The sequence below is a fragment of the Streptomyces monticola genome (genome assembly GCF_042665355.1).
Classification (GTDB): domain Bacteria; phylum Actinomycetota; class Actinomycetes; order Streptomycetales; family Streptomycetaceae; genus Streptomyces; species Streptomyces monticola.
The window spans coordinates 1-113,542 of sequence record NZ_JBHTCF010000022.1 but is presented as its reverse complement, the minus strand read 5'-3'; the positions used below and the strand labels follow the sequence as shown (position 1 = coordinate 113,542).

101 protein-coding genes and 1 pseudogene (1 of these 102 cut by a window edge) are annotated in these 113,542 nt (G+C 71.2%); 56 read left to right on the top strand and 46 right to left on the bottom strand.

Annotated features, from left to right (window positions below; translation table 11 throughout):
* The 5 genes from ACFQVC_RS35900 to ACFQVC_RS35880 form a co-directional block, all read left to right on the top strand.
* Nucleotides 1–386 carry the final stretch of an alcohol dehydrogenase catalytic domain-containing protein gene (locus tag ACFQVC_RS35900; protein WP_381838632.1) on the top strand. It extends 805 nt beyond the left edge of the window, so the window shows 386 of its 1,191 coding nt (coding positions 806–1,191); the start codon falls outside the window, past its left edge; it ends in the stop codon at nt 384–386.
* Between the two features lie 64 nt (nt 387–450).
* Entirely contained in the window at nt 451–933 is a 483-nt protein-coding gene (locus ACFQVC_RS35895) for an SPW repeat domain-containing protein (protein ID WP_381838630.1), read from the top strand.
* Nucleotides 930–1,481 (top strand): DUF2243 domain-containing protein, encoded by a 552-nt coding sequence (locus tag ACFQVC_RS35890; RefSeq protein ID WP_381838628.1) that lies wholly within the window; start codon nt 930–932, stop codon nt 1,479–1,481. The genes ACFQVC_RS35895 and ACFQVC_RS35890 overlap by 4 nt, the downstream gene beginning before the upstream one ends.
* Nucleotides 1,478–2,257: a cytochrome c oxidase assembly protein gene (locus ACFQVC_RS35885; RefSeq protein ID WP_381838626.1), complete on the top strand. Its 780-nt coding sequence runs from the start codon at nt 1,478–1,480 to the stop codon at nt 2,255–2,257. Before ACFQVC_RS35890 ends, ACFQVC_RS35885 begins: the two co-directional genes overlap by 4 nt.
* A 17-nt stretch (nt 2,258–2,274) precedes the next feature.
* Nucleotides 2,275–2,727, top strand: a complete 453-nt coding sequence (locus ACFQVC_RS35880; RefSeq protein ID WP_381838624.1) for a YbhB/YbcL family Raf kinase inhibitor-like protein — start codon at nt 2,275–2,277, stop codon at nt 2,725–2,727.
* 67 nt (nt 2,728–2,794) lie between these two features.
* Here ACFQVC_RS35880 and ACFQVC_RS35875 read toward each other — a convergent pair whose 3' ends face one another.
* Together ACFQVC_RS35875 and ACFQVC_RS35870 are read right to left on the bottom strand one after the other, a co-directional pair.
* Nucleotides 2,795–3,436 carry a phosphoribosyltransferase gene (locus tag ACFQVC_RS35875; protein ID WP_381838622.1) on the bottom strand — a complete coding sequence of 214 codons (642 nt, stop codon included), beginning with the start codon at nt 3,434–3,436 and terminating at the stop codon, nt 2,795–2,797.
* Between the two features lie 5 nt (nt 3,437–3,441).
* The gene (locus ACFQVC_RS35870; protein WP_381838620.1) at nt 3,442–4,095 is read right to left on the bottom strand and encodes a dienelactone hydrolase family protein; all 654 of its coding nucleotides are present in this window, start codon (nt 4,093–4,095) and stop codon (nt 3,442–3,444) included.
* A gap of 208 nt (nt 4,096–4,303) precedes the next feature.
* Here ACFQVC_RS35870 and ACFQVC_RS35865 point away from each other — a divergent pair, with 208 nt between their 5' ends.
* Nucleotides 4,304–4,696: a four-helix bundle copper-binding protein gene (locus tag ACFQVC_RS35865; RefSeq protein WP_381838618.1), complete on the top strand. Its 393-nt coding sequence runs from the start codon at nt 4,304–4,306 to the stop codon at nt 4,694–4,696.
* A gap of 56 nt (nt 4,697–4,752) precedes the next feature.
* A complete protein-coding gene (locus ACFQVC_RS35860; RefSeq protein ID WP_381838617.1) occupies nt 4,753–4,974 on the top strand; it encodes a hypothetical protein in 222 nt (73 codons plus the stop codon).
* A 152-nt stretch (nt 4,975–5,126) separates the two neighbouring features.
* Here ACFQVC_RS35860 and ACFQVC_RS35855 read toward each other — a convergent pair whose 3' ends face one another.
* From ACFQVC_RS35855 to ACFQVC_RS35825, 7 genes are all read right to left on the bottom strand, one after another.
* The gene (locus ACFQVC_RS35855) at nt 5,127–5,597 is read right to left on the bottom strand and encodes a Dps family protein (RefSeq protein WP_381838615.1); all 471 of its coding nucleotides are present in this window, start codon (nt 5,595–5,597) and stop codon (nt 5,127–5,129) included.
* A gap of 304 nt (nt 5,598–5,901) precedes the next feature.
* Nucleotides 5,902–7,329, bottom strand: a complete 1,428-nt coding sequence (locus tag ACFQVC_RS35850) for an MFS transporter (protein ID WP_381838613.1) — start codon at nt 7,327–7,329, stop codon at nt 5,902–5,904.
* Nucleotides 7,330–7,423: 94 nt separating this feature from the next.
* The gene (locus tag ACFQVC_RS35845) at nt 7,424–8,938 is read right to left on the bottom strand and encodes a DUF2079 domain-containing protein (RefSeq protein WP_381838611.1); all 1,515 of its coding nucleotides are present in this window, start codon (nt 8,936–8,938) and stop codon (nt 7,424–7,426) included.
* Nucleotides 8,939–8,949: 11 nt separating this feature from the next.
* Entirely contained in the window at nt 8,950–9,234 is a 285-nt protein-coding gene (locus ACFQVC_RS35840) for a hypothetical protein (RefSeq protein WP_381838609.1), read from the bottom strand.
* Nucleotides 9,235–9,245: 11 nt separating this feature from the next.
* Complete coding sequence (locus ACFQVC_RS35835; RefSeq protein WP_381838607.1) at nt 9,246–9,587, bottom strand: DUF3140 domain-containing protein; 342 nt, start codon at nt 9,585–9,587, stop codon at nt 9,246–9,248.
* Between the two features lie 176 nt (nt 9,588–9,763).
* On the bottom strand, nt 9,764–10,150 hold the full coding sequence (locus ACFQVC_RS35830) for a VOC family protein (protein ID WP_381838605.1): 387 nt from the start codon (nt 10,148–10,150) through the stop codon (nt 9,764–9,766).
* Nucleotides 10,147–10,446 (bottom strand): ArsR/SmtB family transcription factor, encoded by a 300-nt coding sequence (locus tag ACFQVC_RS35825; RefSeq protein WP_381838603.1) that lies wholly within the window; start codon nt 10,444–10,446, stop codon nt 10,147–10,149. Before ACFQVC_RS35825 ends, ACFQVC_RS35830 begins: the two co-directional genes overlap by 4 nt.
* Before the next feature lie 187 nt (nt 10,447–10,633).
* Here ACFQVC_RS35825 and ACFQVC_RS35820 point away from each other — a divergent pair, with 187 nt between their 5' ends.
* The 5 genes from ACFQVC_RS35820 to ACFQVC_RS35800 all read left to right on the top strand — a co-directional run bounded on the left by ACFQVC_RS35820 (nt 10,634) and on the right by ACFQVC_RS35800 (nt 16,787).
* The gene (locus ACFQVC_RS35820) at nt 10,634–11,824 is read left to right on the top strand and encodes an acyl-CoA dehydrogenase family protein (RefSeq protein WP_381838601.1); all 1,191 of its coding nucleotides are present in this window, start codon (nt 10,634–10,636) and stop codon (nt 11,822–11,824) included.
* Nucleotides 11,825–11,915: 91 nt separating this feature from the next.
* Nucleotides 11,916–12,530 carry a DoxX family protein gene (locus tag ACFQVC_RS35815; RefSeq protein ID WP_381838599.1) on the top strand — a complete coding sequence of 205 codons (615 nt, stop codon included), beginning with the start codon at nt 11,916–11,918 and terminating at the stop codon, nt 12,528–12,530.
* 66 nt (nt 12,531–12,596) lie between these two features.
* Nucleotides 12,597–13,415: an SDR family NAD(P)-dependent oxidoreductase gene (locus ACFQVC_RS35810; RefSeq protein WP_381838597.1), complete on the top strand. Its 819-nt coding sequence runs from the start codon at nt 12,597–12,599 to the stop codon at nt 13,413–13,415.
* Between the two features lie 226 nt (nt 13,416–13,641).
* The gene (locus tag ACFQVC_RS35805; RefSeq protein WP_381838595.1) at nt 13,642–14,568 is read left to right on the top strand and encodes an oxygenase MpaB family protein; all 927 of its coding nucleotides are present in this window, start codon (nt 13,642–13,644) and stop codon (nt 14,566–14,568) included.
* The gene (locus ACFQVC_RS35800) at nt 14,550–16,787 is read left to right on the top strand and encodes a serine/threonine-protein kinase (protein WP_381838593.1); all 2,238 of its coding nucleotides are present in this window, start codon (nt 14,550–14,552) and stop codon (nt 16,785–16,787) included. Before ACFQVC_RS35805 ends, ACFQVC_RS35800 begins: the two co-directional genes overlap by 19 nt.
* Before the next feature lie 70 nt (nt 16,788–16,857).
* Here the strand turns inward: ACFQVC_RS35800 and ACFQVC_RS35795 are convergent, their stop codons facing one another.
* The gene (locus ACFQVC_RS35795) at nt 16,858–17,505 is read right to left on the bottom strand and encodes a hypothetical protein (RefSeq protein WP_381838591.1); all 648 of its coding nucleotides are present in this window, start codon (nt 17,503–17,505) and stop codon (nt 16,858–16,860) included.
* A 62-nt stretch (nt 17,506–17,567) separates the two neighbouring features.
* Nucleotides 17,568–18,707, bottom strand: a complete 1,140-nt coding sequence (locus ACFQVC_RS35790; RefSeq protein WP_381838589.1) for a DNA polymerase III subunit beta family protein — start codon at nt 18,705–18,707, stop codon at nt 17,568–17,570.
* A 91-nt stretch (nt 18,708–18,798) separates the two neighbouring features.
* Here ACFQVC_RS35790 and ACFQVC_RS35785 point away from each other — a divergent pair, with 91 nt between their 5' ends.
* On the top strand, nt 18,799–20,370 hold the full coding sequence (locus ACFQVC_RS35785) for a phytoene desaturase family protein (protein ID WP_381838587.1): 1,572 nt from the start codon (nt 18,799–18,801) through the stop codon (nt 20,368–20,370).
* Nucleotides 20,371–20,438: 68 nt separating this feature from the next.
* Here the strand turns inward: ACFQVC_RS35785 and ACFQVC_RS35780 are convergent, their stop codons facing one another.
* Entirely contained in the window at nt 20,439–22,229 is a 1,791-nt protein-coding gene (locus tag ACFQVC_RS35780) for a serine hydrolase (RefSeq protein WP_381838585.1), read from the bottom strand.
* Between the two features lie 234 nt (nt 22,230–22,463).
* On the opposite strand from ACFQVC_RS35780, the gene ACFQVC_RS35775 reads away from it, so the two are divergent.
* The 4 genes from ACFQVC_RS35775 (at nt 22,464) to ACFQVC_RS35760 (ending at nt 27,931) form a co-directional block, all read left to right on the top strand.
* Nucleotides 22,464–23,567, top strand: a complete 1,104-nt coding sequence (locus ACFQVC_RS35775; RefSeq protein ID WP_381838583.1) for an NAD(P)H-dependent flavin oxidoreductase — start codon at nt 22,464–22,466, stop codon at nt 23,565–23,567.
* A gap of 33 nt (nt 23,568–23,600) precedes the next feature.
* The gene (locus ACFQVC_RS35770) at nt 23,601–25,157 is read left to right on the top strand and encodes an acyl-CoA synthetase (RefSeq protein ID WP_381838581.1); all 1,557 of its coding nucleotides are present in this window, start codon (nt 23,601–23,603) and stop codon (nt 25,155–25,157) included.
* A 257-nt stretch (nt 25,158–25,414) separates the two neighbouring features.
* The gene (locus ACFQVC_RS35765; RefSeq protein ID WP_381838579.1) at nt 25,415–26,692 is read left to right on the top strand and encodes a beta-ketoacyl-[acyl-carrier-protein] synthase family protein; all 1,278 of its coding nucleotides are present in this window, start codon (nt 25,415–25,417) and stop codon (nt 26,690–26,692) included.
* 138 nt (nt 26,693–26,830) lie between these two features.
* Nucleotides 26,831–27,931 (top strand): calcium:cation antiporter, encoded by a 1,101-nt coding sequence (locus ACFQVC_RS35760; RefSeq protein WP_381838577.1) that lies wholly within the window; start codon nt 26,831–26,833, stop codon nt 27,929–27,931.
* 125 nt (nt 27,932–28,056) lie between these two features.
* Here the strand turns inward: ACFQVC_RS35760 and ACFQVC_RS35755 are convergent, their stop codons facing one another.
* The 6 genes from ACFQVC_RS35755 to ACFQVC_RS35730 all read right to left on the bottom strand — a co-directional run bounded on the left by ACFQVC_RS35755 (nt 28,057) and on the right by ACFQVC_RS35730 (nt 33,106).
* Complete coding sequence (locus ACFQVC_RS35755) at nt 28,057–28,278, bottom strand: ferredoxin (RefSeq protein ID WP_381838575.1); 222 nt, start codon at nt 28,276–28,278, stop codon at nt 28,057–28,059.
* Nucleotides 28,275–29,528 carry a cytochrome P450 gene (locus ACFQVC_RS35750; protein WP_381838573.1) on the bottom strand — a complete coding sequence of 418 codons (1,254 nt, stop codon included), beginning with the start codon at nt 29,526–29,528 and terminating at the stop codon, nt 28,275–28,277. Before ACFQVC_RS35750 ends, ACFQVC_RS35755 begins: the two co-directional genes overlap by 4 nt.
* A gap of 84 nt (nt 29,529–29,612) precedes the next feature.
* On the bottom strand, nt 29,613–30,404 hold the full coding sequence (locus tag ACFQVC_RS35745) for an ABC transporter permease (RefSeq protein WP_381838571.1): 792 nt from the start codon (nt 30,402–30,404) through the stop codon (nt 29,613–29,615).
* The gene (locus ACFQVC_RS35740) at nt 30,404–31,453 is read right to left on the bottom strand and encodes an ATP-binding cassette domain-containing protein (protein WP_381838569.1); all 1,050 of its coding nucleotides are present in this window, start codon (nt 31,451–31,453) and stop codon (nt 30,404–30,406) included. Before ACFQVC_RS35740 ends, ACFQVC_RS35745 begins: the two co-directional genes overlap by 1 nt.
* A gap of 107 nt (nt 31,454–31,560) precedes the next feature.
* Nucleotides 31,561–32,451: a DUF4097 family beta strand repeat-containing protein gene (locus ACFQVC_RS35735; protein ID WP_381838567.1), complete on the bottom strand. Its 891-nt coding sequence runs from the start codon at nt 32,449–32,451 to the stop codon at nt 31,561–31,563.
* Between the two features lie 124 nt (nt 32,452–32,575).
* Nucleotides 32,576–33,106 carry a hypothetical protein gene (locus ACFQVC_RS35730; RefSeq protein ID WP_381838565.1) on the bottom strand — a complete coding sequence of 177 codons (531 nt, stop codon included), beginning with the start codon at nt 33,104–33,106 and terminating at the stop codon, nt 32,576–32,578.
* A 322-nt stretch (nt 33,107–33,428) separates the two neighbouring features.
* On the opposite strand from ACFQVC_RS35730, the gene ACFQVC_RS35725 reads away from it, so the two are divergent.
* A complete protein-coding gene (locus ACFQVC_RS35725; RefSeq protein WP_381838563.1) occupies nt 33,429–35,723 on the top strand; it encodes an MMPL family transporter in 2,295 nt (764 codons plus the stop codon).
* A 75-nt stretch (nt 35,724–35,798) separates the two neighbouring features.
* Here ACFQVC_RS35725 and ACFQVC_RS35720 read toward each other — a convergent pair whose 3' ends face one another.
* Nucleotides 35,799–38,252: a penicillin acylase family protein gene (locus tag ACFQVC_RS35720; RefSeq protein WP_381838561.1), complete on the bottom strand. Its 2,454-nt coding sequence runs from the start codon at nt 38,250–38,252 to the stop codon at nt 35,799–35,801.
* Between the two features lie 361 nt (nt 38,253–38,613).
* Here ACFQVC_RS35720 and ACFQVC_RS35715 point away from each other — a divergent pair, with 361 nt between their 5' ends.
* On the top strand, nt 38,614–40,032 hold the full coding sequence (locus ACFQVC_RS35715) for an LCP family protein (RefSeq protein WP_381838559.1): 1,419 nt from the start codon (nt 38,614–38,616) through the stop codon (nt 40,030–40,032).
* A 166-nt stretch (nt 40,033–40,198) separates the two neighbouring features.
* The gene (locus ACFQVC_RS35710) at nt 40,199–41,710 is read left to right on the top strand and encodes an acyl-CoA synthetase (RefSeq protein ID WP_381838557.1); all 1,512 of its coding nucleotides are present in this window, start codon (nt 40,199–40,201) and stop codon (nt 41,708–41,710) included.
* Nucleotides 41,711–41,820: 110 nt separating this feature from the next.
* Here the strand turns inward: ACFQVC_RS35710 and ACFQVC_RS35705 are convergent, their stop codons facing one another.
* The 4 genes from ACFQVC_RS35705 to ACFQVC_RS35690 all read right to left on the bottom strand — a co-directional run bounded on the left by ACFQVC_RS35705 (nt 41,821) and on the right by ACFQVC_RS35690 (nt 45,818).
* Nucleotides 41,821–42,837, bottom strand: coding sequence for a peptidyl-alpha-hydroxyglycine alpha-amidating lyase family protein (locus ACFQVC_RS35705; protein ID WP_381838555.1), 1,017 nt, complete (start codon nt 42,835–42,837; stop codon nt 41,821–41,823).
* Between the two features lie 115 nt (nt 42,838–42,952).
* On the bottom strand, nt 42,953–44,242 hold the full coding sequence (gene paaK / locus ACFQVC_RS35700; RefSeq protein WP_381838553.1) for a phenylacetate--CoA ligase PaaK: 1,290 nt from the start codon (nt 44,240–44,242) through the stop codon (nt 42,953–42,955).
* Nucleotides 44,243–44,421: 179 nt separating this feature from the next.
* On the bottom strand, nt 44,422–45,279 hold the full coding sequence (locus tag ACFQVC_RS35695; RefSeq protein WP_381838551.1) for a polysaccharide deacetylase family protein: 858 nt from the start codon (nt 45,277–45,279) through the stop codon (nt 44,422–44,424).
* 134 nt (nt 45,280–45,413) lie between these two features.
* Nucleotides 45,414–45,818: a hypothetical protein gene (locus ACFQVC_RS35690; protein ID WP_381838549.1), complete on the bottom strand. Its 405-nt coding sequence runs from the start codon at nt 45,816–45,818 to the stop codon at nt 45,414–45,416.
* Between the two features lie 154 nt (nt 45,819–45,972).
* Here ACFQVC_RS35690 and ACFQVC_RS35685 point away from each other — a divergent pair, with 154 nt between their 5' ends.
* Nucleotides 45,973–46,764 (top strand): GNAT family N-acetyltransferase, encoded by a 792-nt coding sequence (locus tag ACFQVC_RS35685; RefSeq protein ID WP_381838675.1) that lies wholly within the window; start codon nt 45,973–45,975, stop codon nt 46,762–46,764.
* 74 nt (nt 46,765–46,838) lie between these two features.
* On the opposite strand, the pseudogene ACFQVC_RS35680 reads toward ACFQVC_RS35685, so the two are convergent.
* The 8 genes and pseudogenes from ACFQVC_RS35680 to ACFQVC_RS35645 all read right to left on the bottom strand — a co-directional run.
* A pseudogene (locus ACFQVC_RS35680) lies at nt 46,839–47,057 on the bottom strand (IS5 family transposase); the annotation flags it as partial.
* 46 nt (nt 47,058–47,103) lie between these two features.
* Nucleotides 47,104–48,273 (bottom strand): sensor histidine kinase, encoded by a 1,170-nt coding sequence (locus ACFQVC_RS35675; RefSeq protein WP_381838547.1) that lies wholly within the window; start codon nt 48,271–48,273, stop codon nt 47,104–47,106.
* Nucleotides 48,270–48,923, bottom strand: a complete 654-nt coding sequence (locus tag ACFQVC_RS35670) for a response regulator transcription factor (RefSeq protein WP_381838545.1) — start codon at nt 48,921–48,923, stop codon at nt 48,270–48,272. Before ACFQVC_RS35670 ends, ACFQVC_RS35675 begins: the two co-directional genes overlap by 4 nt.
* A gap of 141 nt (nt 48,924–49,064) precedes the next feature.
* Nucleotides 49,065–50,252: an ABC transporter permease gene (locus tag ACFQVC_RS35665; protein ID WP_381838543.1), complete on the bottom strand. Its 1,188-nt coding sequence runs from the start codon at nt 50,250–50,252 to the stop codon at nt 49,065–49,067.
* Entirely contained in the window at nt 50,246–50,968 is a 723-nt protein-coding gene (locus tag ACFQVC_RS35660; RefSeq protein ID WP_381838541.1) for an ABC transporter ATP-binding protein, read from the bottom strand. Before ACFQVC_RS35660 ends, ACFQVC_RS35665 begins: the two co-directional genes overlap by 7 nt.
* A gap of 2 nt (nt 50,969–50,970) precedes the next feature.
* On the bottom strand, nt 50,971–52,104 hold the full coding sequence (locus ACFQVC_RS35655) for a peptidoglycan-binding protein (RefSeq protein ID WP_381838539.1): 1,134 nt from the start codon (nt 52,102–52,104) through the stop codon (nt 50,971–50,973).
* Nucleotides 52,101–52,472, bottom strand: coding sequence for a hypothetical protein (locus tag ACFQVC_RS35650; protein WP_381838537.1), 372 nt, complete (start codon nt 52,470–52,472; stop codon nt 52,101–52,103). Before ACFQVC_RS35650 ends, ACFQVC_RS35655 begins: the two co-directional genes overlap by 4 nt.
* A gap of 143 nt (nt 52,473–52,615) precedes the next feature.
* Nucleotides 52,616–52,987: a hypothetical protein gene (locus ACFQVC_RS35645; protein ID WP_381838535.1), complete on the bottom strand. Its 372-nt coding sequence runs from the start codon at nt 52,985–52,987 to the stop codon at nt 52,616–52,618.
* 542 nt (nt 52,988–53,529) lie between these two features.
* On the opposite strand from ACFQVC_RS35645, the gene ACFQVC_RS35640 reads away from it, so the two are divergent.
* On the top strand, nt 53,530–54,300 hold the full coding sequence (locus tag ACFQVC_RS35640) for a tyrosine-type recombinase/integrase (protein WP_381838533.1): 771 nt from the start codon (nt 53,530–53,532) through the stop codon (nt 54,298–54,300).
* A gap of 34 nt (nt 54,301–54,334) precedes the next feature.
* Here the strand turns inward: ACFQVC_RS35640 and ACFQVC_RS35635 are convergent, their stop codons facing one another.
* Nucleotides 54,335–54,949, bottom strand: coding sequence for a peptidoglycan recognition protein family protein (locus ACFQVC_RS35635; RefSeq protein WP_381838531.1), 615 nt, complete (start codon nt 54,947–54,949; stop codon nt 54,335–54,337).
* Nucleotides 54,950–55,171: 222 nt separating this feature from the next.
* On the opposite strand from ACFQVC_RS35635, the gene ACFQVC_RS35630 reads away from it, so the two are divergent.
* The 3 genes from ACFQVC_RS35630 to ACFQVC_RS35620 all read left to right on the top strand — a co-directional run bounded on the left by ACFQVC_RS35630 (nt 55,172) and on the right by ACFQVC_RS35620 (nt 57,375).
* Complete coding sequence (locus tag ACFQVC_RS35630; RefSeq protein ID WP_381838530.1) at nt 55,172–55,369, top strand: hypothetical protein; 198 nt, start codon at nt 55,172–55,174, stop codon at nt 55,367–55,369.
* A gap of 110 nt (nt 55,370–55,479) precedes the next feature.
* Nucleotides 55,480–55,920: a VOC family protein gene (locus ACFQVC_RS35625; protein WP_381838528.1), complete on the top strand. Its 441-nt coding sequence runs from the start codon at nt 55,480–55,482 to the stop codon at nt 55,918–55,920.
* Between the two features lie 153 nt (nt 55,921–56,073).
* Nucleotides 56,074–57,375, top strand: coding sequence for a caspase family protein (locus ACFQVC_RS35620; protein ID WP_381838526.1), 1,302 nt, complete (start codon nt 56,074–56,076; stop codon nt 57,373–57,375).
* Nucleotides 57,376–57,378: 3 nt separating this feature from the next.
* Here the strand turns inward: ACFQVC_RS35620 and ACFQVC_RS35615 are convergent, their stop codons facing one another.
* The gene (locus tag ACFQVC_RS35615; RefSeq protein WP_381838524.1) at nt 57,379–59,004 is read right to left on the bottom strand and encodes an acyl-CoA synthetase; all 1,626 of its coding nucleotides are present in this window, start codon (nt 59,002–59,004) and stop codon (nt 57,379–57,381) included.
* A 168-nt stretch (nt 59,005–59,172) separates the two neighbouring features.
* On the opposite strand from ACFQVC_RS35615, the gene ACFQVC_RS35610 reads away from it, so the two are divergent.
* The 7 genes from ACFQVC_RS35610 to ACFQVC_RS35580 all read left to right on the top strand — a co-directional run bounded on the left by ACFQVC_RS35610 (nt 59,173) and on the right by ACFQVC_RS35580 (nt 67,214).
* Complete coding sequence (locus ACFQVC_RS35610) at nt 59,173–59,982, top strand: crotonase/enoyl-CoA hydratase family protein (protein WP_381838522.1); 810 nt, start codon at nt 59,173–59,175, stop codon at nt 59,980–59,982.
* A 160-nt stretch (nt 59,983–60,142) separates the two neighbouring features.
* Nucleotides 60,143–61,096, top strand: coding sequence for an OB-fold nucleic acid binding domain-containing protein (locus ACFQVC_RS35605; protein ID WP_381838520.1), 954 nt, complete (start codon nt 60,143–60,145; stop codon nt 61,094–61,096).
* Complete coding sequence (locus tag ACFQVC_RS35600) at nt 61,097–62,179, top strand: thiolase domain-containing protein (protein ID WP_381838518.1); 1,083 nt, start codon at nt 61,097–61,099, stop codon at nt 62,177–62,179.
* Nucleotides 62,176–63,351, top strand: a complete 1,176-nt coding sequence (locus ACFQVC_RS35595) for a thiolase domain-containing protein (protein WP_381838516.1) — start codon at nt 62,176–62,178, stop codon at nt 63,349–63,351. Before ACFQVC_RS35600 ends, ACFQVC_RS35595 begins: the two co-directional genes overlap by 4 nt.
* Nucleotides 63,352–63,549: 198 nt before the next feature.
* A complete protein-coding gene (locus ACFQVC_RS35590; RefSeq protein ID WP_381838514.1) occupies nt 63,550–63,792 on the top strand; it encodes a DUF397 domain-containing protein in 243 nt (80 codons plus the stop codon).
* Between the two features lie 269 nt (nt 63,793–64,061).
* On the top strand, nt 64,062–64,985 hold the full coding sequence (locus tag ACFQVC_RS35585) for a universal stress protein (protein ID WP_381838512.1): 924 nt from the start codon (nt 64,062–64,064) through the stop codon (nt 64,983–64,985).
* Between the two features lie 159 nt (nt 64,986–65,144).
* On the top strand, nt 65,145–67,214 hold the full coding sequence (locus ACFQVC_RS35580) for an InlB B-repeat-containing protein (protein ID WP_381838510.1): 2,070 nt from the start codon (nt 65,145–65,147) through the stop codon (nt 67,212–67,214).
* A gap of 117 nt (nt 67,215–67,331) precedes the next feature.
* On the opposite strand, the gene ACFQVC_RS35575 is transcribed toward ACFQVC_RS35580, so the two are convergent.
* Both ACFQVC_RS35575 and ACFQVC_RS35570 read right to left on the bottom strand, forming a co-directional pair.
* Nucleotides 67,332–68,558: a PucR family transcriptional regulator gene (locus tag ACFQVC_RS35575; protein WP_465270601.1), complete on the bottom strand. Its 1,227-nt coding sequence runs from the start codon at nt 68,556–68,558 to the stop codon at nt 67,332–67,334.
* Nucleotides 68,555–69,454 (bottom strand): AurF N-oxygenase family protein, encoded by a 900-nt coding sequence (locus tag ACFQVC_RS35570; protein ID WP_381838508.1) that lies wholly within the window; start codon nt 69,452–69,454, stop codon nt 68,555–68,557. The genes ACFQVC_RS35575 and ACFQVC_RS35570 overlap by 4 nt, the downstream gene beginning before the upstream one ends.
* Before the next feature lie 153 nt (nt 69,455–69,607).
* Here ACFQVC_RS35570 and ACFQVC_RS35565 point away from each other — a divergent pair, with 153 nt between their 5' ends.
* Nucleotides 69,608–70,195, top strand: coding sequence for a TetR/AcrR family transcriptional regulator (locus tag ACFQVC_RS35565; RefSeq protein ID WP_381838506.1), 588 nt, complete (start codon nt 69,608–69,610; stop codon nt 70,193–70,195).
* Between the two features lie 128 nt (nt 70,196–70,323).
* Nucleotides 70,324–72,468, top strand: coding sequence for an MMPL family transporter (locus ACFQVC_RS35560; RefSeq protein ID WP_381838504.1), 2,145 nt, complete (start codon nt 70,324–70,326; stop codon nt 72,466–72,468).
* On the opposite strand, the gene ACFQVC_RS35555 is transcribed toward ACFQVC_RS35560, so the two are convergent.
* From ACFQVC_RS35555 to ACFQVC_RS35535, 5 genes are all read right to left on the bottom strand, one after another.
* A complete protein-coding gene (locus ACFQVC_RS35555; protein WP_381838503.1) occupies nt 72,455–74,737 on the bottom strand; it encodes a glycoside hydrolase family 3 N-terminal domain-containing protein in 2,283 nt (760 codons plus the stop codon). The two genes, ACFQVC_RS35560 and ACFQVC_RS35555, sit on opposite strands and share 14 nt — an antisense overlap.
* A 746-nt stretch (nt 74,738–75,483) precedes the next feature.
* Nucleotides 75,484–75,900, bottom strand: a complete 417-nt coding sequence (locus tag ACFQVC_RS35550) for a VOC family protein (RefSeq protein ID WP_381838501.1) — start codon at nt 75,898–75,900, stop codon at nt 75,484–75,486.
* Between the two features lie 10 nt (nt 75,901–75,910).
* Nucleotides 75,911–76,285 carry a helix-turn-helix transcriptional regulator gene (locus ACFQVC_RS35545; protein ID WP_381838671.1) on the bottom strand — a complete coding sequence of 125 codons (375 nt, stop codon included), beginning with the start codon at nt 76,283–76,285 and terminating at the stop codon, nt 75,911–75,913.
* Between the two features lie 202 nt (nt 76,286–76,487).
* Nucleotides 76,488–78,893, bottom strand: coding sequence for an ATP-binding cassette domain-containing protein (locus ACFQVC_RS35540; RefSeq protein WP_381838499.1), 2,406 nt, complete (start codon nt 78,891–78,893; stop codon nt 76,488–76,490).
* A gap of 99 nt (nt 78,894–78,992) precedes the next feature.
* On the bottom strand, nt 78,993–79,403 hold the full coding sequence (locus ACFQVC_RS35535; protein ID WP_381838497.1) for a VOC family protein: 411 nt from the start codon (nt 79,401–79,403) through the stop codon (nt 78,993–78,995).
* A 208-nt stretch (nt 79,404–79,611) separates the two neighbouring features.
* Between ACFQVC_RS35535 and ACFQVC_RS35530 the strand changes: the two genes are divergently transcribed.
* Entirely contained in the window at nt 79,612–80,088 is a 477-nt protein-coding gene (locus tag ACFQVC_RS35530) for a hypothetical protein (RefSeq protein WP_381838496.1), read from the top strand.
* Between the two features lie 104 nt (nt 80,089–80,192).
* Here ACFQVC_RS35530 and ACFQVC_RS35525 read toward each other — a convergent pair whose 3' ends face one another.
* From ACFQVC_RS35525 to ACFQVC_RS35515, 3 genes are all read right to left on the bottom strand, one after another.
* Nucleotides 80,193–83,792 carry a protein kinase gene (locus ACFQVC_RS35525; protein ID WP_381838494.1) on the bottom strand — a complete coding sequence of 1,200 codons (3,600 nt, stop codon included), beginning with the start codon at nt 83,790–83,792 and terminating at the stop codon, nt 80,193–80,195.
* Between the two features lie 63 nt (nt 83,793–83,855).
* On the bottom strand, nt 83,856–84,815 hold the full coding sequence (locus ACFQVC_RS35520) for an SMP-30/gluconolactonase/LRE family protein (RefSeq protein ID WP_381838492.1): 960 nt from the start codon (nt 84,813–84,815) through the stop codon (nt 83,856–83,858).
* A gap of 153 nt (nt 84,816–84,968) precedes the next feature.
* Entirely contained in the window at nt 84,969–85,571 is a 603-nt protein-coding gene (locus ACFQVC_RS35515) for a TetR/AcrR family transcriptional regulator (protein WP_381838490.1), read from the bottom strand.
* A gap of 127 nt (nt 85,572–85,698) precedes the next feature.
* Here ACFQVC_RS35515 and ACFQVC_RS35510 point away from each other — a divergent pair, with 127 nt between their 5' ends.
* Entirely contained in the window at nt 85,699–86,133 is a 435-nt protein-coding gene (locus ACFQVC_RS35510; RefSeq protein WP_381838488.1) for a (2Fe-2S) ferredoxin domain-containing protein, read from the top strand.
* A gap of 18 nt (nt 86,134–86,151) precedes the next feature.
* Here ACFQVC_RS35510 and ACFQVC_RS35505 read toward each other — a convergent pair whose 3' ends face one another.
* The gene (locus tag ACFQVC_RS35505; protein ID WP_381838486.1) at nt 86,152–87,132 is read right to left on the bottom strand and encodes a 2-hydroxyacid dehydrogenase; all 981 of its coding nucleotides are present in this window, start codon (nt 87,130–87,132) and stop codon (nt 86,152–86,154) included.
* Complete coding sequence (locus tag ACFQVC_RS35500; RefSeq protein ID WP_381838484.1) at nt 87,129–88,298, bottom strand: lactate 2-monooxygenase; 1,170 nt, start codon at nt 88,296–88,298, stop codon at nt 87,129–87,131. The genes ACFQVC_RS35505 and ACFQVC_RS35500 overlap by 4 nt, the downstream gene beginning before the upstream one ends.
* A 283-nt stretch (nt 88,299–88,581) precedes the next feature.
* Between ACFQVC_RS35500 and ACFQVC_RS35495 the strand changes: the two genes are divergently transcribed.
* From ACFQVC_RS35495 to ACFQVC_RS35430, 14 genes are all read left to right on the top strand, one after another.
* Nucleotides 88,582–89,223 (top strand): LysE family translocator, encoded by a 642-nt coding sequence (locus ACFQVC_RS35495; RefSeq protein ID WP_381838482.1) that lies wholly within the window; start codon nt 88,582–88,584, stop codon nt 89,221–89,223.
* 328 nt (nt 89,224–89,551) lie between these two features.
* Nucleotides 89,552–90,193 carry a GntR family transcriptional regulator gene (locus tag ACFQVC_RS35490; RefSeq protein ID WP_381838480.1) on the top strand — a complete coding sequence of 214 codons (642 nt, stop codon included), beginning with the start codon at nt 89,552–89,554 and terminating at the stop codon, nt 90,191–90,193.
* A 5-nt stretch (nt 90,194–90,198) separates the two neighbouring features.
* Entirely contained in the window at nt 90,199–91,101 is a 903-nt protein-coding gene (locus ACFQVC_RS35485) for a dihydrodipicolinate synthase family protein (RefSeq protein ID WP_381838669.1), read from the top strand.
* A gap of 140 nt (nt 91,102–91,241) precedes the next feature.
* Nucleotides 91,242–92,975: an L-arabinonate dehydratase gene (gene araD / locus ACFQVC_RS35480; RefSeq protein ID WP_381838667.1), complete on the top strand. Its 1,734-nt coding sequence runs from the start codon at nt 91,242–91,244 to the stop codon at nt 92,973–92,975.
* A gap of 138 nt (nt 92,976–93,113) precedes the next feature.
* Nucleotides 93,114–94,049, top strand: a complete 936-nt coding sequence (locus ACFQVC_RS35475; protein ID WP_381838478.1) for a carbohydrate ABC transporter permease — start codon at nt 93,114–93,116, stop codon at nt 94,047–94,049.
* A gap of 11 nt (nt 94,050–94,060) precedes the next feature.
* On the top strand, nt 94,061–94,954 hold the full coding sequence (locus tag ACFQVC_RS35470; protein WP_381838665.1) for a carbohydrate ABC transporter permease: 894 nt from the start codon (nt 94,061–94,063) through the stop codon (nt 94,952–94,954).
* A 94-nt stretch (nt 94,955–95,048) separates the two neighbouring features.
* Entirely contained in the window at nt 95,049–96,257 is a 1,209-nt protein-coding gene (locus ACFQVC_RS35465; RefSeq protein ID WP_381838476.1) for a Gfo/Idh/MocA family protein, read from the top strand.
* Nucleotides 96,254–97,105, top strand: coding sequence for a DUF6807 domain-containing protein (locus ACFQVC_RS35460; RefSeq protein ID WP_381838474.1), 852 nt, complete (start codon nt 96,254–96,256; stop codon nt 97,103–97,105). The genes ACFQVC_RS35465 and ACFQVC_RS35460 overlap by 4 nt, the downstream gene beginning before the upstream one ends.
* Complete coding sequence (locus ACFQVC_RS35455; protein ID WP_381838472.1) at nt 97,105–98,733, top strand: glycoside hydrolase family 43 protein; 1,629 nt, start codon at nt 97,105–97,107, stop codon at nt 98,731–98,733. The genes ACFQVC_RS35460 and ACFQVC_RS35455 overlap by 1 nt, the downstream gene beginning before the upstream one ends.
* Nucleotides 98,734–98,822: 89 nt before the next feature.
* The gene (locus tag ACFQVC_RS35450; RefSeq protein WP_381838471.1) at nt 98,823–100,898 is read left to right on the top strand and encodes a pectinesterase family protein; all 2,076 of its coding nucleotides are present in this window, start codon (nt 98,823–98,825) and stop codon (nt 100,896–100,898) included.
* Between the two features lie 84 nt (nt 100,899–100,982).
* Entirely contained in the window at nt 100,983–102,344 is a 1,362-nt protein-coding gene (locus tag ACFQVC_RS35445) for an ABC transporter substrate-binding protein (protein ID WP_381838469.1), read from the top strand.
* A complete protein-coding gene (locus ACFQVC_RS35440; RefSeq protein WP_381838468.1) occupies nt 102,341–103,150 on the top strand; it encodes a rhamnogalacturonan acetylesterase in 810 nt (269 codons plus the stop codon). Before ACFQVC_RS35445 ends, ACFQVC_RS35440 begins: the two co-directional genes overlap by 4 nt.
* A 2-nt stretch (nt 103,151–103,152) precedes the next feature.
* Nucleotides 103,153–104,493, top strand: coding sequence for a pectate lyase family protein (locus tag ACFQVC_RS35435; RefSeq protein WP_381838466.1), 1,341 nt, complete (start codon nt 103,153–103,155; stop codon nt 104,491–104,493).
* Between the two features lie 471 nt (nt 104,494–104,964).
* Complete coding sequence (locus tag ACFQVC_RS35430; protein ID WP_381838464.1) at nt 104,965–107,937, top strand: AfsR/SARP family transcriptional regulator; 2,973 nt, start codon at nt 104,965–104,967, stop codon at nt 107,935–107,937.
* Nucleotides 107,938–107,944: 7 nt separating this feature from the next.
* Here ACFQVC_RS35430 and ACFQVC_RS35425 read toward each other — a convergent pair whose 3' ends face one another.
* Nucleotides 107,945–108,136, bottom strand: coding sequence for a hypothetical protein (locus tag ACFQVC_RS35425; protein WP_381838462.1), 192 nt, complete (start codon nt 108,134–108,136; stop codon nt 107,945–107,947).
* Nucleotides 108,137–108,503: 367 nt separating this feature from the next.
* On the opposite strand from ACFQVC_RS35425, the gene ACFQVC_RS35420 reads away from it, so the two are divergent.
* From ACFQVC_RS35420 to ACFQVC_RS35395, 6 genes are all read left to right on the top strand, one after another.
* Nucleotides 108,504–109,328 (top strand): response regulator transcription factor, encoded by an 825-nt coding sequence (locus ACFQVC_RS35420; protein ID WP_381838460.1) that lies wholly within the window; start codon nt 108,504–108,506, stop codon nt 109,326–109,328.
* A 240-nt stretch (nt 109,329–109,568) separates the two neighbouring features.
* Nucleotides 109,569–109,898 carry a TcmI family type II polyketide cyclase gene (locus ACFQVC_RS35415; RefSeq protein ID WP_381838458.1) on the top strand — a complete coding sequence of 110 codons (330 nt, stop codon included), beginning with the start codon at nt 109,569–109,571 and terminating at the stop codon, nt 109,896–109,898.
* Nucleotides 109,895–111,166, top strand: coding sequence for a beta-ketoacyl-[acyl-carrier-protein] synthase family protein (locus ACFQVC_RS35410; protein WP_381838456.1), 1,272 nt, complete (start codon nt 109,895–109,897; stop codon nt 111,164–111,166). Before ACFQVC_RS35415 ends, ACFQVC_RS35410 begins: the two co-directional genes overlap by 4 nt.
* A complete protein-coding gene (locus ACFQVC_RS35405; protein WP_381838454.1) occupies nt 111,163–112,380 on the top strand; it encodes a ketosynthase chain-length factor in 1,218 nt (405 codons plus the stop codon). The genes ACFQVC_RS35410 and ACFQVC_RS35405 overlap by 4 nt, the downstream gene beginning before the upstream one ends.
* Before the next feature lie 177 nt (nt 112,381–112,557).
* Nucleotides 112,558–112,824 (top strand): acyl carrier protein, encoded by a 267-nt coding sequence (locus ACFQVC_RS35400; RefSeq protein ID WP_381838663.1) that lies wholly within the window; start codon nt 112,558–112,560, stop codon nt 112,822–112,824.
* A 172-nt stretch (nt 112,825–112,996) separates the two neighbouring features.
* A partial coding sequence (locus ACFQVC_RS35395) for an SDR family NAD(P)-dependent oxidoreductase (protein ID WP_381838452.1) occupies nt 112,997–113,542 on the top strand: 546 nt, incomplete at its 3' end.

Below are 113,542 nucleotides of genomic sequence, written 5' to 3'. Positions count from 1 at the left end.
GTCTCGCCCAGCAGACCGCCTCGCTGCTGCCGCAGACCTGGGCGGTCCGGCTCGCCGAACGCGCGGGCGCCGACCGGCTCGCCGCCCTGCACACCGCGATCGACCTCGTACGACGCGGCGGCACGATCTCGCTGAGCGGCGTCTACGGCGGCATGGCGTCACCGCTGCCGCTCATGACGATGTTCGACAAACAGATCCAGCTGCGCATGGGGCAGGCCAACGTACGCCGCTGGGTGGACGATCTGCTGCCGCTGCTCACTGACGACGACCCGCTGGGTGTCGACGAGTTCGCCAGCCACCGCCTCCCGTTGGCCGAGGCTCCGCACGCGTACGACATCTTCCAGCGCAAGCGCGAGGACGCCTTGAAGATCCTCTTCCAGCCGTGAGGCGGCGTACGGCGGCACCCCTCCACGGCGGGCATGAACCGGAGACGCGGGGTACCCGGCGGGCATGAACCCGCAACAGGAGCAGGCGGCTGTGCCGCACCCGGCAGCGGGCGGCACGGAGCCGCGCAGCGCAGCCAAGCACCGCGCGCGGGCCGAGGCCCTCGTCCAGCTGGCCGTGCTCATGGCGGCCTGGATCCTCATCTCCTCATGGGCCCTGATCTTCCCCGCCGACGTGGAGGTCGAGCAGGCCCGCCTCAACGAAGCCCTGGTCGGCATGGGCGCGTTCCTCGCCGCAGTACGCCGCAGGCACCACCCCTTCGGCCGCCTCCCGGCCGCCGCCCTGACCCTCGGGCTCGGCGTCTGGCTGGTCGTCGCGCCGTTCGTGGTGGGCTACGGCCAGAGCGGCAGCAACGACATCGCGCGCGTCAACGACGTGGTGTCCGGCGCGCTGCTCGCCCTGATCGCCGCGGCGAGCCTGGTCCTGGCCAGGCGCCACGGGACGGAGGGGCAGCGAAGCGCCGACGGCGCCTCCGGGAGCTCCCGTTGACGCGGCGTTCCCTCCTGGGCGGGGCCCTCGTCGGTATCGGCCTCGCCGCCTTCGTCGACGAAGTGGTCTTCCACCAGCTGCTGCACTGGCACCACTTCTACGACAAGGCGTCCAGTGCCGCGGGCCTGGTCTCCGACGGCATCTTCCACGCCTTCGGCTGGGCCGCGATGGTGACGGGCCTGTTCGTCTACGCCGATCTGCGGCGCCGCGACGCCCGCTCCCCGAGGGCCTGGTGGGCCGGCACCTGCCTCGGCGTCGGCGGCTTCCAGCTGTACGACGGCACGTTCCAGCACAAGGCACTCGGCCTGCACCAGATCCGCTACGGCGTGGACCTGACCCCGTACGACCTGACCTGGAACGTGATCGCCGTGCTGTTCCTGCTCACCGGGGCCGTGCTGTTGCTGCGGATCCGGCGCGCGAGAGCCGGGACCCGTGCGGCGGGAGCCAAGAGCCGTGCGGCGGGGGCCAAGAGCCGTGAGGCAGGGGCCAAGAGCCGTGAGGCAGGGGCCAGGAACCGTGAGGCGGGGGCCGGGACACGGCAGCCATGACGTACGGCTCGTACGCCCCGTACGTCCTGCTCGCCGTGGCCGCGTGCTGCCTCGCCTACACGGGCGCGGCGCGGCGGCTGAGGGCGCGCGGGGACCGGTGGCCGCCGCGGCGGGACGCGGTCTGCTGGTCGGCGGGCGCGGTGCTCGCCGTGGCGGCGTTGCCCTGGCCCGGCGGGGAGCCGTTCACCGCACACACGGCGGCACACCTCGCCACCGGCATGCTCGCGCCGCTGCTGCTCGCCCTCGCCAGACCGGTCACGCTCACCCTGCGCACCCTGCCGGTGCCGGCCAGGCGCCGGCTCCTGGCGTGCCTGCGCTCACGGCCTGCGGCGCTGCTGACCTGGCCCCCGGTGGCCGCCGCCGTGAACGCGGCCGGTCTGTGGGCGCTCTACCGCACCCCGCTGCTCGCCCACACCCACCACCACCCGTGGCTGCAGGCCGCCGTGCACCTCCATCTCCTGCTCTCCGGCTTCCTGTTGGCCTTCGCGGTGCTCGCCCTGGAACCGGTACGGCACCGCAGCGGCCATCTGCTGCGCGGCGCCGCCCTGATCGGCGCGGCCGCCGCGCACGACGTCCTCGCCAAGTCCCTGTACGCCACCGGGCCGCCCGGCACCGTCTTCGCCCCGCACGACCTGCACGCGGGCGCCCAGCTCATGTACTACGGCGGCGATCTCACCGGCGTCGCCCTCGCCGCTCTGCTCGCGCTCGGCTGGTACCGGGACGGCGGCCGCGCCCTCGCCAGAACCGCACGTCGCACGGCATACCCGCGCCCGTGAGGGGTACTTCGGGGCGCATGTCCGGTATCGAACTCAACAGTCCCGCATTCACCGACCACACGCCGATCCCCGCCCGCCATGCCAAGGACGACGAGAACGTCTCGCCCCCGCTGAAGTGGTCCCGCGTTCCCGCGGACGCCGTGGAGCTGGCCCTGCTCTGCGAAGACCCCGACGCGCCGTCGGGGACGTTCGTGCACTGGCTGATGACCGGCATCGACCCTCGTAAGGACGGGCTCGGCGCGGGGGAGAGGCCCCAGGGAGCGCTCGAGCACAAGAACGGCTACGGCGAGGAGGGCTGGGGCGGACCGCATCCGCCCGAGGGCGACGACGCGCACCGCTACCTCTTCCGCCTCTACGCCCTTCCGGCCCCCGTGTCGCTGCCGCAGCAGCCGAGCGCCGACGACGTGCACGGCGTACTCGACCGCCAGCAGGTGGCGACCGCCACGCTCGTCGGCCTCTACAGGCGCTGAGCCGCGGCGGCCCCACCTCACGTGCCGTACAGGGCGTCGAGCTGATGTGCCGTACAGGGCACCGAGCTCACGTGCCGTACAGGGCGTCGAGCACCTCGTCGTCCGTGACCTGGTCGAAGTCCTCGTACCACTCGCTGACCGCCATGAAGGAGCACGGCTGGTGCACGCAGAGCACCTCGTCGGCCTCGGCGCGCAGCAGCCGTTCGGCCTGCGGTGAGCACACCGGCACGGCGAGGAGGGCCTGTTCGGGGCCCTGGGCGCGGATGGAGCGCAGCGCGGCGCGTGCCGTCGAGCCGGTGGCCAGGCCGTCGTCCACGATCAGCGCGGTGCGCCCGGTGATGTCGGGGGCGGGGCGCCCTTTGCGATAGAGCTCCTCGCGGCGGCGCAGCTCGGCCCGTTCGCGCTCCACGACCGGCGCCAACTCCTGGGGGCTGAGGGCGAGTTCGCCGAGCGCCTCCTCGTCGAAGAGCGGCGGCTCGTCACCCACGACGGCCCCGAGACCCACCTCGGGCTGCTGCGGTGCGCCCACCTTGCGGGTGACGACGACGTCGAGCGGGGCCTGCAGGGCCCGCGCCACCTCCTGGGCGACCACCACGCCCCCGCGCGGCAGGGCGAGGACGAGCGGCTGCGGCAGCGCTCCCTTCTCCTGCCGTACGCGCAGCAGCGCCGCGAGCACCTGCCCGGCGTGCCTGCGGTCCTGGAAACGCACCTGATTCACTCCTTCTCCCGCTGCCACATGTACGCGAACCAGCGCCGGGTCACCCCGGCCACCTCCGCCAACGCCCCCGGTTCCGCGAAGAGATGACCCGCACCGGGCACGAGGCGCAGCCGGGTGAGGCCCCCGAGCTCGGCGGCCGCCCGCCGGTTGAGGTCGAGGACCTGCTCGTCGAGGGCGCCGACCAGAAGCAGCACGGGCACCCGCACCGCGGCCAGGGCGTCGGCGCCGGCCAGGTCGGGGCGCCCGCCCCGGCACACCACGGACCGCACCAGATGCGGGCGTTTCGCGGCGGCGACCAGCGCGGCCGCGGCGCCCGTGCTCGCCCCGAACAGGCCGAGCGGCAGACCGGGGGAGCGTGCGGCGAGCCAGTCCACGGCCATGGTGAGGCGCGCCGCGAGCAGCCCGACGTCGAAGCGGTGCTCGCGCGTGACCTCGTCCGCCGCGGCCTCCTCCTCGGTCAGCAGATCCACCAGGAGCGTGCCGACGCCCTGTTCGTACAGCGCGTCGGAGACGGTGCGGTTGCCCGGGCTGTGCCGGCTGCTTCCGCTGCCGTGCGCGAACACCACGGCCCCCAGGGCCGGTTCGGGCACGGCGAGTTCCCCGGTGAGCGGGGCCTCGCCGCCGGTCACAGTGACGGTCTCGCACAGCATGCGGCCTCCCGGCCTGTCTCGCTCCACCGGTCCCTTCGCGGCCCGCAGCTCCTGCGGACCGGCGCGCGCCGGGTACCCAGGGCGCGGCCGACCATGCGGCACGCGCATCTGCCGTGGCTGTGGGTGCGGCTGTGGCGGCGCCGCGGCGCGCCGGGGAACAGGGGCGAACAGTGCGTTTGGGACCGTCCGGCGCGGCTACCCGCACGGCGTGTTGAACGAATATCCGCCCCTCGCCACCGTGCAGGCGGAGCCGGACGAGGTGATCCGGTTCATCGAGGACCGTTTCGTCTGCGCCCAGGCCTGCGTCGAGTGCGCCCGTGCCTGTACCGCCACGGTGCCGGTGCCCGAGCTCGGCGAGTCACGGCGGCCGGATCTGAAATGTGCCCAAGTCTGCGAGACGACACGGCAGTTCCTGTCCCGCGAGGACGCCACCGACCCGGAGGTCCACCGGGGTCAGGTGGAGTACTGCGCGGACGTCTGTGCCCTGTGCGCCGCGGCCTGCGAACGCCTCGCGCCGGTGCGTGACGAGTGCGCCCGATGTGCCGAAGCCTGTCGCCGTTGTGAGCGTGCTTGCCGGGAGTTCCTGGAGTGCCTGGCCTGATCCTGTGCGGCACGCGGCTGACCCGATGGCCCTCAGGGGCGCATACTGGCCTCACGATGACGAAATCCCACGCCTCGCGGCGCCACCTGGCCACCAGCCCCTTCTCTGCTCCTGTGGAGCCGATCGTCAAGCACTTCGAACTGGGGGACCGGGTCTCCCACGACCAGTTCGGCCTGGGCCGGATCGTCGGCGTCGAGGAAGGGGTCGCCATGCTGGTCGACTTCGGCTCGCGTCAGGCCCGCATCCTCAGCCCGTACACGCGCATGGACCGACTGTGAGCCTCAGCGTCTGACTGCGGCAGCACCCCCAGACGGTACGCCGCTGTGCGCAGGTCACGGCCCCGCCCATGAGCGGGGCCGTGACCTGCGCATTGCTGTCAGTGACGGCCGTCGGCGCCGCTGTCTGCGGCAGCGTCCGTCAGGCGGCGGCCTCAGCCGTTCTCGGCCTGGAACATCCAGTGGTGCTTCTCCAGGTCGGCGGTGATGCCGATGAGCAGGTCCTGGCTGACCGGGTCCGCCTCGGCGGTGGCCTCGACCCGCTCCCGCATCCGCGTGATCACCGAGCCGAGCGCCTCGACCATGGCTCCGACACCGTCGGAGTCCTTGATCCAGCCGTCGGGCACCGGCGCGAAGCTGCCGGCCCCCGCCACGGTCGCGGCCCGGCCGTCGGGCGGGACACCGAGGGTCGAGGCCCGCTCGGCCACGTCGTCGGTGTGCTGCCGGGTGGCGTCCACGACCTCGTCGAGCTGCAGATGCACGGAGCGGAACCGGGGTCCGACGACGTTCCAGTGGATCTGCTTGGCGGCGAGAGTGACGTTCACCAGGTCCACCAGGGCGCCCTGCAGCGCTTCCGAGACGGTCTTGAGGTCGGCGTCGGGCAGCGGGCTCTTCACGACGTACATGTGACTCTTCTCCTCCTGCGTACATCAACGGCCTGATTCGGCCCGGGGGTCCGCCAGGGGCGGCGTCGCCCCCGGTCCCCGGCGCCGATATCCGGCATACCGGAAACGTACTCCGGCCTCGTCGCCGGGAAACAGGACCAAAGTCCCGGGATTCACGCTGTTCACGGGGCCGCCGGGCCGGAGCCTTCGGTCGTTCCCGGACGTCACGCTCCCGGAGTGGATCGAGTACCGCCGCAGCGCCGATTCATGCCCGCCGCACCGCCACCTCGTCCCTCTGCCGTCCCGCCGCGTCCCAGTCCGTGTCCTAGCCTCTGTCCAGGTCCGCGTCCAGGTCCGCGTCCAGGTCGGCGTCCAGGGCCCGGCCCCTGGTCTCAGGGGCGGCGAACGCCATCCACGCGACGGCCCCGAGCACCGCGGCCCCCAGCACGGCGAACGTCACCGGCAGTCCGAGCACCGGCCAGAGCACCGAGCCGAAGAGCAGCGGCGCGAACCCGGTCAGGGCGCGGCTGACGGAGGAGGCCCAGCCGAAGCCGCTGGCCCGCAGGGACGTGGGGTAGAGCTCCGCGACGTAGGCGTAGAGCACCGGGATGGTCAGCTGCACGAGGAAGCCGAAGGCGGCGATCGCGACCAGCGAACCGGTGGGCGCCTTCAGGACGAGGGCGAAGACCACCAGGGCCAGGGTGGCGAGGGGCGCCGAGACGCCGATCAGCCACTTGTGCCCGACCAGATCGACCAGGGCGGTGGAGACCAGGACGCCGGCGATGCCGACGCCGCTCATCAGCGTGGTCCCCATGAACGCCGCCGTCTCGCCGAGCCCTTCCTCCCTGAGGATCGACGGCATCCAGCTCAGCGCCGCGTAGTAGACGAGCATCACGGTCGCGAAGAGCAGCCAGGACGCGGAGGTGACGCGCGGGCTGAACCGCCAGATCCGGACGAGCTGTTCGGCCGCCGCGCGCAGTCCGCGCGAGCGCTCGTCGGCGGGCGGCGACGGGATGACATACGGCTCGACGGGCGCACCGGTCCGCGCCACCAGGTCGTCGATCACGGCGCGCGCCTCGGCCTCACGGCCCTTCCGCGACAGATAGACCGGCGACTCCGGCACCCCGCGCCGCACCCAGAACAGCAGCAGCGCGGGCAGCACCATCGTGGACAGCATCCACCGCCAGTTGCCGTCGAGGGACAGCATCGCCGTGGACACCAGGCCGCACAGGGTGACTCCGACCGGCCACCACACGTCGAGCGCGGTGAGGACGCGGCCGCGGTACTTGCGCGGCGAGAACTCGCCCACCAGCGCGTAGTCCACCGGGATACATCCGCCGAGGCCGACGCCCGCGAGGAAGCGCAGGGCCAGGAAGATCTCGTACGTGGGTGACAGGGCGCCGAGCACGGAGAACAGCGCGAAGATCAGCAGTGTGACGCTGAACGCCCTTTTGCGGCCGATACGGTCGGCGACCGCGCCCCAGGCGATGGCGCCGACGGCCATGCCCACGAGATTCGCGGTGGCGACATAGCCGCGCTGCCCGATGGTGAGGTCGAAGTGATCGCCGAGCAGCGGCATGAGGAAGCCGTTGAGGGCGATGTCGTAGGCGTCGAAGAGATAGCCGAGCCCGCCGATGACGAAGATGCGCCCCTGCACGCGCCATTTCCAGGGCAGTTCCTGGACGATCTGGTCACCGGTCTTCGCGCTGGTCTTGGCGCCGGTGTTCGCGCCGGTGTTCGCGCCGGTCTTCACATGCGCTCCTGGGCTCCGTGTTCCTATGACCCGTACATGATCCACCGCGCCGAGCAGCCAGGTACGAGCGGATCGACGGGGGGATCAGGAGGGGTCAGGACGGATCAACTGTCGGCGGCGGGGCGGTACGGCGGTGCAGCAGCGTGATGCCGTCGCGCTCGGCGACCACGTCGTACGAGCGGCGGGCCGCGGCAAGGGCCTTGAGCTGCTCGTCGATCGGATGCGGCCAGTGTGCCGTGGGCTTGGGCCAGTCATCGGCCGCGTACCGGTCGTGCACGATCCAGTCGCTGTCGGTGCCGGGCTCGGGGTGGCCGGGGAACAGGACGACCTCGCAGCGTGAGGTCAGCTGCGGGGCCAGGCGGTTGGAGGCGGCGACGGTGGCGCCGTCCGGGATCAGCGCGAGGACCTGCCGGGCCGCCGTCACATGCGCGGGTGTCTGCCAGGTCGCGGAGCGAAGGAGCAGCCCGAACGAGAACGAGGGCACGGTGAGGGCCGTGACCGCGACCACCGTGGCCAGGGTCGCCCTGATGTGCCGGCGCGCCATGGGGTGGTCGACGCCGCGCCAGCGGGACAGGGCGTCCACGAACGCGGCGAACACGATCGGCACGAGCACCGCGCCGTAGTGGAAGTCGGGCAGCCAGAACAGGGAGTTGCCCGAGGCCAGGCGCCAGCCGAGGGTCGGCAGGGCGAGCCACACCAGCGGGGAGCGCAGGGCGAGCATCGCCGTCGGGGCGAGGACCAGGATCAGCAGGACCGGTTTGCCCTGCGGCGTGAGGAGGTCGAGCGGCAGATGCACGAGCGTCGACAGGAGCCCGTCGCGCACCGGCGCGGTGGCGCCGCTCATCCGCTCCCAGTGGTCGTAGCGGCCGCCCGAATTGGCCAGCGGCAGCAGCACCTTGAGCTGCAGCACGCTGCCCGCCATACCCGCCGCCACGGTGCACAGACCGAGCCGGCGCGGCCCCTTGAGGGCCACGTACGCGCCGACCGCGGCAAGCGTCATGCCGAGATCCTCCTTGACCAGGAGCAGCGGCGCCGTCCACGCGACGGCGGCCCGCCAGCGCCGCCGCCCGAGCGCCTCCAGGCCCAACGCGAGCAGCGGCACCGCGAAGGCCACCTCGTGGAAGTCGAAGGCCACGGTCTGCGCGATCCCCCAGCTCGCGCCGTAACCGAAGGCCACGGCATGCGCGGCGGCCCGCCCGGTCGACCGGTACGCCCACCGGGCGAGCGGCACCACGGCGAGCGCGAGCAGCGCGGCCTGCGCGGCGAGCAGGCTGAGCGGCGAGGGCCACAGCCAGTACAGCGGTACGAGTTCCACCAGGATCGGGTGGAAGTGGTCGCCGAGCAGATTGAAGCCGGGCCCCTTCAGCGGTACGAGGGGCGCCTCGAACCGTGCGTAGGCGCGTACCGCCTGCTCGAAGATCCCCAGGTCGTAGCCGTGGGTGCGCAGCAGCGCATGGCGCCGGAAGGACAAGGTCACATACCCGGCGAACAGCGCGAGTGCCCAGCCCCACCAGAGCATCGCGGGACGCGGACGCGCGCCCGGGGCGGGCGGTCCGACCGGGGTGGCGGTGGCTGCGGGACGGGGGAGCAGATCGGCCCAGGGCTTCATGGGGCCGGATGCTAAGTCGCCCGCGCCACCCGCCGATCCGGGACATACGGAGAGCCGATGATGCGGCACGGATGGCGCAACGGCGGGCGGGGGCCGGGGAGCCCGGCCGCGCTGAATTCGCGCAGCGAGGCGAGCGCCGCGGAGCTGCGGATGCGGGCGCTCAACAGGCAGGACAGGACGAGGAGTTGGTACAGCGGCTGCGGGGTGTCGCGCAGTTTGATGCCCGCCTCGTCGGCGAAGGTGCGGCCGTGCCCGGCGAGCAGCTCGCGCACCACGTCCTGCCGTCCCCGGCTCATGGTGGCGGGGCTCAAGACGGCTTGAGCGGATCGTGCCCGAGTGACATCAGACGGTGCCGGGTGGAGCGGTCGGCGGCGTCGGGTTCGCGCTCCCCGTCCACGTAGGTGTCCACCGTGTCGACGACCTTGCGCATCAGGCGCAGATCGTCGCCGGTGAGGTCCATCCGGCGTTTCTGCAGGATCGCGAGCACGTGCTGGCCGGCCTCGGAGCCGGCGTGCTCCGGCAGCGGCTCGGTGTGCTCGCCCGCCTCACGGGTCCGCAGCCAGGCGCTGAGCTCCTGCGAGGTCATGTTCACCGCGCTGTGGAACTCGTCCCAGAGCGCGTCGAGTTCCAGCTGTTCCAGGTCGGCCATGGTCTCCCTCCCTGGTGTGTGGCGTCGTTGCGTACGGCTTGCTCCCGGGTGTGCCGCGTACGGCTTGCTCTCGTACGACGGCGTGGTCGGGCCTCGGCCCGGCTGCGGCGCCCCCCGGGGGAGTGGGGCTGCCGCGCCGAGCCGAGGAAACCTCCGAGTGCCCCGTCGTCGGTGGCTTAATCCTGCTGTGCGATCTGGATCAGATTGCCGCAGGTGTCGTCGAACACGGCCACCGTGACCGGGCCCATGGTCACGGGCTCCTGGGTGAAGCGGACACCGAGGCCGCTCAGGCGGCGGAACTCGGCCCGCACGTCGTCGACGGCGAAGGACGTGTAGGGGATGCCGTCCTCGACCAGGGCCTCCTTGAACGGCTTCGCCGCGGGGTGGCCGTCGGGCTCGAGCACCAGCTCCGTGCCCTCGGGGGCGTCGGGGGAGACGACGGTGATCCAGCGGTCCTCGCCGAGCGGGACCTCGTGCTTCTTCACGAAACCCAGGGTGTCCGTGTAGAAGGCCAGGGCCTTGTCCTGGTCGTCCACAAGCACGCTGGTCAGGTTGATCCTCATGGGCTCTCCGGTGTCGGGCGCGGTGCGCGCCGGGTCCACCGCTCGGCGATCTGCTCCAGCGGTGCGGTGTTCAGGTCATGGAATTTGTAACGCCCCTCGCGCCGGGTCTCCACGAGCCCGGCCGCCTCCAGGACGGCCAGATGCTGCGAGACCGCCTGCCGGGTCAGCGAGAGCTGGTGGCGCATGGCGAGCCGGGTGCAGATCTCGAAGAGCGTCTGCCCCTGCCGGTCCGCGAGCTCGTCGAGGATCGTCCGGCGTGTGGGGTCGGCCAAGGCTTTGAAGATGTCGTCGGCCATACCGCCACTATAGGCAAGTACTCACTTGCCTATCAAGTCCGACCAGCTGCGATACGGGTGTACGTCGCCGTATGCCCCGGCGCTGACGGCAGCCGGACGCGAGTCGGCCGACCGCGCCCCTTCCGGATTCTTGAAACACGTTCTACTGTGTGCGCCGCCGCAGGACCGCCATCTGCCTGGAGGGGCCGTGCACCTCGAATACACGCCGGAACAGCAGCAGTTGCGCACCGAGCTGCGCGCCTACTTCGCCGAACTGGTCCCGGACAACGCCTATACCCGGTACGAGGATCCGGCCGAGCAGAAGCGGTTCTACCGCGAGACGATCCGCCGCCTCGGTACGGACGGCTGGCTGGGTGTGGGCTGGCCCGAGGAGTACGGCGGCCGCGGCCTGAGCCCCATGGAACAGTTCATCTTCTTCGACGAGGCCGCCCAGGCCGGCGTACCGCTGCCGCTGATGGCCCTGAACACAGTCGGGCCCACGATCATGCAGTTCGGCACCGACGAGCAGAAGGCGTACTTCCTGCCGAGGATCCTCTCCGGCGAGCTCGACTTCGCCATCGGCTACAGCGAGCCCGACGCCGGTACCGACCTCGCCGCGCTGAAGACGAAGGCCGTCCGCGAGGGCGACGAGGAGACCGGTCACTACACGGTCAACGGCCAGAAGATCTGGACGACCAACGGCGACACCGCGGACTGGGTCTGGCTCGCCGTGCGCACCGACCCCGAGGCGCCCCCGCACAAGGGCATCACCATGCTCCTGGTGCCGACCTCGGACCCCGGCTACTCCTGCACCATCATCAACACCCTTGCCTCGCACGACACGACGGCCAGCTACTACGAGGACATCCGGGTTCCCGTGTCACGCCGTGTCGGCCAGGAGAACAAGGGCTGGCGGCTGATCACCAACCAGCTCAACCACGAGCGCGTCACCCTCGCCGCACACGGCACGATGGCGATCCGGGCCCTGCACAACGTGCAGCGCTGGGCCGCGGAGACCAAGCTGGCCGACGGGCGCCGCGTCATCGACCTCGGCTGGGTCAAACAGCGTCTGGCCCGTACGCACACCAAGCTGGACGCGATGAAACTCCTCAACTGGCAGATGGTGAACGCCGTCCAGAACGGCACGCTCACCCCCCAGGACGCCTCCGCCGTCAAGGTCTACGGCTCCGAGGCGCGCAGGGACGCCTACGCCTGGCTGATGGAAGTGGTCGGCTCGGCGGGCCCGCTGAAGGAGGGCTCGGCCGGCGCGGTCCTGCACGGCGAGCTCGAACGCGGCTACCGCTCGGCGGTCATCTTCACCTTCGGCGGCGGCAACAACGAGATCCAGCGCGAGATCATCTCGTGGATCGGCCTGGGGATGCCGAGGGTGCGGCGCTGACCGGTCTCCGCGCCCTTCGAGCCGCCGCACCGCCGCGCGCTCGCCGGCCGACAGCGGGAATTGAGACGCTCCGCCTGGGCACCCGCTGCGCATGGCAGTTCTCAGGAGAATCGCACGTCCGATGCTGGCCTCCACGTTCGTCACCGGAGGCCTGAAGACACTGTGGCACCCGGAGCAGGTGGCCGGGGCGGCCGAGCCGGTGGCGGTGCCCGTCGCCGAACGGGTCGCCCCGCTGCCCGAGAGCCCCGAGCAGCTGGTGCGGATCAACAGCGCCGTCCAGGTCGGCGCGGGCACGCTGCTCGCCCTCGGCCGGTTCCCGCGCGCCTCGGCGCTCGCCCTCGCGGCCACGCTCGTACCGACGACGCTCGCGGGCCATCCGTTCTGGACGATCGACGACCCCGACGAACGGGCCGCCCAGCGCATCCACTTCCTCAAGAACCTGTCCATGCTGGGCGGGCTGCTGATCACGGCCGCGGACACCCACGGCAAACCGTCCCTGGCGCGTCAGGCCCGGCGCTCCGCCCACCAGGCCCGCCGCTCGGCCGGTCAGGTCCGTAAGTCGGCCCAGCGTGGGGCCCGGCGCTCGGCCAGGGCGGGCCGGCGTTCGGCCGAGGCGGGCCGGCGCAGGACCCGGCGAGTGGCCGCCCGCTCGGCGCACCGCGCGCAGTCGGCTGCCCAGCGCACTCCGGTGCCCGGCCGCCGGTGATCTACTGGAGCGGAGCCGTGGCACGTCATGCGGCACGGCGACACGACGGCAGGGAAGGTACGCAGCGTGCTGATCGACCTCACCGGTAAGACGGCCCTCGTCACGGGCTCCACCCAGGGAATCGGCGCCGCCATCGCCGCCGGTCTGGCCCGCGCCGGGGCGCGCGTCGGTGTCAACGGGCGGTCCAAGGAATCCGTCGACGCCGCCGTCGGGCGGCTCGGCGGCGAGCAGTCGGGGACCGGGCCGGGGGCCGCGCCGGGGGCGGCCTTCGTGGCGGCGCCGGGCGACATCACCGCCGACGACGGCCTCGCCCAGGTGCTCGACGCGCTCCCGCAGGTGGACATCCTCGTCAACAACCTGGGCATCTTCGGCGCGCGGCCCGCCCTCGACATCGACGACGCCGAATGGCGCCGCTACTTCGACGTGAACGTACTGGCCGCCGTCCGCATGATCCGCGCGTACCTGCCCGGCATGAAGGAGCGCGGCTGGGGCCGGATCCAGAACATCGCCAGCGACTCGGCCGTCGTCATTCCCGCCGAGATGATCCACTACGGCATGTCCAAGACCGCGCTCCTCGCGGTGTCCCGCGGCTTCGCCAAGGAGGCCGCGGGCACCGGCGTCACGGTCAACTCAGTGATCGCGGGCCCCACGCACACCGGCGGCGTCGAGGACTTCGTCTACGAACTGGTCGACCGCGACCTGCCCTGGGACGAGGCGCAGCGCGAGTTCATGCGGCTGCACCGGCCCCAGTCCCTCATCCAGCGCCTCATCGAGCCCGAGGAGATCGCCCACATGGTCGTCTACCTGAGCTCCCCGCTGGCCTCGGCCACGACGGGCGGCGCGATCCGCGTGGACGGCGGCTATGTGGACTCGATCGTGCCCTGAGGTCTCCCTGGGCGGGTGCCGCAGTTGTGAATCCTGCCGTGTCGAGGAGCCACAGTGATCGACATCCTCGCGTACGTCCTGCTCGTCACCGCCGCCGCCGGCCTCCCACTCGCCCACTGGTCCCAACTCCCGCCCTGGAAACGGCGATAGCCCCCGAGCCGGCCGCCTGAGCGGCCACCCCGCCGTGGAGCTCCCTGCCCACTACCCTGCGGGCAGGAGGTGCGGCATGCGCGCAGCGGATCCCGGGCTCTTCGGGCCCTCATCGGTGACCTGGCACCTGCACGGGGACCCCGTCATGTGGATCGCCGGGGTCAGGGCCCTGTATCTGCAGGCCCTGCATCCGCGGGCGGTGCGCGGGGTCATGCAGAACTCCGACTTTCGCAAAGACGCCTGGGGACGTCTGATGCGGACCGCCAACTTCGTCGGCACCCTCAGCTACGGCACCACCGAGGCCGCCGAGAAGGCCGGTGCGCGGGTGCGGCGGATCCACCGGCTCCTCAAGGCCACCGACCCGGGTACCGGTGAGGTCTACGGCGTCGACGAGCCGGAGTTGCTCCTGTGGGTGCACTGCGCGGAGATCGACTCGTATGTCGAGGTCGCGCGCCGCTCCGGCTTCCCGCTCACCCCGGCCCAGGTCGACCGGTACATCGGCGAACACCGTGAGAGTGCCCGCATGGTGGGCCTGGATCCCGAGGGCGTACCCGCGAACCGGGCGGAGCTGGATGCCTACTTCGCGCGCGTGCGGCCCGAACTCGCCGCCGGGCCCGAGGCACGGGCCGTCGACGACTTCCTGCAGCGCCCGCCCACGCCGCTGCCCCTGGTCCCCGCCCGCGAGCTGGTGTGGAAGCGGGTGGCGAACCTGGCGTACGGCGCGCTGCCGCCCTACGCCCATGAGTTGTACGGCCGGGCCGCACCGGCACCGGGGGTGGTGGACGTACGCCTGAGAGCCACGGGTAACATCCTTCGCTGCATTCCCGCGCGGCTACGCTGGCAACTTCCGCCCAAGCACATTCTGCGGGCCATGACGCGACTCGGTCCGGGCAGCCGCCCCGCACCGTACAAACTCCGCGGACGGGCGGCCATACTGGACGGGCCGGGGAGGGCGACGCGAGGCGACGGGGGCGACAGCGCGAGATGGCGGACACCAGGCTGATCCAAGGCCGGTACCGGCTGCTCGATCTCATCGGGCGCGGCGGCATGGGCGAGGTGTGGCGGGCCCGCGACGAATCGCTCGGCCGGCACGTCGCCGTCAAGTGCCTCAAACCGCTCGGACCGCAGCAGAGCGACGCCTCGTTCGGCCGGGTCCTGAGGGAACGCTTCCGGCGCGAGGCGCGGGTCGCGGCGTCCCTGCAGCACCGCGGCATCACCGTCGTCCACGACTTCGGCGAGGACGACGGGGTTCTCTACCTGGTGATGGAGCTGCTCGAAGGGCGCAATCTCAGCCAGCTCCTGGACGACAACCGCAAGGACCCGCTCGCCGTACCCGACATAGTCGAGATCACCGAGCAGGTCGCGCACGCCCTCGCGTACACCCACGACCAGGGCATCGTGCACCGCGACCTGAAGCCCGCGAACATCATGCGGCTCACCGACGGCACGGTGAAGATCTGCGACTTCGGCATCGCCAGGCTCGGCCACGACATCGGCTTCACCGCCAAGCTCACCGGCACCAACATCGCCATGGGCACCCCGCACTACATGTCGCCCGAGCAGATCGGCGGCGAGCACGTCGACCACCGCAGCGACCTCTACTCCCTCGGCTGCGTCCTGTACGAGATCGCCACCGGCGCCCCGCCGTTCGACCTCGCCGACGCCTGGGCCGTACTCGTCGGGCACCGCGACACCGCGCCGCAGCCGCCCCGCACCCACCGCCCCGAACTCCCCGAGTTCCTGGAGCGGATCGTCCTCGACCTGCTCGCCAAGACACCGGAGGAGCGGCCCTACGACGCCCGTGAGCTCGCCCGCCGTATCGTCATCGCCCGCGACGGAGCCGTGACACGACCCGAAGGCATCGCATCGGGACGGCCCGAGCAGCCCCCGAGCGGTGAGCCGCGCCTTCCGTCCTGGACCCGCGGCATGACCACCGGGCACAAGGCCACAGGGGCCGTCGATCTGCGCGCCACCCCGCCCGACACCTCAGCGGGGCTCACCGGCGAGTGGATCTCCCGCGTCGACGGCCGCCGCACCCCGCAGGCCGGGCTGCCCCAGGCGCCCGAACGGCCCACGCCGCCCCCGGAGTTGCTCGCCGTCCTGGCCAGCCGTCACAACGCCGGTCTCAGCCTGGGCCGGCTCGGCCGCTGGGACGAGGCGGGCGAGGTGCACCGCGCGGTGGCCGCCGAACGCGAGCACGCCCTCGGCCCCGACCACGCCGATACCCTCGCCAGCCGTTACGAGGTCGGCTTCACGCTCAGCCGCACCGGCCGGGCCGCCGACGCCCTGCGCGAGTACGAGCGGGTCGCCGAGGGCCGCGAGCGTACCCTCGGCGCCGACCACGCCGACACCCTCGCCGCCCGCCAGGAGATCGCGTACGTACTCGGCCAGCTGGGGCGGCACTTCGAGGCCCACCAGGTGTACACAGCGGTCCTGACCGCCCGGGAACGGTCCCCGCGCCTGGGCCCCGACCACCCGGACACCCTGCGCTGCCGCCACAACCTCGCCTACAACCTCAGCCGCCTCGGCCGCCTGGAGGACTCCTACCGGATGGCCCGCGACGTGGCCGCCGCCCGTGCCCGCGTCCTGGGCGCCGCCCACCCCGACACGCTGGTCACCCAGTACGAAGTGGCCTACGCGCTCGGCCAGTTGGGGCGCTGGAGCGAGGCCCTGCAGGCCTACCGCGAGGTCGCCGAGGCCCGCAGGCAGGCACTCGGCCCCGACCATGTCGACACCCTCGCCGCCCGCTACGAAGTCGGCATCAGCCTCGGCCGTCTGGGCCGCAGCGCCGAGGCCCTCACCCTTTACCGCGACCTCGTCGACGACCGCACACGGCTGCACGGCCCCGAGCACCCCGAGACGCTGCGCGCCCGTCACGGCCTGGGCGTCAACCTGGGCCGTCTCGGCCGCTGGGAAGAGGCGCTCGACGAGGCCCGCGCGGTCTGCGGCATCCGGGAACGCGTCCTGGGCGCCGACCATCCCGACACCCTGGTCAGCCGGCGCGAAGTGGCCGTCGGCCTGGGCTGGTTGAACCGCTGGGCGGACGCCCTGGCCGAGTACCGCAAGGTCGCCGCCGCCCGGGAACGCGTCCTGGGCGCCGCCCACCCCGACGCCCTCGCCAGCCGCAACGACGAGGCCCACTGCCTGGAGCAGCTGGGCCGCGGCGCGGAAGCGGCCGAGCTGTACCGGAAGGTCGCGGCCCTGCGCCAGCAGCGGCGCTGAGTCACCGGGGCGCTGAGTGACCGGGGCGCTGAGTGACCGGGTCGCTGAGCCACCGGGGAGCGTGGCGGCGTCAGGCCGCGCACGCGCCGATCGCCCGGCCGAGCACCGCCTGTTCGGCGTCCGGAAGGCGGCGGGCGGCATGCACCATGTGCAGCGCGGTCAGCAGGCGTACCCGGTCCTCTTCCGTGCCAAGGTCGCCCAGGTACGGGGGCAGGACGAGACCGAGTGCCATCAGGTCGCCGCGGGCGCAGAAGGCGTCGAACAGCTCGGTGAGGAACGGCTCGGCGGCGCGCGGCGCAAGCGCCCCGGTCGCGCGCAGTCCCGCGGCGACGGCGCCGCGGGTCCAGTCGGCGTACTGCCCCTGCGGCAGCTCGTCCAGGTGTGCGGCGGCGAGCCCGAAGTGCTCGCGTGCGGCTTCCGCGTCGCCGAGGTCGTCGTGGGTCCTGGCCATGTTCAGATGCAGGGAGGCGTAGAAGCCCTTGACCCGGTCGTCGCCGACCCGGTCCGCGCGCCGAAGGCACTCCCGGTTCCAGCGCAGGGTCCGTTCGGGGGTCGGCTGGTGGCGGGCGAGGTAGTGGGCGGCGACACAGGCCTCGTAGTCGTCACCGGCCGTCGCCCACGCCTCCTCGAACAGGGCGCGGGCCTCGGCTTCGCGGCCCTCGGCCTCGGCCTGCATGCCCTGGGAGCACAGCTTTACTACGGGGTTGGAGGGGTCCACGGGGTGCGGCTCTCTTCGTAAGGGGAGGGGGGGAAGAGGGGGGAAGGGGAGGGCGAAAGTGGTCAGGTCTCGTCGTCGGCCACCGGCATCACCAGCGTGGTGAAGCTGCCCTGGTCCGCCGAGCGGACCACGACGGGGCCGGTGGGCGCGGAGATCTCCAGGAGCACATCGGGTCCCACCCCGGCGTCGAGCGCCGGCACCAGGACCTCGGGGTCGAAGGAGATGCTCAGCGGGCCGCCGGTGCACAGCGCGGGCAGCGTGTCCGGCTCACGGTCGCCGTGGTCGACGCAGTCGAAGTGGTTGCCGTGGTTGCCGTGGTCGCCGGGATCGCGGGGGACGAGGGTGAGCCGCTGCCCGCCGGTCCGCAGCGACACCGGGCCGCCACCCGCAGCCGCACCCGCCCCCACGAGCCGGCCGCGCAGCGCGGTCCGGTCCGTGATGATCCGGTGCCGGACGGCGGGCAGCCCTTCGAGGACGAGCCGGTAGTCGGGGAAGGTGTCGTCGACCGTCGCCAGCATCCGCACGTCGCTCTCGCCGCGCAGCCGCGTGCCGCCCTCGTCCACCTCGATGGTGAGCTCCTCGCGGCGCATCGCCCAGGCGGCCGCGTCCCGCAGCTCCTCGGCACCGACGAGGAGCGAACGGGGCGCGCCCTCGGGGGAGCGGGCGCGCAGGGTGCGCACGGCCAGGCGGTAGCGGTCGGTGGCGACCAGGCGTAGCTCGGGGCCGTCCAGTTCGACCAGGACGCAGCCGAGTACGGGGAACTCCTGGCGGGCGTCGCCGGTGGCCACCGCCGGTGCCACCTGCCGTACGGCGCTGGCCAGTTCGGCCCCGCCGATACGGGCCGCCGTCCATGGGCCGTGGCCGCGGGGCAGGTCCCGCAGCACCTCCTCGACCGCGGACTGTGCGGCCGCCGCCGTGTCCCGGGCCTTGCGGGCGTGCTGCTCCAGGACGGCGCGGGCCTCCTCGTGGCTGCCGTCGAGCACCACGCAGGCGTCGGTGAGCGGCATCCCCGCCTCGCGCAGCCGCCGCACCAGGACCGCACGGGTCTCCTGGCCGGGGGAGTAGGAGCGGTAGCCCGTGTCGCCGTCCACGTGGGCCGGGTGCAGCACCCCGCAGTCGTCGTAGAAGCGCAGGGCGCTCGGGGCGAGGCCCACCCGGCGGGCGAAGGCGCCGATGCTCATCAGCGCGTCGGTGTCGTTCATGGTCGAGATTCTCGGCGTTCAAGCGACTTGAAGGTCAAATTGACCGCCGGGCCACGCTGGCCGCGGTCCACCGCGCGTGTTACGAAGAGCCATGCCTACCCCAGCTCGCCCCGCCCGCTCCGCCTATGACGCCGTGATCGTGGGCGGTGGGCACAACGGCCTGGTGGCCGCCGCCTATCTCGCCCGCGCCGGGCGCTCCGTGCTCGTCCTCGAGCGGCTCGGGCACACCGGTGGCGCCGCCGTGTCGACGTATGCCTTCGAGGGGGTGGACGCGCGGCTCTCCCGCTACTCGTATCTGGTGAGCCTGCTGCCGAAGAAGATCGTGCGGGATCTGGGGCTCACCTTCGCGGTCCGCAAGCGGGACGTGTCGTCGTACACACCCGTCGAACGCGACGGCAGGGCGACAGGGCTGCTCGTCGCCGGGCCCGCGTCGCGCACCAGGGACGCCTTCCGTCAACTGACCGGCTCGGACCGGGAGTTCGAGTCCTGGCAGCGGTTCTACGCCCTGACAGGGCGCGTCGCCGAGCGGGTCTTCCCCAGCCTCACCGAGCCGCTGCCCTCCCGGGCGGAGCTGCGGGCGCGGATCGATGACGAGGAGGCCTGGCGGCTGCTCTTCGAGGAGCCCATCGGGGTCGCGGTGGAGGAGAACTTCGCCGACGACCTGGTCCGCGGTGTGGTCCTCACGGATGCCCTGATCGGCACCTTCGCCGATGCCCACGACCCGTCGCTGCGGCAGAACCGCTGCTTCCTGTACCACGTCATCGGCGGCGGCACCGGCGACTGGGACGTGCCGGTCGGCGGCATGGGGGCGCTCACCGACGCGCTGGCGGGGGCCGCCCGTGACGCCGGCGCCGAGATCCGGACGGGGCACGAGGCGCTGCGGATCGAGACCGACGGTGAGCGCGCACAGGTCGCCTTCCGCACGGACGACGGCACCGAGTCCGTGGCCGCGGCCCGGCACGTCCTGGTCAACGCCTCCCCGCAGGCCCTTGCCGGACTGCTCGGCGAAGAGCCGCCGCAGCCGCCCGCCGAAGGCGCCCAGCTCAAGGTCAATATGCTCCTGAAGCGGCTGCCGCGCCTGAAGGACCAGGAGGTGGACCCGCGGCGCGCCTTCGCCGGGACCTTCCATATCGCCGAGGGATACGAGCAGTTGGCGACCGCGTACGCCGAGGCCGCGGCCGGCCGGGCACCCGCCGCGCCGCCGTCGGAGATCTACTGCCACTCCCTGACGGATCCCTCCATCCTCGGCCCCGAACTCGCCGCCGACGGCTACCAGACCCTCACCCTCTTCGGTCTGCACACCCCGGCCCGGCTCTTCACCGACGCCAACGACGCCGTCCGCGACGAGCTCCTGAAGGCCACGCTCGCCCAGCTGGACGCGCACCTGGAGGAGCCGGTCGCGGAGTGTCTGGCCACCGACGCGCAAGGCCGCCCCTGCATCGAGGCGAAGTCCCCGCTCGACCTGGAACGCGAGCTGCGGCTGCCGGGCGGCAACATCTTCCACCGCGACCTCGCCTTCCCCTACGCCCAGGAGGGCACCGGCCGCTGGGGCGTGGAGACCGCGCACGCCAATGTGCTGCTGTGCGGGGCGGGCGCGGTGCGGGGCGGCGGCGTGAGCGGCATTCCCGGGCACAACGCGGCGATGGTGGCGCTGGGGTTGTAGGCGGGGCGGGGCGGGGCGGGCGGGACGAGGCGAGGCCAGGACAGGGGGCGTGGCGCTCGGCTCTGGGGTCAGTCCGCGGACGCGGTCCAGCCCTTCGCCTCGATCCGGGCGGCGTCCGCCGGGCGTGACTCGTCGAAGACGGTCCGTGCGCCGTCGTCGACGCGGATCCCGTCGACGTACGCCCCGCGCCCCACGTACAGCTGGTCCGTCGCATAGCGCCAGCGCAGCCGCACCGGCTTGCCGCGGAACGCTCCGAGCGGAGCCGTCAGTCGGTGCCATACGCGGCCCGAGTAGCCGGTCACGGAGCCGGCCGGGTGCTCCAGCGGGTCCCGGCCCGCGCGTACGGTCGTGAAGGGCACCGCCTGCCAGGTCGCCCCGTCGTCGCCGGACGCCTCCAAGTGCAGCTTGTCGGAGCCGGGTTCGGAGTCCCACCACAGGGAGCAGCGCAGCCGGGCGCGGTCCGATGCCAGGGTGAGGGCGGGCAGTGCGAGGGTGGCCGAGGCCGAGCCCGCCATGCCGGAGAACCAGGCCGTACGGCCGTGCGCGGGCCGCACCGGGACGGCGCGGGCGAGCCGGTTGGCCGTCGCCACGCGGGGCGCGGAGCCGGAGCGCCAGCTGCGCACCGGATGCACGGAGTTGCCGAGCACCACCAGGAACGAGTCGGTCGTCGGGTCGAGGACGAGCGAGGTGCCGGTGAAGCCGGTGTGCCCGGCGGTGCGCGGTGTGGCCATCGCGCCCATGTACCAGTGCTGGTAGAGCTCGAAGCCGAGGCCGTGCTCATCGCCGGGGAAGGCGGTGTTGAAGTCGGTGAACATCAGCTCCACCGACTCCGGTTCCAGGATGCGGGCCCGCCCGTAGGAGCCGCCGTTGAGGAGCGTACGGCCGAGGACGGCGAGGTCCCAGGCGCAGGAGAACACGCCCGCGTGCCCGGCGACACCGCCCAGGCTGAAGGCGTTCTCATCGTGCACCTCGCCCCACACCAGGCCCCGTTCGAGGCCTGACCAGGGGGCGCGGGCGTCCTCGGTGGCGGCGACCTCGGGCTTCCAGGCCGCGGGCGGGTTGTAGCGGGTGCGGCGCATGCCCAGGGGCGCGGTGATCTCGTCGTGGAGGAGCTGGTCGAGGCGGCGGCCGGTGAGCTTCTCCAGGACCAGCTGGAGCGAGATGAGGTTGAGGTCGGAGTAGAGGTACTTGGTGCCGGGCGGGTTCAGCGGCGCCTCGTTCCAGATGAGACGGAGCTTTCCCTCGTACGTCGGCTCCTTGTAGAGCGGGATCCAGGCGCGGAAACCCGAGGTGTGGGTGAGGAGCTGACGGATCGTGATGTCCTGTTTCCCGGCTCCGCCGAACTCCGGCAGATACGTCGCCACCTTGCCTTCGAGTGCCAGGCCGCCGCGTTCGATCTGCTGCACGGCGAGGATCGAGGTGAAGAGCTTGGACACGGACGCCAGGTCGTAGACCGTGTCGGCGGCCGCCGGGATCTGCTGCTCGGGCGGGAACTCCACGGCGGTGTCGGTCTTCTCGTCGTACGCCTGGTAGCGCACCGCCATCCCGATCGGCTGGTGCAGGGCCACCGTCCCGCCGCGCCCGGCGAGCAGGACGGCGCCCGCGTACCAGGGGTGCTTGGGGGAGGGGCCGAGGAACTTCTCGGCGTCGGCGACGAGTTGGCGCAGCTCGCCGGGGAGCAGCCCGGCGCGTTCGGCGGAGCCGGGGCGCAGGGTGGGGCGGTCCTTGCCTTCGCGGGCGGCGGCGGGCCCGGCGGGGAACGGCGCGAGAGCCACTGTTCCGCCGAAAGCCAGTGCACCCGCCGCGACTTGACGTCGCGTAAGGCCGGATCTGCCGCTGTTCGCCCTGCCCTCGTCCATGGCCCCGTCCTCCCGCTGTGTATGCCGCGCTCAAGCCCGCGCCGAGCTGGTGCCGGGCTTCACCGAGCCCGGCGCTGAAAGAATCTTTCGGAACTGCGCCCAGCAGGTGAAACTTTCTTGCCGGGGTGGGGTGCTGTCAAGCCTCCGTGAGTGGCGTGGCGCCGGACGCAAAGAATCTGACACTGCATCAGAAAATCTCTTCCGTCGAAAGCCGCGCTGCGGCATTCTGCGGCCATGCAGACGGAGCTGAGCAAGAAACTGGGAGTCGAGCACGCCATCTTCGGCTTCACGCCGTTCCCCGCCGTGGCCGCCGCCATCAGCAGGGCCGGCGGATTCGGTGTGCTCGGAGCGGTCCGCTACACGGCGCCCGACGACCTCAAACGTGACCTGGACTGGGTGCAGAAGCACACCGACGGCCTGCCGTACGGCCTTGATGTCGTGATGCCCGCGAAGAAGGTCGAGGGGGTCACCGAGGCCGATATCGAGGCCATGATCCCCGAGTCGCACCGGGAGTTCGTGCGCTCGACCCTCGCCAAACACAACGTCCCCGAGCTGCCCGAGGGCGAGGCGTCGGGCTGGCGGATCACCGGCTGGATGGAGCAGGTGGCCAGGAGCCAGCTGGACGTCGCCTTCGACTACCCCATCAAGCTGCTCGCCAACGCCCTCGGCTCGCCGCCCGCCGATGTCATCCAGCGCGCCCACGAACACGACATCCTCGTCGCCGCCCTCGCGGGCAGCGCCCGGCACGCCCGAAAGCACGCCGACGCCGGCATCGACATCGTCGTCGCCCAGGGCTACGAGGCGGGCGGCCACACCGGTGAGATCGCCTCCATGGTGCTCACCCCCGAGGCCGTCGAGGCGGTCGACCCGCTGCCCGTGCTCGCCGCCGGCGGCATCGGCAGCGGCGAACAGGTCGCCGCCGCCCTGGCGTTGGGCGCCCAGGGCGTCTGGACTGGGTCGATCTGGCTGACCACCACCGAGGCCGAGATGCACTCACGGCGGCTCACCGAGAAGCTCCTCGCCGCCACCTCCAGCGACACCGTGCGCTCCCGTGCCCTGACCGGAAAGCCCGCACGCCAGCTGCGCACCGAATGGACCGACGCCTGGGACGACCCGAGCGGCCCCGGCACCCTGCCCATGCCGCTGCAGGGTCTCCTGGTCGCCGAGGCCGTGTCCCGGATTCAGAAGTACGAGGTGGACGCGCTCCTTGGCACGCCCGTCGGGCAGATCGTCGGGCGGATGAACTCCGAGCGCAGTGTCCGGCAGGTCTTCGACGACCTGACCAGGGGCTTCGAGCGCGCTATCGACCGCATCAACCGGATCGCCGGACGCGCCTGACCGGCCGGCCGCCGACGAGAGGAGAGCGACGCCATGTCGAGCACGCCACCGCCCAACGGCTTCTGGGCGCAGGCCACCGCGGAGCCCGAGCGCACCGTCCTGATCGCACCCGACGGCGAGGAGTGGACGGCGGGGCGGCTGCACGCCGCCGTCAACCAGCTCGTGCACGGACTGCGCGCCGCGGGCCTGGAGCGCGGTGACGCCTTCGCGGTCGTCCTGCCCAACGGAGTCGAGTTCTTCACCGCCTATCTCGCCGCCGCCCAGGCCGGGTTCTACCTCGTACCCGTCAACCACCATCTGGTCGGCCCGGAGATCGCCTGGATCGTCTCCGACTCCGGGGCCAAGGTGCTGATCGCGCACGAGCGGTTCGCCGAAGCGGCCACCGCCGCCGCCGACGAGGCGAAGCTCCCGGCCACCCACCGCTACGCCGCCGGAGAGATCGAGGACTTCAGGCCCTACGCCGAACTCCTCGCCGGACAGCCCGAGTCGGCGCCCGACGGGCGCACCCTCGGCTGGGTCATGAACTACACCTCGGGCACCACCGGACGCCCGCGCGGCATCCGCCGCCCCCTGTCGGGCAAGCTCCCCGAGGAGTCCCACCTCGGCGGCTTTCTCGGCATCTTCGGCATCAGGCCCTTCGACGACAACGTGCACCTCGTCTGCTCGCCGCTGTACCACACGGCCGTCCTTCAATTCGCGGGTGCCTCCCTGCACATCGGGCACCGGCTCGTCCTCATGGACAAGTGGACGCCCCGCGAGATGCTGCGGCTCATCGACACGTACAAGTGCACGCATACGCATATGGTCCCCACCCAGTTCCACCGCCTTCTCGCCCTGCCCGAAGAGGTCCGCGCGTCCTACGACGTCTCCTCCATGCGGCACGCGATCCACGGCGCCGCGCCCTGCCCCGACCATGTGAAGCGCGCCATGATCGAGTGGTGGGGCAACTGCGTCGAGGAGTACTACGCGGCCAGCGAGGGCGGCGGCGCCTTCGCCACCGCCGAGGACTGGCTGAAGAAGCCCGGGACCGTCGGAAAGGCCTGGCCCATCAGTGAGTTGGCGGTCTTCGACGACGACGGCAACCGGCTGCCGCCCGGTGAACTCGGCACCGTATACATGAAGATGTCCACCGGCGGATTCTCGTACCACAAGGACGAGGCCAAGACGAAGAAGAATCGCATCGGGGATTTCTTCACCGTGGGCGATCTGGGAATTATCGACGAGGACGGCTATCTCTTTCTGCGGGACCGGAAGATCGACATGATTATTTCCGGCGGCGTGAACATCTATCCCGCCGAGATCGAATCCGCGTTGCTCACCCACCCGGCCGTCGCCGACGCCGCGGCCTTCGGCATCCCGCACTCCGACTGGGGCGAAGAGGTCAAGGCCGTCATCGAGGTGGCCGAAGGACACAGCGCAGATGACGCGCTCGCCGCCGCGATCCTCGCCCACTGCGAACGGCAGTTGGCCGGCTACAAGCGGCCCAAGAGCGTCGACTTCATCGAGACCATGCCACGCGACCCCAACGGGAAGCTCTACAAGCGGCGGCTGCGCGATCCCTATTGGGAGGGGCGGGAGCGGGCCGTATAGGAAGGATCCTGAGAAGGGCCCTGAGAAGGGCCCTGAGCAAGCCTTACCGGGAATTCACGGACGCGGTGATTCCGGTCACCAAAGGCTTTCGGGGATAGAGCGGGGACGGCGGTCCCGTTATGGTGGAATTCCCCCCGCAGCGGCCCGGTTGGCACGGGCGAGTACGCCTTCATACGGGTGTGCCCGCCCTGAGTACGGGCGTGCTCACCCGGGGGGAATTCCAGCACAGCACGTCCCCTCAGAGAGCAGTCAGCGCCATGCACCACGCCATGCCCGGGAGGGCTCCCCGCCGGGTCGTCGTCACCGGCGTGGGCGCCGTCACTCCGCTCGGCTCCGACGTTCCCGCGCTGTGGCGGTCCCTTCTGGAGGGGCGCAGCGGAGCACGGCAGCTGGAGGGCGAGGAGTTCGACGGGCTGCCGGTGCGCATCGGCGCCCCCGCGGCCGTCGAGCCCGCGGATCTGCTGCCGCGGGCGCAGGCGCGCCGGATGAACCGGGCCGCGCAGCTCGCCGTCGTCGCCGCCCGCGAGGCCTGGCAGGACGCGGGCTTCACCCCGGCCGAGACCACCGAAGGCATGCTGTCCGCCGACCGCACCGGTATCTCCATGGGCACGATCATCGGCGGCACCCCCGTCATGGTCGACGCGGACCGGGCGCTGCGCGCCAAGGGACCGCGGGGCGTGCCGCCGCTCGCCGCCCCCATGACGGTGCCCTCGCAGGCTGCCTCGCAGATCTCCATGGATCTGCACATCACCGGCGAGGCCCGCACCGTCACCAGCGCCTGCGCCTCGGGCACCGAAGCCATCGGCGCGGCCATCGACCGGATCCGGTACGGAAAGCTGGACGTGGCCCTGGCCGGCGGCAGCGAAGCGGTGATCACGCCCGCGCTGATGGCCTCCTTCGCCGCGATGCGGGCCCTGTCGCCGCGCAACGACGACCCCGCCGGGGCCTCCCGTCCCTTCGACAAGAACCGTGACGGCTTCGTGCTCGGCGAAGGCGCGGGCCTCTTCGTCCTGGAGTCGGAAGAGCACGCCCTGGCCCGTGGCGCCCGCATCTACTGCGAGGCCGCCGGGCACGGTCTGTCCGCCGACGCCCACCACATCGCCGCCCCCGACCCCACAGGCGCCGGTGTCGTGCGGGCCGTGCGGCGCGCCCTCGACGACGTCGGCGCGGAGCCGGCCGACGTAGCGCACATCAACGCCCACGCCACCGCGACCGTCGAGGGCGACCTCGCCGAGGCCAGGGCGCTGCGCGAGGTCTTCGGCGACGTGAGCGTGCCGGTCACCGCGCTCAAGGGGCACTTCGGGCATCTGCAGGGTGCCGCCGGCGGTGTGGAGGCCGTGGCGGCGGCGCTCACCCTGCACCACGGGGTCATTCCGCCCACGCTCGGCTGCGAGAACCCCGACGACGCGATCGGTCTGGACGTCGTGACGATGGCCCCCAGAGAGCTGGCGCCTGCCGGCGGGGATCTGGTCCTGAGCAACTCCTTCGGGTTCGGCGGGCACAATGCGGTCCTTGCGCTGCGGCGGTACGTCTAGGCGTTTGTCACGGACTGTGACCGCACCGTCGTCCCGGTCGCCGTATATCGCCCTGCGGGCTCGTCCTCAATCGCCGGACGGGTTTGATAGAAGGCCGCCCGGGCGGCGCCGGGCCGGAGTAGCTGAGAGCGTGTTGTCATGGCTACGAAACCGGGCCCGCTGACCACGGTCGGCACCACCGTGGTCCCCCTGGTCGCCCTCGTCGTCCTCGCCCTGACCTGGGGCCGTGACCTGCCGGGCCCGGTAGTGGTCCTGGTCACGCTGTGTCTCGCGGGGGCCGTGCTCTCCGCCGTCCACCACGCGGAAGTGGTGGCGCACCGGGTCGGTGAACCCTTCGGTTCCCTGGTGCTCGCGGTCGCCGTCACCGTGATCGAGGTCGCCCTGATCGTCACCCTCATGGCCGACGGCGGGGCGAAATCTTCCTCCCTCGCCCGCGACACCGTCTTCGCCGCCGTGATGATCACCTGCAACGGCATCGTCGGCCTCGCGCTGCTCGTCGGTGCCCTGCGCAACCGCGTCGCGGCCTTCAACACCGAGGGCACCGTGGCGGCCCTGGCCACGGTGGCGACGCTCGCCACGCTCAGCCTGGTCCTGCCGACGTTCACCACCAGCGCGCCGGGGCCCGAGTTCTCCACGGCGCAGCTGGCCTTCGCCGCCGTCGTCTCGTTCGCCCTGTACCTGTTGTTCGTGGCGATGCAGACGGTCCGCCACCGCGAGTACTTCCTGCCGGTCACCCGCGACGGCGAGGTGCTCGACCAGGAGGACCACGCGCATCCGCCGACCAACCGCGAGACCTTCCTCAGCCTGGCGCTGCTGTTCGCCGCCCTGGTCGCGGTGGTCGGCAACGCCAAGGGCGTCTCGCCCACGATCGAGTCGGGGGTCGACGCGGCGGGCCTGCCACAGGCCTTCGTCGGCGTCGTCATCGCCATGCTCGTGCTGCTGCCCGAGGCCCTGGCGGCCTATCGCTCCGCGCGCCGCGACCGCGTGCAGATCAGCCTCAACCTGGCGCACGGCTCCGCCATCGCCAGCATCGGCCTGACCATCCCGGCCATCGCCATCGCCTCGATCTGGCTGAACGGGCCGCTGACGCTCGGGCTCGGCGCCACGCACATGGTGCTGCTCGCCCTGACCGTCGTCGTCAGTGTCCTGACGGTGGTGCCGGGGCGGGCGACGCTGATGCAGGGCGGCGTACATCTGGTGCTGTTCGCGTCGTTCGTGTTCCTGGCGATCAGTCCCTGAGCAGTGCCGAGCGGTCCTCGTGCACGGTCGGGACCTGGCGCACACGAGAGCCCCCCACCGGCTGCGGTGCGGGGTTCTCGGTTCCCGGGCTCTTGGGGACCGGGGTCAGAGCAGGGTCGGGGCGCTCAAGTGGCGCTGGAGTCCGGGTCGTTGACGGTGATCGCCCCGGAGGGGCAGACGCCGGCGGCCATCTTGGCGGCCGTGCGGTCGGCGGGGGAGGGCTCCGCCTCCAGGAGGACTACGAGGCCCTCGTCGTCGTCCTGGTCGAAGACCTCGGGGGCGGTCAGGGCGCACATGCCGGCGCCGACACAGCGCTCACGGTCGACACTCAGACGCAGGGTTGTCATGACTGCTCCTTGTCCCAGGTGACGGGCAGACTGATCACGCCGTAGATATTGGCATGCTCGCGCAAGGGCACCTGCTCCGGGGGCACCGCCAGGCGGAGCCCGGGGAAGCGGGCGAACAGCGCGGGGAACGCGACGGCCATCTCGACCCGGGCCAGTTGCTGGCCGAGGCACTGGTGGGCGCCGTGTCCGAAGGCCAGATGGCCGGTGGCCTTGCGGTGGATGTCGAGCCGGTCCGGGTCGGGGAACTTCCCCGCGTCCCGGTTGGCGGCCTGCACGGACACGGTCACCGTCTCGCCCGCCTTGATCAACTGACCCTCTATCTCCACGTCTTCGAGCGCGGCCCGCGGGATGGGGTCGGCCACGCTGAGGTAGCGCAGCAGCTCCTCGACGGTCTGCTCCGCGAGGCCCGGGTCCGCGCGCAGGGCGTCCAGCTGGTCCGGGTTGCTCAGCAGGGCGAAGGTGCCGAGGGCGAGCATGTTCGCGGTGGTGTCGAGACCGGCGGCGAGCAGCACCCCGCCGACACCGATCAGCTCCTCCTCCGTGAGATCGGACGCGGTCAGATCGCTGAGCAGATCGTCGGTGGGCTCGGCCCGCTTGGCGGCGACGAGTTCACTCAGGAACTGATGGATGGCCCCGAACGCCGCGCCCTTCGCCTCCATGTCCGCGCGCTGGTCGAAGACGGTCGCCACATGGCTCTGGAAACGGTCCCGGTCGGCGTAGGGCACCCCGAGCAACTCGCAGATCATGAGCGCCGGCACCGGCTGTGCGAACACCTCCACCAGGTCGGCGGAAGTCCCCGCCTGCTCCATGGCGTCCAGGCACTCCACGGTGAACTGCTCGACCCGCTCGGTGAGCTGACGCATCCGGCGGACGGTGAACTTGCCCGTGAGCAGCCGCCGGTAGCGGGTGTGCTCGGGGGCGTCGAGGCCGATGAACTCACCGACAGGCGCCGGCGGCATCTCCGCCGGCAGGCCCTCCATCGGCATCGGCGGGTGCATGAGTTCGTAGCGTGAGCTGAACCGGGGGTCGGAGAGGACGGCGCGGGCCGCGGCGTGCCCGGTGACCAGCCAGCCGTCATGCCCGTCGGCGTGGCGAAGGCGGCGCACCGGCCGGTCGCTCAGGGCGGTGAGCCCGGCGGGCGGGTCGAAGGGGCAGCCGGTGTGCCGGTCGATCGGAAGCGTCGGCGGCTCCTCGGCTGCGGCAGAGGTGGCTGGGGCAGCGCCGGCGGCGGTCGTCGGGTCGTACGACATGGTGTGTCCTCCAGTGTGTGCTCGTGTGCTCGTGTGCTCGGATGCGCTCGTGCGTGTGCTGAAGTGGCTGATGGCGCAGGGGAGTTACCGCTTGAGGCCGGCCTTGAAGGTGCGGCGCGCCCACACGTAGCCGACCAGGCTGAGCGCCACGCACCAGCCGAGAGCGATGACCGCGCTGCTGCCGATCTCGGTGCCGAGCCAGAGGCCGCGCAGGGTCTCGATGATCGGTGTGAACGGCTGGTACTCGGCGAACCAGCGCAGGCCGGTGGGCATGGAGTCGGTCGGCACGATGGCGCTGCCGAGGAACGGCAGGAACGTCATCGGCATGGGCATGTTGCTGGCCGTCTCGACGTTCTGGGCGATCAGGCCGATGCCGGCCGAGATCCAGGTGAGTCCCAGGGTGAGCAGCGCGAGCAGTCCGATGGCGGCGAGCCATTCGACCGGTGTGGCATCGGGGCGGAAGCCGATGAGCAGCGCGACGCCGAGGACGAGGGCGATGGTGACCATCGTCTGGATGACGTTGCCGACGACATGGCCGGTCAGGAACGAGGACCGGGAGATCGGCATGGTGCGGAAGCGGTTGACGATGCCTTCGGTCTTGTCCATGCAGACGGTGATCGCGATGGTCACGGCGCCGGATGTGGCGGCCATCAGGATGATGCCGGGCGCGACGTAGTCGATGTACTCGCCGCCTCCCGTGGCCGTGCCGCCGATGCCTTCGCCCAGGGCGCTGCCGAAGGCGTAGTTGAACAGCAGCAGCATCATGATCGGCATGATGACGACGGTGAGCGTCAGGGACGGATAGCGCAGGGCCTTCTTGAGGTTGCGCCGCAGCATCGTCGCGGAGTCTCTGGCGGCGTAGGACACGGTGGCCATCAGACGTTCTCCTTCGCGGAGTTGAGGGAGCCGGAAGAGCTCGGGGAGCCGGCGGAGCCGGGTGTGGCGGCCGTGTCGCCGGGCGGGGTCCGGCCGGTGAGGGTCAGGAAGACATCGTCGAGGTCGGGGGTGTGCACGGTGAGGTGCTCGGCCTGGACCCCGGTCGCTTCGAGGGTGTCGAGGACGGCCCGCAGATTCGGGATGGAGCCGTCGCTGGGGATCTGCAGCGTGAGCGAATCGTCGTCGCGGGTGGCGATGCCGAAGATGCCCGCGGCCGTGCCGAGTCCGTGCGGATCGGCGAACTGCAGCCGGATGTGCCCGCCGGGGATACGCCGCTTGAGTTCGTCGGCGGTGCCTTCGGCGATCAGCCGGCCGTGGTCCAGCACGGCGATACGGTCGGCGAGTTGATCGGCCTCTTCCAGATACTGGGTGGTGAGGAAGATGGTGACGCCGTCGGCGACGAGCCCGCGGATGATCTCCCACATGGTGCGGCGGCTGCGCGGGTCGAGGCCGGTGGTGGGCTCGTCGAGGAAGATGATGCGCGGGTCGCCGACCAGGGTCATCGCCAGGTCGAGCTTGCGCCGCATGCCGCCGGAGAAGGTGACGGCGCTCTTCGACGCCACCTCGGCCAGGTCGAAGCGCTGCAGCAGGTCCCTGGCCCGCCGTCTGCCCTCGCGCCGGTCCAGGTGGTGCAGATCGGCCATGAGGAGCAGGTTCTCCTCGGCGGTCAGGAGGTTGTCGACGGCCGAGAACTGGCCGGTGACGCCGATGGCGGTGCGTACCGCCTCGGCGGCCCGGGTCAGGTGGCGGCCCGCGACCCAGGCCTCGCCGGCGTCGGCGTCGGTGAGGGTGGAGAGGATCTCCACGGTGGTGGTCTTGCCCGCGCCGTTCGGCCCGAGCAGAGCGAAGACGGTGCCTTCGGCGATGTCCAGGTCGATGCCGTCGAGCACCAGCTTCTCGCCGTAGGACTTGCGCAGTCCCGTTGCGGTGATGGCCTTTTGGGCGGTGGCCGGGGGTATCGCTGTGGTGGTGGTCCGGGCGGCGGTCATGCCGTATCCCTTCGGGTCTTCGGGAGTTCTTCGGCTGCACGTACTTCGGCTGCACGTTCTTCGGCCGGAAGTTCTCCGGCTGAAGAGGGACGGGGGGAGCACATCGGTCAGGCGCGGTGGATGACGATGTCGCCGCCGGAGGTGTTGGCGCGCACCTCGACGGTGTCGGTGGCACCGCCAGGGCCGTCGGCACCGCCGAGGGTGTTGCGCACGGAGCCGAACTTGGTGTGCACGTCCAGCCAGGCCGCGGTGCCTTCGCGGATGCCCACCTCGACATTGCCGATGGAAGTGCGCAGGGTGACCTTGCCGCGAGCGACTTCGCCGACCTTGATCCCGCCCATGGCGGAGGAGGCCTCGACGCCGGCCTGGGCGACACCGATCTCGATGGGGCCGTTCGCGGACTTGGCGCGGACCTCGCCGTGCACGCTGCCGACGGACGCGGCGCCGTTGGACGACTTGAGCTCGAGAGCGCCGCCGACCGCTCCGATACGGGTCTCGCCGTTGCCGTTCTTGACGGTGGCGGAGCCGTCGACGGTGTCGATCTCGACCAGGCCCATTCCGCCGATCTCGGCGTCGCCCGTCGCGTGGGCGAGGCGGATCTCACCGGTGGAGGTCTTGAGGTCCACGGTGGTGGCCTCGCCGAGCTGGATGTCACCGAGCCCGGTCTTCAACGTGCAGGCGCCGAGCGGCCCTTCGCACAGCACGTTGCCGAGCCCCGTGGCGGCGCGCACCTCGGATCCGGCGGGCAGCTCGACGCTGACCTCGATCAGGCCGCCCTTGTTGAACGGGGAGCGCGTCCTGGGTCCCTTGACCCGCAGCGTGCCGTCGGCGCAGGAGACCTGCGTCTGCCGTGCGCTGCGTACGTCGTTGTCGCTGGCTCCGTCGCGCGGCAGCACCTCGACGACCGTGTCGGTGCGCTTGCCCGCGCTGATCCGCACGGTGCCGGCCTCGACATCGATGACGGCGGTAATCGGCTGAGGGGTGTCGTAAGTAGGCATGGCTGTGCCGTCCTTCTGGCTCGGATGGAAGAAACCGCTGGTGGAGCGGGTGAAGTTGAACGTCGGCGGGGTCGGGGGTGAGTGACCCCGCCGGTGAAGGTGGCGCGGGCGGGCGGGGCCTTGTCTAGCGGACCCAGCCCGTGAAGCCCTGGCGGCCGGTGCTCACGCTGCGGGGCTGCGGGCTCGCCCGCTGGCCGCCCTCAAGCGCTTGGGCCACGGCCCGCACCAGCCAGGCGTTGACCGAAAGGCCCTCCTGACCGGCGGCGTCCTCGACACGGGACTTGAGGTGGCCGGGGAGCCGGAAGTTGATCCGCGCCATGCTGCCGTCGTCGCCCTCGGGGGCGGCCGAGGCGAGAGCCGCGGAGGGCGGCGGGCCGGCCGGCTCCTCCGCCTCGCGGTACGGCTCCGGCGCGGGCGGCGGTGTCACCACGAACTCGGGGTCGAGTCCGCGCAGCCGTACATCGACCGAACCGGGCGCGAGCTCCTGGGTGACCTCGCCCATGGCCGCGGACAGCGCGTTGAGCAGGGTCAGGCGGGTGGCGGACTCTAGGGGGGCGGTCAGGCGCTCGGCCAGGGCCCGGGATTCGTCGCCGCCCGCATCCGCTGCGGTGGCGAGCTCCCGACGGAGGCTGTCGACGTAGGGCGTGAGGTCCATAACGCCATCATGGCACACATGTGGCGCCATGGCGAGCCATGCGTGTGCCATTGTCTTCTGTGCGCCTGTGACCTGTGCTTTTAGCGTCCAGGGTGGAGAGTGTGGCGCCGATGGCACCCCGGAGTGGCTTGCGGTAACGCCATAGTGGTGTCATGGTGACGCCATCGGGGTGGCGTCATGATGCTGCCACAACGGCAGCGCTCCGGCGCCCCCTGCCCGCTCGCCGGGCCCCGTGCAGGCGGGACTCGTCCGTCCCAGCGGCGCGGCTCTTCGCTCGCTCCCTTTACTCGCTCCCTCTTCTCCCGACAGGAGTCCCTTCGTCATGGCCACATTCCTGTACAAGCTGGGCCGTCTCGCCTTTCGGCGCCGATGGCTGATGACCTTGCTGTGGGTGGTGATCCTCGGCGGCGCGGGCTTCGCCGCCTCCACCGCCGCGCCGCCGCCGGCCGACACCTTCTCCATGCCGGGCACCGAGTCGCAGAAGGCCTTCGACCTCCTTGAGGAGAAGTTCCCCGGCGCGAGCGCGGACGGGGCGAGCGCCCGGGTCGTGGTCCGTGCGCCCGACGGCGGGAAGATCTCCGCGGCCGGGCCCAGGTCCGAGGTCGGCGCGCTGCTCACGGAGCTGAAGAAGGCCCCGCAGGTGGTCTCGGTCAGCGACCCGTACGCCACGAAGGCCGTCAGCAAGGACGGCACCACGGCGTACGCGCTCGTCTCCTACGACGTCGCCGCACCCAAGGTCTCCGCAGAGGCGCACGACGCCTTCGACGACGCCCTCGCCAAGGCCCGCGACGGCGGTCTGCAGGCGGAGGCGGGCGGTGACGCCGTGCCGGTGGACGCCGCGATGAGCGGCACCGGGGAGAAGATCGGCCTCCTGATCTCCGCGATCGTCCTGCTGCTCACCTTCGGCTCCGTCATCGCCGCGGGCATGCCGCTGCTCACCGCCCTCATCGGCGTCGGGATCGGAATCTCCGGCATCACCGCGCTCGGCGCCACCCTCGGCCTGTCCGGCACCACGACGACGCTCGCGATGATGCTGGGCCTCGCGGTCGGCATCGACTACGCCCTGTTCATCGTCTCCCGCTACCGCGCCGAACTCACCGAGGGCCGCGAGCGCGCCGACGCGGCGGGACGTGCGGTGGGCACCGCGGGCTCGGCGGTGGTCTTCGCGGGCCTCACGGTCATCGTGGCCCTGGCCGGTCTTGCGGTCGTGGACATCCCGATGCTCACCAAGATGGGTCTGGCCGCCGCCGGTACGGTCGCGGTCGCCGTCCTGGTCGGGCTCACCCTGGTCCCGGCGCTGCTCGGCTTCGCGCCCGTCAAGGTGCTGCGCCGCAGGGACCGGGCCCGCTTCTCCGGCAAGACGCTCTCACCGCGCAAGCAGCGCAAGCAGCGCAAGCAGCGTGAGCGGGTTGAGGCCGCCGCGCGCGCCGAGAAGGCCGCCCGGCGCAAGCCCAACCTCGGCTCCCGCTGGGCGAGTTACGTGCTGCGCCACCCCGTGGCCGTACTCCTGGTCGGCGTCATCGGTCTCGGAGCGATGGCCGTGCCCGCCGCCAGCCTCGAACTCGGCCTTCCGGGCGAGGGCACGATGGCCCCCGACACCACTCAGCGCAAGGCGTACGACATGCTCTCGGACTCCTTCGGCGACGGGTTCAACGGCCCGCTGATGATTACCGTCGAGGGCCGGGACGCGGCGTCGGCCGCCAAGACCGTGGGCGGTCGGCTGGCCGGCATGGACGGCGTCGCCGCCGTCACCCCCGCCACGTCCAACAAGGCCGGCGACACCGCGATCCTGAATGTCGTCCCGGCCACAGGCCCCACCGACGCCAGGACCGAGGACCTGGTCCGCTCGATCCGCGCCCGCGCCGACGGCTTCCGGGCCGACACCGGAGCGGAGGTGCTTGTGAGCGGCCAGACCGCGATGTTCATCGACTTCTCGCAGACCCTCGACGACGCGCTGCTTCCGTATCTCGCCCTCGTCGTCGGCCTGGCGTTCCTGCTCCTGATGGTGGTCTTCCGCTCGGTCCTCGTCCCGCTCAAGGCGGCCCTGGGCTTTCTGCTCTCGGTGGCCGCGGCGCTCGGCGCGGTGGTGGCGGTCTTCCAGTGGGGCTGGCTCGCCGATGTGTTCGGCGTGGACCAGCCGAGCCCGATCATGAGCACGATGCCGATCTTCATGATCGGGGTGGTCTTCGGTCTCGCCATGGACTACGAAGTGTTCCTGGTGACCCGTATGCGGGAGGCCTACGTCCACGGGGCGCGCCCCGGCGAGGCGGTCGTCACCGGATTCCGCTACGGCGGGCGGGTGGTGGCCGCGGCCGCCGCCATCATGATCAGCGTGTTCTCCGGGTTCATCATGGAGGACAACGACTTCATCAAGATGATCGGCTTCGGCCTCGCGGCCGCCGTCCTCTTCGACGCCTTCGTCGTCCGCATGGCCCTGGTCCCCGCCCTGTTCGCCCTGCTCGGCAAGTCCGCCTGGTGGCTGCCCCGCTGGCTCGACCGGCTCCTGCCCGATGTCGACGTGGAGGGCGAGAAGCTCTCCCGGCTCTCCCCGCGGCAGTCGTCCGCGCCCCGCGTACCGCAGCCGCACGGTGAGCGCGAACTGGACCGGGTGAGGTGAGACGGCCGGTACCGGTCCAGGAGTCGTCACCCCTGGACCGGTACCGCCGTACCGCGCCGGACCTGACCCGTCAGGTCACCCTTCCCGTACGCGCACCACCTTCAGGCCGGGGGAGGAGAGGATGTCCTTCTCGCAGAAGCGGGCCTTCACCCACCGCTTGCCCGAGAACAGCCGGGTCTGGTCGCTGTAGTGGGGCGAGTGGGCGCTGGAGGACTGGGCGTACGTCAGGAGGGTGCGGGCCACCGGGCAGCGGCTGCCGTCGAAGCCGACCGCCTGGATGTAGCTGGAGCCGTGTGCCACCTCCGTATAGCCCGCCGCCGGATCCCAGACGGGCTCCAGCTTGTTCCAGATGCCGAGCGACTCGGTGCCGCCGCCCACCGGGATGGTCAGGCCGCCGCGCCGCACGTACTGGTTCTTGCCGAGCTCCCCGTCGGGCGCCGCACCCGCGGCCTTCAGTTCGCCGACCGCGTCCGCGAGAGCCCGGGCGAAACCGGGGTGCGCGGTGTTGAGCGTGTTCGGTGTGCGTACCGGGTCCGCCGGGTCGAACGGCACCTTCCACAGTTCCGCCGCCGGTACGCCCGCGGTCAGTTTGCGCCAGAACCGGTCGAAGAGCAGGGCGCCCTTGCTGCCGGTGTTCACCGTGCGGTCCCAGGCGGCCAGCGCCGCACAGGCCCCGCTGACGTCAACGGCCTTGCCGTCACTGCCCGTTGCCGTGCCGCCGGGCAGCGCCGCACAGGCCTTCGCCGCGTCGGCCGCCGCGAGATCGCCCGCAGGCGCGCGGTTCGCGAACTGCTGCTTCTGCAGGTCCTTCAGAGTGAGGGAGCCCTTGTCCGCCATCGCCGCGACATCCTCGATCGCGCCGCGCGTCCGCATCGACCGCGGCGTACCGATGGTGCCGAAGACCCGCTCGTAGCCGGTCAGCGGACGGTTCGCGTTGGCGAGCCAGGCGCTGTCGTTGGAGTTCTCCGCGTACGGGGCGTCCGTCAGCGTCGGCATCTTCGACGGCCCGAAGATCCCCGGCTGCAGGGCGTCCTTGTCCTTGCCGAGCGCGCAGTCGCCGCGCGAGCCGTCCAGGATCGCGAGTCCCGCGCTGGGATAGGTGGTCTTGCCGAGCGGCGTCGAGCAGCGGGCCGCCAAGTCGTCGGTGATCCGGGGCAGCACCTGCGCCTGCGTGAACAGCGAGTGCCCCTCGGAGTCGGCCGCGATGGTGTTCACCCAGGGGTGACCCTGCTTGCGGGCCAGGGCCTTTCTGATGTCCTCGGTGCTCTGCGCCTTGTTGAGGGCGAGGGAGGCGTCGCTGACCCGCATGTTCACGGCGTTGGGGTCATTGAGCGCGTACGCCGTCGTCTTCGTCCACGGCAGTGGCAGCTGCGCGCCCAGCGAGGTGACCACGGGGCCGTAACGGGTCCACCACTGACTGCGGGTGACCGGTGCGCCGTCCTTCGTCTCGACCGTCACGGTCCGCCGCGTCATCTTGTGCGGCTTGCCGTCCACGAGATACGTCGTCGGGTCGGCCGGGTCGAGGGTGAGCTGATGCAGGTTGAGCGTGACGCCGGTGGCGACGGTATGGCTCCACGCGACCTTGGCGTTGTGGCCGATGGAAACGGAGACGGCACCCAGCAACGAGCCGCCGGACACGTTGAGTTCACCCGGGATGGTCTGCTGTGACTGCCAGAAGCGGCGTCCGCCCTGCCAGGGGTAGTGCGGGTTGCCCAGCAGCAGCCCGCGTCCGTTCGCGGTCGTGCCGCCCTCGAAGGCCACGGCGTTGGAGCCCATGTCGGCGTTCTGCGCTGAGAACAGCTCGCGTGCGGCCGCGGCGGCCTTCTTCTTGTCCGGTGCCTTCTTGTCCGGTGCCTCGCCGGGCTCCGTACGCCCCGCCGTGCCGCCGGCCGGTGGCTGCGCGTTGGTGATCGACTCGGCCGCGCGGCCCTGACCGCCCAGGACCGCGAGCGCGAAGCCGCGTCGTGCGACGTCAAGGGTGCTGATCGGGCGCACCCAGTCGGCGCCCGCGCAGGCCGGGTCCGTGATGCGGTTCTGCTTCAGCCAGGTGTTGTAGCCCGCGGCGAACCCCCGCATCAGCTCCCGCACTTCACGTCCCGCGCCGACCGGGGCCGGCACTTCGAGGAGCTTCTCCACGGTCTTCGCGTCGCGCACGCCGCGGAAGAACAGGTCGCTGGAGAGATTCGTGGAGGCGGACGAGAGGGACTGGTCGGGCACGGCCTTCTCGCCGAAGTACTTCGAGCGCTCGCCGCGCAGCGTCACATAGCCGTCGGCGAGGGTGCACACCTGGTCGGCGGCCTGCGCCCACCCGGTGCCGAAGCCCAGGTTCGCGTAGTCCTTGGCCACGATGTGCGGAATGCCGTACTCGGTGTAGCGGACCACGGCGGACAGACCGCCGCCGGACGGCCGCCGTTCGTCTGCGCCGTCCGGTGCGGCGGGGGCCGGCGACGCGGTGGCGGCGACGGCGGCCAGGGCGGTGCCGATCAGGGTGAGTCGTCTCAGACGGACCCGGCTGCGGCTGGTACGCAAGAAGGGGCCTCCCAACATCCGTGCGGGCAGGGGCGGTTGAGCATACCAAGCGGTATGTCAGTTGTGACCGGGTCGGAAGCGTGAGGTGAGGAGCGGTCCTGCGACACGCCGCGGGCGTGGGGCGCGGGCCGCCGCGCGCCGGTCACCGGCAGTGGGACGCGGGCCGGCGTGCGCCGGTCACCGGCAGTGGGACGCGGGCCGCTGTGCGCCGGTCACCGCGGCGCGAGGCGGCCCGCCGCGCGGGTCACCCGGGAGTGCGGGCGCCCGCCCTGCGTCCGGCGTAACACCGGCGGCGGCCCGGCGCCCGGCGGGTCAGGGTCGGGCCATGCGCTCTCCTCTGTCACCGCGACCGCGTCCGCGGATGTCTCCGCTTCCGTCCCCACTGCGACGACTGACCGCCACCGCACTCGCCCTGGCCGCCCTCGCCGGCGGAGCACTGGCCGCACATCCGGGCTCCGCACATCCGGGCTCCGCGTACCCGGGCACTGCGTACCCGGGCACTGCGTACCCGGGCTCCGCGCAGCCGGGCGCCGCGCAGCCGGGCACCGCGGCGAACCGGGCGGGAGACGGCACGAACATCCTGCTCGTCGGCCTCGACCGCCGGGCCGGCATCTCCCCGGACGAGCGCCGCAGGCTGCACGTCGGCGGACGGGCCTGTGACTGCACCGACGTGATGATGGTGGTCCATCTGACCGAGGACCGGCGCCGCCTGAGCGTGGTGTCGATCCTGCGGGACTCCTACGTCCCGTTCGCCGAGCACGGCCATCCCGCGCACTCCGGAAAGATCAACGCGGCCTACAAGCACGGCGGTCCCGACCTTGCCGTACGCACCGTGGAGAAGGCCACGGGCCTCGGCATCGACCACTACATGGAGGCCGACTTCGCGGGCTTCGCCACCGCCGTCGACCGGCTCGGCGGCGCCGAGGTCTGCGGCAGGCGGCCCATGCGCGACCGCGCCGCGGGCCTCGATCTCGGCGCGGGCAGCCATCACCTCGACGGCGTCGGCGCGTTGCGCTACGCCCGTGCCCGGCACATCAACCCGCCCGGCGACGGCGGCCGCGTACGCCGCCAGCAGCGGCTCCTGGTCGATCTCCTCGGCCGCCTCCGCGAGGCCGGAGCGCTCGACGGCGGCGCGGCGTCGGCGGCGGTCGTACGCGACCTGCTCACCTCCGTACGCGTGGGACCCGGCACCGGCCTCATGGACCTCGTCGAACTCGGCGTCGCGGTCGGCCGGTTGAAGCCGGAGCAGATGGAGTTCGCGACCGTCCCGATCTCGGAGTGGGACCACACGGTGCCCGAATGGGGCAGCAGCGTCCTGTGGCACCCCGAGCGGGCGGCCGCCCTGTGGTCGGCGCTGCGCGCGGACCGGCCGGTCACCGACGACTCCCGCATCCAGCCGCGGCCGCGGCGCGGCGTCATCGTCGGCATGCCCCCGTCCGACACCCATGTGCGGGTGAACGACACCCACGTCGCGGACTCCCTGCGGCGCACCGGCTTCACCGTCGTCGAGGGCCCGCGCCGCGACGGCCCGCCGCCCCAGGGTCCGACGGTCATCACCTACGACCCCACGCGCTACCGCTACGTCCCGGCCCTGACCGCCGCCCTCCCCGGCGCCCGCCTCCGCCCGGTCAAGGGCCACGGCCGGGTCTTCGACATCCAGGTGGGCGCTACGGCCGGCACCGTGGTGCCCGTGACATACGACCGCAGCGGCATCGAAGGCCCCCCGACCACGGCCGACCGGCTGCGCTGCGGACCCGGCCAGGCGCCATCGGAGGGGTGAGCGGCCCCGGCCAGGCTCCATCGGAGGATGAGCGGACCCGGCCGGGTGCCCCGGAAGGCGGGACGGCCGGGGGCCCCGGAAGGCGGAACAATCGGGCGGCGGACCCGTGCGCGCGGCCACGTCCCGCGTCTTGACCGCCGCCCGCGCCCCGGCCCAGGATCACGCCATGACGGGCTCCCCCAGCGCACGCAGCAACACGGTCGACGGCATGCTCCGCCGCAGCGCACGGCGCACCCCGGACCGCACCGCGGTCCACTACGCCGACCGCTCCTGGACCTACGCGGAACTCGACGAGGCGGTGTCGCGCGCCGCCCGCGTGCTGCGGGACACCGGTCGCGCACCCGGCGACCGGGTCGCCGCCTACGGGCACAACTCGGACGCGTATCTGATCGGCTTCCTCGGCTGCTCCCGGGCGGGCCTGGTGCACGTACCCGTCAACCACAACCTCACCGGCGACGACCTGGCGTACATCCTGCGGCAGTCCGGCAGCTCACTCGTCCTGACCGACCCGGACCTCGCGGACCGGCTGCCCGACGACACGACGGCCCTGGCCCTGCGCGACAGCGACGATTCGCTGCTCGCCCGGCTCGACGCGGCAGCCGCGTACGACGGCGACGAACCGGACGCCGGCGATCTGGTGCAACTGCTCTACACCTCCGGCACCACCGCCCTCCCCAAGGGCGCGATGATGACGCACCGCGCCCTGGTGCACGAGTACGTCAGCGCCATCCACGCCCTCGATCTGACCGAGGCCGACCGGCCCGTGCACTCGCTGCCGCTGTACCACTCGGCGCAGATGCATGTGTTCCTGCTGCCCTATCTGGCGGTCGGCGCGCAGAACACCATCCTCGACGGCCCGGACCCGCGGCAGATCTTCGACCTGGTGGAGGCGGGCGGCGCGGACAGCTTGTTCGCGCCGCCCACCGTGTGGATCGGCCTTTCGCAGCACCCCGAGTTCGCCACCCGTGACCTGAGCGCCCTCCGCAAGGCGTACTACGGGGCGTCGATCATGCCCGTGCCGGTCCTGGAGCGGCTGCGCGGCCGCCTTCCGGGGCTCGGCTTCTACAACTGCTTCGGGCAGAGCGAGATCGGCCCGCTCGCCACGGTGCTCGGGCCCGATGAGCACGAGGGCCGGATGGACTCCTGCGGGCGCCCGGTGCTCTTCGTCGAGGCGCGGGTCGTCGACGACTCCGGCAAGGACGTGCCCGACGGCACACCCGGCGAAGTCGTCTACCGCTCACCGCAGTTGTGCGAAGGGTACTGGGACAAGCCGGAGGAGAGCGCCGCGGCCTTCCGCGACGGCTGGTTCCGCTCGGGCGATCTCGCGGTGCGGGACGCCGAGGGCTATTTCACCGTGGTCGACCGGGTCAAGGACGTCATCAACTCCGGTGGCGTCCTGGTCGCTTCGCGCCAGGTCGAGGACGCGCTCTACACACATGAGCGGGTCGCCGAGGCCGCGGTGATCGGCCTACCGCACGAACGCTGGATCGAGGCGATCACCGCGGTCGTGGTGGCGAACGGCGAGGTGGACGAGGCCGAACTCATCGCGCACGCCCGCGAACGGCTCGCCGCCTTCAAGGCCCCCAAGCGCGTGCTGTTCGTGCCCGAACTGCCGCGCAACGCCAGCGGGAAGATCCTCAAGCGGGAGCTTCGGGACCGGTTCGCCGGGGAGGTCTGAGGCGGGGAGGTCTGAGGCGGGGAGGTCTGAGGCGGGGAGGTCTGAGGCGGGGAGGTCCGAGGGCCCGTGCGCGGCGGTACGGGCCCGGTCAGCCGCCGGCCCGGCACCGGTCAGCCGCTCACGCGGCGCCACTTGCGCAGACTGACCAGTTCACGCGGCGGATCCAGCTTGCTGCCCACCTCGATGTACGAGACCTCCGCGGCGTACACACTGCCCTCGGAGTCCACGGCCACGCTGTGCAGCCAGTTGAACTGGTCCGGCGCCTCACCGGGCAGCGCCGCCCCGAACTTGGTGACGCGACGGCCTTCGAGGTCGTAGATCTGTATCTTGTGGCCGATACCCGGAACCCCGAACTGGATCGGCGGCGGGCCCTGTTCGGCTACGTACAGATGGGTGTCGGCGCCCTTGCCGGAGCAGACGGCGACGGCCTTGTGCGCGTGCCAGGTGGTACGGAAGGTGCCGTCGAGCCCGAAGACCTGGATCCGGTGGTTCTCGCGGTCGCACACGATGACCGCGTCGTCGCCGAACATCGCGAGGTTGTGCGGCAGGCTGAACTGCCCCTCGTCCGTACCGGGTTCACCCCAGGAGCCGAGGTGTCTGCCGTACGCGTCATAGCGGTGCACGCGGGAGTTGCCGTAGCCGTCCGTGACGTAGATGTCGCCCTTCACCGGGTGGACCGCCACGTCCGTGGGGCGGTTGAACGGCTCGCCGCTCTGGAACGCCGTGGGGCGGCCGGTACCCAGGGTCAGCAGCGCCTTGCCCTTGGTGTCGGTCTTGGTGACGGTGTTGCCCACGTCGTCCACCAGCCACAGATGGTCCTCGTGGTCGACGGTCACGGCGTGCGGACGCAGGAACCGGCAGCCCGACCAGCGCGGCGTGAGATTCCCGTACGGGTCCTCATAGAGCTCCGTCCCCGCGAACGGGGTGTCGTTGCCCCACATGTCGACCAGATCGCCGTCGCGGTCGAAGACCAGGACCGGCATGTTGCCGCGGTTGAAGACGTAGACGCGGTCCTGGGAGTCCACGGCCACGGAGGTGGCTTCCTTGAGCCAGATCCCGTGCGGCACCTTGGCCCAGTAGGGGACGGGCTCGTACACGGTCTCGGGGGTGGCGGGGCCGACGGTCATGGAGGCCTCCATACGGTGTCGTCCGGCCGCGAGAGTAATCCCCTGGCGCCCCAACGGGACAGACCACGGGACCACTTGGGGCCGAGGCGACCCGGGGCAGGGCCGTATGCGACGGCTACTTGGGGCGCTCGTCCACGATCCGCCGGAGCTTCCCCACCGACCGTTCAAGGGTGCCGGGGTCCACGACCTCGACCCCGACCGAGACACCGATCCCGTCCTTCACGGCCGCGGCCACGGCCCGCGCCGCCTCCTCGCGCTGCACGGCCGTCGCCTCCGCGCGGGCCTCGGCGCGCACGGTCAGCTCGTCGAGCCGGCCCTCACGGGTCAGGCGCAGCTGGAAGTGCGGGGCGAGCGCCGCGGTGCGCAGCACGATCTCCTCGATCTGTGTGGGGAAGAGATTCACCCCGCGCAGGATCACCATGTCGTCGCTACGCCCCGTGATCTTCTCCATCCGGCGGAACGCGGGGCGCGCCGTGCCCGGGAGCAGCCGCGTCAAGTCCCGTGTCCGGTAGCGGATCACGGGCATCGCTTCTTTGGTGAGCGAGGTGAAGACCAGCTCGCCGCTCTCCCCGTCGGGCAGCACCTCGCCGGTGAGCGGATCGACGACCTCGGGATAGAAGTGGTCCTCCCAGATGTGCAGACCGTCCTTGGTCTCCACGCACTCCTGCGCCACGCCGGGGCCGATCACCTCCGACAGGCCGTAGATGTCGACGGCGTCGATCGCGAAGCGGTCCTCGATCTCGTGGCGCATCTGTTCCGTCCACGGCTCGGCGCCGAAGATCCCCACCTTGAGGGAGGTGGAGCGCGGATCGATGCCCTGGCGCTCGAACTCGTCGAGGAGCGTGAGCATGTACGAGGGCGTCACCATGATGACCTCGGGCCGGAAGTCCTGGATCAGCTGGACCTGCCGTGCCGTCATCCCGCCGGACGCGGGCACGACCGTACAGCCGAGCCGTTCCGCGCCGTAGTGCGCGCCGAGCCCGCCGGTGAACAGGCCGTAGCCGTACGCGACATGGACGACATGGCCCGGTCTGCCGCCGGCGGCGCGGATCGACCGGGCCACCGCCTGCGCCCATACGTCCAGGTCGTGCTCGGTGTAGCCGACGACGGTCGGGCGTCCAGTGGTGCCGCTCGACGCATGGATACGGCGCACCTGGTCCCGGCCCACCGCGAACATCCCGAAGGGGTAGTTGTCCCGCAGATCGGCCTTCGTGGTGAAGGGGAAACGGGCGAGGTCGGCGAGCGTACGGCAGTCGTCGGGGTGCAGGCCCGCCTTGTCGAAGGCGGCCCGGTAGTACGGGACTTTCTCGTACACCCGGTGCAGTGTGGCGCGCAGCCGCTCGAGCTGCAGGGCCCTCAGGTCCGCGCGGCCGAGCCGCTCCGCCGCGTCGAGTTCAGCCGTCATGTGCCGTCTCCGTCCAACCCGCCCGAACCGGACAACCGATCATTCGGTCGCTGTGCCGGTTCAGTTATCCAGGGGCAGGCCGGGAGCGTCAAGATGTGTGACGTGATCTTTCGGCGCGGTGTGCGCGGTGTGCGCGGTGTGTGCCGGGTGCGCCGTCTGGGTCGTGCGCGCCGTGCGGGTCACACGTAGTCCTCCAGGCGGGCCACCGCGTACCCCTGCTCGGTGATCGTCCGGAGCAGATCGAGGGTGAGGTCGGTGAGTTCGGTGCCGCGGAGCTGCCCGGCGCCGAAGAAGTGGAAGAGGACGATCTCGCCGGGGCGCAGGCGGGTGCCGCCGTGGTCGTAACGCAGGCCGTCCGGCTGCATGTTGACGCCCCACATCACCGAGGCCCGCACTCCGCAGTCGGCCACGGCCCGCAGGGTGGTGGAGTCGTAGTGGCCGCGCGGCGGCCGGAAGAGAGTGGGGCGCTGCCCGAACTCCCGTTGCAGCCGGTCCTGCTGGCCGCAGATCTCCTTGCGCTGTGCGGGGTAGGGGAGGCCGGCCAGGCTCGGGTGGGTGAGGGTGTGGTTCTGGACGCGGTTGCCGTCGCGCTTCGCGCTGAGCTTGCCGCCGCCGCGCAGCCGGTCGAAGTAGGCGTAGTCGTCGCCGGCCATGGAGTCGGTGAGGAACATGCTGAACGGCACCCGCAGTTCCCGCATCAGCGCCGCGAACCGCGGGTCCTTCGCCGTGCCGTCGTCGATGGTCAGGAACACCACACGGTCCCGGGTCGGCACCCGGTCCAGCACCGGCGCGGCACGCTTCCCGTCGACGACGCGGCCGGGCGGCAGCGGGGGCTTGGTGCGGGGAGGCGGCGGCGGTTCGAGGAGCCGGGGAGCGTCCCGGTGCGCATCCGTGGGAGGCACCGGGCGTCCCCGGCCCCCGGGCCCGGAACCGTCACCGTCGTCCGCGCACCCGCCCGTGAGTGCGGTGACCAGCAGGCACAGGCCGGTCACCAGGCCGACGCCGCCCCGCCGCACCGCTCGCACCCGTCGCGCCATGACCTCTCGCTCTCCTCGCTCGCCGCGCCGCACATGGCACCTTGCCACCCTGCGGTGCACTGGCGAGTGAGCGGCAGGTGAACTTCCGCGCGCAGGAGTGCGGGACGGTACGGCTCGGTGCCGGACCTCACGGCTCAGGGCCAGGCGACCAGACCGAGGAACACGAGGAACAGGACCACCACGGAGATCGGGGCAAGCCCCGAGAACAGGACGCGACGGCCCGCGTACCGCTGCTGCCAGGGCAGTCCCCAACTCGCGCCGAGGAGGCCCAAAGGCACGAGGAGGCCGTACGAGTAGACACTCAGGGCCGTGTCGAACGAGGAGTCGAACGCGTGGGCGGTCGCCCCGTCGCAGCCGTCGCAGGCCATGCCCGAGAACCCGGCGATGAGGTAGACGAAGTAGGCCAGCGGCACCGTGACGAGGGTCGCGATGATGGGGGCGAGCCAGCCGCGCGGGGCGTCGGTGCCGGGCTCGGCGAGGGCCTCGGTACGGGCGTCGGTGCCGGCCTCGGCAAGAGCGTCGGGTTGTGGATCGGTCATGCGCCCATCCCACCGCGGGACGCCCGAGCGCACATGAGTCGGCGTACTCAGAACCGGCGGACATCTCCGGCGACGTATCTCCGCGAATATGATCGAATCGCTCGCTATGAAACACGACGACAGCGGGGGCACCGACCCCGCCCTCCTGGCCCGCATGGAGCAGAACCTCGCCGGACACGCCTGCCATCTGCACCCGCGGCTCGGGGGCGCGACGGTCGAGGAGACGGAGGATCTCCTGGTCGCCGACAGCGGGCTCGACGACGACACCTTCAATATCGTCGCGATGGCCCGCTTCACCCCGGAGACCGCCCGGGCCAGGATCGACGCGACAGTGCGCACCCTGGCCACGCGGGGCCGTCCCTTCTCCTGGTGGGCGGGGCCGGCGTCGGGCCCGCCCGACCTCTCGGACCGGCTCGCCGCCGCGGGCCTGCCGGCCGCCGAGCGGGAGACGGCGATGTGGGCCGACCTTGGGGACGAAGCGGGGGACCCTTCGGGGGACGGGCCGCCGCCCGGCACCGGAGCTCTGCGGATCCGCCGGGTGACCACTCCTGCTCAACTGGCCGACTACGCCACGGTCCTGGCCGCGAACTGGGACCCGCCCGCCGCCACCGTCCGTGACTTCTACGCCCGGGTCGCCCCGTGGGCCCTGGCCCCCGACTGTGCCGCCCGCTATCTGATCGGCTACGACGAGGGCCGCGCCGTCAGTACCGCCGAGGTCTTCCTGTACGCCGGCGTCGCCGGGATCTACAACATCTGCACCCTGGCATCCGACCGCCGCCGCGGCCACGGCGGCGCCCTCACCCGCGCGGCCCTCGCCGCGGCCCGCGCCGAGGGCCACCGCACCGCGGTCCTGCAGGCCTCGGCGGACGGCGAACTCGTATACCGGCGCCTCGGTTTCCGCGCGTGCGGTCACTTCACGGAACACGCGATCGACGGCGGCGGGTGACCGGCCACGACGCACCCGCAGGTGTCATACGGGGCTTGCCGCGGAGCACTCAGAGGTCGTTTCGTCCCGGTGTTTCATCCCGAAATGCGTACTTGATCTGATGATGCCGGGTCGCGCCAGGAGACGGTAGTCTCACCGGTGAGGCGGCGGGGCATCAGGTCAATCATGGCAAGGTGGATCATGGCCTCGGAGCGGGCCGGGAGTGCTTCGTGGTCTCGGGCCAGGCGACGGTGCAGCATCAGCCATCCGTAGGTCCGCTCGGCTTTCCATCGCCGCGGCAGAACGACGAAGCCCTTGGCGCCCTTGGGTCGAAGGACGGGCCGCAGTGACATCCAGAGTTCAGCTATGACGTGAAGGCGTGCGCCCAGGAGTGTCGCCGGCGGGTTCGAGGGTGACTCGGATGATCAGGCCGCCGTGCCCTGGCGGCCCGGGGGAGGCGTGAACGCGGCCACCGTGGGCGGCGACGATCGAGGCGACGATGGACAGGCCCAGCCCGGAACCGGTGCCCGTGCGGTCCCGGCCCTCGCCGCGGCGGAAGGGTTCGAACAGGGCAGGGATGGCGGACGCGGGGATCTGCGGGCCGGTGTTCGCCACCGTGAGTTCGGCCTTCCGCGTGACGACCACGCGCACCGTCCCGTCCTGTTCCCGGTTGTAGGCGAAGGCGTTGGCCACAAGGTTCGCCGCGAGCCGGCTCAGCAGGGTCCGGTTGCCAAGGACCCAGCACGGGCTGGTGGTGACCTCCAGGCGGATGCCGGGGGTCTCGCCGTGGGCCGCGCATTCCTCCCGTACGACCTCCGCGAGGTCCACCGGTTCCCGTTCGTCCAGGCCGCGTTCGCTGTGTGCCAGCGTCAGCAGGCCCTCGATCAGGTGCTCGCTGCGCCGGTTCGAGGCGAGCAGGAGCTCTTTCGTCCGGGCCAGGTCCTGCGAGGAGGGTGCGGGGTCGGCCAGGCCGACCTGGATGGCGGTGCGTTGGGTGGCCAGCGGGGTCCGTAGTTCGTGGGAGGCATTGGCGACGAAACGCCGCTGGCTCTCGAAGGCCTGATCAAGCCGTTCCAGGAGTCCGTCGAGAGTGTCCCCGAGTTCCTTGAGTTCGTCGTCGGGCTCCTGCGCCGCGATCCGCTCATGCAGGTTGCGTGCCGAGATCTGCCGGGCCCGGGCCGTCATCGCGTGAACCGGTCGCAACACCCTACCCGCCGTCCACCAGCCCACTGCGACCGCCAGTATCACTGTCACCCCCAGGCCGACCGCGGACCACAGCATCAGTTCCTGGGAGGCCGCCTGGCTGACCTCCAGGGTGACCACCGATACCGAGGAGCCGAGGGGCGGGGTCGCGGACGGGTCCGGGACGACGCTCACGTCACCGCCCGCTCCGTCCTGCTCCCGCGCGATGTCCTGGGCGCGGTGCTTCGTACCGCGCCGGGCCATGATGTTGACGACGGTCAGCAGCACCGCCCCCAGGGTGAGGAACAGTGCTCCGAATACCAGGGCGATCCTGGTCCGGACCCTCACAGCCGGTACCCCACGCCCTGCACGGTCCGGATGAGCGGCGGCTCTCCGAGGGCGGTCCGGAGTTTGCTCATGGTGACCCGCACCGCGCCCGTGAAGGGGTCGGCGTGCGCGTCCCAGGCCCGCTCCAGGAGTTCCTCGGCGCTCACCACGCCGCCGTCCGCCTCCAGCAGGATCCGCAGGACCTCGAACTGCTTGGGCGACAGCCCGATCTCCCGCCCGTCGCGGGCCGCAGTGCGCCGTACGGTGTCCAGGCTGATCCCGGCGCGCTCCAGGAGCGGCGGGGTCGCGGGCGCGCTCCGCCGGCCCAGGGCACGTACCCGGGCCACGAGTTCCGGGAACTCGAAGGGCTTGGCCAGGTAGTCGTCCGCGCCCAGGTCCAGGCCCTCGACGCGGTCCTGCATCGTGCTGGAGGCCGTGAGCATGAGGATCCGGGTCCGGGCCCCGGCAGCCGCCAGTTCCCGTGCGACGTCGTCCCCGTGGATCCTGGGCAGGTCCCGGTCGAGGACGATCACGTCGTACTCGTGCAGCCCGAGGTACGCCTGGGCCGCGTCGCCGCTGTAGACGGTGTCCACCGCAAAGCCCGCCCGGCGAAGGCCGGTGGCGACCAGCTCGGCCAGACCCTCCTCGTCCTCCGCGACCAGCACCCGCACCTCTTGCTCCTCGTTTGCTCGGTTTGCTCGCTTGCTCGGCAAGCTCACGCTTCATCTCCACTGTGACCGGGGCGGTGCCCGCGGCCAGCCGGCGACCCGGATTCCGGGTCGCCGGCTGGCCCGTTCGGGGCACGCTGTGCCTCAGGTGGCGGCCAGGGCCGCCGTGGGAGGCAGCCGGGAAGCCCGTACGGCCGGGTAGAGGCCGGCCAGCCCGCCGATGAGCACGGTCGTGCCGATGCCGCCCGCCAGAGTCCAGGCTGGTACCACCACCGGCCAGCCCTGGACCAGTGCGAAAACAGCCGTGGCCGCGGTGCCCAGGAGGGCGCCGCCGGCGCCGCCGAGGGCGGACAGGAGGAGAGACTCGGTCAGGAACTGACCGCGGATCTGGCCGCGGGTAGCGCCCATGGAACGGCGCAGCCCTACCTCGCCTCTACGTTCCAGCACGGAGATGACCATGGTGTTGGCGACCCCGATCCCGCCGACGAGCAGGGCCACCGCACCGAGCCCCAGGAGCATTCCGGTGAAGGCCTGTTCGCCGGCCCGCTGAGCCAGCAGGGCGTCGGCCGCGTTGGACACTTCGACCGCGCTTGGCTCCTGCGGATGCAGGGTCCCCGCGATGAGCGGCCGCACCTGTTCCACGGAGGTCTTCTCGGCGCGCGTGTACAGGGTTTCGGGGGTTCCGTCGAAGCCCAGGTACCGCTTGGCGGCGTCCCAGCCGACGAAGGCGGCGTGGTCGAGATCGGGGGTCAGCGGCATCGCGTCGAGGATGCCGGCCACAGTGAACGGGCGGTCAGCGATGAGTACCTGCCGTCCGGGCTCGGTGATGCCCAGCCGGGCCGCGGTCTGGGCTCCGAGCACGGTGACGGGGTACCGGCTGGTGGCGCCGTTGAGCCAGCGACCGCTGCGTACGTGACCGCGTACGGTCTCCAGGAGGTTCTCCTGCGCGGCGAGTGGGGTGATTCCGCTGCCCTGCGTCCTGGGCACGCGGTCGTTCCGGTACACCCCCTGGTCCAGCTTGCCGACCGCAGTCGCGGACTCCACGCCCTCGACGCGGCCGAGCATGGCGGCGGACTGCTCCGGGAACTTGGGCGGGGTGCCGGTCGCCATAGAGGTCCCGGGCTTTGCGGTGAGCATGTTGGTGCCGAGCCGGTCGAGGGTCTGCTGGAGCTGGGCCTGGCTGGAGGTGGAGATCCCGACCACCGAGACCATGGCTGCGATTCCGATCGCGATGCCGAGCGCAGACAGGAACACCCGCGTCGGCCGGGTGCGCAGCCCGAAGCCGCCGGTACGCATCAGGTCGGCGAGGCTCATGCGGGCGGGGCTCAGCATGCCATCGCCTCCTGGGCAGCGGAGTCGTACCGTACGCGTCCATCGAGCATCGCCACCTGCCGCCGCAGCCCGTCGGCGATCTCCTGGTCGTGCGTGATGACCAGGATGGTCGTCCCGGCGCCGTTCAGCTCGTGGAGCAGCTCCATGACGGCCTTGCCGGATACGGAGTCCAGTGCGCCGGTCGGCTCGTCGGCGAGGAGCAGCGCCGGTTCGCCGACCACGGCGCGGGCGATGGCGACGCGCTGCTTCTGTCCGCCGGACAGCTCATGCGGCCGGTGGCCGGTACGGTCGGCGAGGCCGACCCGTTCCAGCGCGCGGGCGGCGCGCTCGCGCCGCTGCCCGAGTCCGACACCCGTGTACAGCAGGCCGTCGGCGACGTTGTCGAGCGCCGTTTGCCCCGCCGCCAGGTGGAAGTGCTGGAAGACGAAGCCGATGGAGCGGGCGCGCAGCGCCGACAGCTGCCGGTCGGTCAGCCGCGCCACGTCGTGGCCGTCGATTCGTACGTGTCCGGACGTCGGCAGGTCCAGGGTCCCGATGAGGTTGAGCAGGGTGGACTTGCCCGAGCCGGACGGCCCAGTGATCGCGGTCAACTCTCCGCGCCGGACCGTGAGATCGACCGACTCGAGGGCGGTGACCCCGCCCGGATAGGACCGGGTCACGGACTCGAGTTCCACGACGGCATCGGCGTGGCCGGTGACGGTGTCCTCGCTGGACATGCTCACCCGGGCACCCCGATCTTCATGCCCTCGCGCAGGCCCTCGCCCTCGATCTGTACACGGCCGTCGGCGAACCTCTTGGTCACCACCGGCACCAGGCGGGTCGTGCCGCCCTCCACGACCTCGACGGCGTACCCGCCCTCTGGCCGGGCCACCAGCGCGGTGACCGGGACGGAGAAGACGCCTTTGACCGCCTCGCTGTAGATCTTGACGTTGACGGAGCCGCCCATCAGACCGGCCAGGGGCTTTTGGTCGGGGATCCGAATGGTCGCCCTGAGCTTGGCGGCCGGCTTCTGGTCGGCTCCACCACCGGACCCTCCTAGCCCTACTGGTCCTCCAGCTCCTCCGGACCCCCGCTGGTCCTGGGCCGCAGGCGCTCCCGCGGGGGCCGCTTCCACGACCTCGCCCTGGGCCTTGTTCCCGTTCGGCAGCGTGATCTCGGCCTTGGCGCCCACCTTGACCATGGACTGCTCGCCCACGGGTATTTCGGCGTCGACCACCATGGAGCGGCCGGTGACCGTGAGCACCTCCTCCGCCGAGACCGTCCTGCCGACCTGGCCCTTGACCGTGTCGATACGGGAATCCGTGGGTACGAAGGCGATCTGCCCTTGCTCGACCTGGCCGGTCGGGGCCAGCCTGGCGGCCTTCTGCCAGCGCTTGACCGCGTCCGCGGTGGCCGCGGTGAAAGTGTCGCCCTGACCGCCCCCGTACCCCAGGGCCTGCAGGTTCTCGTTCAGCTGCCGTATGTCCTGGCCCCGGTCGCCGGCCTTCATCGACCGGTACGCGGGCAGGTTCCCGTACAGAGCCGTCACCGGCATGTCGTCGGCCTTGAACAGCGGCTTGCCCCGCTCCACGGCGTCACCAGGCTTCGGTAGCCAGGTGAGTGTGCCCTTCTGGCCGCCACCCACCGCCAACGCGGACTCGTAGCGCAACGTACCCGGCGCTGCCGTGGACATCGCCAGATCCCCCTTGGCCAAGTCGGTCGTCGACGAGGGCAGTGCCCGCTCGGCGCTCCCGGCGGCCACCGTGTCCCCGCCCTGCGAGGTCAGGGCCACTGTCCCGGCGCCGGAACCCAGCACCACGGCGGCCGTGGTGGCCGCCAGCAGCACGCGTTTGCGTGACAGGACCCGGGTCATCCGCGGTTCCAATTCTTCAGGACCTCGCGGCAGGCGGCCTCGGCCTTGCGCCGCTCGGGGGTGTCCGGGAGTTGGACGACCTCGTATGAACCGTCGTTCTTCGTCGGCGGCCAGACGCCGTTCACCGGGTCCGGAGCCTCCTTCCAGCCCTCCTTGCGCAGGCACTGTGCGTACGCCAGCAACTCCTGGTCCCACTTCTGCTTCTGCTGGGGGTTCGCATCGACCTTGTGTTGCTGGTTGCCGCCGGCGTCCGTCGAAGGAGTCGCGTCGGGCTTGTTCACTTCGCCGCCTCCACCAGTGCCGCAGGCGGTGAGAGCCATCACGAGCGCCGCGGTGCAAGCGCCGTATCCGTACAGGTATCTCTTCATGCTTCAGGTCTACGAGGTAGGGCGTTTCGCAGATGTTTCGCTCCGGACGGGGGCCAGAGCACCTGCCGGCCACCGCGCCGCGGGTACGCGGAAGGGCCCGCGACATCAGCACATGTCGCGGGCCCCGGGCAGATGTGCGCGGGCTACTTGCCGCTCTTGGAGGTGGTGACGGTGACCTTGCCGCCGGTGGCCTTGGCGACCTCGGCCGGGGTCATCGTCTTGCCGGTCTTCTGGTCCACGACCACGACCTTCGGGTCGCCGTGGCGGGAGTGCGCGTGCTTCTTGCCCTGCGTGCTCTTGTCGCTGGTCTCGGGGCTGACGGTGACCTTGCCGCCGGTGGCCTTGGCGACCTCGGCCGGGGTCATCGTCTTGCCGGTCTTCTGGTCCACCACCTGGATTTTCGAGTCGTCGGCCTTGAACACCGGAGCGGCGCTGGCGGCGCTGGCGCCGAACACAGAGAGGCCGAGCGCAGCGATTCCGATACCAGCAGCGGTCATCATCCGGGTCTTGTACATGAGTTGCTCCAAACAGTCGGTGCGGACGGCCCTTGCCGTCCTTCTGGATCATTTGTACTGATATAGACGTTTCGCTGATGTTTCGCTTCTATCTGGTCTCAGCCGTCGGCAGCCGTTCGACTGTGAGCCCGCCGAGATCGCCAGCCTGACCGCTGGCTACGCGGCCAGGCTCGAGGCACTCAGGAACCCGTAACCACCAGGACGGGTAGGGCGGGGGCCAGCTGGACATCCGGGTGCGACCGGCTTCGGGAGAAGGGCAACATCGGTCTGCATGACCAGCACCATCACCGGCCACAACCGGCTGCAGCGGCGGGCGGCAGGGACCTGAGCTCGGGTTTTATCCTCGCTGGTCGAATCGCGCCTGGAACTTGATCGCTCGTAGTGATAAAGGCCGTTCAGCGGGGCGGCCTTCGCCTGATCCTGTGCTCCGTCACAGAGGCACCGGATCAAGCGAAGGCCGTAGGGGTGAGTCTGCTGCATCACACGCTCTACTCATCCAGCGCGTCCTGGCGATCCCGCAAAAGCGCCGTGACTCCACACTCGTGTGCTTCCTGACCTACGAGGAGACCGAGGCTCTGCTGGCGATCCCGGACCAGACGACCATCCTGGGACGACGCGACCACCTTCTGCTGCTGGTCGCGATGCGAAGCGGACTACGTGTCTCCGAGCTGACCGCACTGACCTGCGCCGACGCCGAACTCGGCACCGGCGCCCACCTGCGCTGCACCGGCAAAGGCCGAAAACAGCGCTGGACCCCGCTGACGAAACCCACGGCCCGACTGCTCCAGCAGTGGATCACCACCCGTCACGCCGCTCCGGGAGACCCGCTGTTTCCCAGCCGGGGCGGTGGCCACCTCAGCAGCGACGCCGTCGCCGATCTCCTCCACAAATACCTACCCGCAGCCGCGGAGCGATGCCCGACCCTGGCCAGCAAGAACGTCACCCCACACACGCTTCGCCACACTGCAGCCATGGCCCTGCTGACCGCCGGCGTCGACACCACCGCGGCCCGTGTGATCCAGGGTGCGGCGGAGGGGTCCTCGGAGAGCTGGTCGGCGCGGTGGCCGAAGATCCGGCGGTCCCGTTCGCTGATGAAGTGTTCGTCGAGGGCGACGCCGGCCTCGAGGCGGGCGGCGGTGAGGTCGCCGTCGGCTAGCGCGCGCAGCGCTGTTGCGCCGAGCTCGACGAAGCGGATGCGCCTGGGCAGGGAGGGTGGTTGGCTGCTCATCGCGGAGACGCTCGCCCGGCGCCGGAGGACTGTCCACTGGATTACGGCTTCGGCGCACGACGAGGACGTGCAGGCCGGGCCGTGACACGGCGCAGCGCAATACTCCCCGCCGCCCGCACTCACGCCTGACGGATCAGCTCCCGGGCCCGGGCGAGGATTGCCTCCCGGTTCCGTGCCCGGAGAGGTCCGGGACACTTGTGCCCGCCCCACCTCTTGCCTCCTATGGAGTGCGTGCCGAGGCCCCGGCCCTTCGCGCTGTCCGTGACGGACAAGGGCCAGCCGTACGCGCGAGCGCCCCAGGCGTAGATCCGGGCAACGGCGTTGATCTGGGCGGATGTCAGCGGCTGCGTCGCGAAGCCGGAGGTCTCGACGGAGGCCCATTCGTCATTGCCCTGGGCCTGGGTCCACGCCCGGTCGAGGACCGAGACGTACTGCTCGATACCGCCCTTTTCCGAGACCCAGAAATGGGAGGAGCTCTTCGCGGCGGCGGTGGAGAACCACTTGAACGGTGACACTTCACCTTCCTGCACATGCAGGATCAGGCCGCGCTGGGCCACCCGGCCACCGGAGCTGAAGTTGCGGCGGAGCTGTCGGCGCCGGACACCGGGCATCCACCCGGCGCCGCCGCCGGAGACCTCGCCGGCCTCGTCCGCCGCCGCACCGCGTCCCGCTGCGACGCCCGCGACAGCCGTGAGTCCCGCCGCCCCGAGCATCGCCGCCCTCCGGCGGGTCATTTCCCCGTGCCGCACAAGTCCGCCGCCCCTCGTCTCGTCCACCCTGCTACGTTCCAGCGTCACGGGAGGTTGACCACAGACGCCCGATCCCGACCGGGCCAGGGTGTGCCTTCACCGGATCGAGCGACCCTCCGTGCCCCACCTGAAGTCCGCGGGTTCCGGATTGCTGCGAGGATGGGGCGCTCGGGCCTGGCGACGTAAAGACATAAACGGGGGAAGCTCATGATGACGGTACTGCTGTGCGCGGTGGTGCTCCTTGCGGTGGCGGGCTGCGGCGCCGTGTTCTGGGCGGCGCGCGGCGACGCGCCTCGCTCGGTCAGGATCGCGGCCCACATCACCGTGGCGGCGGGCGAGGCGGTGGCCCGCTCGGGGAAGCGCCGCCGCAGCGGTGGCAGTGGCGGCAGCTCCAGCGGAGACTGAGCGCTCCGCGGGAAGTCGGGTATGACACCCGCGGGGTGAGTCGTGGCCGGTCGCGCCGTTCCCCGCGCCCCTTTGGGGCACTTGTCAGAGGCGCCGCCTACAGTGCCGCCATGGCACCTGTGATCTCTCTGACGCTCGACTGCTCCGACGCGCAACTCCTCGGCGATTTCTGGAAGACGGCCCTGGGTTACGTGGACATACCGCCGCCCGCTCCCTTCCGTACCCGCGAGGAGTGGTTCGCGAGTCTTGACCTGCCGTCGGACGAGTCGGTGGACGACGCGGCGTGGCTGTGCGATCCCGAAGGCGTCGGGCCACAGCTCTCCATCCTCAAGGTACCCGAGCCCAAGACGGCGAAGAACCGGCTGCACATGGACGTCCGGGTGCCGGGGCACGGCAGCCCCGAGGAGCGCTGGGCGCGGATCACCGCGGAGGCCGAGCGCCTTGTGGCGGCGGGCGGCACCATCCTGGCGAGGGTCGACGAACACCACGTGGTGATGGCCGACCCGGAAGGCAATGAGTTCTGCGTCGCCCCGGGCCGTGCCGAGGGCTGACGCGCGCGGCGAGAGCTGAGGCGCGGCGGGCCTGACAGCGCGGGGGAGTCCTGCGGGCGGGGCCACATGGTCCCGCCCGCTCTCCTCCGTCTTGCCTTATCCTCCCTGCAGTTGGTGCATTTCGTGCACCAAGGGGGGTAAGGGAGAAGGGTGTTGGGGCGCTATCGGGCCCTGCTCATCGGGGCCAGCGACTACGAGATGCGGGGCGTCAAGTCGCTTGCGTTCATCCCCGGTGACCTGGAGCGTCTCGGGGCGGTCCTGCGGGGCCACGGCTTCGACGACGTGCAGGTCCTGGCGGGCCGCGAGGGCGGAAAGCAGGTCTCGGCCAACTTCGTGAACGCCCGCGTCATCGGCATGCTGCGGCGCGCGCGACGCGGCGACACCGTGCTCATCCTGCTCAGCGGCCACGGCGTGCACGCCAGGGGCCAGGACTACCTGGTGCCCGAGGACATCGACGAGGACGTGCACCCCTTCGAGTCGGGCTGCGTGCCCATCGACTGGCGCCGCCACCTCGACGAGACCCCCGCCGACCACGTGGTGTTCCTGATCGACGCCTGCCGTGAGGGCATCGATCAGGACTCGATGGGCGTCTCCGGCGTCAAGGAGTGGGGGCACCAGAAGATCAGCGCTGCCCTGCGCCGCAAAGTGGCCTATCTGTACGGCTGTTCACCGGCGCAGCTCTCGCTCTTCGTCCGTGACCATGAGCGGGTCGTGGACGGCCGGGACCACGGCACGGCGCCCGGGGAGTCGTTCAGCATCTTCTCCCGCTCCGTCTCCGATGTCGTCGCCGCCCGGCCCAAGGGCAGCGGCCTGTCCCTCGACGCGTTCATGGACGCCGTCCAGGACCGGGTGACGGAACTGCACCGGGCGTACGGCAAGAAGGGCCAGCCGCAGCTGGTGCGGGTCGTCACGGACATTCCGGTACAGGGCTTCCACTTCCTGCCGGGGGCGGGGTCCGATGCGCGGCCCATTGCGGGTCCGGTGGTGCCGGACGAGGCCGCCATGGGGGTGACCGGTCCGGCGCGCTTCCGGTTCCGGCGGCCCAAGGTGTCGTGGAAGCTCCTCGTCTCCTGGGCGTTGGCCTCCGTGGTCATCGCCGCGGGGCTCGGCGGTTACGCATGGACTCAGGGCCGCTATTTCGTCGCGGCGAAGGACGGGCACGTCGCCTTGTACCAGGGCATCGACCAGAAGTTCCTGGGGATCGACCTGGCCCACGTCGAGCGGGACTATCCGGACATAGACCTGAACAAGCTGCCCACGTACCAGCAGAACCAGGTCATGGGCGGGATCGCGGTGGGCAGCAGGGCGCAGGCTCTCGACAGGATCAACGCACTGGGCGACCAGGTCGAGGTGTGCAGGATCGTGGGCGATCAGGGTCCCGAGGCCACGAGTGCGCGCCGCAAGCTCACCGAGGAGCAGAAGCGGCTCGCTGCGAACTGTGCCCGCAAAGGGTGAGCCTCACCCCAGCCCGTCCGCCTCCGCGGCCACCGCCTTCGCCCACCGGTAGTCCGCCTTGCCGCTGGGGGAGCGCTGGATCTCGTCGGTGAGGACGAGTTGCCGGGGGATCTTGTAGCCGGCGACATGCGTGCGGCAGTGGGCCTGGATGTCGTCGAGGGTCAAGGAGCCCGCACCCGGGCGGAGTTGGACCACCGCGGCGACATGGTTGCCCCACTTCGGGTCCGGCACCCCCGCCACCAGCGCGTCGTAGACGTCCGGGTGGGACTTGAGGGCCTGCTCGACCTCCTCCGGATAGACCTTCTCGCCGCCGGTGTTGATGCACTGCGAGCCGCGCCCGAGGACGGTGACGATGCCCGCCTCGTCCACGGTGGCCATGTCGCCGAGCAGCACCCAGCGCTCGCCGTCGCGCTGGAAGAAGGTCTCGGCGGTCTTCTTCTCGTCGTTGTAGTAGCCGAGGGGCACATGGCCGCGCTGGGCGAGGCGTCCCGGCTCGCCGACCGGTACCTGCTCGTGGGTGACCGGGTCGACCACCCTCGTACGCTCGTTGACCTCCAGGCGGAAGCCCTTCTCGGGGCCGGAGTCGTCGGTGGCCTTGCCGTTGGAGCCGGACTCGGACGAGCCGAAGTTGTTCAGGAGCAGCACGTGGGGCGCGAGTTCCTGGAACTGGGCGCGCACCGTGTCCGACATGATCGCGCCGGAGGACGAGACGCTGAAGAGGGAGGAGAGGTCGGTGCCCTTGAGCGGGCCGTGCAGGGCGTCGATGAGGGGCCTGAGCATCGCGTCGCCGACCAGCGACACGCTGGAGACCTTCTCCTTCTCTATGGTGCGCAGGACTTCTTCGGGCGCGTACTTGCGGTGGAGTGCCACCCGCTGGCCGTAGTTGAAGGCCACGAAGGAGGTCAGTGTGGAGGTGCCGTGCATCAGGGGAGGCGTGGGGAAGAAGGTGAGGCCCGCGCCGCCGGCGGCAACCTTCTCGGCCAGTTCCTCGGGCCGTTTGACCGGCTCGCCCGCCGGGTCGCCGCCGAAGAGGCCGGCGAAGAACAGATCCTCCTGGCGCCACATCACGCCCTTGGGCATGCCCGTGGTGCCGCCGGTGTAGATGATGAACAGGTCGTCGGCGGAGCGGGGCCCGAAGCCGCGATCGGGCGAGCCGGAGGCCTCGGCGTCGGTGAAGGGGACCGCGTCGAGCGCGGGTGCGCCCTCGGGCACGGTCCCCACCCGCACGAGGTGGCGCAGCTTGTCCGTGCGTGGCAGTGCGGCCGCCACGCGCTCGGTGAACTCGGCGTCGAAGACGAGAGCGGCCAGGTCCGCGTCACGGTAGAGGTAGATCAACTCCTCTTCCACGTAACGGTAGTTGACATTGACCGGGACGAGGCGGGCCTTGAGGCAGGCGAGTACGGTCTGCAGATACTCGACGCCGTTGTAGAGATGCAGGCCCAGGTGCTCGCCCGGCTTGAGGCCGCTGTCGATGAGGTGGTGCGCGATGCGGTTGGCGGCGGTGTCGAGTTCGGCGTAGGTGAGGCGGCGCTCGGCGCCGGTCCCGGGGTGGTCGACGTACACGAGTGCCTCGCGGTCCCCGACCACGTCGACGACCGACTCGAACAGGTCGGCAAGGTTGTACTCCACCGCTCCTCCTGACCCCGGAAGTTGTTGGCCCGGCGTCATTAGAGCGCCGTGGGGCCCAACTGGGAAGGGGCGGCGCCGAAGAAATCTGACTGCCTGTCAGAAAGCTATTGAACTGGAACCCCGGCTCCTGCAACCTGTTCTAGGTCTTGAGACGGGAGGGCACTACTCATGGGACGAAGTGGTGGGACCGAACACCTCACCGTGGAGCGCGAAGGCGCCACACTGGTACTCACACTGAACAGGCCCGAAGCCAAGAACGCGCTCTCGCTGCCGCTCCTCGTGGGGCTGTACGACGGCTGGCTCGAAGCGGACGCGGACGACGACATCCGCTCCATCGTGCTCACCGGCGCGGGCGGCGACTTCTGTGCCGGCATGGATCTGAAGGCCCTCGCGGGCAACGGAATGGAGGGCGACGCGTACCGGGACCGGATGAAAGCCGATCCCGAGCTGCACTGGAAGGCGATGCTCCGCAACCACCGGCCCCGTAAACCGGTGATCGCCGCCGTCGAGGGCTACTGCGTCGCGGGCGGCACCGAGATCCTTCAGGGCACCGACATCCGGGTGGCCGGTGAGTCCGCGACCTTCGGGCTCTTCGAGGTCAAGCGCGGACTGTTCCCCATCGGCGGATCGACCGTACGGCTGCAGCGGCAGATTCCGCGTACCCACGCACTCGAAATGCTGCTCACCGGCCGCCCCTACACCGCCGCCGAGGCCGCCTCCATCGGACTCATCGGCCAGGTCGTGCCCGACGGCACCGCCCTGGAGCGAGCGCTCGCCATCGCCGAGCAGGTCAACGCCTGCGGCCCGCTCGCCGTCGAGGCCGTGAAGGCATCCGTGTACGACACCGCCGAGATGACCGAGACCGACGGCCTCAAATCCGAACTCGAGCGCGGCTGGCCGGTGTTCGGCACGGACGACGCGAAGGAAGGCGCGAAGGCCTTCGCCGAGAAGCGGCCGCCGGTCTACCGGCGCACCTGAGCGGCCACCGGCCACTCACCCCGGATCGCCCCGAACACGCAGGTCGTCAAGTGCCGGACGGGCCTGATGCGCAGGTCGTCAGGCGCCGGACGGGCCTGATGCGCAGGCCTCAAGCGCCGGACGGCCCGATGTGCGGGCCCGAACACCAAGGAGTCAGTGCATGCCCGAAGTCCTCAAAGCCCCCCTGGTCGTGGAGTTCCCCTTCACCCGCTCGCTCGGACCCGTGCAGAGCGCCTTCCTCACCGGACTGCGCGAGCGCACCGTGCTCGGTGTCAGGACCACCGAGGGCAAGGTGCTCGTCCCGCCCGTCGAGTACGACCCCGTGACCGCCGACGAGATCCGCGACCTCGTCGAGGTCGGCACCACCGGCACCGTCACCACCTGGGCCTGGAACCATGAACCGCGCCGCGGCCAGCCCCTCGACACCCCCTTCGCCTGGGTCCTGGTCAAGCTGGACGGCGCCGACACCGCCCTGCTGCACGCCCTGGACGCGCCGGGCCCCGACGCCGTCCACTCCGGCATGAGGGTCCGGGTCCGCTGGGCCGCCGAACGCGACGGTGCCATCACCGACATCGCCTGCTTCGAGCCGTACGACGGCGACGACGGCGACGCGGGCGACCAAGCGCGCCCGCACGGCGGCGAGTTCGAGAACGCCGTCAGCGGGATCATCGCCCACGCACGCCTCGACTACACCTACTCACCCGGCCGCGCCCAGTCCGGCTACATCAACTCCATCGCCGAGCACCGCGCCGTCGGCGAGCGCTGCCCGTCCTGCCGCAAGGTCTATGTGCCGCCCCGCGGCGCCTGCCCCACCTGCGGCGTCGCCACGGACGAACAGGTCGAGGTGGGCCCCGCCGGCACCGTCACCACGTACTGCATCGTCAACATCAAGGCGAAGAACCTCGACATCGAAGTTCCCTACGTCTACGCCCATATCGCCCTGGACGGCGCCGACCTCGCCCTGCACGGACGTATCGCCGGCATCCCCTACGACCAGGTGCGGATGGGCCTGCGGGTGGAACCCGTGTGGCTCGACGGCGGCCGCTATCCCGACCACTACCGGCCCACCGGTGAGCCCGACGCCGACTACGAGACGTACAAGGAGCTGATCTAGATGACGGGCACCGGTTCCCGCGGCCCCGGCGGTCCTCTTCGTGAAGTCGCGATCGTGGCCTTCGGGCAGAGCGACCACACCCGCACCAGCGACGAGCAGTCCGAAGTCGAGATGCTCATGCCGGTCCTGCACGATGTGCTCGGCCAGACCGGCCTGAAGACCAGCGACATCGGCTTCACCTGCTCCGGCTCGTCGGACTACCTCGCGGGCCGCGCCTTCTCCTTCACCATGGCACTCGACGGCGTCGGCGCCTGGCCGCCGATCTCCGAGTCGCACGTGGAGATGGACGGCGCCTGGGCCCTCTACGAGGCCTGGGTGAAGATCCTCACCGGCGAGGTCGACACCGCGCTCGTCTACTCCTACGGCAAGTCCTCGCCCGGGTCCGTGCGCGACGTACTGACCCGGCAGCTCGACCCGTACTACGTCGCGCCGCTGTGGCCCGACTCGGTGGCGCTCGCCGCCCTGCAGGCGCAGGCACTGATCGACTCGGGCGAGACCGACGAGGCCGCGCTCGCCGGGGTCGCCGCCCGCAGCAGGGAGTCCGCGACCGCCAACTCCCATGCGCAGGTGCGGGGTTCACGCCCCCAGGGCGAGTATCTGGTACGTCCGCTGCGCACCGGCGACGTGCCGCCCGTGGGTGACGGCGCGGCCGCCGTGATCCTCGCCGCCGGTGACCGGGCCCGGGAGATCTGTGAGCGCCCCGCCTGGATCCGCGGCATGGACCACCGCATCGAGGCCCACAGCCTCGGCGTACGCGATCTGACCGACTCACCGTCCACGCGCCTGGCCGCCGAACGCGCCGGAGCCTTCGAGGCCCCCGTCGACACCGCCGAGCTGCACGCCCCCTTCACCTCGCAGGAAGTCGTCCTGCGCAAGGCCCTGGGGCTCGGCGACGACGTGAACGTCAACCCGTCCGGCGGCGCTCTGGCCGCCAACCCCGTGATGGCCGCGGGTCTGATCCGCCTCGGCGAGGCCGCCGCCCGTATCCACCGCGGCGACTCCGACCGCGCCCTCGGCCACGCCACCTCCGGGCCGTGTCTGCAGCAGAACCTGGTCGCCGTACTCGAAGGAGATGCGCGATGAGCACGTCGTCAAAGGAGCCGGTGGCCGTCGTCGGTATCGGCCAGACCAAGCACGTCGCGTCCCGCAAGGACGTCTCCATCGCCGGTCTCGTCCGCGAGGCGGCCCAAAGCGCCCTCGAAGACGCCGAGTTGACCTGGGCGGACATCGACGCCGTCGTCATCGGCAAGGCCCCGGACTTCTTCGAGGGCGTCATGATGCCCGAGCTGTATCTCGCCGACGCGCTCGGCGCGGTCGGCAAACCCATGCTGCGGGTGCACACCGCGGGTTCCGTCGGCGGCTCCACCGCCCTGGTCGCCTCGAACCTCGTCGCCGCCCGGGTGCACCCCACCGTCCTCACCCTGGCCTTCGAGAAGCAGTCCGAGTCCAACGCCATGTGGGGCCTGTCCCTGCCCGTGCCCTTCCAGCAGCCGCTGCTCGCCGGGGCGGGCGGCTTCTTCGCCCCGCACGTACGGGCGTACATGCGCCGCACCGGGGCCCCCGACACGGTCGGCTCCCTGGTCGCGTACAAGGACCGCCGCAACGCCCTGAAGAACCCCTACGCGCACCTGCACGAGAGGGACATCACCCTGGAGAAGGTCCAGGCGTCACCGATGCTGTGGGACCCGATCCGCTACTCCGAGACCTGCCCGTCGTCGGACGGCGCCTGCGCGATGATCCTCACCGACCGCGCGGGCGCGGCCCGTTCACCGAAGCCGCCGGCCTGGATGCACGGCGGCGCGATGCGCAGCGAGCCCACCATGTTCGCCGGCAAGGACTTCGTCTCGCCCCAGGCGGGCAAGGACTGCGCCGCCGACGTCTACCGCCAGGCGGGCATCACCGATCCGCGCCGCGAGATAGACGCCGTCGAGATGTATGTGCCCTTCTCCTGGTACGAGCCCATGTGGCTGGAGAACCTCGGCTTCGCGGCCGAGGGGGAGGGCTGGAAACTCACCGAGTCGGGCGTCACCGAACTCGACGGCGACCTGCCCGTCAACCCTTCGGGCGGTGTCCTGTCCACCAATCCCATCGGTGCCTCCGGCATGATCCGCTTCGCCGAAGCGGCACTTCAGGTACGCGGCCAGGCCGGCGAGCACCAGGTCGACGGCGCCCGCAAAGCGCTCGGGCACGCCTACGGCGGCGGATCCCAGTTCTTCGCCATGTGGCTGGTGGGGGCCGAACCGCCGACCGCCTGAGGGCTCGGTGCGGACCTGCGCGGCCGGCCGGTTTCCGGCCGCGCGGCCTACGCCCGCCGGGGCCCCGGTGCCCACGGCGGGCGGGCTTTCCGCAGGCAACTCGCGGGACGTGGCCGGGAGTCCTCCCTCCGCGGCCTGTGCGCCACCGGCGGCCGTCGCTAGGCTGGCCACGAACCACACTTCGGGAGGAGCACGGACGTGGCCGAGAGCACCACCACCCAGCACGCACCTGCGGGATGGCACAAGCCCGACCTCGATCTGAGCAACGCGGCCTGGCAGTCGAGCAGCCAGGGCATGGGCGATGTCCAGATCGCCTTCGTGGAGGGATTCATCGCGATGCGCAACGGCGGCAGGCCCGATGGCCCGTCGCTGATCTTCACTCCGGCGGAGTGGCGGGCCTTCGTGATCGGCGCACGAGACGGCGACTTCGACCTGACGTGACCCGACGTGATGTGACGCGACGTGACTTATTTGATGGGGCCCGCTTCGACGTGAGGTGACGCCGGGCGAGGTCGGTCCGGGCGGGCAGGTCCCGCCCGGACCGCCTCCGCCCCGTCCCGCCCCATCTCCCGTTCCGCCACCGCACCCCGCATGGACCAAGGTCCCCACCGGTTCCGTGACCTTCGACTCTCCCGGCACAGCGTGTGCTGCGACAGGCTGAGGCCCGTCAAGGAGTCGATCATGGGCGTTGGGCCGGAGAAGAGGGGACCATGGGCAGTCTGCCGGTAGTGGCAGCGGTGGACGGGACGACGGAGAGCAACCGGGCCCTGGAATGGGCCGTGACGGCGGCCCGGCTGCGCGGTACCGCGCTGCGCATCGTGCACATCCGGCAGGAGGCCGCCGCTGAGCGCCTCGAAGTGACCTGGCTCGACGACCCGTCGACGGCGGCGGCCGACCCGGTCATGGAACGTGTCCGTACCGCCCTGGCCGACCGCGCCGACCTGCCGCCGCTGCAGTACGTCTCGCTGCACGGCAGCGCCGCCGACACCCTGCCCCGGCTCGGCGCCCGGGCCCGTCTCCTCGTCCTCGGCTCCCGCGGCCGCGACGGCTTCGCCGGTCTGCTGCGCGGCTCCAACGGTGTGCTGTGCGCCCGCGAGTCCGCCTGCCCCGTCGTGGTCGTGCCGCGCCCGGACCCCGCGGCGATGCTGGTCCCGCACCGCCCGCGCGTGGTCCTCGGGCTGCCCGCGCCGTCGTACGACACGAGCACCGTCGCCTTCGCCTTCGAGAAGGCCGCGCGCCGCGGCGCCACGCTCCAGGTGATCTGCGCGTACCCGTGGAGCACACCGCACTTCGCCCAGTACGGAGAGCTCACCGCGACCGGGGTCGACGACCGCACGCTGGAGGAGCAGTACACCCGCCTCGCGGAACTCCAGCTGGCCGAGCAGCGGCGCCGCTACCCCGACGTCCCGGTGGAGATCGTGATCGCCCCCGGTGACCCCGCGGGCCATCTGATCGCCGCGTCGCGCTGCGCCGACCTCGTCGTCGTGGGCCGCCACCGCAGCCGGGTGCGCCCCGGCCGGCTGCTCGGCTCCGTCACCAACTCGCTTCTGCTGAAGGCGAGTTGCCCGGTCGCCGTGGTGCCGTCGGACCTGGAGTCGGTCCCCGCGTACGCGGTGGGGGCACGGGCCGCCTGACCCGGGCCGCCGGGCTTGATCCGCCCGGGTGCCCGCCGTGTGGCGGGCGCGCACCGGCCGCGCGAGGGGTAGCGGCCGTTCGTACGGGCGTGTCATGCCCGGCCAAACGATCATGAGTGTTCCTTTCGGATCCGCACATCCGGATCCGAAAGGAACACGATGAACCCCAGACGTCTGACGTACGCGGGCTGCGCGGCGCTCACGGTCCTCGCCGTCACCCTTCCGCCGGCCCTGCCCGCCGCGGCCGCGCCGCAGCCACCTGACCCCAAGGTGGTGCGCACGGGCCCGGCCGACACGCTCCTGAAGGACTTCGCCGACCTGTGCGACACCAAGGACGGCGCCTCCGCGCGGCACGAGCTCACGCTCTTCCCGGGCAGCGGGCCGGACGCGGAGGACCGGGTCGCCTTCCAGGTGGAGACGGAGGTGGCGGAGCGTGAGGGCGGTGACGTCCTGTGGACCGGGCACTCCGTGGACGACCCCGGCCAGTGGGGCATCCTCGGCTTCGCCGACCTGTGCTCGGGGAAGAGGCCCGCGGTGTACGGCGGGCTGACGGCGGGCCGGTACGAGTACTGGATCGACACCGACGAGGACACCGGCAAGGTCACCGTCGAGGAGATCGACACCACCAAGGAGCTGCCGTACGCGCCTGCTCCGGTCACGCTCCCCAAGCAGCCCCCGCCCGAGAAGGCCCGGCCGGCCGCGGGTCCGGGCGGGCGCGGGAAGCCGGCCAAGGCGGCCGCGGCGCCTTCGATCGTCGATGTGGCCGTGGGCTACACCTCGTCCCTGCGCAAGAAGCTGGGCAGCGAGCGGAAGGTCGAGCAGCAGATCGACGGCGCCGAGGCCGCGACGAACAGATACCTCAGCAAGAGCGGTGTGAACGGGCGGATCAACATCATCCACACCTTCGAGCTGAAGGACTACAAGGGCACGGCCCAGACCAAGCCGCTCATGGATGCGATGTGCGGCCCGAAGGCCGATCAGGGGGACTGCGAGGACACGGGCAAGGATCTGAGCAAGACGGTGCACAAGGTGCGAGAGGACACGCGTGCCGATCTCGTGTCGGTGCTGACGGACCAGCCCACCCCGATCAACTTCAAGGGGCAGCAGGCCCAGATCGCCGGTGTCGGGAATCTGCCCCTCAAGGCGCTGAAGCCCGGGGCCACGGACCAGCAGGCATTCTCGGTCGTCCTCGTCGACGGGGTCGACACGGGCCAGTCCTTCGCCCATGAACTCGGCCACAACTTCGGTCTCGCGCACGACGACACCACGGACGACCGCAAGTGCATGAAGATCGACTTGGGAGCGGGCAAGCCGACGGAGATCTGCCCGGGGGTGAACCAGGACCGCCCCTACGGCCGGGGCTGGATCACACCGAGCAAGGACAAGTTCTCGGTCATGGGGTACGAGATCACCTGTCATGCCACCGGGTGCACCGAATCCGGCGAGTACTCCAACCCTGACCACAAGTCCGCCAAGGGCGAGCCGCTGGGCGCCGCCGACGCCAACAGCACCAAGGCGCTCAACGAGGTCTTCGCCGCGGTCTCCGACTACCGCAAGCTCAAGACCAAGGGCGCCCGCTACGAACTGAAGGTCATGACCGACCCGGCGCAGGGCGGCGGCAAGGCCACCCCCGCGCAGTCCGGCCCCTTCACCAAGGGCACCGGTGTCACGGTGACCGCCGAGCCCGCGGCCGGCTACTACCTCGACCACTGGAAGCTGGACGGCAAGGACGTCGGCCACGACAACCCGTACAAGGTGTCGATGGACAAGCGGCACCGTCTGACCGCGTTCTTCGAGCAGGGCAAGGACCCGCACGCCAAGCCCGCGAAGCTCACCACCCGCGTCGCCCCGGACGCGAAGGCGGGACGGATCACGCCCAGCAAGGCCGCCCCGTACACGACGTCCGACCGCATCACGCTCAAGGCCGCGCCCGCCAAGTACCGCAAGCTGCACGCCTGGAGCGTCGACGGCCGCAAGCAGGGCGCCGGTAATCCGCTGCCGCTGGTCATGACCAAGGACCACGCGGTCACGGCGACGTTCTGGTGCACGAAGACGGCACCGGGCGGCTACGGCAAGGAGTGGCGCAAGCACGGCGCCGACGGCGGCCGCCTCGGCTGCCCGACCACGGGTGACACCCAGTGGACGAAGGGCCGCCGCTACCAGCGCTTCGAGGGCGGGACGCTGATCTGGGACGGCAAGCGCAAGAAGATGACCGTCGTCTACAAGTAGCCCGCAGGAGGATACGGGAGGGCTGACCGAGCAGCCTTGCGGAAGTCCGGTGCGCGACCAGCCACGACGCACCCGCGGATGATGCACCGGACTTCCCGCGGAGCGCTCAGTACGCGGTCAGCCCTCCGGCGGCGGCAGCGCGAGGCCGCGTACGGCGAGTTCGGTGCTGAACCGGCCGTCCGGATCGGTGAGTTGACCGCCGAAGGCGGCGTCGAGCAGCCGCAGGCGGTAGCGGACGGTCTGCGGATGAAGGTGCAGGGACTCGGCCATCTGCACGGCGTTGCCGCGGGTGGCGAGCCAGGCGTCGAGGGTTTCCAGGAGCCGGGCCCGCTGGGTGGCGGTGAGACCGGTCAGCGGGGCCAGCTGCCTGGCGGCGATGTGTGCGAGGAGCGCCGGGTCGCGCAGCAGCCACAGCGTCGTCAGATGGTCCTCGCAGTACGTGACGGGTTTGTCCGGCAGGCCGCCGGACTCGGTCAGGGCGAGGATCTGCCGGGCCCAGCGCAGCGAGTCGGCGGCCTGGCCGGTGCGTACCGTCGGACCGACGGCGGCCCGCGCGGACTTGGGGCCCGCGGCGAGCGCGGCGCGGTGCACGGCGTCGAACGGGCCCGGCACCAGGGCGTACGGCTGCGGATCGTCCGGGTCGAGCAGCACATCGGCCGGCCATGCCTCGCGGGGCGTGCGGGAGGAGAGCGCCACCAGGGTCACCTCATCGGGCAGCGGCCAGGCGGCGAGCCGGGCGAGGGAGCCGAGGCGGTGAGGGAGGTCGTGGCGGTCCGCGGCGCCGGTGAGCAACTCCCGCAGCAGCTTGGCCCGTTGGGCCTCGCGGCCGCCGCTGAGCTCCGCCGTGGCCTCCTCGTAGCCCTCGCTGGAGACGGCGATCAGTTCCTCGACGTAGGCGAAGATCGCGTCGGCGACCGCAAGGAGCAGCGCGGGGGACAGGCCGTAGCGGCGGCCGACCTGTTTCGCGCGGCGCAGGCCGATCCGGGCGCCGAGGCGGAACGCGGCCCGCATGTCCTCCATGCTGTGACCCGCGTACGCCTCGGATCTGCCGATGCCGCGCAGCACTTCGTCGCGCTGCGCGGTGTCGGCGTCGGGGGACTCGACCTTGGCGACGAAGGCGGTCAGGGCGGTCTCGGCGCACTGCCGCAGGGCCCGGGCGTTGGGGCCCACGGAGAAGCCGGGGATGGCGCGCCGCACCTCGGCGATGCTCTCCTCGATCAGGCTGGGCAGTTCGGGCCGCATGACGGCCACCAACTCCCGGGGGATCGGGCCCAGTTGCGCGAGGGGTGCGGCTCCGTTCAGCGGTGTGGCGGCGCCCTTCAGCGAGGAGTCGCGGCCGCTCACGCGAGGAATCCGGCACGCCGCCACAGACGTACGGCGCTCCCCTTGAGCACATCGTTCTCCCGCAGGAACGCGGCGAGTTTGGCGAAGCCGTCGATCCTGGAGCGCCGGTGATGCGGATTGGCGCGGGCCTGGCGCACCGCCTCGCGCGGGTCGAGGCCTGCCCTGCGGTACATCTCGGGGTTGATGAACTGCAGATCCATGAACGGTCCGCCGAGCCCGGCGAGGCGTCCCGTGAGCTCCTTCTCCAGGCGTCCCGAGCGCGCCATCCGGCGGACCACGCCCTGGCGCGCGTAGGTGATGTGGCGGGCCTCCTCGGTGACGTGGATCCGCATCACCTGCCGCACGATCGGCTGCAGTTCGGGGTCGTCCATCATGTCCCGCTGCAGCGCGTCGAAGATCTCCTCGCCGATCAGGGCCGCCACCCACAGCATGGTGCCGCGGAAGGTGAAGGGCAGGGTCTTGATGACCGTCAGCCGAAGCGGGCTCTTGCGGTACGGGCGGGCGCCGACCCGGTCGATGAGCTTGCCGAACATCAGCATGTGACGGCACTCGTCGCCCATCTCCGTGAGCGCGTACTGCGAGTGCCGGGTCGTGGGGTCATCGCTGAGCAGCTTGCGCAGCAGCGCCTGGTTGAGGATGTTCTCAAACCACAGGCCGACGCTCATGATGTTCGCCATCTCCTGCCGCGACAGCTCGATGCGCTGCTCGCGCGTCATCGACTCCCACAGCGGCGTCCCGTAGAGGGAGAGCAGCCGGGGAGGCAGGAAGAATTTGTCGGGGTCGAGGGGAGCATCCCAGTCGACGTCGATCTGCGGGTCGTAGGAGTGCTTCGCCGAGCCCTTGAGCAGCCGTTCCGCGACCTTTTCGCGGTCGGCCTCCTTCACCGTGCGGGTCATTGCGACCCCCTCCAGGTGTTTACGATTCGTGGCTGGACCGTAAAGGCGACGAGAGCGCGCGTCAAGGTTTCCGTTTACGTTTTCCCCTCACTCTGTAAGCTGAACCTGTGCCCGGCGAGCGGGAGTCGGGGCGGTACACAGGTGGGTGTGGGTATGAGTGCGAGTGACAGCGAGATCCGGGACCGCATCCTCGATGCCGCCCGCGCCTGCCTGGCCGAGTTCGGTATGACCAAGCGCCTGCACGCCGCGATCGCCGACCGCGCCGGGGTGTCACGGCCCACCGTCTACAAGTACGTCGGCGACCAGAGCGCCGTCATCGCCGCGCTCCTCGACCGTGAGGTGGCCCGCTTCCTCGCCGAGGCGGAGGCGGTCCTGACCGCCCGCGGACCCCTGCGGGAACGCTTCGTCGAGACGGTCGTGTTCGTCGTCGGATACGGCCGCGCCCACCCGCTGCTCAGCGGCGGCCTGCGCAACGACCCGCACCTCGTGCTTCCCTGGTTCACCACCGGGGCCGAGCCCGTGATCGAGCAGGCGGTGGACTTCTTCGCCCCGTACATCAAGCGGGCGGTGGCCGAGGGCGACTTCCCCGCCGTCGATCCGCGCCCGCTGGTCGAGTGGGCGTACCGCATCATCGTCTCCCTGCTGCTCACCCCCAGCACCCTGCCCCTGGACGACCCGGCGGAACTGCGGGACTTCGTCGGCCGGCTCCTGGACGTGGGACTGCCGGGTCCCACCGCCTGAGTCGCGCGCGACCGCTCCGAGGCCGCGGCGGCCCGGGTGGCAGAGCCTGCGGCCCTGGGTGAGGCTGACCCCACTGTTGATCCACCGATCAATGGCGGACGGGGGCGAGCGGCAGGAGGCGGAGCGCGATGTTCGCTGGTCTGGGCCGGTTTGTCGTGCGGCGTCCCTGGTGGGTCATCGCCGCCTGGGTGGTCGCGGCGGTGGCGGTGGTCTCCTTCGCGCCCAAGCTGACCTCCAGCAGCGACGAGGCCAGCTTCCTGCCCAAGAGCTACGAGTCCATCCGGGCGTCGGACGTCCAGGCGAAGGAGTTCCCGCAGCAGCGGAACGTCGGCGCCGTGGTCGTCTTCGAGCGCGCTGACGGCAAGCAGCTGTCCGCCGCGGACTCGGCGGCGGTCACCCGAATCGCCCAGTCCCTGGCCGCCGAGAAGATCCCCAAGATCGAGGGCATCGCCCCGGGACCGGTCTCGCCCAACAAGCTGGTGCAGACCGCCATGGTCGCCATGCCCAAGATCACCAGCCCGGAGGACACCTCTCAGCAGGACGCGGTCAAGACCCTGCGCGGGGATCTGCAGCGAGAGCTCAAGGGCACCGATCTGAGCGCCGGCGTCACCGGCTCGGCGGCGCAGGCCCTGGACGAGTCGGACGCCTCGAAACGGGCCGGCGTCCTCGTCGGCGTCGGCACCGTCGTGATCATCATCGTGCTGCTGCTCGCCATCTTCCGCAGCCCCATCATCGCGCTGTTGCCCGTGGTCCTCATCGGCCTCATCTCGCCCATGGCCACGGGCCTGATCGCCGCCGCGAACAAGCTCTTCGACATGAAGGCCGACTCCTCGATCCAGGAGCTCCTGACCGTCGTCCTGTTCGGCGTCGGCACCGACTACATCCTGTTCCTGCTCTTCCGCTACCGGGAGGCGCTGCGTGCGGGCGAGGACCCCAAGGGCGGCATGGTGCACGCCGTCGAGCGGGTCGGCGAGGCCATCGCCTCCGCCGCCGGGGCCGTCATCGTGGCCTTCGCCGCGCTGTCCCTGTCCACGCTCGGCATGCTCAAGTCGATGGGCCCGGCCCTGGCCATCGCCGTGTTCGTCACCCTGCTCGCCGGGCTCACGCTGGTGCCGGCCGTCGTCTCCCTGCTCGGTACGAAGGTGTTCTGGCCGTCGAAGTCCTGGCACGAGCAGCCGCACGGCACCGGATTCGCGAAGCTCGGCGCCGCCATCGGCCGGCGACCCGCCGTCTGGGCCGTGGTCTCCGCCCTCTTCATGGGCGTCCTCGCGCTCGGCGCCCTCGGCTACCGGGCCAACTTCGACCTCGCCACCTCCTCGCTGCCGCAGACCAAGGAGTCGATGGTCGCGCTCAAGAACCTGGAGAAGGGCTTCCCCGCGGGCACCACCGACCCCACCGAGATCTACCTCACGAGCACCGGCGGCGGCGCTCTCGACGACAGCGGTACCGCCGCCTTCAAGAAGGCCGTCTCCGGTGTCGGGGGCGTGGGCAGCGTGAGCGAGCCGCAGCTCAGCCCGGACCGCTCCACCGCCCGCTACTCCGTCGTCCTGGCCGACCCGCCCGCGTCCGACGCGGCCATCGCCACGGTCAAGGACCGTCTGCGCCCCGCCGCGCACGAGGCGGCCGGGGCCGGGAACGAGGCGCTCGTCGGCGGTATCACCGCCGTCTACACCGACATCAACAAGGCGGTGGACAGGGACTATTCGGTGGTGTTCCCCGTCGCCGCCGTCTGCATCATGGTCATCCTGGCCCTGCTGCTTCGCAGCCTGGTCGCGCCCTGGTACCTGATGCTGTCCGTGGCCCTCGGCTTCGGCGCCACACTCGGCGCGACCTCGTTCCTGTTCACCCAGATCGGCAGCCAGCCGGGCCTGATGTTCATGCTCCCGGTGATCATGTACTTGTTCGTGGTGGCCCTCGGCACCGACTACAACATCCTGATGGTGTCCCGGCTGCGCGAGGAGGCCCGCGAGGGACGCGATCCGCATGACGCCGCGGGCACGGCCGTACGGCACTCGGGACCCACCATCGCCGCGGCCGGGGTGATCCTGGCGGGCACCTTCGCCACCCTGACCCTCGCGGGCAACTCGACGCTCGCCCAGATGGGGTTCGCGCTCTCCTTCGGCATCCTCGTCGCCGCCTTCGTCATGGCGATGGTCTTCACCCCGGCGCTCACCGCGCTCATCGGGCACTCGGCCTGGTGGCCGGGGCACGGGGACCGCACACGCACGCCCGCCGAGCCCCGGCCGCCTTCGGACCCCCTCAGGTCACCGTGAGCTTCTTCTTCGCCTTCGCCTGCGAGCTGTTGCCCACGTACACCTCGAACTCCCCTTCCTCCACGAGGAATTCACCGCGCGAATCATTCGTCCAGAACCCCAGGTCGTCGGCGCCGAGCTGGAAGCGCACCGTGGTCGAGGCGCCCGCGTCGAGGGTGACCCGCCTGAAGCCGCGCAGCCTGCGCACCGGCTGGGTGAGCGACGCGGTGACATCGCGCAGATAGAGCTGTACGACCTCGTCGCCGGCCCGCCGTCCGGTGTTGCGCACGGAGACCGCGACCTGCACCGTGTCGCCCTTGCGCAGCGCACCCACCGGCACGCTGCTGCGGCTCAGCTCCGGAGCGCCGATCGTGAACGTCGTATAGCTGAGGCCGTGGCCGAAGGCGAACTGCGGGTCGGGCGGCAGGTCCAGATACTTCGACGTGAACTTGTTGTCCGGGTCGTAGGGGCGGCCCGTCGACTCGTGGTTGTAGTGAATGGGGATCTGGCCGACCGCGCGCGGGAAGGACACCGGCAGCTTGCCGCCCGGGTTGACCGTGCCGAACAGCACGTCCGCGATGGCGTTGCCCGCCTCGGTGCCGGGGTGCCAGGCCTCGAGGACGGCCGGGGCCTTCGCCAGCCAGTCGCCGATGGTCAGCGGGCGGCCGTTGACGAGTACGACCACGAACGGCCTGCCGGTCGCGGCGATCGCCTCGATCAGCTTCTCCTGCGCGCCGGGCAGTGAGATGTCGCTGCGCACGGCCGCCTCACCGCTCAGCGCCGGCGGCTCGCCCACGACGACCACCGTGACGTCGGCCGCCTTCGCCGCCGCCACCGCGTCGGCGATCCCGCCGGTGTCCTCGCCCTGCGGGTCCACACCGCGGGCGTACGTCACCTTCGCGTCCGGTACGGCCCGCTTCACCGCGTCGAGGACCTTCACCGCGGGGAACTTCTCGGCCGACGCGGGCACCACCCAGGTACCGAGCAGATCGCCCGAGTCCGCGAACGGCCCCACTACGGCAAGGGAGTTGACGGACTTCTTCAGGGGCAGCGCCCCGTCCTCGTTCTTCAGGAGCACCATCGAGCGGGCGCCCGCCTCGCGCGCGGCCTCGCGGGCCGCGGCGGTGGGCCGCGTGATGGCCTTGTCCTCGTCGACGTAGGGGTCGTCGAAGAGGCCGAGGGTGAACTTCAGGCGCAGGATGCGCGCCACCGCGTCATCGAGGCGGTGCTCGCTGACCTTCCCGGAGCGCACCAGCTTCTTGCCGTGCTCGGCCACGTTGGTGCTCGTCATCTCCATGTCGACACCGGCGTTCAGGGCGAGCCGCGCCGCGTCCGCGCCGTCGCCCGCGAAGCCGTGCGCGATCAGTTCCTGGACGCCGGTCCAGTCGCTGACGACGAAGCCGTCGAAGTCCCACTCGTCCTTGAGGATGTCGGTCAGGGTGTGGGTGTTGCCGTGCGCGGGCACGCCGCTGACGGTGTTGAACGACGCCATCACCGTCTCCGCGCCCGCCTCCAACGCCGCCTTGAACGGCGGCAGATAGAGATTGCGCAGACGTGACTCCGATACGTCGACGGTGTTGTAGTCACGGCCGCCCTCGGGGGCGCCGTACGCGACGAAGTGCTTGGCGCAGGCGGCGAGCGTCTCCTTCTCGCCGTATCCGGAGCCCTGGTAACCCTTGACCTTCGCGGCGGCCAACTGCGCGGTCAGATAAGGGTCTTCGCCGTTGCTCTCGGCGATCCGGCCCCAGCGCGGCTCGTGCGTGACGTCCATCATCGGCGAGAACGCCCAGTGCACACCGTTGGAGCGGGCCTCCTTCGCCGAGACCTGGGCGTCGCGGCGCGCCACCTCCGGGTCGAAGCTGGCCGCCTGGGCGAGCGGGATGGGGAAGTTGGTCCAGAAGCCGTGGATCACGTCGAGGCCGAAGAGCAGCGGGACGCCGAGCCGTGACTCCTCGACGGCGAGCCGCTGCAGTTCGTTCGTGGCCTCCGCGCCGAAGATGCTGAGCACCGAGCCGAGCCGGCCCGAGCGCGCCGCCTCCTCGACCTCCTTCGTGTCACCGGAGCCCGGGTTGAGATCCCAGGACCAGGGCAGCTGCTGGACCTGCCCCAGCTTCTCTTCGAGAGTCATACGGTCGAGCAGATCCTTGACCTTGCGCTCGACCTCGTCCCTGCGGGCCGCCCGCTCCCCGAAGGTGGCCTGTGCGCCGGTGGCTCCACTGGTCACGACGGTCGACGCGGCGGCGGTGACACCGATCGCGGACAGCAGGGTACGCCTTCGTAGCTCCGGCATGGATTCGCTTCCCAATCGTCGAGCAGCCGCATTTCACGTGCTGGATACAAGAATTGAAGGGAAGCTACGTTCTCGTTACTGGCGGGTCAAGAGTTATGACGTACTGCGTCCTGGGCGCGTGTTGCGGCCATGGCAGGAGTGGTGGAAGCGGCGGGAGTGTTCCCCGGCGTCGGCACCGGCGCCCGCACGGTCCCCGGCAGCTGACGGCACCAGGAGCAGTCGCCCGGATGCGGCGGCGGTGAATCCAGCCAGTAGGCCCCGCGCAAGGTGGCGCTGTGGGCGGGAAAGGAGCTGCGGATCTCGATAGTGGCCATACTGCCGCCAACGGCCTTATGGGGGCGGGGTATTGGGGTGGAGCGGAACCGTAGCCGGTCGGGTGCCGCGTTGACGTGCGGCCATGACCCGGGAGGGTGGGGTCCTGGAAGCCCACGGGTGCCGTAGTGCCCGAAACCGCACTATCCATGGCCAAAGCTTCGCTCTACGCTGCGAGTTGGGTGCACCGATGTCCTTGAGCACGGGACATCCGGCCCCGCCGTCCCGTCGGCGGACGTGTCCCCGCACAGGGGCGTTCTCCAGCACGCGCCCTGCAACTGCCGGTGCGGACGGTGTGCGCGAGGGCTTGGTCTGCCTGCCCCGCGCCGCGGCCGCCGCCGCGTGCGGCTCCCTGCTCCGGCGGCGGCCGCCTCGGGTTCCCCTGCCGAGGGCGGATCGAACGAGGGATGAAGCCGGGCGAAGCGCGGCCGACGCTACTGGGCGAGGGGCTGGGTGAAGCGCAGCAGATTGCCCGCCGGGTCGCGGAACGCGCAGTCGCGGACGCCGTAGAACTGGTCCATCGGCTCCTGCAGCACTTCACCGCCCGCTTCGCTGATGCGCTTGAAGGTGGCATCGCAGTCGTCCGTGGAGAAGATGACACCGCGCAGCAGGCCCTTGGCCATCAGCTCCGCCATCGCCTGCTTGTCGGCGGGCGAGGCGTCCGGATCGGCGAGCGGCGGCTCGAGGACGATGTTCACGCCCGGCTGCGAGGGCGATCCGACGGTCACCCAGCGCATCCCCTCGTACCCGACGTCGTTGCGGACTTCCAGGCCGAGCACATCGCGGTAGAACGCGAGCGCCTTGTCGTGGTCGTCGACGGCGATGAAGCACTGGGAAAGAGTGAGGTCCATGGTTTCCACGCTAAGGCTGACCGGCGGGGTTCGCGCCCCGATTCCGTACCGGCCGGGTATGGATCTTGGTCATGCACGCCGGGATGGCGGCGGCGTCCTGATGGTCGCGCGCACGGTAGGCACTCGGGCTCTCGCCGACCAGCTCGGTGAAGCGTGAGCTGAACGACCCGAGGGAGGTACAGCCGACGGCGAAACAGACCTCGGTCACCGTGAGATCGCCGCGCCGCAGCAGGGCCTTGGCCCGCTCGACGCGGCGGGTCATCAGATAGCTGTACGGGGTCTGGCCGAAGGCGGCGCGGAAGCTGCGGGAGAAGTGCCCCGGCGACATCAGGGCGGCCTGCGCGAGCGCCGGAACGTCCAGCGGCTCGGCGTAGTCACGGTCCATCCGGTCGCGGGCCCGCCGCAGCCGAACGAGGTCGTCCAGGTTCTGCGTCACCCGGTCAGTTTCCCACAGCGGCCGCGCGGGGCGGCCGCTGAAGAGGAACCTGCACGAGGCGACGGGGAGCCCGGACGACCCGGACGAGCGGCCCCGCCCAAGGGCCTCGGGAGACCCAGGAGGCCCAGGAGACCCAGGTGAAACAGATGGCTCAGGTGGCGACGTAGTCCGCAAGGTGTTCCCCGGTGAGCGTGGAGCGGGCGGCGACGAGATCGGCGGGGGTGCCCTCGAAGACGACCTTGCCGCCGTCGTGGCCCGCGCCCGGGCCGAGGTCGATGATCCAGTCCGCGTGCGCCATGACCGCCTGGTGGTGCTCGATGACGATCACCGACTTGCCGGCGTCCACGAGCCGGTCGAGCAGGCCGAGCAGCTGCTCGACGTCGGCGAGGTGCAGGCCGTTGGTCGGCTCGTCGAGGACGTAGACGCCGCCCTTGTCCGCCATGTGCGTGGCCAGCTTGAGGCGCTGCCGCTCGCCGCCGGACAGCGTCGTCAGCGGCTGGCCGATGGTGAGATAGCCGAGGCCGACGTCGGAGAGCCGCTGGAGGATGCGGTGCGCGGCCGGGGTGTGCGCCTCGCCCGCGCCGAAGAACTCCTCGGCCTGGGCCACCGACATCGCGAGCACCTCGCTGATGTCGCGGCCGCCGAGCGTGTACTCGAGGACCGATGCCTCGAACCGCTTCCCCTCGCAGTCCTCGCAAGGGGTGGCGACACCGGCCATGATCGCCAGATCGCTGTAGATGACACCGGCGCCGTTGCAAGTGGGGCAGGCGCCCTCGGAGTTGGCGCTGAAGAGCGCCGGCTTCACGTCGTTGGCCTTCGCGAACGCCTTGCGGATCGGGTCGAGAAGCCCGGTGTACGTCGCCGGGTTGCTGCGCCGCGAGCCCTTGATCGGGCTCTGGTCGACCGACACCACGCCCTCGGCCCCGGCCTGTCGGGCCATCGACCCGTGCACGAGGGAGCTCTTGCCCGAACCGGCGACGCCGGTGATGACGGTGAGCACTCCGAGCGGGATGTCGACATCGACGTTCCGCAGGTTGTTCGCCTGCGCACCGCGGACCTCCAGGGCGCCGGTGGGCTCGCGCACCGCCTTTTTCAGGGCGGCCCGGTCGTCGAGGTGGCGGCCGGTGATGGTGTCGCCCGCCTGCAGCCCTTCGACGGTGCCTTCGAAGCAGACGGTGCCGCCCTCCGTGCCGGCGCCGGGGCCGAGGTCGACGACATGGTCGGCGATCGCGATGACCTCGGGCTTGTGCTCCACGACGAGCACCGTGTTGCCCTTGTCCCGCAGGCGCAGGAGCAGCTTGTTCATCCGCTGGATGTCATGCGGGTGCAGACCGGCGGTGGGCTCGTCGAAGACATAGGTGACATCAGTGAGCGAGGAGCCGAGGTGGCGGATCATCTTGACGCGCTGCGCCTCGCCACCCGACAGCGTGCCCGACGCCCGGTTCAGGGACAGATAGCCGAGGCCGATCTCCACGAACGAGTCGAGGGTCTGCTGCAGCGCCGTCAGGAGCGGAGCCATCGACGGCTCCTTGAGGCCGCGGATCCACTCGGCCAGATCCCTGATCTCCATCGCGCAGGCGTCGGCGATGCTCTTGCGCTTGATCTTCGAGGACCTGGCGCCCTCGCTCAGCCGGGTGCCCTCGCATTCGGGGCAGGTGGTGAAGGTGACCGCCCGCTCCACGAAGGCCCGGATGTGCGGCTGCATCGACTCCTTGTCCTTGGACAGGAACGACTTCTGGATCTTGGGAATCAGACCTTCGTAGGTGAGGTTCACGCCGTTGACCTTCACCTTCACCGGCTCCCCGTACAGGAAGTCGCGCAGTTCCTTCTTGGTGTACTTGCGGATCGGCTTGTCCGGGTCGACGAAGCCGGACTGGGCGTAGACCTGCACGGTCCACTGGCTGTCCGACTTCCAGCCGGGAATGGTGAAAGCGCCCTCGCCGAGCGACTTGGAGTCGTCGTAGAGCTGGCTGAGATCGATGTCGGAGACGGAGCCGCGGCCCTCGCAGCGCGTGCACATGCCGCCGGTGCGGTTGAAGGTCGCCTTGACCGTCTTGGTCCTGGCCGCGCCGCGCTCGACGGTGATGCCACCGCTCGCCCGGACCGACGCGGTGTTGAAGGAGTAGGCGCTGGGCGGTCCGATGTGCGGCTTGCCGAGCCGGCTGAAGAGGACCCGCAGCATCGCGTTGGCGTCGGTGACGGTGCCGACCGTGGAGCGCGGGTCGCCGCCGAGGCGCTGCTGGCCGACGGTGATCGCCGTGGTCAGACCGTCCAGCACATCGACCTCGGGCCGTGCCATCGACGGCATGAAGCCCTGTACGAAGGTGCTGTACGTCTCGTTGATGAGCCGCTGCGACTCGGCCGCGATCGTGTTGAACACCAGCGAGCTCTTGCCCGATCCCGAGACACCGGTGAACACCGTCAGCTGGCGCTTCGGGATCTCGACGCTGACGTCCTTGAGGTTGTTCTCGCGTGCGCCGTGCACACGGATCAGATCGTGGCTCTCGGCGGCGCGCGGCGCAGGCGACTGCGGGCCCGTCTTCTTGGCTCTGCTCATCATGTCTCCTTCTCCGCGGCGGGCTGCCGTCGTGTCACTGCGGCCGCAAGGCCTGCTACGAGGTCTGGTTCTACGTCGTCGGCGCGGTCACGGCAACGCTCAGGGGAGTTCGTTGATGCGGACGAGATTGCCCGCGGGATCGCGGAAGGCGCAGTCGCGCACGCCGTACGGCTGCTGGATCGGCTCCTGGACGACCTCGGCGCCGCCGGCCTGCAACCGCGTGAAGGTGTCGTCGAGGTCGGCGGTGGCCAGGGTGATCGCGGCGTAGGTGCCCTTGGCCATCATCTCGGTGATGGTGCGGCGCTCGTCGTCGGTGACCCCGGGGTCCGCGGCGGGCGGCTGCAGGACGATCGCCGTGCCGGGCCGGCCCGCGGGGCCGACCGTGATCCAGCGCATCCCGTCGTAGCCGACGTCATTGCGGACCTCGAAGCCGAGGAGGTCGCGGTAGAAGGCGAGTGAGGCCTTCGGGTCGTCGTGCGGGAGGAAGGTCCAGTGGATGGTGAGGTCCATGACAGTCACGCTAGCCGCGGGCCGGTGACCGGGGCTTCTCCATTCCTGACCGGTTCGGGGCGCCTCGGCCGTACGCAGTCCGTTCCGCGTGCGGCGGCGAGCCCGGGCGGCGCCACACGAGTGGCCGACTCGAACAAGCGCGCCATGGGAGGCCGGACGAGAGTGGGTGCTGTCTCGGGGAGCCGTCTCTCACCGCAAGGGAACACCCATGTCCCGAATGTCCCGGATCGCCGCCGCGTCCCTCCTGGCCCTCACCCTCGGCGCCACCGCCACGGTGCCGGCGTTCGCCGCCGCTGAGCGTCCCGCGGCGGCCACCGTCGCCGACGACGACATCCGCCAGGCCGTCCGCACCTTCCTCGCCCGCTACGCGCCCGAGCTCAGCGCGTCCCAGAGCACGAAGATCGCCGCCGCCACGGAGGACGTACTGCCGACGCTGCTGAAGCGCCCGGACCTCAAGCCCGTCATCGCCAAGGCCCAGGCCGTCTCCAAGCAGTGGGAGGAGTCGCAGCTGACCCGGCAGGACGTGGACAAGGTGCTCGCCGCGTTCGTCGAGGAGAGCGTCAAGGCGAAGCCCCTGGACGAGGAGACGCGGCACGCGGTGGAGTGGCTGGGGGCGAAGGGGGTCATGGACGTCGTGCAGCTCACCGCCATCGCGGAGTTCATCAAGGCCGTGGTGCCGGCGTAGCGTCCGCGGGACCGACGTACTCGACGCACGGCCCCGCGCCCTCATGGCATCCGCGGTGCCAGTCATGGCATCCGCGGTGCCGGTCACGACATCCGCAAGGCCGGTCATGGCATCAGCAGTGCCAGTTCCCTGAGCCGGGCGCGTACGCCCTCGGCGCGCAGCCAGCCGTAGCCGACGTCCCGCAGGCGGTCGAGGAGTGCCTCGAAGGCGGCCTCCGGCCACTGCGGGCCGTGGCGGCGCAGGAACATCTCGGCGTAGGGGAGAGCGCCGTCGTCCCAGTCGCACGGCTCGCGGGCGTCGAGCTCCCAGTCGAACTCCCAGAGCCGTACGGCCCCGTCGTCGCTGCCGGACAGCACGAAGTGCCCGCCCGGCGCCACGGCGAGGGCCGACACCCCCTTCTGGTGGCCGGTGAGGGTGCGCACGCAGCGGCCGGTGGCGACGTCCCACAGGCGCAGGGTGCCGTCGGAGCCGCCGGACAGCGCCCAGCGTCCGTCGCCGACGAAGGACAGCGCGGCCGCGTGCCCGGGGTGCGCCTCGAAGGTGCGCACCTGGGTGCCGGTCGTGATGTCCCAGAGCCGGATGGTCTTGTCCAGGCTGGTGGACAGCGCGTGGCGTCCGTCCGGGCTGAGGCACACCGAGGGCAGCCAGCTGGTGTGGCCTTCCAGGACGTGCAGGCACCGCCCGCTGTCCAGGTCCCACACCCGGAGCGCACCGGCCACGGAGTCGGCGGATGCGGTGAATTCATCGCCCAGGGCGCGGCGGCTGTCCGTGTCGACCCACAGCGTGTGCAGCCGGTCGGGGCCTTCGATGGCGTGCGGCCAGGGCTTGCCGCTGTCCACGTCCCAGGCGCGGATCAGGCCGTCCGAGCGGATGACGCCGTCCGAACGGACAAGCACCGTACGCCCGTCGGCGCTGAACCGGGCCGCCGCCCACGCCTGACTGCCCAGGCGCACCGTGCTCAGGCACTCGCCGGTGGAGACGCGCCAGGTGCGCAGCTCGCCGTCGCCCACCGTGCGAAGGCGGCGGCCGTCGGGGCTCAGCCAGAGCGCCGTGGGCTCCTTCACGTCGAGGGTGTGCACACAGGTACCGCTGCCCAGGTCCCAGACCCGGACCTCTGTGCCGCGGTAGGACGAGGACGCGCCGATGCGGCCGTCGGCGGAGAGCGCGACATGCCGTACGTGCTCGGGCCCTTCGAGGGTGCGTGACTCCCACGCGGTGCGCAGACCGACCCGGGCCGAGCACCGGTCGAGGGCCCGCCACGCGGACAGGGCCGTGGCGGAGCGCTCGTGGCCGGGCAGGGCGCGGGCCCGGGTGAGCAGGGCGAGGGCCGACGCGTGGTCCCCCGCGGCCATGGCGTCCTCGGCGGCGGCGACCGACTCGGCGACTAGGTCGACCAGTTCGTTGAGCTCGGCGGGCGGGCGCGGGCGGGCCAGCTGCACCGTGCCGGCGAAGGAGGTGCCCGGCAGCGTCCACCAGCGGGTGGTGTTGTCCTGGGCCGCGGAGATCCCGAACCCGCTGCCCAGGCGCACCGCGCTCACCGTGTCCTCGTGCCCGCGGAAGGTACGCAGACAGCGCCCGGCGTCCAGATCCCAGTACCGCACGGAGCGGTCCTTGCCGCAGGACAGCAGATGCCGTGCGTCGGCGCTCAGGGACAGCGCCTTGACCTCGCCGACATGCCCCGTCAAGGTGCGCAGGCAGACACCGCTGCGCAGGTCCCACAGGCGCAGCGAGCCGTCGTGGTCACCGGTCACGGCGCGGCTCGCGTCACCGCTGAGCGCCAACGCCACGGGTGCTTCGGCCAGTTCGAGCACCTGCCGGCACTCGCCGGAGTACAGATCCCAAAGGCGGGCGGTGTCGTCGCCGCCCGAGGAGAGCGCGAACCGGCCGCCGTCGCCCACCTCGACGAGGGAGACGCCGCTGCTGTGCCCGGCCAGCTCACGGCGGGCCCCGTCGGCCCGGCAGTCCCAGACGAGTACCCGGCCGTCCGCGCCCGCGCCGACGACGAAGCCGCCGCCCGCGCTGATCCGGACCGACCACACCCAGACGTACCCATGGGGATCGTCGGACGGGAACGTCCACCGCAGGCGGCCGTCGGTGAGATCCCGTACGGCCACGTGCCCGGCGCCCACGGAGACGGCGAAGCGGCCGTCGTCGGTGACGTCGACGGACAGCACCCGCCCGTCGTGTTCCCGGAAGGCGTGCAGACAGCGGCCGTCGGGGACGTTCCACACCCGCACCACGCCCTCGCGGTCACCGGTCACCGCGACCTGGCCGTCGCCGCTGATCCTGACCGGGACCTCACGGGCGGCGGCGTGCGGGGGTATCTCCATGTACACGCCGGGGTCGCGCTGCCAGTGCCCGCCGCCGGTGGCGACACAGCGGGCGTGCGGGACCGAGCCCGAGCGGACGGTGCGTACGGTCGCCTCGACATCGGCCTCGCCCGGCGCCGCGCGTACGGCGGTGTCGAGCAGCGGGCCCGCCGACGCGAGGTCGCCGCGCTCCAGATGGGCCAGGGCCAGGAGATGGCGGGCCTGCCACGGGGCGTCCGCCGCCGCGGCGGCCGCCTCCGTCCTGGCGACGAGGTCCTCGTCCGTCAGGGCGCCGCGGCGCCACTGCAACAGGCCCGCGTTGTACGTGGCTTGAGGGTGTTGCGGATCGGCGGCCAGGGCGAGCGCGAAGGTCTCCTCGGCGTCCGCGGTGCGGCCCAGGTCGAGCAGCGAGAGCGCGTGGTTGTTGAACTCGTCGGCGCGCAGATCCGCCGCCACCGGCCGGGTGCCCGGATAGCCGCGCCCCGTCGCGCGCCGGTAGAGGGCGGTGAGCCGCTCGGTGACCTCGCTCATCGCGGGCGGCCGGTCGGCGGGGTGCCTGCGCAGACACTCGGCGAGCAACTCACCGACATCGGCGGGCAGTTCGGGCAGACCGGCCTCGGCGGGCCCGTCGGCGAGATACGCGGCGAGGGCGTCGCCCGCGGTGCCGCGCGGCCAGTCGATGCCGCCGGTGAACATCTCCAGGACCGATACGGCGAAGCTGTAGATGTCGCTGCGGCGGCCCACCTGATGGCCCGCGGCCTGCTCGGGGGAGGCGTACGCGGGAGTCATCCCGCCGTTGGCGACCAGGACGGTACCGCTGTGCGGCTGTTCGCCCGGCACCGGCGCGGGCAGCGCCTGCCGCGCACGGGCGAGCCCGAAGTCGGTGACCTTGGCGGTCAGCGCGGTGCCGTCCGGGCCCGACGCGTCGACAAGGACGTTGGCGGGCTTGATGTCCTGGTGCACCAGGCCCTGTTCGTGGGCGTGTTCCAGGCCCCACGAGATCTGGATCGCCAGATCCAGGATCCGGCGTACGGCCCGGCCGGGACCGCCCTCGTACAGCCGCCGGTCGTCGATCCAGTCGGCCAGGCTGCCGCCGCCGACGTACTCGGTGAACACCCGGGGGACACCGCCGAGGGTGCGGACGTAGTAGCAGCCGCAGACATGGGGATGCAGACCGAGCGACACCCAGGTCTGTGCCTCGGCGATGAACCGCTCCTGGTCCCCGGGCCTTTGGAACAGCTCGGGCCAGGGGCTCTTGACCGCCAGATCGCTGCCCCAGACCAGATGCCGGACGCGGTGCACGATGCCCATCGCGCCCGCCAGGTGGACGTCCGTGACCTCGTAGCGCCCGTCGATGACATCGCCGATCTGCCAGACAGCGGGAACCTCGCCCACCTCAGCCCCTCCTCGCTCACGCCCGGCCGCGCCCCGCCCCCGCACCGGGGCAGAGTCATCTCATCAGGGCAGAGTCACCTTAACGATGCGGCCCGAGGCCTCGGCCACGAACAGCTCACGGCGCGGATCGTGCCCGCCGAAGCCACGGGGTACGCGGACGCTGCACGGCGTCCGCAGGCCGGTCGCCAGGACACAGGACCGGCCGCTGTCGCGGTCCACGCGGATCAGCTCGCCGTCGCGGAAGGAGGCGACGACGAGGTCGCCCCCGCCGTCGAGGGCCGTGAGGTCGTCGAGCAGCTTGGCTTCCAGGGGGTTCGGGCTCAGCTCGGTGACCGTGGAGTGGCTCCCCGGATCGTCCAGGGGGATCCGGACGACGGGGGACGAGGTGCTGGTGATGACACTGGCGTAGAGCGTCCCGCCGACGATCTCCAGGCCGTTGGCGCCGAACACGTCCGCAGCCTTGGTCCAGCGCTCGTCGACGGTGCCGTCCGGGCGGACCTTGAGGATGCCGGTGGCCAGTTCGCGGCTGAGGTAGAGATTGCCCTCGCCGTCGACGGCGAGGCCGTTGATACCCGACAGGCCGTCGACGACCTTCTCGGGCCGCGGCTCGGCGGCCGCCGGATCGAACCGCACCACGCCGCTTCCGGTGGCCGAAGTGAGCGGGTTCACACCGTAGTTGACGTACATCATGCCGTCCGGGCCGCGCCGGATGCCGCCGGGACCGTTCAGCGGAAAGCTGGTCCTGAGGGTGCCGTCCGGGGCGTACGCCTCGACGCGGTGCCCGGTGATGTGGGTGACCCACAGCGTGCCGCGCCCGTCGAACTCCAGGTTCTCGCGCCAGTCGAGCAGGGGCGCGCCGCCCGCACGGAACACTTCTGTCCTGGCCTGCCGCGCGCAGGGAGCGGGGCTTTGTGCTTCGGCCGCCGCTGCGGGAGTCTGCGTACCGCCGACGAGGAGCGCCGACAACAGGGCCGCGGCCAGGGCCGTCCGGTGTCCATTGGGCCGCCGTTCCCGCTGCGTCACGATGCCAACTCCCTTGCTTGAGAGGTCTGTTGAGGGCGTGCCCGTGGAGTGTGCATGAAGGGGTGACAGCATTGAAGCGCTTTTCTAGAAGGATCTTCTAGTTGCCGTGGTCTGCAGCCAGTTGCTCCAGCCGTTCCAGTCGTTCCCGTCGCCCTAGTCGCCGTCGGGGCGAAGGGATCGCCAGATGCGGTCGGGCAGGATACGCGCGGCCTGGGCGAGATCGGCGTCGTACGTCCTCGACAGCCAGCGGTGTGCGGTCTCGGCGACCGGGCCCAGGACCAGGGCCTCGATCACGGGGCCCGGCAGCGGCGCCACTTCGCCGGCCTCGATGCGCGGCCGCAGCCACCGCGTGATGGCCTCCAGCATGGGCGCCTTGGCCGCGCGGATCTGGTCGGCGTGTGCGGCGAGGTAGCCGGAGTGGGCGGAGGCGTGGATGAACAGCGCGGCATCCGGGTGCTCCTCCGTGAAGCGCAGATAGGCGTGGACGAACGCGCGCACTCCGGTCCGTGCGGTACGGGTGCGGCGCAGGGCGGTGACCACCTCGTCGCACAACTCCCGCATGCAGCGCGTGTACAGGGCGGCGGCCAGGCCGTCGAAGCTGCCGAAGTGGTGGTACAGACTGCCGAGGCTGACGCCGCTGGCCGCGGTGACCGCGTTCACCGTGAAGCCCTGCTGGCCGGCCTCCGCGTACACCCGCAGCGCCGTGGTGAGGAGCCGGTCGGCGGTGGCCTCGCCGCGCTGCTGCTTAGGGGACACGGGGGCAAGGGTAGTTCAGCCGGAACCGGCCCGGAACTGGCTCGGAACCGGCCCGGAACTGGCTCGGAACCGGCCCGGAACTAGAGGGAATTACTAGAACCGGGCTCTCCCACGTACGCTTCAGGTGATGAACCGACCCCAGATAGCGAACCGGCGCATGGCCACCATCGGCGCGGCCCGCGGGCGCCCCTGCACGCTGGTCGTGTGCCGCGGCTGCTGCTGCGGCAATCCACGCAAGCACCCCGGTACCGACCACGCGTGGCAGCTCGACCGGCTGCGCGCCGGTGCCGCCGAGTCGCGGGGCGGTTTCGCCGTCCGTGCGACGGACTGCCTCGGCCCCTGCGACCAGGCCAACGTCATCGTCGTACAGCCGTCGACCGCCGGGCGGGCCGCGGGCGGCCGCGCGACCTGGATCGGCTTCGCCATGGACGACGACTGCACCGATGAACTCCTTGCCTGGGCGGCCGCGGGCGGGCCCGGGATCGCCGCGCCACCGCCCACTCTGGAGCTGCAGTTCGTCCGCCCGCCACGGGAGACCCGGGCGCGGGCCGCCCGCCGGTGAAGCACGCCGGACCGGCCGCTACGACACCACATCCCGTGGCGGCTTCCCGTCCAGGTGGTCGACGGCGTTCTGCACGGCGGCGAGCGCGATGCGTACGACCGTCTCGCGGGTGACGCCCCCGACATGCGGTGAGAGCACCACCCGTGGCGCCTTGAGGAGCCGCAGCGTCGCCGGCGGCGGCTCGGGGTCGAAGACATCGATGCCCGCGCCGGCCAGGGTGCCCGCCTCCAGGGCGTCGGCGAGCGCCTCCTGGTCGATCAGCGCCCCACGGGCGGTATTGATCACAAACGCGGTGGGCTTGAGCAGGGCGAGCCGCTCGGCGTCCAGGAGATGGCGGGTGGAGTCGGTCAGCGGGGCGTGCAGGCTGATGTAGTCGGCGGTGCGCAGGAGTTCATCGAGCGGTACGTGGCGCGCGTCGCCGCAGCGGGCCTCCGTTTCGGGGGCCGCACGGCGCGGCCCCGCGTAGATCACGTCCATGTCGAACGCGAGCGCGCGACGGGCGACTTCGCGGCCGATGTGGCCGAGTCCGACCACGCCGAGGGTCTTGCCGGAGAGCTCGGTCAGATGGGACTGCAGGCGTGGCAGGGCCCAGTCGCCGCCGGTGAGCGCGGTGTGCGCCGGGATCAGCTGCTTGGCCAGGGCGAGGATCAGGGCGAAGGTCTGCTCGGCGACGTTCTGCCGCTCCGCGCCGCTGGAGCCGATGGTGCAGACGGCGACGCCCCGGGCGCGGGCCGCGTCCAGGTCGACGTAGTCGAAGCCGTGGCTGGCGCACTGCACGAGCTCCAACTCCGGTGCGGCGGCGAGGTGTTCGGCGGTGACCGGGCTGAGCGCGGTGACGATGACATGGGCGGCGCGCAGGGCGGCGGGGTCCTCGCCCGCGGCCTCGACGACCGTGACGCGGGCCCGCCCGTCGAAGAGCGCGGCTAGCCCGGTACCGGACCGTCGGCCGCCCATGTGGGGCGGGACGATCGCCAGGACGTTCTTGAGGCTCGTACTCATGCGGACTCCTCGATCAGGTCGTCCGCGCTGACCGTCGTGGGGCCCGCGTGACCGGTCAGAGCGAGGGTCAGATCGAACTCCGCGAGCAGACAGCGGATCACGTGCTCGACGCCGGGCTGTCCGTCGAGGCCCAGGCCATAGGCGTAGGGCCGGCCGACCAGGACCCCGCGGGCGCCGAGGGCGAGGGCCTTGAAGATGTCGTCGCCGGTGCGGATGCCGCTGTCGAAGAGAACGGTGAGCCGGTCGCCGACCGCCTCGGCCACCCGGGGCAGCGCGTCGGCCGCGGCGACGGAGCCCGCGACCTGGCGGCCGCCGTGGTTGGAGACGACCACGCCGTCCATGCCGGCATCGGCGGCGAGCCGGGCGTCGTCGGGGTGCAGGATGCCCTTGAGGACGATCGGGCCGTCCCAGTTCTCGCGCAGGAACGCCAGGTCCGGCCAGGTCTTCGCGGGGTCGGCGAACATGCCGACGAAGTGCATGACGGCGGCGTTCGGATCCTCGTGCACCGGCTTGGCGAGGCCTGCCTGGAACGCCGGGTCGGAGAAGTGGTTGGCGGTGCCCACGCCGTGCAGGAACGGCAGATACGCCTGGTCCAGATCGCGCGGCCGCCAGGCGAGCAGGGGAGTGTCGAGCGTGACGAACAGCGCCGTGAAACCAGCCGCCTTCGCCCGGTCGAGGAAGCTCTTCGTGACCTCGCGGTCCTTGGCCCAGTACAGCTGGAACCACCGCTCGCCGTCGCCCATCGCCTCGGCGACCTGCTCCATCGGCGTGCTCGAAGCGGAGGAGAGGATGTACGGCACACCGTGCGCCGCGGCCGCGCGCGCCGCCGCGGGCTCGGCGCCCGGGTGCATGATCGACAGAACGCCCACGGGGGCGAGGGCCATCGGCGCGGGCAGCGGCCGCCCGAGTATCTCCACCGCCAGATCGCGCTCGTGCACATCGCGCAGCATCCGCGGCACGATCCTGCGCCGCTCAAGCGCCGACCGGTTCGCCGCGGCGGTGCTGCCGCTGCCGGCGCTGCCCGCCACGTAGCCGACCGGGCCGGGTCCGAGCCGCTGCTCGGCCATCTCCTCCAGCCGGGTCAGATCGGTGGGTAGGCGCGGTACGGCGCCCGACATGCCGTTCAGATAGATCTCGTACTGAAAGTCCGCCCAGTGCTGCGCCATCGGTACTCAGCCCTCCCGTGACCTTGTACTTGCCCGTGCGTGCTCTGCCGGAGATCTTGGCACGGCGGAGTGCGGGGGTCGTAGGGGTGGGGGCGACCGGGGTGAGTGGGGGCTCCGGCCCACGGGCTCCGGGGCCGGGGAGGCGGAGACGCCGGGTCACGGTCACGGGGCCTGGTCCGCGGGCCCAGGGGGCGGAGACGCCGGGTCACGGTCACGGGGGGGGGCTGGTCCACGGGTCGAAAGGCCCGTGCCGTGCGCGGCCGTCGTGGCTAGGCTGCGCGGCATGATAGCCACCGACCGGATGCTCGCCTTCGCCGCCATGTCCTTCCTGCTCATCGTCGTGCCGGGACCCAGCGTCCTGTTCGTGATCGGCCGGGCACTCGCCCAGGGCAGGCGCGCCGCGCTGACGACCGTCGTCGGCAACGCGCTGGGTGCGTACGTCCTCGTCGTGGCCGTCGCCTTCGGCGTCGGGGCGATCGTGGAGCGGTCGGTGCTCGTCTTCACGGCCCTGAAGCTCGCGGGCGCCGCCTATCTCGTCTACCTCGGCGTACAGGCGGTACGCAAACGCCATTCCCTCCAGGCCGTGTTCAGCGGCGGGGCCCCGGCCGGGCAGGGCGGTCTGCGCACGCTGGGGGAGGGGTTCGCGGTCGGTGTGGCCAACCCCAAGACGATCGTGTTCTTCGCCGCCGTACTGCCGCAGTTCGTGGACCCCGCGCAGGGTGCCGTGGCGGCGCAGATGCTGCTGCTCGGCCTGGTCTTCAACGCCATCGCGCTGGTCATGGACAGTGTCTGGGGCCTGGCCGCGGCCACCGCGCGCGGCTGGTTCGCGCGCTCGCCCCGGCGGCTCGCGGCGGTCGGCGGCGCGGGCGGTCTCACCATGATCGGCCTGGGTGTGAGCGTGGCGGTGACGGGACGCAAGGACTGAGCGGTTAGGGGGAAGTCCGGTGCGGTTCGTTGCGCCCCAAAGGGGCGCGGGGCTGTGTCGATATGCGGCTCCGCCGGGCTGGGGGTCCCCCAGCGGTAGCTGGGGGAGCGACCAGCCACGACGCACCCGCAGGGCAGTCGACGGGGCGGAAGGAAGGGCAGCGGGCGTCGGCCCAACCCCCTGACCTGGGCCGCGAGTTGTGCCTCCGGTCCGCTGTGAAGGTTTCTTGTCGAAAGCGTTGACGAAACCCTGGGCGCCTCCTACTTTCATCGCGTCGTACTTCATGCGTCATATATGAGACGCGATATGCGAGATCCGAGAGGCGCGCATGACCTCTGTACCGACGCCCATTCCCTCCCGCACGCAGTTCGTCCTTGAAGCGATCAAGCACCGCATTCTGACCGGGCAGTTGCCCCCGGGGCAGGCGCTGGTGGAGACCGAGCTCGCCGAGCAGTTCGGGGTGTCCAAGACGCCCGTGCGCGAGGCGCTCAAGACCCTGGCCGGCACCGGCCTAGTCGTCATGAGCCAGTACAAGGGCGCCACCGTGCGGATGGTCGACGCCGACATGGCGCACGAGGTGTACGACGTGCGGCTGCTCCTGGAGCCCGAGGCGGTACGCCGTGCCGTACGCCGCGGCGCCTCCCTCGACGCCGCCCGGGAGGCGCTCGCCCGCGCCGACGAGGCCGACGACACGGCCCAACGCTCCCTCGCCAACCGGGAGTTCCACCGCTCCCTGTATCTGGCCTGCGGCAATCCGCTGCTCGGCCGGATGCTCGACGAGGTCCGTGACCAGGCGGCCCTGGTCGCCGCCGTCGCCTGGGCCGCCGAACCCTCCTGGGAGCGGGAGGCCGCCGAGCACCGCGAGATCCTGCGCCTCGCCGACGAGGGCGACGCGGACGCCGCCGCCGACGCGCTGCGCGACCACATCGCCTCGTTCGTGTACCGCGCCTTCCCCGAGGAGCAGGAGTGACCGCCATCGACTTCGAGACCCAGCGCGCCGCCCTCGCCGACGTGGTCGCCATCCCCGTGACCCCGTTCGCGGCGGACGGCACCGTCGACGAGGTCGCGCACCGGGCCCTCCTGCGCCGGCTCCTCGACAGCGGGGTGCGCACCCTCACGCCGAACGGCAACACCGGCGAGTTCTATGCGCTCACCCCCCAAGAACGCCGTCTCGTCACGGAGTTGACCGTCGAGGAGGCGGGGGAGCGGGGCGTCGTCCTGGTGGGCGTCGGCCATGACGTCCCCACAGCCGTGGCCGCCGCACGGCACGCCCGTGACGTCGGGGCGCGCATGGTGATGGTCCATCAGCCCGCCCACCCCTATGTCTCGGACGCCGGCTGGGTCGACTACCACCGGTCCATCGCCGAGGCCGTGCCGGAACTCGGCGTCGTGCCCTATCTGCGCAACCCGCTGCTCGCGGGGGTCCGCCTCGCCGAGCTCGCGGACCTGTGCCCCAATGTCGTCGGCGTGAAGTACGCGGTCCCGGACGCGGCCCGGTTCGCCGCTTTCGCGCGCGACGCCGGACTGGAACGGTTCGTCTGGGTCGCCGGGCTCGCCGAGCCGTACGCACCCTCGTACTTCTCCGCGGGTGCCTCGGGCTTCACCTCAGGGCTCGTGAATGTCGCACCGCGTCTTTCGTTGCACTTGATCGAAGCGCTTCGATCCGGTGACTACCCGGCCGCCATGAAGGTGTGGGAGCAGATCCGCCGATTCGAGGAACTGCGCGCCGCCAACGCCTCCGCCGACAACGTCACCGTCGTCAAGGAGGCCCTCGCCTCGCTCGGCCTGTGCCGCCGCGACGTGCGCGCCCCCAGCAGGCTCCTGCCGGAGGCCGAGCGCGCCGAAGTGGCCGCGATAGCCGCGGGGTGGGTCATATGAACCGGCCCGAGCAGTCTCCGGTGGAGCGGTCCGAGCCGCGCCCGGAGAGGCGGTCCGAGCCGCGCCCGGAGAGGCGGTCCGAGCAGCCCCCGGTGAACCGGCCCGAGCAGCCCGCGGCCGCGCATCCCGGACAGCCCCCGGTGGAGCCTTCCGCGAAGCGGTCCGAAGAGCTCAGAAGCCATCAGTGGTACGGCGCGCCAGGTCTGCGCTCGTTCAGCCACCGGGCCAGGACCCGGCAGCTCGGCTATCTGCCCGAGGAGCACCTGGGCAAGCCGGTCATCGCCGTCCTCAACACCTGGTCGGACATCAACCCCTGCCATGTCCACCTGCGCGACCGCGCCCAGGCGGTCAAGCGGGGTGTGTGGCAGGCCGGGGGCTTCCCGCTCGAATTCCCCGTCGCCACGCTCTCCGAGACCTTCCAGAAGCCGACACCGATGCTCTACCGCAACCTCCTCGCGATGGAGACCGAGGAACTGCTCCGCTCCTATCCGGTGGACGGCGCCGTGCTGCTCGGCGGCTGCGACAAGTCCACCCCCGCCCTGCTCATGGGCGCCGCGTCGGTGGATCTGCCGGCCGTGTTCGTGCCCGCGGGGCCCATGCTGCCGGGGCACTGGCGCAAGGAGGTGCTCGGCTCGGGCACCGACATGTGGAAGTACTGGGACGACCACCGGGCCGGCCTCATCGGCGACTGCCAACTGGCCGAACTGGAGAGCGGTCTTGCGCGTTCCCCGGGCCACTGCATGACCATGGGCACCGCCTCCACGCTCACCGCGGCCGCCGAGGCGCTTGGGATGACCATGCCCGGCGCGTCCTCCATCCCCGCGGTGGACTCCGGGCACGACCGGATGGCCGCCGCGGCCGGGCTGCGGATCGTCGGTCTCGTACGGGAAGACCTCAAGCCGTCGCAAATCCTCACCCGGGACGCCTTCGAGGACGCCGTCACCACCGTCCTCGGCCTGGGCGGCTCCACCAACGCCGTCATCCACCTCATCGCCCTCGCCGGGCGCTGCGGGGTGCGGCTCACCCTCGACGACTTCGACCGGATCGCGCGCACGGTGCCGGTGCTCGCCAACGTCCGTCCGGGCGGCGGCCCTTACCTGATGGAGGACTTCCACTTCGCCGGCGGTCTGCCCGGTTTCCTCTCCAGGATCCCCGACCTGCTGCACCTGGAGCGGCCCACCGTCGCCCACACCACCCTGCGCGAACAGCTCGACGGGGCCCTGGTGCACGACGACGACGTGATCCGCACCCGTGAGAAGCCGCTGTCCGCGGAGGGCGGCGTCGCGGTCCTGCGGGGCAACCTGTGCCCGGACGGTGCCGTCATCAAGCACATCACCGCCGACCCGGAACTCCTTGTGCACACCGGCCCCGCCGTCGTCTTCGACGACTACCGCACGCTGCAGCGCACCATCAACGACCCCGCCCTCGGTATCACCGCCGACAGCGTCCTGGTGCTGCGCGGCTCCGGGCCCAAGGGCGGCCCCGGCATGCCCGAGTACGGCATGCTGCCCCTGCCCGACCACCTGCTCAAGCAGGGCGTGCGCGACATGGTGCGGATCTCCGACGCCCGGATGAGCGGCACCTCGTACGGCACCTGCGTGCTGCACATCGCGCCCGAGTCACATGTCGGCGGCCCGCTCGCCCTGGTGCGCACCGGCGACCCCATCACCCTGGACGTCCCGGCGCGCAGTCTCCGACTCGACGTGCCGGACGGGGAGCTGGAGCGCCGCCGGGCCGCGTGGACACCGCCGCCCGAGCGCTACGAGCGCGGCTACGGGGCGCTGTACCAGGAGCAGATCACCCAGGCCGACACCGGCTGCGACTTCGCCTTCCTGGCCCGCCCGGGACAGGTGCCCGACCCGTACGCGGGCTGAACTCCCTTTCCATTTGCCCGAGATACCGAACAGCGTCTGTTTGCCCGAGATACCGAACAGCGTCTGTGAAGCGCTCCAACGATCTTCCGGCGCACGCACATGGCTCGACCCCGAACCGCCCGAGAACGGAGACCAGTCATGGCCCAAGCCGCAGCCGTGGCGAAATCGCCCCCGCCACCCCGGCGCCGCCGTGGCTCAGCGACGCCGCGCAGGCTCCCGTACCTGCTGATCGCCCCGGCCGCGCTGATGATGCTGGGCTTTATCGCGTACCCCGTGATCAGCGTCTTCTACTACAGCCTGCAGCACTACAACCCCACCAAGCCCTGGCGCAACGGCTTCGCGGGCCTGGACAACTTCGTCCAGGCCTTCACCGAGGACCCGCTGTTCTGGGACACCCTCGCCTTCAGCGCCAAGTGGGTGTTCGTGGAGGTGGGGCTGCAGCTGCTCTTCGGGCTCGCCCTCGCGCTGATCGTCAACCAGACCTTCGTCGGCCGGGCCGTCGGCCGCGCCCTGGTCTTCTCGCCCTGGGCCGTCTCCGGCGTACTGACCTCCGTGATCTGGGTGCTGCTCTACAACTCCCAGACGGGCATCACCCGTTATCTCGCGGACATGGGCATCGGCGAGTACGGCACCTCGTGGCTCTCCGACACCGCGACCGTCTTCCCGGCCGCGATCGTCGCCGATCTGTGGCGCGGGGTGCCCTTCTTCGCGATCCTCATCCTCGCCGACCTGCAGTCCGTCTCGAAGGACCTGTACGAGGCGGCCGAGGTGGACGGCGCGAGCCGGCTGCAGCAGTTTCTGCACATCACGCTGCCGCACCTCAAGGACGCGATCATCCTGTCCACGCTCCTTCGCATGGTGTGGGAGTTCAACAACGTCGATCTGCTCTACACCCTCACCGGCGGCGGGCCTGCGGGCGAGACGACGACGCTGCCGCTGTATGTAGCCAACACCAGTGTCGAAGCGCATGACTTCGGCTATGCGTCCGCGCTGACCACGGTGGCGTTCGTGATCCTGCTCTTCTGCTCGGTGGTCTATCTGCGCCTGAGCAAATTCGGAGGCGACAACAAGTGATCACCAAGGACATGGAAGTCACCCCCGTCGCGCCCGCCCCGCGCACCGAGCCCGACCGCGTCGGACCACGCCGTCCCGGCAAGCGCCGCCGCGCCTGGGACGAGGTGCCGCGCTGGCACATCTATCTGCCGCTCACGGTCTATCTCGTCTTCACGCTCGTCCCGTTCTACTGGATCCTGCTCTTCGCCCTGCGCCCGGCCGGTTCGACCTCGCTCGTGCCCTGGCCGGTCACCTTCGAGCACTTCGACAAGGTGTGGACCGAGCGCAGCTTCGCGGTCTTCTTCCAGAACAGTGTCCTGATCGGCGTCGCCACCCTGGTGATGACGACCGTCGTCGCGCTCGCCGGGGGCTATGCCCTGGCCCGCTTCGACTTCCGGGTCAAGCGGGTGTTCATGCTGGCCCTGCTGTGCTCGCAGTTCGTACCGGGGGCGCTGCTCCTGGTGCCGCTCTTCGAGATCTTCGCCAATCTGCAGATGATCAACTCTCTGGGCAGTGTGATCCTCGCCGAGACGGTCTTCCAGCTGCCGCTGTCGATGATCCTCATCAGCAACTTCATCAAGAACGTGCCGTACTCCCTGGAAGAGGCCGCCTGGGTCGACGGCTGCTCCCGTTTCCGCGCGTTCTGCTCAGTGGTGCTCCCGCTGCTGCGGCCCGGCCTGATCGCGGTGGGCTCCTTCGCCTTCGTGCACAGCTGGAACCACTTCCTGTTCGCCCTGATGTTCCTCAGCAACCAGGAGAAGCAGACGATCCCCGTCGGCCTGAACACCCTGATGAGCGCGGACAGCGTCGACATGGGGGCGCTCGCGGCCGGCGGCATCATCGCCGCGGTGCCGGTCGTGATCGTCTTCGCCTTCATCCAGAAGTGGCTGATCACCGGGTTCAGCGCGGGGGCGGTGAAGGGGTGATGCCGATGCTGATGCCGATGCGGATACGGATACGAGGTCTGCTGCGAGATCTGGGGAGAGCTGCTCCACTCGCCGCCGGCGCGGGGAGGGCACGATGAACGCCCGGGTCGCGAACGCGGGAAACGCGCGCGTCACGGAACCGGTCCCCGTCGTGCTCGCCGGGGCCCGCGGCCACGGCGGCTGGCATCTGCGGAACATCCACCGCCTCCAACGGGCCGGTCTGGTACGCCTGGTGGGCGTGTGCGAGCTCACGCCGCTCACCCCCGCCGAACTCGACGGCTTCGACGGCTTCGACGGCTTCGACGCGCCCGCGCAGTCCCCGGACTTCGGGGATCTTCTCGACGCCACCGGCGCGCGCATCGCCGTCGTATGCACCCCCATCCCCACCCACGCCGACCTCGCCGTCGCCGCCGCCCGGCGCGGTGTCCATCTGCTCCTGGAGAAGCCGCCCGCACCGTCGTACGCGGAGTTCTCGCGGATCAGCGACGCGGTGCGGAACGCGGGCACGGCCTGCCAGATCGGCTTCCAGTCGCTCGGCTCGCACGCCCTGCCCGCGATCCGCGAACTGCTCGCCTCCGGTGCCGTCGGCGAGGTCACCGGGGTCGGCGCGGCCGGTGCCTGGGCGCGCGACGAGGCGTACTACCGCCGCGCTCCCTGGGCCGGACACCGCCGCCTCGGCGGGGCCGATGTCGTCGACGGCGTCCTGGCCAACCCCCTCGCCCATGCCGTCGCCACCGCGCTCGCCCTCGACGGCAGCACCCGCGCCGAGGACATCGCCCGGATCGAGACCGGACTGTTCCGGGCCAACGCCATCGAGGCCGACGACACTTCGTGTGTCCGACTCACCACGGCCGCCGGGCGCCGCGTCACCGTGGCGGCCACGCTGTGCGCCGAGCAGCCGGGCGAGCCGTACGTCCTGGTGCACGGCAGCCGTGGCCGCGTCACCTACTGGTACAAGCAGGACCGCGTCCTGCTGCAGCGCACCGGACACGGCCCGCAGGAGGTCGTGCACGGACGCACCGATCTGCTCGAGAACCTCGTCCGGCACCTCACCCACGGCGTGGACCTGCTGGTGCCGCCCGCCGCGACGGGCGCCTTCATGAAGGTGGTCGAAGCGATCCGCCGGGCCCCGGACCCCGCCCGCCTGCCCGACGGGGCCTGGCGCCACGAACCCGGCGAAAGCGCGCCCCGGCGCGTCGTCACCGGCATCGACGCCCTGGTCGCCGAGGCGGCCGCCACCCTCGCCGTCTACTCCGAGCTGGGCGCCGCCTGGGCGCTCCCCGAAGAGGTGACCACCCCATGAGCCGCGTTCTGAACGACACCCTCGTCCTGCACTGCGCAGGCCGCCCGGTCGGCCGCTACGAGATCCGGCCCGAGCTGCCCGTCGGCCACGCGCCCCGCCCCTACCTGCACCCGGTCACCACCCTGGGCGGCATCGCCGTCACCGAATGCGCCCCGGCCGACCACCTCCACCACCTCGGCGTCGGTGTCGCCGTTCCCGACGTCGAGGGGCACAACTTCTGGGGCGGGCGCACCTTCGTCCGCGGCCGGGGCCCGACCGCCCTGGCCAACCACGGCGCCCAGCGGCACACCGGCTTCCAGCTGAGCGACCCCGACGGCTTCGTGGAAGAGCTGCGCTGGCTCGCCGAAGGGCGTGAGCTGCTGCGGGAGCGGCGCACCGTCGCCGTCACCGAACTCACCACCTCAGCCTGGGCGTTGGACTTCACCTTCGCCCTGACCGGGCCACTCGGCCGGGCGGTGTCCTTCGGCAGCCCGGCCACCAACGGCCGCCCCGGCGCGGCCTACGGCGGCTTCTTCTGGCGAGCCCCCAAAGAGCCGACGGCACCCGAGGTGTTCACCGCCCGCTCCGAGGGCGAGGACCGGGTGCACGGCACCCGCGCCGACTGGCTGGCCCTCGCCTCGTCCGCCTGGACGCTGGTCTTCGCCGGAGCCACCGAACGCACCCGCCAGGACCCGTGGTTCGTGCGCGCCACCGAGTACCCCGGCGTCGGCTCGTCCCTCGCCCCCACGGTCCGTCTGCGGCTCGCCCCGGGCGAGACCCTCGTACGCCGCTTCGTCACCGTCGTCGCCGACGGCCGCCTCGACAGGGCAGCCGCCGCGACCCTGGTCCGCAAGGCGGTGACCGCGTGATGAGCGCCGACCGCACGGAGAGCGCCGACCGCACGGAGAGCGCCGACCGCAGGGAGAGCGCCGACCGCACGGAGAGCGCCGGGCCCCCGCGCGACGCCACCAGCCAAGCCCTCAGTGCCGATCTGGGCGACGGGACCTACCTCAACCCGGTGCTCGCCGCCGACTGGTCCGACCCCGACGTGGTGCGCGTCGGCGAGGACTTCTACCTCACCGCGTCCAGCTTCGGCCGCGTGCCGGGGCTGCCGCTGCTGCACTCGCGCGACCTGGTCAACTGGCGGCTCATCGGGCATGCGCTGCAACGCCTGCACCCCGCCGCCGAGTTCGACCGGCCGCGGCACGACTGCGGGGTGTGGGCACCCTCGATCCGGCACCACGACGGCCGCTTCTGGATCTTCTGGGGTGACCCCGACCACGGCGTGTTCCAGGTCAACGCCCCCGATATTCACGGCCCGTGGAGCGAACCGCACCTGATCAAGGCGGGCAAGGGCCTGATCGACGCGTGCCCGCTGTGGGACGAGGAGAGCGGCGAAGCCTATCTCGTGCACGCCTGGGCCCGGTCGCGCTCGGGCGTCAAGAACCGGCTCACCGGCCACCGGATGAGCGCCGACGGCCGTGAACTCCTCGACGAGGGCAAGGTGATCGTGGACGCGGACCGCATCCCCGGCTGGTTCACCCTCGAAGGGCCCAAGGTCTACCGGCACGACGGCTGGTACTGGATCCTCGCCCCCGCCGGGGGAGTGGAGACCGGCTGGCAGGGCGCCCTGCGCTCACGCTGCTTCTTCGGCCCCTACGAGGAGCGGATCGTCCTGGAGCAGGGCGACACCGACATCAACGGCCCGCACCAGGGCGGCTGGGTGCGCACCTCGGCGGGCGAGGACTGGTTCCTGCACTTCCAGCAGCGCGGCGCCTACGGCCGGTTGGTGCATCTGCAGCCGATGCACTGGGACACGTCGGGCTGGCCTGTCATCGGGGACGACGGCGCCCCCGTACGCGTACACAAGAAGCCCGATCTGCCGCGCGAGCCGCTGTCCGCACCCGCCACCGACGACGACTTCACCGGCGGACGCTTCGGCCGGCAGTGGCAGTGGACCGCCAACCCGCGCGACGGGTGGGCGCCCCGGCACTCCGGCGACGGGCTTCGCCTGCTGTGCGTGCCCACGGCCGACGCGCACGATCTGCGGCGGCAGCCGAACATCCTCACCCAACGGCTGCCCGCCCTGCCCTGCACCGTCGAGGTGGAGCTTGAACTGGCCGCCCAAAGGCCGGGCGCGCGCGCCGGGTTGACGGTGCTCGGCGACGCGTACTCCTGGATCGGCCTGGAACGCGGACCGGACGGCGGCGTGCGCCTTGTGCACCGGTTCGGCGAGGCCGTCGCCGATCAGGAGCGTGACGCCGCCCGTGACCGGCCCGCGCCCGATGGACGGGCCCGCCTTCGGATCGAGACCGGAGCGGGAGCCCGCTGCCGCTTCTCCGCCGACACCGGCGACGGCTTCACGCGCTCGGGTCCGGTCTTCGCCGCCACGCCATGGCGCTGGGTGGGCGCCCTGCTCGGCCTGTTCGCGCTCGCGCCCGAAGGCGGCGGAGATCCGGGCTCCGCGCTGTTCACCCGGTTCCGCATCACCGTCTGACCGTCGTCGGTCCCCGACGCCGCGTCAGCTCCCTTCCGCCGCGTCAGCTCCCTTTCCAATCAAGCCGCCTTACGTCTGTGAGGAGCCCCATGCCGTACCCGTCGAGAAAGCGCTTGCTGCGCGAAGGCCGTCATGGCGGCCGTGCTGTCGCGGCCGTCTGCGCGCTCCTTGGCTCCCTGCTCATCGGGGCCACCACGGACGCCTCCGCCGCCTCCGGCGACACCGCCGCCTCCGCCGACACCGCCCAAGCTCCCGAACCCATGGCCGTCTCCGCCGCTCCTGCCGAAGCCCTCGGGACCACGGCCGCCTCGGAGAGCCGCGCCTGGTCCGACACCCCGCACGGCTTCGCCTCCCTCGCGGGCGGTACCACGGGCGGGGCGGGCGGCCGGGTCGTCACCGTCACCGACCAGGCGTCCCTGGCCAAGTACGCCTCGGCAGAAGGGCGTTACGTCATCCGCGTCAAGGGCAGCATCGCCGTCGAGCCGTTCGGCGCGGGCATCACCGTGGGCTCCGACAAGACCGTCATCGGCGTCGGTGACAGCGCCGAGATCGTGCACGGCGAGCTGAACCTCGAACCCGGCACGCACAATGTGATCATCCGCAATCTGACCATCCGGGACTCTGCGGTTGAGGGCGACTGGGACTGCAAGACCAACGACTTCGACGGCATCCGGATGGACACCGTCCACCACGTCTGGATCGACCACAACAGGTTCGCGCGGATCTGTGACGGCCAGCTCGACATCCGCAAGGACAGCGAGTACGTCACCGTCTCCTACAACCGCTTCGAGGACCACAACAAGACCTTCGGCGTCGGCTGGACGGACAACGTCAGGACACAGCTCACCGTCGACCACAATCTGTTCACCGGCACCAAACAGCGCAACCCCTCGGTGGACAACGCGGCCTACGCGCACCTCTACAACAACCATCTGTCCGGGCAGGCCGACCCCGGCGACCCGGTGTGGACCTACGGGAACTGGTCGCGCGGCCGCACCAAGATGGTGATCGAGAACAGCTACTACGAGGACGTCCAGCACCCTTATCAGGCCGACGCCACCGCCGAGTTGGTGCAGCGCGGCTCGATCCTCAAGGGCACGACGGGCCGCCACGATGCTTGGGGCGCGGCCTTCGACCCGCGTGACTTCTACGCCTACCGGCTCGACCCGGCCGCCGCCGTGCCCGCCCTGCTCGCCCGGTTCTCCGGACCGCAGAAGCGCATCGGCGGCCCGGTGACGCTGCGCGTGCCCGCCGACCACCCGACCGTCCAGGCCGCCGTCGACGCCGTGCCCGACGGCAACGACCTGCCCGTGACCATCGCCGTCGCCCCCGGCACGTACCGCGCCAAGGTCGTCATCCCCGCGGCCAAGCCGCACATCCTGCTGCGGGGCACCGGCAAGGACCGCTCGGACACGGTCATCGTGCATGACACGCCCGCGGCGTACGGCGGCTCCACCGGGAGCGCGACCGTACGCATCGCCGCGAGCGACGTCACCGCCCGCAACCTCACCTTCAGCAACGACTTCGACGAGGCCGCGCACGAGCTGAACGGAGAGCAGGCCCTCGCCATGAAGACGACCGGCGACCGGATCGTCTTCGAGGACGCCGCCTTCCTCGGCAACCAGGACACCCTGATGACGGACAGCCCGAAGCTGGACGCGATCAGCCGCGTCTACGTCCGTGACTCGTATATCGAGGGCGACGTCGACTTCCTCTACGGGCGGGCCACGACCGTGATCGAGCGGTCCGTCATCCGCGCCCTGAGCCGGGGCTCCGACACCAACAACGGCTACATCACGGCCGCTTCGACCTGGACCGGCAATCCGTACGGCTTCCTGATCACCCGCTCCGAGATCGTCAGCGACGCACCCGACGCCACCTTCCACCTCGGCCGGCCCTGGCACCCGGGCGGCGAACCGGCGGCGGTCGGCCAGGTGCTCGTCCGTGACACCCGGCTGCCCGCCGCCATCAAGGCGGCGCCGTGGACCGACATGGGCGGCTTCTCCTGGAAGGACGCCCGCTTCAGCGAGTACCGCAACACCGGCCCCGGCGCCGAGGTCTCCGCCGACCGGCCGCAGATGACATCCGCCGCCGCGGCCCGGCACGAGGTCGCCGACTACCTGCGCGGCAGCGACGGCTGGCAGCCGCAGCGCCGCCCGCACTGACCCGCACCCACCCCGGTACGGGCCCCCTCGCAGATGCCCCCCCGCAGCCGAAGAGCACATCCACCGAACAGAAGAGAGCCGACCATGTTCCACAGAGAGCCGACCATGTTCCGCATCCGCGGCAGAAGGCGCCTTCCCGTCGCCGCGCTCGCCCTCACCACCGCACTCGCGCTGACGGCCACCGCCTGCGGCGACGACGGCAGCAGCGCCGCGGGCAGCAAGGGCGGTGAGGGCTCGGGCAAGGGTGAGATCACCTTCTGGGACAACAACGGCGGTGTCCGCACCGACGTCTGGAAGGAGATCATCGCCGACTTCGAGAAGAAGCACCCGGACATCAAGGTCAACTACGTCCCGGTCCCGGCGGAGAGCGTCCAGTCCAAGTACGACACCGCCATCCAGGGCGGCGGACTGCCCGATGTCGGCGGCGTCGGCGCCGCGATGCTCGCCGGGATCGCCGCGCAGGACGCCCTGGAGCCGCTGGACAAGCGCCTGGACGGCAGCTCTCTGCGGGGCAAGCTGAACGAGGGGATGGTCGAGAGCGTACGGTCCGCGGGCGGCGGCAGCGCCCTGTTCACGGTGCCGACCTCCGCCAACAACGGCACGCTCTGGTACCGCACCGACCTGTTCAAATCCGCGGGCCTCGACGCGCCGACGACCTGGCCGAAGTTCTACGAGGCCGCGGAGAAGCTCACCGACAAGGGCAAGAACGCCTTCGGCTACACCATCCGCGGCGGTGAGGGCTCCATCGCGCAGGCCCTGGACGCCGCCTACGGACAGTCGGGCATCACGTCGTTCTGGAAGGGCGACAAGACCACGGTCAACGACCCCAAGAACGTCGCGGCCCTGGAGAAGTACGTCGGCCTGTACAAGAAGTACACGCCGTCCGCCGACGTGAACAACGACTTCAAGAAGATGGTCGCGCAGTGGGACAGCGGCACCATCGGCATGCTGAGCCACAACCTGGGCTCGCAGCAGGACCATCTGAAGGCCCTGGGCGCGGACAAGTTCCGCGGTATCCCCAACCCGACCCTGGAGGACGGCACCCGCGTCCAGCTGTCCAACCCGGTCGACGGACTCGGCCTGTTCAAGTCCAGCAAGAACAAGAAGGCGGCCTGGCAGTTCATCGAGTTCGCCGTCAGCCACGAGTCGAACAGCAAGTGGAACGAGTCGGCCGGCGCCATCCCGTCCCACACCGAGGCCGCCAAGGACGCCTGGGTGCAGAAGGCCGAGCCCACGAAGCTGGCGGCCGAGGCTCTGAACGACGGCTCCATCAAGATCGTGCAGCTGCCGTACTACCTGCCCGACTGGAACACCATCTCCAAGGCCGACAACGAGCCGAACTTCCAGAAGGTGCTGCTCGGCAAGATGACCGCCAAGGCCTTCCTCGACACGCTCGCGGGCCAGCTCGACGAGGCGCAGGCGGAGTGGAAGCAGCGCAACAAGTGACGCTCACCCGAAGACAGTTCACCGCCGCGGCCGCACTGGCCCTGCCGCTCGCCGGAGCGGCCGCGGCGCCCGCAGCCGCCACCGACACTCCCCGAGGCCACCGCCCCATGCGCACCCTGTACATCGCCGGCGACTCCACCGCCGCCCAGAAGTACGCCGACGCCACCCCCGAGACCGGCTGGGGCATGGCGCTGCCCTTCTTCCTGCAGGCGCACACCCTGGTCGCCAACCACGCGGTGAACGGGCGCAGTTCGAAGAGTTTCGCCGACGAGGGGCGGCTCGACACGATCCTGGCGCGGCTGCGCCCGGGGGACCTGCTCCTCATCCAGTTCGGCCACAACGACGCCAAGGCGGACGACCCCGTCCGCTACACCGAGCCCTGGTCGACGTACCAGGACTACCTGCGGCGCTACGTCGAGGGGGCGCGGGCGCGCGGGGCGTGGCCGGTGCTCGCCACCTCCGTGGAGCGGCGCCGCTTCGCCGCCGACGGCACCGCACTCGCCACCCACGGCGAGTACCCGGCGGCGATGCGCGCCCTGGCCGGGCAGGAGGACGTCCGGCTCCTGGACATCCAGGATCTTTCGCTCGCCCTGTGGCAGAAGCTCGGCCCCGAGGAGACGAAGAAGTACTTCAACTGGACGTCCGTGGAACAGGACAACACCCATTTCAATCCGCCCGGCGCCATCGCGGTGGCCCGCCTCGTGGCCGCCGCTCTGCTGCACCACGGCGTGCTCGCGTCCCGTGATGTGCGCCGCCTCGACGACGAGATCCCGGAGTCCTGGATCACCTGGCCGGAAGGGGCCTGATCATGCGTACTGCCATGGCTGCGGCGGCTGCCTGCAGCGTGCTCGTTCTCACCGCGTCCGGGACCGCCCAGGCCGGGACCGCCCAGGCCGGGACCGCCCAGGCCGGGATCGCCCAGGCCGGGACCGCGGGTGAGGGCACCGTTCATGATCCCGCCCGTCAGACCCTGGGCGCCGGAGACGGCTGGGCGGCGCAGGGGCCGGGGGTGACGGGCGGCGCGGCGGCGGAGGCCGGCCGTGTCTTCACCGTGCGCACCTGGGCTGAGTTCCGAGCCGCCCTCGCGGTGGCCGGCACCGCACCGCGGATCATCAAGGTGCGGGGAGTCCTGGACGCCACCGCCGACGGCTGCGGTGCCTTCGCCGCCGACGGCTATGACTTCGAGCGCTACCTCGCCGACTACGACCCCGCGGTGTGGGGCCGCGACAAACCGGTCAGCGGCCCGCAGGAGGAGCTGCGCGCCGCCTCGGCCGCCCGCCAGGACACGGCGATCAAGGCGGTTGTGCCCGCCAACACCACCATCGTGGGTATCGGCCGTGGCGCCGGGATCACCGGCGGCAGCCTGCAGATCAAGGGCGTGGACAACGTCATCGTCCGCAACCTCACCTTCGAGGCACCCCTTGACTGCTTCCCGCAGTGGGACCCCACCGACGGCGCGAGCGGCGCCTGGAACTCCGAGTACGACGCGGCCGTGGTGTACGGATCCACCCATGTGTGGATCGACCACAACACGTTCAGCGACGGCCGCCACCCCGACAGTTCACTGCCCTCGTACTACGGCGAGCTCTACCAGCGCCACGACGGGCTCCTGGACATCGTGCGCGGCGCCGACCTGGTCACGGTGTCCTGGAACGCCTTCAAGGACCACGACAAGACACTGATGATCGGCAACAGCGACAGTGCGGGCGCGACCGACGAGGGCAGGCTCAAGGTCACCCTGCACCACAACCTCTTCGAGGGCATCGTGGAGCGCGCCCCGCGTGTCCGCTTCGGCCAGGTCGACACCTACAACAACCATTACGTCGTCACCGCCAGGCAGCCCTACGCGTATGCCTTCGGGGTCGGCCTCAAGTCCCAACTGGTCGCCGAGAAGAACGCGTTCACGATGCCCGCGGAGATCTCCGCCGGGCGGATCCTCAAGAAGTGGAAGGAGGCGCCGGTCACCGCCTCAGGCAACCACGTCAACGGCCGCGAGACCGATCTCATCGCCGTACACAACGCGGAGTTCCCCGCGGAGACGCTCCAGCCGGACGCCGGCTGGCGGCCGTCGCTGCGGGCGCGGGTCGACAGCCCGCGCGCGGTACCGGGCCTGGTCGGCCACCGCGCCGGCGCCGGCCGACTCGGATAGTTGTAGACAAGTCGATTACTCCTCACGCCTGTTCGCCGCCCCGCCCTGCTGCCAGGTCGGGGCGGCGTTTCGTGTTACCGGCGGTGGCCCGGATCGTGGACAGCTGTTTGCTCGCGCTAGAGGCCTGGGATATACGTAGACCGCCTGGTTCCGGCCCCGCGGGCCTTGCGGAGGACGCCGGATGAGCGGGTGCACACCATCGGCGCAGGGGGGCTGCGCGAGCGAAAGGCCCCTGCTTGTGCTGGGAGAACGACACCGACGTAGGGAGTGGAGGGGTTGGAGAGGACCGTTCGGATTCCGCCAACCCAGGTCACATCGAAGTGAACTTCCCGGACATCCGACAAGCTCCGCTTTGCAAACGCTTTGACGTACTCACACAATGGCACCTGATCTGCGAGGCTTTCGCCTCACGGGGAGGGATCTGTGGTGCATTTGCTGTCTTTCAGACTGCTTGGGCCGTTGGAAGTCCTGATGGGCGAACGGCCCGTTCGGTTGGGAAGTGCCCGTCAGCGCGCGGTACTTGCGATGCTTCTGCTCTCCCCGGACCGGGTCGTCTCCGTCGACGCCCTCACCGAAGCGGTCTGGCAGGGAGACCCGCCCGCCACCGCCCGCAACCAGATAGCCATCTGCGTCACCGCGCTCCGCAAGATCTTCCGCAACACCGCGGACGTCGACGACCTGATCGACACGGTCCACCCCGGCTACCGGCTCAACTCCCAGGGACACCACTGCGATCTGCGTGAGCTCGACACCGCCGTGTCGGAGGCGAGGGCGGCGGCGGGCTGCGGCCAACTGGCCGAAGCGGCAGGGCACTTCGAGTACGCCCTGTCCCTGTGGCGCGGCGGCGCACTCGCCGGCCTGGTGGGCGGCGCCATCGACGACGAGGTGACCCGGCTCACCGAGTTCTGGCTCGACATCAACGAGGAGTACGCGGCGCTGCAGATGCGCCGCGGCAGGCACCGCCTGGTCGTCGCTCGGCTCACCGCGCTCGTCGCGGAGCATCCGCTCAGGGAGCAGGCCAGGGCCCAGCTGATGCGCGCCCACCAGCTGTCAGGGCGGCGGGCCGCGGCGCTTGAGGTGTACCGCGAGGGCCGGCGCATCCTGGTCGAGGAGCTGGGTATCGAGCCCAGCGCCCCCATGCAGCAGCTGCACAGCCAGATCCTGCAGGACGGCGACGAGCCCGAGTCCGCATCCGGCGCCGCGGAACTTGCCGCCCCCGAACCCGACGCCACCGCCGCCGTCCCGGCCCAACTGCCGCTGCCACCGGCCTCGTTCACCGGAAGGGCCGCCGAGACGGCCGCCCTTGACCGGCTGCTGCCCGACCGTCTTCGCGAGGGCACCCTCGCCATCGCGGTCATCTCGGGCGTCGGCGGCGTGGGCAAGAGCGCGCTCGCCGTGCACTGGGCGAACCGGGCCGCCGACCACTTCCCCGACGGCCAGCTCTTCATGGACATCCGCGGCTACCACGAACACGACCAGCCCGTCTCGGCCATGGCTCTCCTGGACCAGAGCCTGCGCGCCCTCGGCGTGCCCGGAGCGGAGATCCCGGCCAAACTGGAGGAGCGGGCCGCGCTGTACCGCAGCGTCCTGGACGGCAAGCGGCTGCTCATCGTCCTCGACAACGTACGCTCCTTCGGCCAGGTCAAGCCGCTGCTCCCGGGCCTCGGCAAGTGCTGTGTGGTGATCACCAGCAGGGAACCGCTCGACGAACTCACCGGTGACTACGCCGCGACCCGCCTCGACCTGAAGGTGCTGACCCGGGCCGAGGCCCAGGAGATGCTCGCCGCGGCGATCGGCGCGGACCGTGTCGCCGCCGAACCCCGGGAAGCCGCACGCCTCGTCGAACTCTGCGACCGGCTCCCGCTCGCCCTGCGGATCGCGGCCGCCCGGCCCGCCACCAGACCGCACTGGACCCTGCGCCAGCTGACCTCACGCCTTGAGGACCGCCGCCGGCGCCTCGACGTGCTCAGCCCGGGCGACGGGGGAGTGCGGGCCGGATTCTGGCTCAGCTACCGGGAGTTGTCCCCGGACGCGGCCCGCCTCTACCGGCGGCTCGGACTGCTCACCGTGCCGGACTTCGCCGCCTGGGTCGCCGCCGCCGTGCTCGGCGTCGATCTGCAGGAGGCCGAGGACCTCATCGAGCAGCTCGTCGACGCCCAGCTGCTCGAAGTGTGCCCGGTCAGACCGGGGGCGCCCACCCGCTTCCGGTTCCAGGACCTGCTGCGCCTGTTCGCCTGGGAGCGGGCCTGGGCGGAGGACTCCGAGACGGAACGCGAAGCGGTACTCGAGCGGGCCTTCGGCGCGATGCTCGACCTCGCCGACTCCGGTCACCAGCAGCTCTACGGACGGCGGACGCTGCCCGCACACCGGGCGGGCCACGGCGCGGATCTGTCGATGGAGTACCGCTCGGTGGTCCTCGCCGACCCGGTCGCCTGGTTCGAGTCGGAGCGGGACTCGATCGTCGCCATGGTCTGCCAGGCGGTGCAGAGCCCCGGCCGCGAGCGGCAGGCCTGGGAGCTGACCGCGTGCGCCGTACCGCTCTTCGAGATGCGCAACTACCTGGAGGACTGGCAGCGCACCGCGGAGAAGGCCCTGGAGGCGACCCGGCGCGCGGGCGACGACCTGGGCGCCGGGACCATGCTCCGCTCGCTCGGCACCCTCGCGATCTACCGGCGGCGCTATCCGGAAGCCGAGACGCTGCTCGCCTCCGCCATGGAATTCCTCGAACGCAGCGACGACATCCTCGGCCTCGGGATAGCGCTGCGCAATCTCGCCGTGTGCGCCCGCTTCGCCGGGGATCTCGACGACGCGGCCCGGCAGTGCCGCGCGGCCCTCGACGCCTTCGACAGGACCGACGACCCGGCGGGCCGTTCGCACGCGCTCGGCCTGCTCGCCCAGATCGAACTGGAGCGTGGCAACGGTGAGTTGGGCGTCGACCTCAGCCACCGGGCGATCCGGGCCAGCCACGAGGCGGGCTCGCCGCGCAGCAAGGCGCAGAACATCTACCGGCTCGCCGAGGCGCTGCTGCGCACCGGAGAGCTGCGGCGTGCCGAACAGGCCTGCCAGGACGTGATCTCGCTGACCCGCGCGCAGGGCGACCGCCTGGGCGAGGCCAATGGGCTGCGGGCACTCGGTGAGGCCCGGTGGCGGCAGAATCTGCCCGACAAGGCCGAGAGTGCGCTGTTCGCGGCGCTGGCCGTCGCGGGTGCGCTGGGGGACAGCTTCCTGCAGGCCCGGATAGAGACCGATCTGGCCTGCGCGGAGGCCGTGCGAGGCGCCCCCGAAGCGGTGCTGCGGCTGCGGCGGGCCCATGAGACCTTCCGCTCGCTCTCCGCGACCCTGTGGGAGAAGCGCACCGGAGCGATGCTCGACGCGCTGAGCGTCGCCGAGGAGTTCGCTCCCGTCGACGCGAAGGTCCTGGTGTGCCTCGGGGGCGCCCGCTGAGTGGCGCCTAACGCGTCCACGGCAGGTCGCCGTCGCCCGTTTCCACGACGTCCGCGGCACCGCTCTGCGCCATGGCCGAAGTGGCCTTGGTCCAGGGCAGATCGCCGTCGGACGCGGCGGAAGCACTCGCCAGCACAAGGGCGTTGAGACATGTGGCGCCCATGACAGCCGATACGAGTGTGCGGGTGGTGCGCGTCATCGGTTCTCCTCGTCGGTGCGGTGTTTGCGTACGAGCCACACACTAGGGCAGCGGATTATTGCTGCAATTTCTTGTCGATTTTCCTCGGAGTAAGGCAGAAAATCGGTCCGAAAATCGCCTGAAAATTACTGTGTCTAGAGTGCTGAGCACGGGTGCCGCAGAACTTCGGAGCGTTCTGCTGAGGCCGGTGGCGAACGCGGCGGAACGGCAACGGAGCCGGTCCGTGAACCGGCGGTGAAACAGCCGAAGTCAGTGTCGTATGCACCCTTTTCCATGCCATGCCCTGGGGGGTCTTTGACAGTCCGAGAATGCGGTTTCAATTGTCCCCGAGTCAGTGCGACCCGGTCCGGAGTCTGAGGGGGAGACCATGAATCTCGACATGGCACAGCACGCGTACCAGCACACGTCCGCGCCACACGCGGCCCCGTCCCACCCGGCCGCGGCGGCGCGGGGCCCGCACCCGACGCCCGTGCCCGCCGTGCCCACCGCGTCCGCCGCGCCCACCGTGCTCAACCGGCAGCGCGGGCCCGCGATCTGGCGGGTCCTGGTGGTGGAGAGCGACCCGGGCGACGCCGAGGCGCTGGCGAAAGGGCTGCAGCGGCACGGCCACGAGGTGGAGAGCGTCGCCACGGGCACCGCCGCGCTCGACGCCTACCAGAAGGCCGACCTGGTCCTGCTCGACCTCGAACTCCCGGACCTGGACGGCCTGGAGGTCTGCCGGGCCGTGCGCACCGCGGGCGACGTACCGATGATCGCCGTCACCGCGCGGGGCAGCGAGGTCGACCGGGTGCTCGGGCTCCAGGCGGGCGCCGACGACTATCTCGTCAAGCCGTACGGCTTCCGTGAACTGATGGCCCGCATGGACGCCGTGATGCGCCGCTCCGCACCCGCGGTGCCCGAGCCGCCCTCGGCCCTCTCCTGCGGCCGGCTCTCCATCGATGCCTCCTCGCGCGAGGTCAGGGTGGACGGACGGCCCGTCGTGGTGACCCGCAAGGAGTTCGATCTGCTCTACCTCCTCGCCTCGCACCCGGACACCGTCATGCCGCGCAAGCGCCTGATGCAGGAGGTCTGGGGCGACTCGTGGTCGCGCCGCACGGTCGACACCCATGTCAGCAGCCTCCGGGGCAAGCTCGGCGCCAGCGAGTGGATCGTGACGGTGCGCGGCGTCGGTTTCCGGCTCGGGCGGGTCTGACGTTTCTCTCGGGCGGGTCTGACGTTTCTCCGGCGCCGGACGCGTCTCCTGCGTCCGGCCTTTCTCCCGCGTCTGACCTTTCTCTGACCTACTCGTGAGTATGCAGCCGAACTCGCCTGTAATGCACGGCGCAGACGCCTGACAGGTTCTGACAAAGCCCTGACCCGATACGTCTCGAAAAAAGACGCGGAAGCGAAGAGGCTGGTTGCCGGATTACCGGTCGTGGAGGAGTTGGATCCCATGCACAGCACCCTGATTGTTGCCCGGATGGACCCCGATGCGAGCCTCGATGTCGCCCAGATCTTCGGCGACTTCGACGCCACTGAGATGCCCCACCTCATGGGGACACGACGCCGCCAGCTGTTCTTGTACCGGGGCCTGTATTTCCATCTGCAGGACTTCGAATCGGACAACGGTGGCGAGCGGATAGAGGAGGCGAAGACCGACCCGCGGTTCATACGGATCAGCGATGACCTCAAACCGCACATCGAGGCGTACGACCCCAAGACCTGGCGCTCACCCGCCGATGCGATGGCGCAGCGCTTCTACACCTGGGAGGCGTCCGAGTGAACGGCCGACGCGTAGCCGTCACCGGCATCGAGGTCCTCGCTCCCGGAGGGGTCGGCGCCAAGGAGTTCTGGAGCCTGCTGAGCGAAGGCAGGACCGCCACCCGCGGCATCACCTTCTTCGACCCCGCGCCGTTCCGCTCCCGGGTGGCGGCGGAGATCGACTTCTATCCGGAACTGCACGGCCTGAGCCCGCAGGAGGTCCGGCGGATGGACCGGGCCGCGCAGTTCGCCGTGGTCGCGGCCCGCGGCGCGGTCGCCGACAGCGGCATCGAGCTCGGTTCCCTCGACCCCTACCGCCTCGGCGTCACCATCGGCAGCGCGGTCGGCGCCACCATGGGGCTCGACGAGGAGTACCGCACGGTCAGCGACGGCGGCCGGCTCACCCTGGTCGACCACACCTACGCCGTACCGCACCTGTACAACTTCCTGGTGCCCAGCTCGTTCGCGGCCGAAGTGGCCTGGGCGGTGGGCGCGGAGGGGCCGAGCACGGTGGTCTCCACCGGCTGCACCTCCGGCATCGACTCCGTCGGTCACGCCGTCGAGCTGATCCGGGAGGGCGCGGCCGATGTCATGGTCGCGGGTTCGTCGGACGCGCCGATCTCACCGATCACCATGGCGTGCTTCGACGCGATCAAGGCGACCACTCCCCGCTACGACGAACCCGAGCGTGCCTCGCGGCCGTTCGACGCCACCCGTAACGGCTTCGTGCTCGGCGAGGGCGCGGCCGTGTTCGTCCTGGAGGAGCTGGAGAGCGCACGGCGCCGCGGCGCTCACATCTACGCCGAGATCGCTGGCTATGCGACCCGCAGCAACGCGTACCACATGACGGGTCTGCGGCCGGACGGCGCGGAGATGGCCGAGGCGATCCGGGTCGCGCTCGACGAGGCGCGGATGAATCCGGAGGAGATCGACTACATCAACGCCCATGGCTCGGGCACCAAGCAGAACGACCGGCACGAGACCGCGGCCTTCAAGAAGAGCCTCGGCCGGCACGCCTACCGCACGCCGGTGAGCTCCATCAAATCCATGGTCGGGCACAGCCTCGGGGCGATCGGCTCCATCGAGATTGCCGCCTCGGCACTGGCCATGGAGCACAACGTGGTGCCCCCCACGGCCAATCTGCAGACCCAGGACCCGGAGTGCGATCTCGACTATGTGCCTTTGACGGCACGCGACCAGCTCACCGATGCGGTGCTCTCGGTCGGCAGTGGCTTCGGTGGATTCCAGAGCGCGATGGTGCTGGCCAGGGCCGAGAGGAGCGTGGCATGACCGCGTCGGCGGTAGTGACGGGCCTGGGCGTGGTCGCGCCCAACGGCCTCGGCACACAGGACTATTGGGCGGCGACCCGGAGCGGCAAGGGCGGCATCGGCCGGATCACCCGGTTCGACCCGGCGCAGTACCCCGCGAAGCTCGCCGGGCAGGTCCCCGGCTTCGTGGCGGAGGACCATCTGCCGGGCCGGCTCCTGCCGCAGACCGACCGGATGACCCGACTCGCCCTGGTCGCCGCGGACTGGGCGCTCGCCGACGCGGGCGTGGTCCCGGGTGAGCTGCCCGAGTTCGACATGGGCGTCATCACGGCGAGCTCGTCGGGCGGATTTGAGTTCGGGCAGGGCGAGTTGGAGAAGCTCTGGGGGCAGGGCAGCCAGTTCGTCAGCGCCTACCAGTCGTTCGCCTGGTTCTACGCCGTCAACAGCGGCCAGATCTCCATCCGCAACGGCATGAAGGGCCCCAGCGGTGTCGTCGTCAGCGACCAGGCGGGCGGCCTCGACGCGGTGGCCCAGGCCCGCAGACAGATCCGCAAGGGGACCCGGCTCGTGGTCTCCGGCGCGGTCGACGCCTCGGTCTGCCCCTGGGGCTGGGTCGCCCAGCTGGCCGGGCAGCGGCTGAGCACCAGCGAGGAAGTGACCCGCGCCTACCTGCCGTTCGACGCCGAGGCCCGCGGCCATGTGCCCGGCGAGGGCGGTGCGATCCTGATCGTCGAGGACGCGGCCGCCGCCCGTGACCGCGGCGCCGATGTCTACGGCGAGATCGCCGGCTACGGGGCGACCTTCGACCCCAGGCCGGGCAGCGCACGCGAACCGGGGCTGCGCAAGGCGATCGAGCTCGCCCTCGCCGACGCGGGCGTCCGGCCCGGCGAGATCGATGTGGTGTTCGCGGACGCCGCGGCCATCCCCGCGCTCGACCGGACCGAGGCCGATGCCATCACCGCGGTCTTCGGCGCCCACGGCGTGCCGGTCACCGCGCCCAAGACGATGACGGGCCGGCTCTACTCCGGCGGCGCCCCGCTCGACCTCGCGGCCGCGTTCCTCGCCATGGCCGAGGGCCTCATCCCGCCCACGGTCCATGTGCAGCAGGAACCCGATTACGCACTGGACCTCGTGACCGGCAAGGCACGCGCCACCGAGGTGCGTACCGCCCTGGTCCTGGCGCGCGGTGAGGGCGGCTTCAACTCCGCGATGGTCGTGCGGTCCGCGGAGCGGTGAGCGCTCCGCGGGAAGTCACGTATGACACCTGCGGGTGCGTCGTGGCTGGTCGCGCAGTTCCCCGCGCCCCTGTGGGGCGCGACGAATCACCCCGGCCCCTTCCCAAATCCCGAATCCCAGCCCAAGCCCCAGCCCCAGCCCAAGCCCAAGCCCAAGCCCAAGCTCAAGGAGCCCCAAGTGGCCAGTAATGACTTCACCCTTGACGACCTCAAGCGGATTCTGCTCGAAGGCGCCGGTGCCGCCGACGACGTCGACCTGGACGGCGACATCGTCGACAAGGACTTCGAGCAGCTCGGCTACGAGTCCCTCGCGCTGCTGGAGACCGGCAGCCGCATCGAGCGGGAGTACGGCATCACGCTCGACGACGCGGTGCTGACCGACGCGGTCACCCCGCGCACCCTCGTCGAGGCCGTCAACGACCATCTCTCCACCCCCGCCGCCTGACGCCGACAGGCTCAGGCAGGCACAGGCACAGGCACAGACAGACACAGGCAGGCGCAGACGGGCGCAGAGGGGGCCGCCGGGTGCAGCAGCGTCCGGCGCCCCGCCCCGCCCCGCCCGTCCGCAAACGCGAGCACGCCGTACACCGACACGCTCTACACACCAGGAGAACTCCATGCCGCAGCAGGACCAGCGGGTCGCCCTCGTCACCGGTGCCACCAGCGGGATCGGCCTCGCCGTGGCCCGGCTTCTGGCCGCCGACCACCGGGTGTTCATCGGCGCGCGCAACGCCGAGAACGTGGTCTCGACCGTCAAGCAGCTGCGTGAGGAGGGCCTCGACGTGGCCGGCGCGGCCGTCGACGTCCGCTCCCAGGAGGCCGTCACGGCCTTCGTACAGGCCGCCGTCGACCGCTTCGGCACCGTCGACGTACTCGTCAACAACGCAGGCCGCAGCGGCGGTGGCCCCACCGCCGACATCGAGGACGAGCTGTGGGACGACGTCATCGACACCAACCTCAACAGTGTCTTCCGGATGACCCGCGAGGTGCTCAACACCGGGGGCATGCGCACCAAGGACCGCGGCCGCGTCATCAACATCGCCTCGACCGCGGGCAAGCAGGGTGTGGTGCTCGGCGCCCCCTACTCGGCCTCGAAGCACGGCGTGGTCGGCTTCACCAAGGCGCTCGGCAACGAACTGGCCCCGACCGGGATCACCGTCAAC

Excerpts from the sequence above, each read along its gene's own strand:
- paaK (WP_381838553.1), bottom strand. The coding sequence starts at position 44,242 with ATGACGGCTGAACTCGACGCGGCGGAGCGGCTCGGCCGCGCGGACCTG.
- ACFQVC_RS35595 (WP_381838516.1), top strand. The coding sequence starts at position 62,176 with ATGAGCACGTCGTCAAAGGAGCCGGTGGCCGTCGTCGGTATCGGCCAG.
- ACFQVC_RS35455 (WP_381838472.1), top strand. The coding sequence starts at position 97,105 with ATGAGCGCCGACCGCACGGAGAGCGCCGACCGCACGGAGAGCGCCGAC.
- ACFQVC_RS35450 (WP_381838471.1), top strand. The coding sequence starts at position 98,823 with ATGCCGTACCCGTCGAGAAAGCGCTTGCTGCGCGAAGGCCGTCATGGC.
- ACFQVC_RS35460 (WP_381838474.1), top strand. The coding sequence starts at position 96,254 with ATGAGCCGCGTTCTGAACGACACCCTCGTCCTGCACTGCGCAGGCCGC.
- ACFQVC_RS35600 (WP_381838518.1), top strand. The coding sequence starts at position 61,097 with ATGACGGGCACCGGTTCCCGCGGCCCCGGCGGTCCTCTTCGTGAAGTC.
- ACFQVC_RS35650 (WP_381838537.1), bottom strand. The coding sequence starts at position 52,472 with ATGAAGAGATACCTGTACGGATACGGCGCTTGCACCGCGGCGCTCGTG.
- ACFQVC_RS35800 (WP_381838593.1), top strand. The coding sequence starts at position 14,550 with ATGGCGGACACCAGGCTGATCCAAGGCCGGTACCGGCTGCTCGATCTC.
- ACFQVC_RS35405 (WP_381838454.1), top strand. The coding sequence starts at position 111,163 with ATGACCGCGTCGGCGGTAGTGACGGGCCTGGGCGTGGTCGCGCCCAAC.
- ACFQVC_RS35435 (WP_381838466.1), top strand. The coding sequence starts at position 103,153 with ATGCGTACTGCCATGGCTGCGGCGGCTGCCTGCAGCGTGCTCGTTCTC.
- ACFQVC_RS35790 (WP_381838589.1), bottom strand. The coding sequence starts at position 18,707 with ATGAACGACACCGACGCGCTGATGAGCATCGGCGCCTTCGCCCGCCGG.
- ACFQVC_RS35690 (WP_381838549.1), bottom strand. The coding sequence starts at position 45,818 with ATGACCGATCCACAACCCGACGCTCTTGCCGAGGCCGGCACCGACGCC.
- ACFQVC_RS35430 (WP_381838464.1), top strand. The coding sequence starts at position 104,965 with ATGGGCGAACGGCCCGTTCGGTTGGGAAGTGCCCGTCAGCGCGCGGTA.
- ACFQVC_RS35780 (WP_381838585.1), bottom strand. The coding sequence starts at position 22,229 with ATGGACGAGGGCAGGGCGAACAGCGGCAGATCCGGCCTTACGCGACGT.
- ACFQVC_RS35545 (WP_381838671.1), bottom strand. The coding sequence starts at position 76,285 with ATGGACCGTGACTACGCCGAGCCGCTGGACGTTCCGGCGCTCGCGCAG.
- ACFQVC_RS35425 (WP_381838462.1), bottom strand. The coding sequence starts at position 108,136 with ATGACGCGCACCACCCGCACACTCGTATCGGCTGTCATGGGCGCCACA.
- ACFQVC_RS35685 (WP_381838675.1), top strand. The coding sequence starts at position 45,973 with ATGGAGCAGAACCTCGCCGGACACGCCTGCCATCTGCACCCGCGGCTC.
- ACFQVC_RS35635 (WP_381838531.1), bottom strand. The coding sequence starts at position 54,949 with ATGACCCGCCGGAGGGCGGCGATGCTCGGGGCGGCGGGACTCACGGCT.
- ACFQVC_RS35770 (WP_381838581.1), top strand. The coding sequence starts at position 23,601 with ATGTCGAGCACGCCACCGCCCAACGGCTTCTGGGCGCAGGCCACCGCG.
- ACFQVC_RS35825 (WP_381838603.1), bottom strand. The coding sequence starts at position 10,446 with ATGGCCGACGACATCTTCAAAGCCTTGGCCGACCCCACACGCCGGACG.
- ACFQVC_RS35765 (WP_381838579.1), top strand. The coding sequence starts at position 25,415 with ATGCACCACGCCATGCCCGGGAGGGCTCCCCGCCGGGTCGTCGTCACC.
- ACFQVC_RS35740 (WP_381838569.1), bottom strand. The coding sequence starts at position 31,453 with ATGACCGCCGCCCGGACCACCACCACAGCGATACCCCCGGCCACCGCC.
- ACFQVC_RS35775 (WP_381838583.1), top strand. The coding sequence starts at position 22,464 with ATGCAGACGGAGCTGAGCAAGAAACTGGGAGTCGAGCACGCCATCTTC.
- ACFQVC_RS35500 (WP_381838484.1), bottom strand. The coding sequence starts at position 88,298 with ATGGCGCAGCACTGGGCGGACTTTCAGTACGAGATCTATCTGAACGGC.
- ACFQVC_RS35895 (WP_381838630.1), top strand. The coding sequence starts at position 451 with ATGAACCCGCAACAGGAGCAGGCGGCTGTGCCGCACCCGGCAGCGGGC.
- ACFQVC_RS35610 (WP_381838522.1), top strand. The coding sequence starts at position 59,173 with ATGGGACGAAGTGGTGGGACCGAACACCTCACCGTGGAGCGCGAAGGC.
- ACFQVC_RS35625 (WP_381838528.1), top strand. The coding sequence starts at position 55,480 with ATGGCACCTGTGATCTCTCTGACGCTCGACTGCTCCGACGCGCAACTC.
- ACFQVC_RS35830 (WP_381838605.1), bottom strand. The coding sequence starts at position 10,150 with ATGAGGATCAACCTGACCAGCGTGCTTGTGGACGACCAGGACAAGGCC.
- ACFQVC_RS35760 (WP_381838577.1), top strand. The coding sequence starts at position 26,831 with ATGGCTACGAAACCGGGCCCGCTGACCACGGTCGGCACCACCGTGGTC.
- ACFQVC_RS35645 (WP_381838535.1), bottom strand. The coding sequence starts at position 52,987 with ATGTACAAGACCCGGATGATGACCGCTGCTGGTATCGGAATCGCTGCG.
- ACFQVC_RS35750 (WP_381838573.1), bottom strand. The coding sequence starts at position 29,528 with ATGTCGTACGACCCGACGACCGCCGCCGGCGCTGCCCCAGCCACCTCT.
- ACFQVC_RS35710 (WP_381838557.1), top strand. The coding sequence starts at position 40,199 with ATGACGGGCTCCCCCAGCGCACGCAGCAACACGGTCGACGGCATGCTC.
- ACFQVC_RS35835 (WP_381838607.1), bottom strand. The coding sequence starts at position 9,587 with ATGGCCGACCTGGAACAGCTGGAACTCGACGCGCTCTGGGACGAGTTC.
- ACFQVC_RS35605 (WP_381838520.1), top strand. The coding sequence starts at position 60,143 with ATGCCCGAAGTCCTCAAAGCCCCCCTGGTCGTGGAGTTCCCCTTCACC.
- ACFQVC_RS35885 (WP_381838626.1), top strand. The coding sequence starts at position 1,478 with ATGACGTACGGCTCGTACGCCCCGTACGTCCTGCTCGCCGTGGCCGCG.
- ACFQVC_RS35745 (WP_381838571.1), bottom strand. The coding sequence starts at position 30,404 with ATGGCCACCGTGTCCTACGCCGCCAGAGACTCCGCGACGATGCTGCGG.
- ACFQVC_RS35660 (WP_381838541.1), bottom strand. The coding sequence starts at position 50,968 with ATGTCCAGCGAGGACACCGTCACCGGCCACGCCGATGCCGTCGTGGAA.
- ACFQVC_RS35855 (WP_381838615.1), bottom strand. The coding sequence starts at position 5,597 with ATGTACGTCGTGAAGAGCCCGCTGCCCGACGCCGACCTCAAGACCGTC.
- ACFQVC_RS35705 (WP_381838555.1), bottom strand. The coding sequence starts at position 42,837 with ATGACCGTCGGCCCCGCCACCCCCGAGACCGTGTACGAGCCCGTCCCC.
- ACFQVC_RS35845 (WP_381838611.1), bottom strand. The coding sequence starts at position 8,938 with ATGAAGCCCTGGGCCGATCTGCTCCCCCGTCCCGCAGCCACCGCCACC.
- ACFQVC_RS35510 (WP_381838488.1), top strand. The coding sequence starts at position 85,699 with ATGAACCGACCCCAGATAGCGAACCGGCGCATGGCCACCATCGGCGCG.
- ACFQVC_RS35560 (WP_381838504.1), top strand. The coding sequence starts at position 70,324 with ATGTTCGCTGGTCTGGGCCGGTTTGTCGTGCGGCGTCCCTGGTGGGTC.
- ACFQVC_RS35655 (WP_381838539.1), bottom strand. The coding sequence starts at position 52,104 with ATGACCCGGGTCCTGTCACGCAAACGCGTGCTGCTGGCGGCCACCACG.
- ACFQVC_RS35805 (WP_381838595.1), top strand. The coding sequence starts at position 13,642 with ATGCGCGCAGCGGATCCCGGGCTCTTCGGGCCCTCATCGGTGACCTGG.
- ACFQVC_RS35665 (WP_381838543.1), bottom strand. The coding sequence starts at position 50,252 with ATGCTGAGCCCCGCCCGCATGAGCCTCGCCGACCTGATGCGTACCGGC.
- ACFQVC_RS35815 (WP_381838599.1), top strand. The coding sequence starts at position 11,916 with ATGGCAGTTCTCAGGAGAATCGCACGTCCGATGCTGGCCTCCACGTTC.
- ACFQVC_RS35840 (WP_381838609.1), bottom strand. The coding sequence starts at position 9,234 with ATGAGCCGGGGACGGCAGGACGTGGTGCGCGAGCTGCTCGCCGGGCAC.
- ACFQVC_RS35880 (WP_381838624.1), top strand. The coding sequence starts at position 2,275 with ATGTCCGGTATCGAACTCAACAGTCCCGCATTCACCGACCACACGCCG.
- ACFQVC_RS35695 (WP_381838551.1), bottom strand. The coding sequence starts at position 45,279 with ATGGCGCGACGGGTGCGAGCGGTGCGGCGGGGCGGCGTCGGCCTGGTG.
- ACFQVC_RS35495 (WP_381838482.1), top strand. The coding sequence starts at position 88,582 with ATGATAGCCACCGACCGGATGCTCGCCTTCGCCGCCATGTCCTTCCTG.
- ACFQVC_RS35715 (WP_381838559.1), top strand. The coding sequence starts at position 38,614 with ATGTCTCCGCTTCCGTCCCCACTGCGACGACTGACCGCCACCGCACTC.
- ACFQVC_RS35785 (WP_381838587.1), top strand. The coding sequence starts at position 18,799 with ATGCCTACCCCAGCTCGCCCCGCCCGCTCCGCCTATGACGCCGTGATC.
- ACFQVC_RS35860 (WP_381838617.1), top strand. The coding sequence starts at position 4,753 with ATGACGAAATCCCACGCCTCGCGGCGCCACCTGGCCACCAGCCCCTTC.
- ACFQVC_RS35580 (WP_381838510.1), top strand. The coding sequence starts at position 65,145 with ATGAACCCCAGACGTCTGACGTACGCGGGCTGCGCGGCGCTCACGGTC.
- ACFQVC_RS35475 (WP_381838478.1), top strand. The coding sequence starts at position 93,114 with ATGGCCCAAGCCGCAGCCGTGGCGAAATCGCCCCCGCCACCCCGGCGC.
- ACFQVC_RS35420 (WP_381838460.1), top strand. The coding sequence starts at position 108,504 with ATGAATCTCGACATGGCACAGCACGCGTACCAGCACACGTCCGCGCCA.
- ACFQVC_RS35630 (WP_381838530.1), top strand. The coding sequence starts at position 55,172 with ATGATGACGGTACTGCTGTGCGCGGTGGTGCTCCTTGCGGTGGCGGGC.
- ACFQVC_RS35470 (WP_381838665.1), top strand. The coding sequence starts at position 94,061 with ATGGAAGTCACCCCCGTCGCGCCCGCCCCGCGCACCGAGCCCGACCGC.
- ACFQVC_RS35735 (WP_381838567.1), bottom strand. The coding sequence starts at position 32,451 with ATGCCTACTTACGACACCCCTCAGCCGATTACCGCCGTCATCGATGTC.
- ACFQVC_RS35730 (WP_381838565.1), bottom strand. The coding sequence starts at position 33,106 with ATGGACCTCACGCCCTACGTCGACAGCCTCCGTCGGGAGCTCGCCACC.
- ACFQVC_RS35490 (WP_381838480.1), top strand. The coding sequence starts at position 89,552 with ATGACCTCTGTACCGACGCCCATTCCCTCCCGCACGCAGTTCGTCCTT.
- ACFQVC_RS35725 (WP_381838563.1), top strand. The coding sequence starts at position 33,429 with ATGGCCACATTCCTGTACAAGCTGGGCCGTCTCGCCTTTCGGCGCCGA.
- ACFQVC_RS35555 (WP_381838503.1), bottom strand. The coding sequence starts at position 74,737 with ATGCCGGAGCTACGAAGGCGTACCCTGCTGTCCGCGATCGGTGTCACC.
- ACFQVC_RS35540 (WP_381838499.1), bottom strand. The coding sequence starts at position 78,893 with ATGAGCAGAGCCAAGAAGACGGGCCCGCAGTCGCCTGCGCCGCGCGCC.
- ACFQVC_RS35755 (WP_381838575.1), bottom strand. The coding sequence starts at position 28,278 with ATGACAACCCTGCGTCTGAGTGTCGACCGTGAGCGCTGTGTCGGCGCC.
- ACFQVC_RS35535 (WP_381838497.1), bottom strand. The coding sequence starts at position 79,403 with ATGGACCTCACCATCCACTGGACCTTCCTCCCGCACGACGACCCGAAG.
- ACFQVC_RS35565 (WP_381838506.1), top strand. The coding sequence starts at position 69,608 with ATGAGTGCGAGTGACAGCGAGATCCGGGACCGCATCCTCGATGCCGCC.
- ACFQVC_RS35505 (WP_381838486.1), bottom strand. The coding sequence starts at position 87,132 with ATGAGTACGAGCCTCAAGAACGTCCTGGCGATCGTCCCGCCCCACATG.
- ACFQVC_RS35445 (WP_381838469.1), top strand. The coding sequence starts at position 100,983 with ATGTTCCACAGAGAGCCGACCATGTTCCGCATCCGCGGCAGAAGGCGC.
- ACFQVC_RS35870 (WP_381838620.1), bottom strand. The coding sequence starts at position 4,095 with ATGCTGTGCGAGACCGTCACTGTGACCGGCGGCGAGGCCCCGCTCACC.
- ACFQVC_RS35415 (WP_381838458.1), top strand. The coding sequence starts at position 109,569 with ATGCACAGCACCCTGATTGTTGCCCGGATGGACCCCGATGCGAGCCTC.
- ACFQVC_RS35585 (WP_381838512.1), top strand. The coding sequence starts at position 64,062 with ATGGGCAGTCTGCCGGTAGTGGCAGCGGTGGACGGGACGACGGAGAGC.
- ACFQVC_RS35465 (WP_381838476.1), top strand. The coding sequence starts at position 95,049 with ATGAACGCCCGGGTCGCGAACGCGGGAAACGCGCGCGTCACGGAACCG.
- ACFQVC_RS35530 (WP_381838496.1), top strand. The coding sequence starts at position 79,612 with ATGTCCCGAATGTCCCGGATCGCCGCCGCGTCCCTCCTGGCCCTCACC.
- ACFQVC_RS35570 (WP_381838508.1), bottom strand. The coding sequence starts at position 69,454 with ATGACCCGCACGGTGAAGGAGGCCGACCGCGAAAAGGTCGCGGAACGG.
- ACFQVC_RS35550 (WP_381838501.1), bottom strand. The coding sequence starts at position 75,900 with ATGGACCTCACTCTTTCCCAGTGCTTCATCGCCGTCGACGACCACGAC.